Below are 115343 nucleotides of genomic sequence, written 5' to 3' on the forward strand. Positions count from 1 at the left end.
CAACAAGGTGGATATATCCGCCAAGCTCGTTAGACTTAACGATAAAGTTTCCGATCTTAACAAAACCATTTCCAGAATATACAGCACGGCCAAGACTTGTCTCAGTTGTGAAGTTAGTAGTAACATTTGTGAGCTTATCTGGCATTACAACATCATTTTCGTATCGTGCGACGTTAGTGATCTTGTAAACTGCATAAGTCACATCCTTTTCCTCATCCTTTTCAGGAATATAGAAGTACTTGTCTCCCTGGGCAATAACAATGTTTGAAAGATCAAAGCCGATAAAGCTCTCAGAAAATGCAAGTTCGTTGCCGTTCTTATCATTTTCCTCATACTCATCATACTCGTCATCCTCATCGTAATCGTCGCACTCAGCCTCTCTTACGAGATTTTTGTATGCGAACTTGCCCTTTGTAAGAACATAGAGGCCAGCGCGGTCAAAGACAGTCTTAGTCTCAGTCTTATCATCTTCCTTAACCTCGATCTCCTTAGTAAATGAGAAGCCATATACCACGCGGGTATCTGTATCCTCAAGTACCTCTACCTGCTTCTCGATGAAGCCAAGGCGTGTCATCTTGTCGCGTGAAGGGCAGTATTCGTAAACAGCATCCCACTTCTTTTCATCCTCTGTCTCTGCTGTGAATACAACAGTACCAGGGAATGTCTTAAGGACAGTCTTTACTGTAATGCCGCTACCCATTACAACATCCTTGTTGTCAACACGGAGTACTCCGTCAACAACAGCTGCTGTGTGAAGAGCTGTGTCCTCAACCCAGTGTATTACTCTGAATGTGCGGTCATTGCCATTGGTGATTGTAATCTTCTTGGGCTCGCGATCATCATCCTCATCAAGGATTTCTGTAGCTTCAGCCCTGGTAACTTCAGTATTTGTGGCCTCATCTGTCGCCTCAATTCTGTAGGCGATATTCTCGAGCTTATCCACTACTTCCATTCCGATCTTTGCTACGTTAATTCTCATAATTGTGTTCCTCCTTATTAGAACTGACATTAAATAATAACTACATAAAAGATAATGTAAAAAATAAAAAATAATAAAATCATAAAAATAAGGAGTAAGACTTTTTTCTTACTCCTTTGGCAGTTTTAAACATCGTTTTTATAAAATTTAGCGAGAAAACCCCTTCCGATGAAATCGGATGTGGGATGAATCACCTTTTCACGAACAGCTGTTCGTGATAGAATAAGTCAATCGGAACCTTGAAAACTGTATATATGAGGTTGCACCACGAATCTAACAAACCAAGAGCCTGTGGTGTGTAAAATATACAAGGTGTTTAGTTCCCAAGCGCCACAAGCGCATATATAACACTTAAAGTATGCCGAAGGGGTTCCGCCCCAACGGAGTAGCGGCGCCGTGAACGTGCCTTACTATACCGCAAGGTATTGTAGAAACCATTTCCGATTACATCGGTGGCGGTAGTTCATTTAGTTTAGTGCTTGATAGCCCTGTATTCGAGTTTTACATCGCCCTCATCTGTAACGATAAGGTCTATCTGGTTTTTGAGTCTTCTGTTTATGAATGATTTAATCTCTTCTTCTGTCAGACGGATCCTTGTTTTAATGAGTGCGTCCTGCATAATATCATTTATATTGAGATTAAGGGCAGCAGATAACGTCTTATCAATTTCTCTTTGAAGAGCATCCTTCTTAAGATCTGAAGCATCTCCAGCATAAAAACTATCTATATAGCAATAAGGTATATCATGCTGTTTGAGCGTATCTTTAAAACTTGCTCCACACTTTTCACGTTCCGCCATGATAAGAAAATTTACATTTGGCATCTCTTCCATCAGGCCCCAGTAATCAGAATCGCTGGATGCGAGGATAAATGTATCAACTCCATTAGAGTAGTGTTCCTGACATATTCTTGCTGTAACCTTTATATCCGTCAAAGACTTGCTCTCCATGACTCTTTCGATCATGATGTACTCTGTGGGAATATGCGTATAATCTTCAAGTATTTCCCAAGCTGATGTAGTATGCACGTCATCATAAAGTATTATTTTTGTTATCTTTGATGCCTTATTCTGGTCAAGTCCTTTTATTGCAGCACACAGTCTGTATGGATCAGAATTTTCGCAGTCCACCACAAATACACATTTGCTACTGTTTTCAATGACCGTATGGATGTTGTCCTTGGTTCTGTCGCTTGCATCGGATACAAGGTTAAGTTCCGTGAACTCATCATTATTCCACTGGTACAGTCTTGTAACAAACTTTTTATCATCATAAAGGATATTGCCATCCCTCTTAGCAGGCCAGTTCATATAAACCTTAAAAGGATAGAAATCGATATTTGCATAAAAGAATTCAGCTGCTCTTTTGGTACCCTGAGGAGTCAGACCATCCGGCATTATAAAAATATCAGCAAGGTATTCCCATTTAAGCCATGCGGGAAATAAAACCCTGCAGTTATTGATGCGGGCTTTTATATTGCTGTTTAGATTTATCATAAATGGCGTTGGGTCAGTAAGATTGGTATAAATGTCTATTCCATCATCTGAAAGACTTTTCATGGCTTCCGGGGGCATGTATTCTGGCATGGTCATTATACTTAGCCCGTCATGCTGAATACCATTGCATACCTTAAGGAAATTATGTTCAAGCTGGGTCCGTAAATGGCAAAGATTTCTTATGATCCTTGCTCTCTTGTCTTTTTCAAGCTCATTATATATATCCAGCTTTAGTAGAATCTTATCGGATTCAAAGAATTTTTTATGTACTCCAAGAAGGTATGCTGTTTTTGAAACAATTTCAAAATGCGAACCTCTAAATCCGCTGCGCTCATCATCCATTACTGCTAGAACATCAGAAAAATCATTAAACTGGTTTGCTGTGAAATCCATCGTTCCTCCATAGTTATTTGATAACGTCCAATAAATATATCATACTCCTATTTTGTTTGGATTTTCTGCACAGAAGCCGTTTTTATTCACATTTTTCTCGCATATTCCTTATGAACAAGATGCTTTCAACGTTTTACTAACCATTAATTCTTGACATTTAGTAAATACGCTTCTATCATTGATATTAGGTGATGTATTCCGCTATTTGTGCGGCATGCATTGCATAAACAACTACTAACGCTTGACATTCTGTGAAGTTCTTCTTCGCTCATGTCGGGCCAACAAATGGAGGGTACTATGAACAAAACAGAACTCATCGATGCTATGGCAAAAGCAACCGGACTTTCAAAGAAAGATGCTGGTAAGGCGCTTGATGCTCTTACAGGAACAGTTTCTAAGGAGCTTAAGAAGAAGGGTAAAGTTCAGCTTGTAGGTTTCGGCACATTCGAAACAGTTAAGAGAGCAGCTAGAACAGGTAAGAATCCTCAGACTGGCGCAGCTATCAAGATTCCTGCATCTATCGCGCCTAAGTTCAAGGCTGGTAAGGCTCTTAAGGATGCTGTTAACAAGAAGTAATTTTAGTTATTAACGAAAATGCTATACGAAAAGAAATCATAAACTCGATAAAACAATAAAGTGTTTACAAAGAGATAGATCTAGTGGCCCAGGTCTATCTCTTTTTTATGCAAAAAGAAGCCGGCACTTTTGAGTGCCAGCTTCTTTTAAGCATAAATATCATCTTCATATTCTGTTTTTAGCTGCAATGTAAGAACCATTGTCTGCACTTTTGTCAGCGCGGCAGCTCCAACCTTGAAATAGTTGATAGGAACTCCAATCTGCTGAAATTTTTTCTTATGCTCTATCTCCTTCCCGAGATAAGACATAAGCTCTTTTTGGTGCTCTTTTAAAAAGGCTACATTTGCATATTTAGACACTATTGGAATATCACATCTTATAAGCGAAAACCAGTCCTTGTCGCCGTTAAAATCAATTCTTGGGGCAGTGCCTACAAAATACGGAACTTCCTTTACCGGCTTTAGCTTATCTTCTACCATTTTTGGCAGTATGACCTGGTCCATAACTTTGATCGCCTCGTCAAGATCAATGGGCATTGGCAGTTTTCTTAAAGCCGCGGCCATTTCGGCAGAAACAATTTTAATCCCGGTACAGTCTCTTAAGGCAATCTTCCATACAGGACCGCTAAGCCCCATAAATCCAGAATAGGAATAGATATCGCCCCATTCGGATTTTCGCTTATACATTTCATCTAGCGGGTATGGCCATGTAAGACCATAATTTTCGTCATGCAGGTATGTGCAGTTCTGATCCCATGTTCCTCCCATGATCTCATTTTTCGCCTTGCTATAATATATATTATTGAAATTATCATTTTTATTATAGTGTCTAGCCAAATAAAGCCTTTTGCCTGGTATCGCGTTTGTTTTTACCATATTGGCATAATCGGAAAATGTCATGATATTGCTTACTTCATAAGCCTGAAGTTCTCCGACCATGCGGCAGATCCTGCTTTTAAAGAAAATTGGTGCATCGCACCCAGCCTTAATGGTCTGATAAAGATTATCTTCTGCCCATTTTACCGGATCTGCTACCAGATACACATCGCCAAAATACGGATGATCTACCTTTATACCCTTGGTTAGGGCCTTTTTGGTGGCATTTTCCAAGACCTTTTCATAATACATGTTTTCTTTCCTTTCTTAACTGACATAAATAGCTGATATTCAAATAATGGATTAGCCTGGACAAAATAAAAACCCGGCTGCATAACAACCGGGTTTTAAAATTAAGCACTAAGTGGAGTATATGAGGTTTTCTTTGAAGTTGAGAATGTTGGATTATACTGCTTTCCAACAATATCAAATGCTTCCTGCAGGTAGTGGTTCTTGACAAGGTTCTCACCCTTACCAAATGCCGCATATGTACCGCTGATGTAAAGCTCGTCACGAGCTCTTGTAGCAGATACAAAGAGAAGTCTTCTTGTTTCCTCAGAAACTCTTGCCTGTGTCTGATATCTTGTGACAGTATTATAAACTACTGGCCACTCAAGTCCCTTTGATGAATGGGCTGTTGTAAGAACAATACCAGGGTAGTTAGATACTCTTCTGTACTCTGTATCTTCTCCGTATAATGAGAAATCGATACAATACTGAAGGATTTCGCCATATTCCTTAGTCTCAAGTGACTCCTTGAATGCCTGAACTGTCTCATCGTCCATGGCAATAGAATCGATGAACTTCATAAGACCGTCCTTCTTTGCTGCAAGTGAAGCTGCATTTCTGATGTTCTCAGCTCTAACAATAATATTGTCTACAAGCTGCTGGATCTTCTGGTTAGGAAGATCCATGATGCATCCGCCAACTACAGCATTTGCCGCAATAAGGGCATCCTTGGTATCAGCTGAATCTCCAAGCACTCTTACGAATGACAGTATTGCTCTGATACGGCTGTTTGTCATGAGCTTTTCAGGAGCAAGAAGCACTGTAGGAAGCTTATGCTTAGAAAGTGCATCTGCAAGTCTCTGAAGCTCTGCCTTAGTGTAGGCGATAACAGCAATCTGCTCAGGACGTCTTCCGTTATCAAGCTGCTGTTTGATACTCTGTACGATCCAGTCATATTCATCATCTCTTGAATAGAATCCATTAACTACAACTCCTGCTCCTGAAGGTCTTGTAGCAACAAGATCCTTTTCAACTTTCTCTTTATTAAGAGAATTGAGCTTATTTGCAAACTCGATGATCTCAGGAGTTGATCTGTGATTTTCCACAAGGAAGATATCCTGTACCTGTTCTCCGATGTAGCTTGCAAAGTTAATGATGTACTCAGGAGATGTCTCACGGAATCCGAAGATCGCCTGTGAGTCATCTCCTACAACCATAAGTGACTGGAATGTAGGAAGTGTCTTAAGGATCTTCAAAAGCTCGATCTGTCCCTCGTTAGAATCCTGGAACTCATCAACAATAATGTGCTTAAACAGGAATCTGTTATTAAGGTAAGATGGATCAACTGACTCGAATACCTGGAAAGGAAGGATTTCCTGATCCACATACTCGATGAGATTTCTGTCCATGAGCTGCTGTGCATAAAGAGGATAAAGCTTGATTACCTCCATAAGTGCAACATCAGGAACGTCGCAGTTATAAGCTGCATCTCTTACATCTGAAGCAGTGATATTTGTAATATCTCCGCCTCTCTGTTTGATCATTCTGAAGATCTCGCTGACAATAGCAAGAGCTCCCTTCTGGTGCTTCTGTCTTGAATTGTAGTAAAGGAATGACTCTCCCGTCCATGATGGGATAGGATGCTCGTTCATAAGACGAGCAATGATTCCATAACGTTCTACATCATCAATGATCTTAGGCTTTTTTGTATAACCAAGGTTAGCATAGTTATCGCCGATAACAAGGTCTCCAAAAGCATTGAAGGTACAGATGATCATGTCATCAAGATTTACTCTGTAGTTAAGCTTAAATGTCTCAATACAAAGCTGGATACGGTCTCTCATCTCTTTAGCACCAGCATTGGTGAAAGTGATAAGAAGGATCTCTTCCGGTCTTACTCCCTGGTTAAGAAGGTTCCATACGCGAAGTGCGGTTACCATTGTCTTACCAGCTCCGGCACCAGCATTAATACGCCAGAATCCGTTTGTAACATTTACGGCAGCAGTCTGTGCCTGAGTAAGCTTAAGATTTGAAATATCCTTTGTTGAAGCCTCTTCCTCGAGTCTGATAGGAGGAAGTGTGTACTGACAGATGTCATACTTAGGGCACTTTTCGCAATCCTCTGCATGCATCTTTTCCTCGTCGATACCGGTGTTCATTACGGCAAAAGCATCTTCCATGAGCTTATCAAGCTCTGTAGGATGTCCCATGTAGCCCTCATCTGTAAGGCTTACGATGTTTCCACCGCCCTCGAAGAAGTCTGGGTTGAAGTTTTTACCGGCAAGACCGCTAATAACATCATCATTCTTCTGAAGGTAGTAGATAGAAGCTGTAATATTCTGATAACCAAGCTCTCGACCATAAAGGATCATAGAAAAGAGCTTAAGATCTCTTATAACAGCATTCTTTTTACCACTCTGAGTAAGATAAGGTCTTCCAACCTGGAAACGGACAAGCTCGATAGACTTTTTACTGTCATCGATAAAGCATACATCCGGTTTAACTTTTACAGACTGGCCATTCATTACGATAACTCCGCCTTCAAGGAAAGTTGCCTTTCTGGTTTCGCAGTTAAGATAACGCATAACTCTCTTGTGATCCCAGAGAAGATTCATCTGGCGCTGCTGAGTGTTCTTGTATCCACAGTCGTCATAACGGCTGTTAAGGTAGTCCATAATAGCCTCAGATCTTCTTTCTCCCCACTGGAGAGCCGCCTTAATGCACTCCATGATAAGAGATTTTCTGTAATAGTTCTCGGGAAGGTTTGTATCCTTTGTCTCGAAAGTAAACTCACGTCCCTTATTGCACATATTTGCATTTGTGAAAGCTGAAAAGCTCCATGCACTGTTCTGTGTTGCAGGTGCCTGAGCTACCTGTGTCTGTCCATTCATATTATTCATGTTATTCTCCTTTGTTATAAACTGACATTTTTTTTCGTTTATCAATAATAATTATTGAAAAAATAGAAATAAATAAAAACACCATCCATGCAGAATTACGGGCAATAAAAATAGGAGAAGCTAAGCTTCTCCTATCATGTGATTTAGACGAACTCAATAAGATATCTGATTGTCATGGCAGATTCATGGTAGAATACGATCTCATCTCGTACAAAAGAATATGTAGTATCGTGCCCTGCATGATAGTGCAGACAGTCGAATCCGTTATTATCCATCCACTTCTGTGAGTAGTCTCTTACCAGATTTGCATTTGCTGATTTACCATAGGCTGTCTCATATACTCCCATAAATCCGGCAGAGCCAGTACCGTCTGTATAACGGCGGCAGATAGAAGTATATCCAAATGACTTATCGGCAGAAAGGGCAAAATAAATACCCTGGCCAAAGGCCTTACCATTAATCTGAGCGTTAGGGTTAAGCTGAAGCGACTGGTTAATGATACTGATCCAGTTCTCAGTTCTTGAACCATGGAACAAAAGCTTTGTGCCCTTATTCTTTCTGGTCTTAACATAAGCATCAAACTTAGCGTTCTGAGCTGGATTATCAATTTTCCATACTTTTACAACTCTCTCCTTAAGTCCCTGAGATGCCTTATCAGCGTTAAACATTGTATCTTTAAGCTTTTTAACTTCCTCTTCTGTTGCTTCTGTAACAGTAATACCAGGGAAAGCTCCGGTTACAACATTTTCTTTGTTTCCTTCTGCTGCCTTGATAGCAAATACAGCTTCCATTGAGCGGATAAGAGCATCCTCTCTGTCAATAATCTGTGAGTAGATCTCCTGCTGTTCCTCATCAGAACTGGCAACCTTAGCAAGGTAAGAAGCTACCGTCTGACCATGGTATGCATCAATACGTCTAGGTGCAAGAGCTAGAATCTTCCTAATCTTTGAGTTAAACTGATCAACATTTTTACTCTTACCAAGTGTATTCCAGATATCTCGGGCAGCCTGAATCTGCTCTTTTGTAAATGGCTGCTTCATCTGAAGCATTGTTGGGTCGAGCTGCTCAAAGATCATGTTCTGAGCAGCTTTAGAAAGAATGTTAAAAAGTTCCGATGCTGCATCGTGGTCTTTTACCACAACAGAGCTGATGTCCTGTCCTACTACATGGAATCTTGGGCGTTCAGGAAGATTTCTTACCATTACATCTGAGAAATCTTCATATCCTTCCTCAAGCTTTTCATAGTATGTAGCCCAGAATAGAATCGGATCCTGCTGATATGTTTCTCTCTTGATCTTATTAAGGTCAGTCTGCTCTGCTCCAATACGTCCCTTCGTTACCGAGAACGAAATTGTTCTTTCTCCCAGGCTGTGAGGAAGCATCTCATAAGAATCATATCTGTTTGATGCTGCATCAACTCTCCTAAGCATTTTCCAAGGATATACCGTGGGCTTTAATCCCTCAAGATCTGAGTAAGAAACCTGCAGGCGGCTTCCACCGTGTTTTCCGATACTTTTGTCTATAACAACAGTTCTTGTTCCAACTTTTATGGTCATAGAACCGGGAAGAGCTACCCACTTCATAAGTTTTCCAACTTCCTGAAACAAGCCTCCTTCAGTTCCATCAAAATCAATCTTAACCTGTCCAGGTCCACTGATTGCAAGTGCTTCCATTTTTATTCTCCTTCCATTATATCTGACATTAAAATGTTTATGTTCTAATAATGGTTTGCATTGGAGAAAATAAAAACATGCATAAAAATAGCCCGCGCATTGCGCGAGCTATTGTGTTTACTGCTTAATCTTCATCAAATTACATAACCATAAGTTCTTTAGCATAGTCAGCAAGTGATATATCCGTGCTGGCCAGATTAGCAGCTCTTACAGCAGCAAAATATTTAACAAGACTATCATGGTTTATCAAAGCAATTTCTGCCGGGCTGTTACTATCTCGAGATAACTCGTTTACAATATCCAGCAAGTTGCTTAAAGTGCTATCATAATTGACCACTTCGTTATTGCCCTTAAGAATTTCGCTAAAGGTATATGATTTTTTCAAAACATTCATGATTGACTGCATGTCCTTATTTCCTGTTATAGAGGAGTATGCCGCAATAATACTTTTTACCCTGTATTCATTCATTTTTAAACACCTCCTTCGGTTTGCATCTTTCATGAAGTTCACTAGCTATAATCTTCTCCGTCTTAAAACAATATTGGCAATATTCTGCTTTCCTTGAGCGAACTATGGCGAGTGTTTCAAAGACGCTCAATTTTCCAAGATAATATGCTTCGAGTGCATCTGATATTTCGGCTGCAGTACTATCGGCCATTCGGTCATACACGAGATCAAATTCGTTTTCCTCTTTTTTATACCGACAATTTACTACAAAATCCAACCATTCTTTATCGTACCGAGTCAATGATTTAATTTTATAATTAAGAGTGTCCGCTAAAAGAGTATCCCTAATCTCATATGTATAGACATACCCATGATTATTCTGCCTTGCGGTAGCCCATTTGACAGCCTGTTCGTAATCCCTTGTAAGATATATTCCCTTTCCGAAATCCTTTCCTTCGCGGCATTTAGATAGAGCCGGCCTGTCAAAGAGAGCATCACTTCCGTGATATAAAATCATTTTATCTTCCTTTCTTATCTATCATTAATTTATGTATATAATATGTCTTGTCTTAGATAAAATAAGAATGGTTAACTATATTATAGCAAATAGCGTCAAATAAGCAATTTAAGCATAAAAATAAGCGCATCCTTGCGCCTATTCAAATTCTGTAGCATATGGAAGTAAAGTGCAATTCAAAGTATGATAATCACCCTTTATATCAACTTTTAAAATCTCCCCTTCTTTCCCTGTAACCGTTGCCCATTCAGTATATTTATCGCTATATACTTCCTCTGTTTCTTCGTTCGTTACTTTAAGGGAAACGAGATTGCCGGTAACATCGAGCGCTTCTGTAAAATCAGTAAGGCACTCATATACATCATCACTTAGCTTCATATCATGCCATTCTCCATCAGACCAGCTCTTTAATTCTATTTCACTTAATTTATACTGATCCTTGAACTTGCCATTTTCGTACCTGCCCATGTAGATATCATCTGTTCCATCCTGGGAGTAATAATATGTGATGTCTTTTGCTTTGATAATAACTGTATATGTATCAGATGAAATAATCTCAGAAAATCTAAGGGCAAGTCTTGAAGCTTCCTCGGGTTCTTTTGAAATTTCATCCTTGGAGATTTCTGCAGGAGCTACATCAACAGTTTCTTCTTTAGCGTTCTTATTAAAGAGCTTGCCAAAGTCGATAGGATTCCAAAACTGTGCAAGAAAAAGAAAAGCATAAAGAGCTACAAAACCTACGGCAACAAAAAGGATCTTCAGTTTTGTGGGGATTTGAATTTTTTTCATCTTTGTTTCCCTTTATATTAAAACAGGCCGGAATAAATCCCAGCCCGTTTCATTTATATTAGCCCACCTGTAACCAACTATCATTAGCCATTGGAACATCAGAACCTCTCTGCATGAAGTAACCTTCAAGCATTTCGGTTGTGCCATCTTCATAAGTCACGATAGGATTACGGAAGAAGTATACAGCTTCGTGATAATCTTCCTCGCTTCTTTTACCTGTTCCTGAAAGCTGATCCTGAAGTTCAATAATAAGGTCACGGTTTCTCTGGATATCATCCGCATCAAGCACAACATCGGGATTGTTTACAATGTCAAAATCTGACTTGGCATTCTCGATTTGCTCAAGCTTATATGCATTTAAGATACCTGTTGAATTCACCTTTTCATCAAGCTTGTAGGTTCCATTTGTCCATGGATCAGCAACCTGTTCAACAGTCTCATCTTCTCTTACTTCCATCCACTGGATAACGATAGCAACACGATTTGTGGTTGCATTTACAGTAATCTGTGTATTTCCATCTGAACGTTTTGTTACTGCAGCAGATACAATGTTTGCAGCTTCATCCATTGCTGTGATTTTTGTTATCTGATAATCACCACGAGATGAAGGAACCGCAAATACAGCCATATCTCCGATCGGATACACTTCGCTTGCAAACAAGTTTCCCTGATTATCCTTTATGGTAATAAGACATCCTGCTTCATAAGAAGTTGTTATAAGGCAGTCGGATGTAATACCACTGATAATAGTCTGCTGGTAAAGTGTTCCTGTTGCTCTATCTACATATAAGCTTTTTCTCTGAACGGCACCAGCATCACTTATGATGTAATCAGACAAAACCTGGCTTCCTACTACATAAGGAGCCTTAATGACAACAGGCTGACCTGCAGCATAACTTACAAAGTTCTGACCATCAATTGATACTTTAAATGACTCTGTAGATGAGCCATAGGTTGTTACCGTTACATCACCAGGAGTAACTTTCCCATTAAGGCCTGAAAAATCCTCGCCAGTTGTAGCATTATGGATCCACGCCTTTTCTGCAATACTATATGTATTTACATCAAGAGTCTGGCTTGATGAACCTGCGTTTTGCAGTGTCCATTCGCCGCCATAAAGACTATTTATGGCAATATCGCATGAAGGCATTATAAATGTCATGACAAACTTATTAACTGTTTCATCATAAGTAATGCCAGGATATCTGATAATGCTGCTGTCATAACTAAATCCCTTAAAGGCCTGCCCACCATTTGTCGCATCTGCCTTAAGTTCAACCTTTGAACCAGGAGTATAGCCTTCGGTTATCTCTCCATCAAAAGTAATGGAGAAAGATGTACTAACATTCACTGTAGCATTTACATCAAGCTTTGTACCTGCATAAATACCCACAAGTACAACAACCATCATAAGGCACGCCAGAATTTTCTGAAATGAAAACGATTTTGACATATGCCACCTCTTTCTTAAGGAGTAACGATGATGAACTGGTTACCATTTCCACCATCTGTACGCGCTGTGATCTTTGCTTTTACGCTGTTTTCCTGATTCTGGTTAATAACCTCTTTGATGTTCTCAATCTGGTTATTGATGTCAGTCTGGTTATTGATGATTGTCTTGTTAGTCTCATCAATCTTTGAATTGATTGTGTTGTAATTATTGTTAATAGTAGTGTTAGCGTTTGAAAGAGACTGATTGAGCTCAGAGATCTGTTTTAAAAGGTTTGCGATCTTTGTGTTGTACTCTTCAGAAGTCTTTGCGCTGCCCTTTAAAATCTCTTCGATCTGCTTTGCGAGGTTTGCATCGATCTTTTTAAGGTTGGCGATCTGCTCCTCATAACTCTTCTGCACATTGGTGATTGAGTTCTTAATGTTGTCGATCTTTGTATTTGACTGATTGATAATAGATGAAAGCTCAGAGATATTTGTGTTATTTTCCTCAAGCTGCTGAAGTGTCTCGTTAAGATAAGACTCAAGGGCCTTCATTACCAGAAGCTGAATCTCATTACTGATAAGATCCTTATCAATATTATTATTGATAAGTGCATTCTGGATAGCCTGGTCAATCTTTGATTTAAGCTCGTCAACTGCGAGTGTTGATAATCCCTTATATACATCATCATTAAGACTTTCATTTAACACAGACATAACTTCCTGCATAAGTGCATCAATCTCTTCCTGTGTAAGGGCGTTTCCATTTAAGTCACCCTCCCCGGTGATACCATCGATATCAGCCAGATATTTTGTCTCCATATAAGAAGTTACACTGTCTGCGATAGAGTTTTCGAGTCTTGCTCTCTGATCTGCAATATCTGCACTAATCTGATGAAGTTCAACAACTGCTGTGCCAACTGCTGTCAGGAACAAAATAAGAGCAACCACAAGTGCGATTCTGAAAGTCTTCTTGTCAACTTTCTTATTAACATCGCCTTTCTTTTTGGTCTTGATAATCATAACTTACCTCCTGCTTATGAATAACATTAAAAATTTAAACCTTTTATATTATGGTACAATCAAAAATAATTATTATTCTGTAATCAAGAGGCTGTTTTATGATTAAATTTTATTGCTGCACGGCTTTATAATTATATGCAAAACTTATTATTTCTTTTGTAGAACTACTATACCCAAAACACACCGGAATCTCATAAAGCTTATTGAGTTCAATGTCCTTTTCCTGCAAAAATGAAGCAAGGTCTTTCATATCGTCTCCAGAGTGGAATTTTATCTTTAATGTACCATTAAGATATACGACATTATCTTGTTCAAATTGAGCATAGGGAACAAAGTCTGCTTCCATCTGGGCAGCGTGGGTAACTATGGCATTTGCTAAAAATTCAGGAAACTGCCCTTCTTTAAAATGATATGCCCCAAATTCTACCTGAAGTGCCGGAGCGTTTCTTAATACATTTTCAGAATATGGGCCATAACCTGATGCTACTTGCCTGTATCCAAGGTCAAAAACCGTATCGGTCCATTTCTGCACAACGCTTGCAATATCAGCGTCATATTCTTTATTGCCATACTCCGTATCATAATTTTTCTTTTCGCTTGTCTGCTGGCCTTCTATTACAACATTTGAAAGGGTCACTGTTTCGTTCTTTTCCTCTTCAACATCCTCGGCCACCTGCTCTATTACAGGGGCATCCTCAATGCTAAATGGCTGTCCAAACACATATACTGCTCCTCCAACCGAAAAGCAAAGGATTGCCAGACCCAAAAGTATAAAATCAACAGGACTCTTTTTCATAACTAAATACCCCTTTCATAAAAAATATCCCGCCCTGCCATTACGGCAAGGCGGGGCCTTAAAACCTCAAATTTTCATTTTACTTCACAGTCGATCTTTGTATTATCGCCTGCAATATACTGAACCTTCCATTCGCCAGCTTCGGCGTTTTCAATAGTGTATGTCGCAACAAGACCATTTTCTTTGTACTTTACTCCGTCACTATTTTTTATCTTCTTAATTCCGGATGGAGAGGTAAATACTACGTTTACAATCTTAGTGTCAAATGTGAATTCAACCGTAAGATCACCTTCTTCATGCTCGCCCAGCTTTACTTCTTCAAGTCCGTTTGAATCTTTGCTCATATTAGAAGTTACTTCTGTTTTATCTGCATCATCGGATGTTTCAGCACTGCTTTCATCGCTGCTCTCATCGGAATACTCATTTTCTCCCATTACCGAGCTATTGTCGCCCTCATTTCTATCAAGGTAGTTCCAATATACATGGCCAAGAGATTCTCCGGTAATCTTGATCTTGTATTCGCCGGCAGGAATGCTTCCGAGAGCAAGGTCAACTTCACCATACTGTTCACTAAGTACTGAATCAGGGCTCTTATATACTCCCTTATTGTCTCTTGCATTTGTAGCAACTGTCTTTCCTTCAGGTCCGATAACCGTAAATACTCCGGTATGCCCAAGTTCATCCCATGTCATCTTAAATACAGCATCGGACATGTTCTCGGGAACATATACATTCATTGTCGATGCATTTGTTCCATTTTTTACAATCATGTTCGTGCTTGAACCTGCATATGCTGTACTGATCGTAAATGTTCTTGCGTACATTCCCTTGATGTCTACAGTCCATGTGCCGGTGTCGGGATTATCGATAGTAGCATTTAATGTATTTGCAGCCTGCTCAGCTTCTGTCTCTGCAGATACATCTGCCATATCTGCAAGGGATGATGCAATTCCTCCCTGCATTACTGCTCCAAGCTTTGTCATTGAATAAACCTGACCACTTGGAGATGTTAGTGTCGCTGTAGGAACAGCTGCCCCTGGAATAAGAGCACCATCTGAAGCTGAAACAACCTCATATTCGCCATCCCCATCTGAATCGGTATACGTCATGGCTTCTGAATAGGCAACCGAGATGCTCATATTCTTCTGCTGGTTATCAATAGTTACCTTGTAATGGTAAGTAAATGGCTCATCCATCTCTTCAACAGGTTCGCCCACGTCACTTGCATCAACAGTATTCTTGTTTGTTTCAGATGTTGTGGATGCAGGAGCAGGGTTAGTTATAATGTTTCCGTTTTTGTCCTTGCCCATGAAATATGCTGTATTGTATTCAACATCATTTGTACCATAAGCCTTATATCCGTTAACATATCTGAAAAGACCCATGCCATTGATATAATAATAACCTGACCACATGTAATCGGGTATATTGATGATTGCATATCCGGTACTATCAAGCTCATAATCTTTAAGGTCATAAAGCTCAAAAGAGCCAAACATGTGAACATCTGCCATTACCTGTCCGCCCACAGGAGTGGTGCCAATATAAGCATCAACGGTATATTCTGTTCCCATGGTAAGTCCAGTCACTGTTCCTACTGATGAAACATTGCTTCCAGTAATAGGAACTCCGTTGATCTTATCAATAACAAGAGAAGCATCCTGTTGAAGCTGCAGATTCCTCACAGCGCTGCAGCCAGGATAGAAATTCTGTTCAATGACAGCTGTTCTGTATTTTGTGCCATCAGGATTTGAAAGCCTTGTAAGTCCGATTGACCACCCAAGATCAGAAAATCTCTCGAGATAATAGTCAGTAGGAGTTCCGCTTACAGAGCCATCAGCATTAGGATTGTTAAAATCAGATGATTTATATATCAGCTGAGTATCCCTGTATAAAGTCGGAATCTGTTCATGATCAGGTCCAAACATAAGGAGTCTGTCATCTGGAGCAGCCTGTGTAGCTATGCTCGCAATGTCTTTTGTTGCCCTTAATGTACCAGGAGCAACCTTATAAAATACATCCCCGTCTTTGATGTAATAATTTCCGCCTTCGAGCTGATCTATAGTAAGGGCCTGAAGTGAGTAATCAATAACAGCGGCTTCAAGCGCCTTCTGTCTTTCAACTTTTTTTATATAGCTTAAAATGCCGACTATTGCAGCTATTATTGCCACCACTCCTATGCCGCCACCTATTGCAATCTTTTTATGGTTTTTTGCCCAATCAATAATGTCTGACGGATCCGGAATATTAGGCTTTCTGATGTTAAAATCAAAGTGTTTCTTCATAATTAAAATCCTTTCAGTTGTTGTAGGCGGAAACCCACTTGCTTTAGCAGGTGGGAGGAGCCTTGTAAGCTGTTATACACAATATATGTGCTATAATATACTTAGCAACAGGTTCCAAGAGAAAACCATTAGGTGTGTTGCTCACCAAAGGCACTCTTTGTACATTGGTAAGTATATATGAGGTTGTAATACATAAATCTTGGTATTACGTAAAATATACTCAAGCTTTAGCGTTTTCTGTACGGCATGGGAATATATTTATCCGTGAGGTTAATATACAGAGTACCTGATACAGTTGCAGATGAGCATATCTTGTCTACAAGGGGTGCTGTCAATCACCCTATGATGCATCACCACGGAAGTCACACCGCTAAAATGTAGGAGTCTTAGACGTACTACAGGGTAGATGCAAGCCACGTACCTTTATGTGCGTGGTAGTTGACATATTACCTCACTTAATTTGTCACTATGATATTATGGAATACACAAAGAGCCACATAATATACATCTATAGCTATTCCAACGATAACCTCTTAAAATTAAATTAATTTTTTCTGCACAAATATCTTTGTTCAAAATGCGCATGATATAATTTTGCATATAAAATTTTTGTTCATAATGTATCCATAATATAAGTTAAATAAATATGGAGGAGAATAATTATGTCTGATTTGAATGATTTGTCTTTAAGAAACAGACTTCCGCAGAATGTAACATGCGAGATGGATGCAAGGGAGGTGGCAAAGGATATTGTAAAGGTGGAAATCCCGGAATATCCTACTTTATCTGACAACGCAAAGAAATGCGTAAAACATCTTACAGTAGGCATTCTGTGCGCATTTTTGGATAACTGCGAACCAGAAGAAAGAACCCTTGCAACTATGTATGACTGGATCCTAAAGAACAAGTATCTTAAGGTTGAGCGAGAAAATAATCAGGATCTTGAGATCCTCGACTTTGCATACATAGATGATATCAATAGCGCAAAGTTTCACTTGTGCGACAATCTCATGAAGTACAAAGCTTTGCAGTAAATAGTTACTATACAAAGAATTTGTAATGGCCTCTGCTATGCGGAGGCTATTTTTATGTCACATAACTTGATAACACCATAAAAATAAGGCTAACCCTTGCATGAATTAGCCTTTTTTATTCTGCTTTCGCAAATTATGGAATGCTAATACTTCTGCATAAAATTACATCCGTAAAAATGCACGTTTTATAGCCGCCGGCTCATTTTAACGTTTTCTTTAGATTATATATGTATAAATTTTTCTAAAATATCCATAATATAATAGCAACTTTTGTTTTGTATTAGAAAATGGTTTTATTATGCATGATTTTTCGCAGGCCTGCAGAGTTAAAAAGCTGGCCACGTACAACTTCAATAAGTACCTGATCACACCGGATGAATTCGTTGAGGACTTTTACCCTCATGATGAAATCATGAAACAGGTTGATGAGCTGTTTACATCACAGCGTGACCAAATGGATTTCATCATACCGCTACTGCACTATGAGCCAATACATACCACCCTGGCAACTCATATGTACAACGTAGCTTCTGTGGCGTTCTTTATAGCTGAGCAGATGGGATATTCTGAGAAGCAGATAAAGGAAATCACTTTGGCTGGAGCGCTTCATGATATCGGGAAAAAATTTATCAGCACAGATGTACTTGATAAGACTTCTAAATTAAGCCCAGCTGAGATTTATGCGATACATACTCATCCAAAGCTCGGAGAGTTCTTTGTTAAAGAGCATTATCCTAAAATGTCTGATGATGTTTTGCAGGCAATTCTGATGCATCATGAAAAATTGGATGGAAATGGTTATTATCAGGTTAAAAACGAGAACATAACCTCCTATGCGCGTCTGATAAGTGTTGCTGATATCTTTTGTGCGATCACAGAGACCAGGACATACCATGCAGCACATTCTTTTGAAGAAGGGCTTTCAATTCTCACAAATGAGCAAGGCATAGACACACAGTACATTGCTCCCATCAAGGATCAGATCAATTTATCAATTGCAATCTAAAAAGCACACCACTGGCGTGCTTTTATTTTGTCGTAATCACAAATAAAGTAATATCGTAGAATATCCATAATAAATACATGGAGGAACCACTGATGTTTAAACGCAGAGTGATAATAGTAGATGACTGTCCGTTCTGTAGCAGTCCTAAAACCGGTTATATTATTGCATCGACAAAAACTGATCCGCGCATATGTCGCAGATATTTGCGTTATGGAGAATACGTTCGTCTCCAACAATATGCAAATGATGACAGGAACTGTTTTTGCTTGGATTGTAATGCTGAATGGCATCAGAAATTATATTCAAAAAAGTTATCTTTTATTGAGCTTTGTGAGCTCAAAGAACGCAAAGGTATTGAACAGGCTTTATTGGAGCCTGAACCTATCGTGATAAAGCCTAATAAAAAGAAGAGAAAAAAGAAAGACAATAAAATAATAAAGGCTTTTGTTAAGACCATGATATATGATCCCACGATTGGCACAGCCAAAGATATCCTGCACATAGGGCAAACAGAACAAACCAAAGTGCAAGATAAAGAACCACAGGATTTCAAAGAGCTGTATAGAGAAGTGTTTGGGGCCGAGCCAGTCATGAAGCAGCTTGAAGTAGACAGTGATTTTGAAGAATTTGACGACTAATATCGTATTACTACATACCATTAATATTTATACCCCTTGCTCGATAATCGAACAAGGGGTACTATTTTACATTATTTGTATAAGGCGCCACTTGTAGTAGCAATGGTTGTATACGTTCCGTCGCTCTGCCATTCACCCAAAGAACTATTACTGTATTTACTGGTATCAAGACCATATCCGTACATTGTTCCGTCTTCAGCCTCTAAAACAAACGGCCTTCCTTTAACGGCATGTAGTTCTTGGCCATCTAAGTTCTCAAGGAAATACTGTCTTTCACAGATGCAGGTAGTCATCTTATGTTCATTGTCCAGATCTACGGTCACAACATTGTCAGTATCAGACCATTTAGTAACTGGCGTGTAGATAGATTTTACAACAATATCTACAGTATCGGCAGGTTTCTCTGTTGCCGGATCTATATAAGCCTCTTCTCTATCATCAATGATAGAGTAATTGATAGAATCATTTTTACCCAGGTTGTATTTAATCTGCCACTGTCCTTTTTCAGCATTATGTATACGGTATGTAGCCCATGTCATGCCTGATTCATTATCGCCTTCCGCCCATTCAAGGCTGCCATTTTGCCCTTTATAATCAAAGCTGTTTTTCTCAAGGATTTGTCCTGATGGCGAGATAAATGCCACATCTACAATTTCAACGGGAAAATCGAAGTTGACAGCAAGGTCTCCTTGCTGTTGCCAGTTTATAAAATCTGCGGTTTTATATCCGTCAGAATCTACCTTTAATTCATTCGCGCCATCTGATGAGCTGGATATATTTTCAGCATTTTCTTCTATATTTTCTGTATTTGCAAGCTGCTCTGTACTTGAAAAATCCGCTTCTGGCGCTTCGATTTGCCACTGTGAATCTGCATTAAGCCAGTTTTCTTCTTTTTGACCACAAGCTGAGCATATCAGCATAATGCCTAGTGTCATTAGCGATATTTTTGATTTCATTCGATTTATCCTTTATAAATAACGCACGAGAAAACCCTTTCCGATGAAATCGGTTGTGGGATGAATCGCCTTTACGCAAACACATGTTTGCGCTAGAATATATAGCATATCGGAACCTTGAAAACTGTATATATGGAGTTGTGCCATGAATCTAATAAGCTAAGAACCTATGGCACGTAAAATATACAAGGTGTTTAGTTCCCAAGCGCCAAAAGCGCATATATAACACTGAAAGTATACCGAAGGGATTTTCCGACGGAGTAGTGGCGCCGTGAACGTGCCTTACTATATCACTTTGGTATTGTAGAAACCATTTCCGATGTCATCGGTCATGGTAGTTCATTCGTATGTAATAAATGCAGATACAATCTTTTCATTGGCTGTCTTGGTCGAAAGATCCTGAGTCGTTCTTACAATCTGCCCCTCTGATTTTCCGCAATTGATGTGCCACACAGTAACTGTATTATCACATCTAACAACCTGTCCTAAATAATCTCCATAAAGTCTATTTCCACAGCTAGTACAACTACCAACCCAGAAATGGTTCTGATCAAGCTGGCCATCCCCATCTGTATCGAAATAATAGCCTCCCCAATCTTCTCCAGTAATAGCGCCGGAACCACCGCAGGCTTTTGTTTCGGACCTTCCGTAGCATCCTCCTCCTCTGGAAGAGCTTCCTGTATGTACATGCCCCATATTATATTCTATTTTTGCAGGAATATCGGGCACATTGGTCGCAATTTTAGCTTTCGAATAATATCCTGCTTCGAGGTCTATTGTGGATTTGTTTTTTGTAAGGACTGTCTCAATAGAACCTTTATTTACTACGCCATTACTTACAGTTATAGGATTCTCATAATAACCAGCAGGAAGTGTAATGGATTCATTAATGCCAAGCACTATCTTGCCATTGGAGTTAACACTTGGATTTGAGCCATTTGTCGCTGTTGAATACTGTCCTTTTTTAGCAGTGCCCTCTTTTGACTTATCAGAGGTACTCATTGAGGCTGCATCGTAATTAGCCTCAACTTTAAGAACAGTGTTACTTCTATCTGTTACTGAATTCTCAACTGTTATTGGCTTTGAATAATAACCTGCCGGGAATGTAACAGCAGACTTAGCTCCAAGATACAGATATGAATTTACATTATCAAGTACGGAGATATCATAATCTCCATCAGCAAAAGTCTTTGTTATGTTTCCGTTAGCGGCAGCCTCTCCCTTCGAACCAACAAGACCACTTACAGTAACCTTGTCATTACGTGTTCTGTTAATGACACCGTTAGAGATTGTTACCTGTTTGTTGTAATAACCAGCAGGTAAAGTAACGGAATCATTAGCGCCAAGAACAAGCGATGATTTTGTCTCTGTGAGCTTTCCAGCATTAGAGGAATACTCGGATGTCTCTGTCTGTGTTCCAAAGCTTGCGCTGGTTGTAGTTGGGTTATAATCATCAAGTGTGAGCGTACTTGTTCTGCCGCTAAGGTCCGCTGTTGTCTGATCGGGAGCCTGAGATTCAGACTGTTTTTCTCTGGTTGAATTTCCTGTCTTAAGGGTGTCGTTTTCTGTATAGTAAGCCTGTCCTGAAAGCTGATTGCTTGACCATCCATTATGGAGCACATCTACAAGAGTACCGTTCTGTTGTACACCGGGAGCTTTCTTTGTGGAAGAACCATTATAGATTGTCTTAGCATACAGAGATGAGAATGACCTGTTTTCAACTACCATAGTAGGATCAGCTGTGCCCAGTGCTCCAATAGGTTCGATAGACTCTGGCTCTGGGTTACCTTCCTCATCTGTAACTACATCACCGTTCTCATCTTTCTTATATGTAACGACTACATATGTAGCCATATCATCAGACCACTCAAGTGACTTTCCAGAAAGACCGGCAAGCTGTTTCTGGATCTGAAGGATCGCTGCATAGTTCTGTCTAATATCATCTGCATCGATGATGACAGTATTTTCTGCACTGTCGGTTCCATTAAATACACCGGTTGATCTAACGCCATCTGCAGCGACAGCCTCGATGCTTGTTGTTGCCATCATTAGAGTCGTTAATGCCGCAGATAAAACTCTACGGTATTTACGTAAAGGGTTCATTTCTCGTATTACCTCCATAGATAAATCCAATATAATTTTTTATTGTCTTTTCTAATATGGATAAATTCAAAAAAAAATATTTACATCTTAAAAGGCTATTAAAATAAAAGTGCCCCTCAGGATATTCCAAGCAGCACTTTTTATTGTTCTTCTATTTAATCATATATAATCTCTACTTTTGTAAGTTCGCCGTTTTCTCTATCACAAGTACGAACATATACAGGATTTATATTTTTCGGAGAATTACCGCAGTCATATCCCCCACAAGTATGCCACTTGCCCGTCCAGTCACTTCCTGAACTCTGCGTCCAACAATCCATAAACTCACCGCACTTAGAACATTTCCAAACATAACGAAACCACCCATCGCCAGAGCCGGATTCGCCCCAATCTATTTTAATTTCTCCTCTTCTTAATTGACAGCTAGAAGTATGCTGATGGCCAGTGTATTGTAGCTTAGTAAAACAACCGCCCGAATTAGCTGCCTGATAATTATCTGCATACTGTCCGGAAACAGAGTTTTGAGCAAGACTATCATTTATAACTTCCTCTGTAGATGATGTAAGGCTATGTACATGATGATGATACTCAATTGTTCCAGGGATAGAAGTATAATCTGTTGATACGGTGAATGCATCGTAATATCCGGCTGGAAAGTTTACTGTTTTGTTGCGGCTTGTAAGAACTGTACTAGGGGCGCCATGATTTGGCATGTTTCCCGTTACCAAAAGTCCATTTACCCAAGCTGTTTTACCGCTAAGGATATCTCCGGCAGTAGATGTCGCCGCTGTCTGTGATGCAAGACTGTTAGCAGAGATTGTAACACCAGAGTAGTAACCTGCAGCAAGCGTTTGGGATTTTCCTGCATTTAGCGCCTTTGTGACGCTTCCCCTATTTACTACGCCATTACTCACCGTCAAAGGATTCTCGTAATAACCCGCAGGAAGAGTAATTGTTTCGTTGATACCAAGAACAGCCTTGCCATTGGAGTTAACGCTTGGATTTGAGCCATTTGTCGCTGTTGAATACTGTCCTTTTTTAGCGGTGCCCTCTTTTGACTTATCAGAGGTACTCATTGATGCCGCATCATAATTAGCCTCAACTTTAAGAACAGTGTTACTTCTATCTGTTACTGAATTCTCAACTGTGATCGGCTTTGAGTAATAACCAGCCGGGAATGTAACAGCAGACTTAGCTCCAAGATATAGATATGAATTTACATTATCAAGTGCGGAGATATCATAATCTCCATCAGCAAAAGTCTTTGTTATGTTCCCGTTAGCAGCAGCCTCTCCCTTCGAACCAACAAGACCACTTACAGTAACCTTGTCATTACGCGTTCTGTTAATGACACCGTTAGAGATTGTTACCTGTTTGTTGTAATATCCAGCAGGTAAAGTAACGGAATCATTAGCGCCAAGAACAAGCGATGACTTTGTCTCTGTGAGTTTTCCGGCATTAGAGGAATACTCGGATGTCTCTGTCTGTGTTCCAAAACTTGCGCTGGTTGTAGTTGGGTTATAATCATCAAGTGCAAGTATGTTTGTTCTGCTGCTAAGGTCCGCTGTTGTCTCATCGGGAGCTTGAGATTCAGACTGTTTTTCTCTGGTTGAGCCGCCAGTCTTAAGTGTGTCATTTAATGTGTAATAATATTGGCCATTAAGCTGATTAGTGGTCCATCCATTATGGAGCACATCTACAAGAGTACCGTTCTGCTGTACCCCGGGAGCTTTCTTTGTGGAAGAACCATTATAGATTGTCTTAGCATACAGAGATGAGAATGACCTGTTTTCAACTACCATAGTAGGATCAGCTGTGCCTAGTGCTCCTATAGGTTCGATAGACTCTGGCTCTGGGTTACCTTCCTCATCTGTAACTATATCACCGTTCTCATCTTTCTTATATGTAACGACTACATATGTAGCCATATCATCAGACCACTCAAGTGACTTTCCGGAAAGACCGGCAAGCTGTTTCTTTATCTGAAGGATCGCTGCATAGTTCTGTCTGATATCATCTGCATCGATGATGACAGTATTTTCTGCACTGTCGGTTCCATTAAATACACCGGTTGATCTAATGCCATCTGCAGCAACAACATCGATGCTTATTGTTGCCATCATTAGAGTCGTTAATGCCGCAGATAAAGCTCTACGATATTTACGAAAAGGGTTCATTGTTCGTTTTACCTCCTAAAAATTACAATACCAATTTTTATTATCTTTTTAGTATGGAAAAATTAGGAAATAATATTTGCAATATTTTAATAAAATTATTATGTATTATTATTTTTCCGCAGAAGAATATTTGATACATAAAAAAGAGCCTTGGATTAATCCAAAGCTCAAAAGTAGGCGGAAATATTATTATAAATATCGTGCGAGAAAACCCCTTCCAATGAAAAAAAACACCCTTGTAATATAACAAGAGTGTTTTTATTTTTCTTATGCATTCAAAATAGCATTTGCGCCTTTCTTCTCTAAAAGAGCCTTATTTGTAGGCGCGAGCTTTGTTGAGTAGATATGATTTAAAATTGCAAGTTTCAGATCAAGTTCTGTCTCGTATTTTTCCTCACCAACGGTCTCATAAAGCTTATCCAGTATCTTATTACCTGGGAAGCTGTCCTTAAGACCAGCCTTTCTACGTGCGGAAACAATAATGTTTGACGCCTGAAGTACTGGGTTGGTTGTAAGAGGTACATCTGCGTTCTCACGGCACTCAGCAATATTCTTTTCCAAAGCGGCAAGCGCAAGTTCTTTTACTTCGCTGTAATTGTAATCTTTTTCAAAATCAAATGTTCCAACCTGAAAATAGTGTGCACCAACGCAATATCCATATCCAATGGAGTCCTTTACATATCCCGTATCACTGTAATTAAGAATGAGGATAGGCTTATTTCCGCAAAAGCCTTCAATAGGAAGAAGAACTCTTATCTGACATTCTTTGTTTGTGAGGTAAAGTTCGCCTTCTTCAGCTCCTGTTGTCTTAAGGAAATTTTCTGCAACCTCTGAGAATGGGCGTACCACTGCATTACCTGTTCTAAATGACAGGATTTCAGAATACCCATCATGTTTTATGAGAGTACAGCCTCTAATAAATGTGCCGTAATACTGAAGAGTCTCTTCGAGCTCTTTAGTCTCGTCACAGTCTGCTCCTTTACGTTCATCACTATCTAAAAGTTCTTTGCAGATATGACGAAGGCTCTGAAGTGAATTAAGCTGTCCCCATTTACGATCAAAGACAGCATGAGAGGTATGGAGATATGTATCCTGATTGAGAATTACATATCTCTCTTTCTCTGTTCCTTCGTCAAATAAAAGAACGATCTTGTGGATATTATTATATCTTTTTGCCTCAACCTCAGTTTCTGGTTCATATTCCAGTCTTTCAAGAAGCTCATAAGGAAGTTCATCAAGATCTTTCTTTACGGTTTCACATGGCTTGTCATTAAGCTCATATTCATCGGCTTCGCAGACTCGGACAGCTTTAAAGTAAGCATATCCGTCTTCTGGCTGTTGGCCAATATAATACAAGAATGTAAGAGCCATAAAGTTAAATCTCTCATAACTTCGGTTTGCTTCAAACTCTGCAATCCTTTGCATTATCTCCTGCTTATTCATTTTATTCTCCTTTAACCTTTAAAGCGGTTGATGTCGCCGCCCACCATGGCCTGCGCATCAACGATAAACTGTTCCATATTTCCTTTTTCGAGTATCGATGTCTGCGTAACCTCTACAAACCTTTTGTCATAAACCTCATATCTTATCTGTCCCGTCTCGCCACAGCATATAACATCAAAATACACATAATCAGATAATTTTGAATAAGTCTGTCTTTTTGGTGCTCCGAGTATCTGGATAATCGGTTTTGTGCTTTGACTTAAATACACCTGTTCCAAACCGGAGTCGACATAATCGTTAATCAAAGCCCACATGACTTTCATCGTCACCTGAATATCAGTCATCGCATTGTGCAACTGCTGATCTTCATCTGTTTTAATCCCGTATGTTTCGGCTATTGACGCAAGAGTAAATCTTCCGTCGGTGATTTCATTTCGGTCCACAAGGCACCTTGCCATAACAAGCGCGTCTACATTCCACTTAGGGTCAAATGTAAGACCTGCTGCCCTCTGGTACATATTGTTCATCATCTTATTATCAAAAGAGATGTGATTGTACCCGGCAATTACTGAATCATTGGGATCTCCGAAAAAGTTCTGGATCCAACTAAGCGCAATCTCTTCCGAGGGCTTATCTTCTAAAAACTCATCAGTAATATGATTAACGGCACTTGCTGCCGCCGGCATTGGGATTGGTGGCCTGATATATTGGTCTAGTGTGTCGACTATATAATAGGGATTTCCAGGGGAAAGCTTTAGAGCACTTATCTGAACGATATATGCTTTTTTGCCAGTTCCGGTGGTCTCTGTATCATATATTATGATCGGCACCTTGTTGTTACGCAGAACATTCGCGAACCCTTGAAGTGTGGAATAGCCGTATATCGGATACCACGTTCGGCCGCGTTTATCTGTGTTCATTTATCTCTCCTTTCTTAAACTGACATTTTAACGTTCTGATTATATTTTGGTTAATATAAGAAAAGATAAATTCACAATATTTCTGCATATTTTAAAGGAATATGGTCTTATCCCGCATATATGGGATATTTACATCTACCGTTATATGCACGATATCGCATTCTGCACGTAAATGCTATTAAATAACAATTAAAATAGGTGAAATTAAAAGAAAATTTAAAGAAAGAAAATAGCACCACTTAGATCATATTCGGTACCGCTATTCAAGCGGGTTTGCCGCATTTACAGACTAGTAAATGTGGTCTCCCAGGTATCGGATCTTGCCGGGCTGTTGAGCCTATGACCTAAAATGGTGCAGATAAATAAAAATTATATGAAAATTTCCGCCCAATGCACTCGGCGAAGGGCGGATATTCTAAACTGATTATAAATAACGCACGAGAAAACCCTTTCCGATGAAATCGATTGTGAGATGAATCGCCTTTACACAAACAGTTGTTCGTGTTAGAATAAGTCATTCGGAACCTTGAAAACTGTATATATGAGGTTGTGCCACGAATCTAACAAACCAAGAACCTGTGGTGCGTAAAATATACAAGGTGTTAGTTCCCACGCGCCATAAGCGCATCAAATAACATTTTCAAGTATGCCGAAGGGATTTTCCCGACGGAGTAGCGGCACTGTGAACGTGCCTTACTATACCGCAGGGTATTGTAGAAACCATTTCTGATGTCATCGGTGATGGTAGTTCATGCGCTTTCTCTATCGCTATATACTCTCTTACCATCAACCTGAAGTTGCAGGAATGAAATCACTGCTCTGTCATATGCTCTTGTCTGAGCTTCAAGATAAGGAAAGTTTTTTGCAACTGATGAATTAAGTGTTGCGATTGTAGCTTCTCCTGTTTCAGTGATCTGATAGTTACCCATCTTTATAGTGCAGTCTACTACTGAATGAGACATTGAAGTTTCAATGGGCTTATAATCAATAATTACTGGTGGAGATTTTTGGTCATTAGCAAGATTTTTAGCAAGGCTAAGCATATATTCTTTAAGAGAGTTATGTAAGATAGCATGATATGGTCTGCCTTCTTCATCCTGCTTTAAAATTGAATCAAATGATAATTCCTGATTATAAAGATTTGAAAATGCCTTTATTGGCTGCGTGTTTAATAACATAAGTATCCTCCTGATTTATTAAAATTATACCAGGAGAATTTGATCAAATATTTTTCTGCACAAATTATTTTCTTCTGCACGGAAATATTTTTACAAACAAAAAGCTACCCGCGGGTAGCCTTTATTGATACTTTAGCTTTACGCATGTGAAGGAAGCTTAATGCCACTATCGGCGAGTAATCTTTCGTTTATAGATACATCGAATCCAAACTCTACTTTCAATCCATCTCTTCGAGTTCCAGGTGAAGTACAGGTTCTGCCCCACCGCTCCAATAAAGTGATATCTGCTGCGGAATTCCATCCGGATCAATCACAGTAAATACATTTTCTTCATTAGATACAGCAACGCTTAGGTTACCGTTCTCAACGATAACAGCTGCGCACATTGCAAATCCATTGTCGGCATTAAGACCAACTGCTGCCGGGAAGAAATTATAGAACTTTCCAAAGATATCTTCCTGCATATATGTCATACGTGTACGCGTCTCAGGCATATATGGAGTAGTCTTAACCTTAAACTTGTCAGCGTAAAGATTATCAAGGCAGTTAACCTGAGTTACAAATTTGCCATCTTTCCAGGAGCCCCTTGCAATAAATGACATCTCGTCAAACTTTATCTCAACACTTGCAGATACACCCCTTGAAATACCAGCTCTTATTGTTCTTCCGGAAACAGCCACCACCATGATGTCTGTAATAGGAGCGTCCTCAACAAAAACAAGCGGGAATATATTAAAATCAACAACCGCTTTCTTATCCTTTCCTAATTCGAGGATCATTCTTGTGTGATTGAAACAGAAAGACTTAAGTGATTTCAAATAATGAGGATCTGTGTCATATTTAAAATCGCCATTAAGAGTAGGGATATAAGATTCGCTTCTTCCATCCTCGGATTTCTCTGCTGTAATCTCCTCTACAGATTCCATCACCGGAGTATCATTAACAGGAAGTTCCTGCTCTTCCTTGGTAATAGTAGGCATACTGATGACTTCTTCTGGAGCCATTGCTGTTTCTTTTTCTGTTTCGTGAAGTACAAGTTTGTTATAATCGCTCTTCATGCATTTTTGCAGAAGTTCTGTTTCGATAACATAAACTGTGTTATCCATTTTCTTTATTCTTAGGACTTCGCGCAGCTCAGGAATCGGGGTATCTGAAGCAAAAAGTCCTTTCTTTGATTCAGCCTTGATCCTCTCTATTTCTGCCTGGTTTGATTCTATCTGGAAATGCTCTCCGAATCGTATAAGTCCGGCAAATGCCATGGCTTTTAAATTATTTGCTTCTGTATGCACGATGGACTTATGAGCATACTCTTCATTTTCGATCTGTGTAACCTGATCAAGCAGGCCCCAGTAATATTCCTTAGTCATCTTATCACCTCAGATTAAAATATGTTGTGCCTATACGCAAACTGATTTCTTCGTTATAACTATTTGGGATAACAAATCCATACCAGCCATTCCCAAGTTCATACACGCATCCGTCATATACCGTTCCAACATGTCTTATAAGGTCATGATTTTTGTCATAAACCTGCATATCATAGAGCCCTTTGATGTTATCCAAAGAACTTATCTGGAAACATCTTATCTGGCTTACATCAGTAAGAGGAACTTTCTCTGTGTTTATCTGCTCTAAGTTCTCAACAGGCATTACCGGTCCTATATTGACTCTTGCCGTACGCATCTCTATCCCATCATACCAGCTGACATCGCCACTAGACTGCGCAACAACCGGATCGTTTTCAGCTACGACTGCCGTACCAGCCAAAACGCTCTGCCCGCATCCTGCAAGGCACATACATGTAAGAACGGATGCAATTACTTTAGCAGCTCTAAATCTTTGGCCGCCTGGTCTTTCAATTCCTTTTCCCATTGCATATCCTCTTCTTTCTTTGTTTTTAAACGCTTTGTTTCCTGGTAAAATCCATCATTTTTATTACCCTTTTTGGCGCGCTCATGCCCTTCTTCAATAAGCTTTTTAGCATGCTTCATCTTCCTGTATTCTTTATGTTCAAAAGATGTGAGTACAGCAAGATATATAACGATTGCCAGGAAAATAAACGCAAATATAAATGCAGGAGCAGAGCCTGTTATTCCACTTACAATGTTTATCTTTTCCATTCCTATTCCTCTTTGATCCAAAATGTGATCGAGTAGACATGAGAGTTAACGACATATTTAAGGTTTACTCTTTTATTATTAAGATAAGCAAATATACCTTTTCTATTTATAAGTTTATCAATCACCTTCTGATAGGTTCCTGCATCCGAACAGGCAAAACTTGCAGTTTTGTCAGTTTCAAGATGCTTCAATAGTTTTGCAAGGTTCGTATCTGTTTCAGATGTAACCATCTTTCCTGATTTCTTATAATAATTGTCATCCATGGATACACACTTGGGCATATCAACGAACGCATCTATCTGATGGCTTCCTGCCAGGTATTCTTCAGAAACACACAGATAATCATACCTAACTTCTGGAGCATTCCTGTCATTTTCAAAATCTTCGTCGCCCCATGTAGTGTCAATGTAGTACCACTGGCCGTTGATCTTGGCAGCATTCCAAAGATGGGCTGTTCCGTTTTTTCTGATATAACCAGGAACTACTGTACACTGAATACCATACTGTTGAAGTAAATACATGGTGGTCTTTGCATATCCTTCGCACACTGCCCTGCCATTGCACATGACAGATACAATGCTTGACAGATCCGGAGCCGACATATCATACCTTGTGGTTGTTATGATATACTCATAAATCTGCTGCAAGATAGCATATTCGTCGCCATTATTATTTATCGCACATAGCGCAGTATTTACATATACATCTATCTTATCTTTTGTCAGCTCTATTTCGTCGGGCGTCTTTGTGTAATTTGGCTTGAATATGTAATAAGGGATTTCACTTTTAAAATACTCAAGCTGGAATCCATCAATATAAAAAATCTCTGGATGATCAAAAACAATACTCTTATATACTATGGCTATCTGCTCAGCATCATTATCACCAAGGTGACATTCTTTCCCATATGACACAAAGGTATCATAAAGAGCTATATAAATGCTTTTCTGCACATCCGAGAGTTTGTCATAGTAATACCCTCCATGTGAGAAGTTCTCATTGATCGTAAGCGTCTGACTGGCATCTTGCACTACTACAGGCGTCAGAGCTTGTTCATTTGTCTGGCTCACTACTTCCTTTTTGCCAAGCATTACGTCTATTCCATCTATCACACCCTGTGTGCTACACGCAGACAAAGTCAGCATACTTGCAACAAGTGATACGCTTACAGCTTTTTGATATTTTTTATACATAAATCTCCAAAACTCCTGTGCAGAAAAATAATTCATCTGCATGCTGTGCTACAATCTATAAAGATTTGAAAGCAATCAATATAGGAGAAAATATTAGTAATGCAACGCTTCACTAAATTATGTAGACAGCTTATTAAAACTATTATGGGTTACTTAAAAGGCAATGTTGCCTTTCTCATTATGGTTTTTCTTATTCTTTTTATATTCGAGGTTGACCATGTAGTTTCTGGTTCCATGGAGCCAACACTTATGACCGGAGACTACGCTATTTTCACCAAAGTACGTTTTGGTTACAAGCCAAATAGAGGCGACATCATAGGATTTAATCATGACGGGGAGCACTGGGTAAAAAGAGTGATCGGAATCCCCGGCGATATGATTGTCATCAAAGACATGTACGTATATGTTAATGGTGAAAAGATTGATGAGCCATATCTTGAAAATGTAGGGATTACTTACGGTGGTGACAATACAATCTTTGCCGTACCTGAGGACGAAATTTTTGTCCTTGGCGATAACAGACTTGCATCATATGATTCAAGATACTGGAATGAACCGTATGTGCCAGTTTCTTATGTTACAAGCAAATATAGATTTACTATCTATCATGCAAAGACAAAAGCAACTACATTTGAAGAAGAAATTCTTTGACATAGCATCTATACGACTTGCAGCCTGGCCAAATTGACCAGGCTGTTTTCTTTTATTTAAAAGTAAATTTTGTCATTTAAACAAAAATAAGGGCCGTGCCCTACAAAGGCGCGACCCTTACTAAAATAGAGGATATAAAAATGTATTAAAACTATGAATCATCATGAGTTCAGAAGTGCATCAGCCTGTGCAAGTTTGGCAGCTTCTTCCTGCTCTTTTGCAACAGCCAGTGCAGTGTAGTTTGCGAGATACTCTTCTACAAATGGAATGATCTCTGTAATTGAATCTTCCCACTCATACTCAACACCACAGCTCTCACATAAAGTCTTTCTGGGAGCATGTCTTGTATGGATATATCCATCAATAAGGATAAGAGAGCCTGTTGTAAGACAGAGGCTGTCATTTTTTGCCTGCTTTCCATAGCTTCTTACCAAAGGATAATCAGCTGTTACATCAGCACTGTCAGCTTCGACAACATACTTTCTGTCTGTTGCAATCTGGAATGTTGATGTCTGAATATTCTTCTCGTGGAAGTATCTTACATCCTGACAGAGGTTTCCAAGAATAACGATTGAGTTGGAGAACTCTCTGTTTTCAATAAGCTCCTGCTCTGCCTGATTCTTTGTGTAAGGTTCGCCGCCAATGTTTCTTTTCTTGAGTACAAGAGGCATAACAAAGCTGATGTTACCATCTACGTTATTTCTTGCACCGCATCCGCAGTCGCCCTGACAATAAGTGATTTTTTTGATCTTTCTAGTTACAAGTGTTCCTTTGATCTCGACAATGTCATACATCTTGAGTTTTGCCATCTGTGCAATGATCTCAGGATCAGTTGATAAAATGACCGGATGGTCATACATGATACGGTCGGAATCAGCTGTCTGGTTGCCGCTGTATCTTACGCTTCTTATAACAGCAAGAGTACAGATTCCTCTAACAAATTCGCCGGATTCGTTAGTGCATGTAATCTGAGGCTTGCTGGAAACGAAGCCATATAATCTTACATCATTTTGCCTTATCATTGTTTTAAATTCCTTCCTTTTAAAAACAAAACATACGTATAAGATTATGGATATTTTATAATTTAAAGCTTATATGCGTGCGTTTTTCTGCACACAAAAAGCTGCCTCACAAATGGATGGCAGCTTTATATGCTTTTATCAATTCATTTTATCATGGAACGTAGCCTTTACGTTATGATACGCTTCCCATTTTGCAACATATACATCAGTATAATCTTCCAACGCTCTTTTAAGCCTCGATAAATCTTTTTCTGATAGGTGTGAGCCATTAGAAGCAAGCTCTACTTTTCCGTTGCTTAAAATCCAGAACTTTGTAGCATTCTTTGACGGAATGTTATCTGTTACATGTATATGTGCAGGCTCTAATGGACAACCTTCATTTGACCAGATGAATATTTTAAAACCCAATAAATTTGGAAAACTAGGCATATTCATTTTCCTTTGAAAACTCAAATGCCGTATGTCCACTGCGGTCTACGTATTCCCTGAATTCTTTTAAGTCTTCCTCAGTAAAACCCTTCACCTCAGAAAAGTTAGAACCTGGGAAATCAATCTGTGCTGAATCAAAAAAACCTTTATCATTTGGTCTTTCAAAATAGATTGTAATAAAAGCAGTGCCATTGGCGTGCTTTTTTAAGTCTGAATAAGTAATTTCAAGTCCATCCTCAAATGATAGGAGGGGATTATGTTCCATATACAACTCCTTTGACATCGGTTTTCTCCTTTCTCTAATAATATATATATCAAATCGGGGAGGAAACCTCGCCCTACTTGATAATCATTTGCTTACTGTTCGGGCGAACATCTATTTATGCTTTCTTTATTCATTATAACAAATACAGTTGATTATTGCATATTTTATAAAATATCCCCGACATATTGCCGGGGATACTAATAAGTTATGCTACTCTGATGTTTTCTGCTTCATCCATAAGGCAGATATCAAGCTTCATACGGTCGCCTGTAGACATATCATATATGTATGCAGGATGTCCGCCAGCCATCTCAAAGTCTGAGAGCTTATCCTGAAGCTCCTTAAGCTGAGTAAGATCCTTAATATTAAAGGTAAACTCACTCTTTGCAACAGCAAGAGGAATTACAGACTTATCACCCTTGTTTAAGATAAACTGGAGTGTATCAGGATCCTGCTTATCTGCTTTTACAGTTCCGGAAAGCTTAACGACCATGTCGTTTGCAAGCTTGCTTCCGTTATTATTAAAGCTTTCTGTAAAGCAGCATACATGAATCTTGTCTGTCTGATCTTCAATATCAAAGAATGCAAGCTTCTTTGATGCATCAGCCTTTGTAGAGCAGATGCGAAGATTGCTGATCTGTCCCATGATATGGCAGTTGCCTGTGGAGTTAATGATCTCCATACAGCCGTTATCCTTTGGAGTACCGTACATATCAACAGGATGTCCTGTAAGGTAAAGACCGCAGAGGTCTTTTTCTGCCTGCAGTCTTTCGTACATAGTGTCCTTAAACTGCTGCATAGGAATGACCTGAGCCTTAATAGCCTTTGTGTGGAAATCAAGTGATTCCTTAGCATTTTCAAGACGAGTCTGAGCTTCTTCCTTCTTAGGCCATGACTTTCTATCATATTTCTTTAAAAGTGTCTTACCCTCTGGATCAGCTTCCATATCGGCAAGGATATTTGTGTACTTAGTCACATTAGCCTGTGCCTTTTTGATAGCCTCCATATGCTCTGCATATACAGGAAGGACTTCTAAGAGTGCCTTTCTGCTAGTAGTAAAGTTATCAAATGCTCCTACCTTTACGAGTCCTTCAAGCTTTGAGCCCTTGATTCCACCTCTTAAGATGAAATCCGCAACACTGACATAGTCATGTGTAAGGTTCTGCGTAGCCTTTTCCATACTTACTCCAGCAAATCCAAAATAAATCTGCTCTGTATCGCATGTAAATCCAGCTCTTGAAGTATTGATATCGACAGGAGCAATCTTTACTCCATTGGCTTTAGCATCTGCAAGGATTGCTGCCATTTCCTTATTTTCTTCGATGCACAGACATGCTGTGTAGAATTCGATAGGATAATGGAGCTTAAGCCATGCTGTCATATAAGCTGTCTTTGCATAAGCAAGTGAATGAGACTTGTTAAAGCCGTACTTAGCGAAATCCGAAAGAGCGTCAAATACTTCATAAGCTGTATCTTCTGCAATTCCAAGTTCCATAGCACCGCCAACGTGAATTGACTTGTGTGTTCTATGGTTTTCCATCTCGCCGCCGTGAACGAAGATTTCTCTGTTCTCAGCAATGATGTACTGTTTCTTTTTTGACATGGCACGACGGATTTCATCGGCACCGCCAATAGAATACTGTCCCATGATCTGGAATATTCTCATTACCTGCTCCTGATATACAGGATATCCGTATGTAGGAGCAAGAAGCTCCTGGATCTGTGGCACTTTGTCAAAAGCTGATGTTTCAACAGGGCGGCCATGCTTTTTATCAGCAATAGGATCAATATATTTCATTGGGCCTGGTCTGAAAGTCGCATTAAGAAGTGTAAGGTCATCAAACTTATCAGGCTTGAATTTCTTAAGCATCTGCTTCATACCGTTTGATGAGAACTGGAATACTTCCACAGTATTTCCGGTAGCAAAGATCTTGCTGTAAACTTCCGGATCATCAGGAAGGTTTTCTACGTTGATGTAGATACCTCTGTTCTCATAGATAAGACGAAGGGCCATTGTAATGATGTTAAGAGTCTTAAGCCCAAGGAAGTCCATTTTAAGGAGTCCGGCTGTATCTTCGCATTCAACAGCGTTCATCTGGATCTTCCAGCCATTTGACTCATCATCATACATAAGCGCGCCATACTCACCTACATTGCCATTGTCAGCAATGATGACACCAGCTGCGTGCTTTCCGTAGTTATCATTTACTCCGTCAAGCATATTTGCAAGCTCGATGATCTCTGTAGCGTCCTTGCTTCCAGCGTATTTCATCTTAAGGGATTCGTAGAGAGTGCTGCCGTCTTCCATCTCTGATGAAAATGTTGTTCCTGGATCTTCAGGGATATCCGCACGGATTGCCTTTGAAAGATCAGTATAATGCTTGTTGATCTCTACCCACACAGGATCCTTTTCGGAATTAGGAATGTAATCCCCCTCCTTAAAGCCCTTTTTCTTCTGGAACTCTCTGTCCACAAGGATATTTGCAGTATTCATAACCGCTGCCTTTGGAGCAAGGGTACTTGGCGTGCAGATACCACAGACACCATCATAACCATACTTCTTGCCCACATACTCGATTACGATATCACGTACTCCGTATGGGGCTTCTGCCTTACTTAGATCGCTATCAAAATCCGGCATACTGACTCTTTCTGGGTTAAGGAATCTCTCGAAGAGAAGGTCGTACTGGGTTGGCTCAACATTTGTAATGTAATTCACATAAGCAACAACTGAACCAGCTCCTGATCCACGACCGATACCGATCGTAAATCCTGGGTATGACATATCTTCTTCTATATAAGAGATCATTTCCTCGATAGACATCTCTGTCATATGAGCCCTAAGATGTTCAATCCTGTCAAGTGGCATATGGCCAATCTTCTGACCTACCTGCAAGAAGTCTGCAACAACAAGGAAGTAATCTGAAAATCCCATTGTTATGATGACTTCAAGCTCATAAGATACTCTCCTAAGGAGTTCCTCATTTGAAAGCTTTTCTTCTGGAAAATCCTTATATCTTTCATTTGTTCCTTTGATAGTATTCTTTATAAGAAGCTTATCTGCTTTTGTCAGGTTCTTTAAAACATCTTCTGGCAGAACGATATTTGCAATCGGTTCTCTCATATTATTCTCTCCTTTCTTTTCTGACATCAATTTTTCTATTAAAAAATATGGCGCATATTATTTTTTTTAAAATCACACATACTAGAATCATAAAATTAAATGTCTGTATAAAGAAAGGAGTTATATATGGAAAGGGCAGTAATCGACGGATATTACGGTGCTTCTAATGAAGTGCTTAAGAGATTCTGGGAAAACGGCGGCGTAATAAACGGTGTCAGCTACCCCCTCGCAAAAACATTTCTGCATACACATACAGATATGGGAAGCGCAAAGGACAGTATCCTTACTGTAGATGAGTATCTTAAGACTGCAATCGAGATGGGTGCACGTTCTGTATCAGTTACGGATCACGCTTATATGTATGGAGTATTACCCTTATATAAAGCATGTGAAACTTACAACGCAGAGCACAAGGATGCAGATCCGATCAAGTGCATTATCGGAGTTGAGTTCTATGTCTGCGAGGATGTAGAAGACAAAACAAAGAAAAAGCACACAAGACTTCACCTTATTGCTTATGCAAAAGATGAAAAAGGCTATAAGACACTTTGTTCTATGGTCACAAAGTCAAACACCCGTAAGATCGTTGCAGGTAAAAACGAATATCCTTGTATTTCTAAGAAGATCTTAGAAGAGTATATGGGCCCTGGCACAGAAGGCCATGATCACATCATCCTTACAAGCGCTTGTATCGGCGGTGTTGTTGCAGGAATCATGTATGAGAGCGAGAATGAGAAAAAGAATGTAGATGGTTTTAATGGAAAGCTCAAATCTCTTAATTATTTAAGGGACAGCCTTGATAACCAGAACAAACTTATCTCATCTTTGGATGAACAGATTGAAAAACTTTCTGCTGTTGCCAACAAAAAGTATGGCAAAAGGCAGCAGGCCCTTAAAAAACATCCTGATGAAGAGGCTTTAAAAGTTCTTGAAAAGGAAATGAAAGAGACTGAGCTTGCTGCAGCTGAAGTAAAGCGAATCAAGGCTCAGAAGAAGAACGTCCAGAAAGGTCTCACAGAGATCACTAACCAGGTAAAGAACCTTATGCCAAAAAATGACAGCGATGTTGATTACTTTACTCTTCAGTCCCTCGCAGCGGATGAGCTTTGCGACACCCTCATAGGTTATTATGAAAGAGTAATTAAAGAAGCATCAGAAAGCATTGTTGATGACAATAATGTAGAAGATGCCTTTAAAAAAGAAATGCTCTATTATGAAAACCTTGCAGGTAAAGGCAACTGGTTCATTGAAATGCAGTTCCATGGAGTAGCAAACGAGAAAAAGTATATGCACGTTCTTGCAAAACTTGCAAACGAGCTTGATATGCCTCTAGTAGCTGCGAACGATGCTCATATGAGTACAAGAGATAAAGTAATGGCCAGAAAGATCGTTAATGGATTAAGATTCGATACCAAAGGTTCAAGATGGCAGGATCCTTCTGCAGAGGAAGAAGAAATGTATCTTAAAACAGATGCAGAACTTTATCAGTGGCTCTGCAAGGAAATCTCATCAGATGATGCAATGAATGCAATGATCAACAGAGACCTTATTGTAGATGCATGTAACTGCGTACTTACATTTGGTAAACATTATCCGAAGTTTCCTATTTCGGATGCTGAGGAGTTTGGTGATTGCAGCGAATATGTAAAAACAGCATAATAAGTAAAAGCGTCAGGAATTTATTTTCCTGGCGCTTCTTTAATAATCTCATTTTTATCACAAATGGGATGAAAATCATCTGACGGCGTATTTTCAATAATTCTGCATTTACTCCAAATTTCTTCTGAGATATGACCAAGTAGTTTTTTTTTCGTCATCTTCAATATCTACTTTGCCCTGCATCCCTACAATTTTTATCAAAGCTTCTTCATATTTCTCAGCGTGCTCCTTTATCTCATCATTCAATTCATTATTATTTATCCTCGTCTTCTGTTTGTCTCATGACGAGTGTGTTTCGATCTGCATATAACCCATTTTGAACAGCAGTATTAAGAAAGATTTTGGAATCAACTTCTGCATTTAGCTTTTCATCGGCAATAGCTTCTTCAAGAATATTTGTAAATACTGTTTTGCTTGCAATCACTGTATCTGAAAGCTCTTTTAAAACAGCTTTCACTTTAATGGTTGTATTTTTAAAGCTTGAAAGGTTTTTATATTGTTCAAGAAGTGCTATCACAGCTGGAAGATATTGCGAGTTTAGCTTAGAGAGATTACCCCTTTGGCACTCCTCAAGACTTGTATGTTCTTTAATGAGTTCAAGAACTTCCAAAGATTCCTGTAATGATTTCCCCATCGGGATGTCATGATATTCTTTGGCATAACTACTCAGACGGATTTTATACTCATCAAGTTCAGCTCTAAATTTTTCCAGTTCGTTGGAGTATTGTTTTCTTAAGTCATTGTCATTAACAGCAAAAGAAGTATCAATGCTCTGAAGATATGTTTCGGCTTTTTTAACATTTTGTTCTTTTGGAACATCTAAGATGAATGTAAAAGCCATCCTCATTACCCCTAGAAAAATCATACTTCCTCCTATTGTACTCGTTATATTTATCATAGTATTAAAGACATTATCTAAAATTGTTGTTGATACCTGGGCATTATTAAATATAGAACCGTTCTCATATACAAATCGCAATAAAGTTGGTGTAAACACCAAAACAAATCCTTTGAAAATAGTTTCGATGCTTTTCTTTAATTTACACATAAACGCCTCTCGATAGATGAATTATTACCAATATTATAAATATCGTGCGATAAAACCCCTTCCGATGAAGTCGGTTGTGGGATGAATCGCCTTTACGCAAACACATGTTTGTGCTAAAATATATAGCATATCGGAACCTTGAAAACTGTATATATGGAGTTGTGCCATGAATCTAATAAGCTAAGAACCTATGGCACGTAAAATATACAAGGTGTTAGTTCCCACGCGCCAAAAGCGCATATATAACACTTAAAGTATACCGAAGGGATTTCCCGACGGAGTAGTGGCGCCGTGGACGTGCCTTACTATATCACTTTGGTATTGTAGAAACCATTTTCGATAATATCGGTGGTGGTAGTTCATAGAATGTAATGATAGTATTTATCAATCAAATTAAAGTCTGTCTGACTCCGCAAGCTGCAATACAGGTCATATTGAACTACCACCACCGGCTTCGTCGAGAGGGGTTTTCTCGCCAGATACTTTATAATCCTTTGTTGTTGGCAAATTCCAAAACATCCATAAAACCATCCTTTTAACCTGTAAATTCTGTTCATGATTTCGTCTACTTACTATTTAACATGTCAGACAAGAGAATTTATTTTTCTGCATAATAGAAGCGCCCCAAAAGAGCGCTTCTATCTTATATATCAGGTCATTTCCTCCTGTTTCCCTCTTGAATCCATAAGAGCAAAGCTCTTCGTATCCTCGGGGAAAGAATTTTCAAATGGAACAAGGGCTGTACCGGTATAGATAAGTCCATGCCCAAATGACTGGTCTGTTACATTCTCAAGGAGAGTATCTCCGATATTATACATCTCGCTTAAGATGATCCTATCTGTAGATGACTGGTTCATCATAATAACCATCGAGCAGTTTGTAAGGATTGCTTCAGCCTCATCGTTCTTAAGCATATCACTTACGTTCTGAGTGATTACCATTGGAAGTCCATGGAACTTACGGATTGTCTTGTAAATTACCTTAGTAGCTGCTGCAGCACTTCTTGTCTTAGTAAAGAGGTGGAACTCATCAGCATAAAAATATGTCCAGAGTCCTCTTCTTCCTCTCTCTATCATACGGTTGAGTGAATCTGTCATACATACGTGCATTCCAAGCTCTTTCATGATACCGTCAAGCTTAGCAACGTTGTAGCAGATAAATCTAGCTTCTGTATCAACGTTTGTTCTCTGGGCGAACATTGCGCTGTCACCGATGCAGTAACGCTCGATTGCCCTTGCAAGGATCTGTGCCTGTGGTGTTGGATCTTTTACAAGGTCTGAGTAGAAATCCTTCATTGTTGGGCTGGCAGAACGGTCACATCCAATACCCTTATGTCTCATCTTTTCCATATGGGCAAAGTATCCGTCGTAAAGCTGGCTTCCAACCTTGTTGATGATACTTCTTTCGATAGGTCCGATTGTACCCTCGCCGCCTGTGATAACTTCGATGAATGACTCAATCTCAGCACACTTGGTTGGGAGCGGGTTACCGCCATCGCCAGCATACTGAAGGTCAAGGTCAAGAGGATTAAGGTGTGTGCTACTATCATAACTAAGCTCGATAATAGTTCCGCCAAGAGCCTCAATAAGAGGTGTGTACTCACCCTGAGGGTCAATAACAATGATGTGATCCTGGGAATTCAAAGCTACCTGGAAAATCTCTTCCTTTACAAGGAATGACTTACCGGAACCGGAAATTCCAAATAAAGCAGCGTTATAGTTATAACCGCTCTTTCTGTCGTAATGGATCATATTCTGAGTTTCAGGATTGATACCATAGCAGATACCATTTGGCTGATTAAGATCCATAGCTGTAAATGGCAGGAACGCACTTGCGCTTTCTGTTGTAAGAGGACGCTCAATCTTAAGTGTCTTCTTTGCAAGAGGAAGTGACATGTTAAATGCAAGCTCCTGCATGCCATTCATATAGCGCATCTGGCACTGGTGTCCAGCAGCGATACTCTTAAGGGCGCGAGAGTGCTTATCAAGTTCCTCAACAGAAGAAGCAAAGAATGTGATAAAGATCGTTGACATGAAAATGTGCTGATCTCTTGTTGCTACGTCCTGGATAAGTTCTTTGGCTGCATCTCTTGCATTCTCAAGTTCTGTTGCAACAGCTCCGGCGTTTGTGATACCTTCCTTTGCAGCATCCATCTGCTGTTTATTGATCTGACTGTTGGCAGCCTGAAGTCTTCTCCTTACCATCTGAGTAGCTTCAGCTTGTGAAACCTGTTCATATGTTACGCTTGCTATAAGGTTGCAGGCGATATTTGTAAGATCATCAAGGATACCTGTTGAAAGCGTTGAAGGAATGTTATCAAGAAACATTGTTCTTCCATAAACCTCGTCGCCAACAACAAAGTATCTCTTGTTTGAGAAATCAAAGCTGTCAGGAGATACAAGATGCTTACTGAAAAGTCCTGCCTCGGCAACTTTCTTCAAGTTGATGTCTGTAACTTCCTTATTGTCCTTCATTTTTGTCTCAATGAAGTTTGCAGCCTTCTTATCGAAAGGAAGCTGTTCTTTGCTGTTATAGATATCATACATAAGTGAAAGTCTATCCTTGATAGTCATAGGAGTGATGTCCTGCTTGCAGATCTTTCGAAGAGCCTTAGTTACTCTTCTGTCTACACGCTTCAAACTATCAGTAGCTTCTACGATATTCTCTGCTTCCACAGAGATTGTCCAGTACTTTTCCTTGATCATGTTGTTATGACCGGATGAAAGGATATCGAGGAAGAATGCATTGAACTCATCCCTGTAACCATTAAGCTCATCCTGCTGAGGCTTCATAAGGATGCTGTTACGGATGACGTTAGGATCGATATTACGGTTAATGACCGTAAGCTGGCCTATCATTTTCTCGTCAGCTGTATTAACAACCTTCTCATAGTCAAGAACAATGTTCTCCTGTTTTTCTTCTTCTTCGGTATTATAATTGATCTCCGGAATCTTGTAGCTCTTTGAGTATCTTCCGTCATAATCCTCAATGATACCATTCTGGTATACTCCTCTGTAAGGAATAGTCTCGAATGTATCTGTGGGAATTCTTTTAGCTTTTTCTGTTTTCTGGCCAAATAAATTCATAATGTCTCCTTTAATCAGCTTACTTGTACATTTTCAGCTCTTCAGGGATCTTTATCTCAGGAGCTGCACTCTTGTTCTTCTTTGTCTTTTTCTCTGGTTTTGCTTCTGCCTTTAGTTCTTCATGGTACTTATCCATGTTCACTGTGAGCCAGTTGTGTGTTGCGTAAGGTCTGAACTTCGGATGTGTAAATTTTCTTTTTATAACAACGCGATAGTATTCTTCAACTGGCATGTGCACATATTTGCCGCCCCAGCCTACTGCAATAGGGATAATAGCAAGCGGAAGCATTAAAAGGTATGACACCAGTGCGCCCGGGAAGATATACTTAATTAAATTTCCTCCCACTCCGGTAATGATTCCTGATATGATAACGCATACGAGCTGAAGGCCTGTAAATGGACCAAACTGTTTTACCTCGTCTTTTGTGACGTCATGATTTATTTCTACATTTATTACGCTCATATGTCCTCCTTATGCTCCAAATGATTCGTTAACCACGTTCTTTGCGATAGACACTGCTCCAACCGCTGCAAATGGGGCCATCGCTCCAAATATTGAAGATTCAAAAGAAAGTAAGCCTTTTATCAGAGGATTAACATCGGTTTGGCCCGACACCATTGTTGCAGCAACCGCAGATGCTTCTTTTGAAGCAATAAATAGAATGAGCAAAATGCCGACATAATAGAAAGCACTTGCAAATAGTTTCTTTAAATATCTAAAAGCTTCATGTTTTTGCGATTCATCAGCAACTGTTGCGAAACCAATAGGAGCAAAACTAAATCTCATCATAAGTTCAAGTTTTGCAGACCACAAAACCACAAATAGAAAAGCGGAAGCAAATATGTTTGTTATAAAAGAGCCAACAGATTGGATCAGCATAATAGCGAGCATTACAATTGAAGTTTTCTTAAGTTCCTCTTCGGTTACAGGTTCAAATGTCGCTTTTACTTGTGTGGCTTTATCAAAAATTTCGCCAGTTAATGTCATTTTTGATATATTTTCAAAATAAACTTTTCCCATCCCATTTGATAGAGCAAGAAATCCGCTTATAATCGTTCCGGAGTTTGTAATAAGAAAGTCTGCCATAACCAAAAAGAAAAGTGGTTTTGCAATATCATCAATAATGATGTCTTTGCCATCAGCTACATTTGTTATCATTCCTTTTACAAAATACGCAACCATTAATGTAAATCCAACAGGCCCGGTGATGTAAGATACAAAAGCTGTCATAACTGTTCCATCGACATCGCTAAACGTCAAAACGCTTTGCGCCATATCTTCCATCATGTTAGTTCCAGAATCCTGTAACCAGATGATTGTAGTTTCAAGCCAATTGTGAGTACCATCTAGCATCATGGCCAAAAACATATTTATGAAGTTCATCATTCCTAGAATGTTCATAATAAAACCTCGTAATTAACCAAAAAAGATGATGCAGGCTGTATTTGCACAGCCGCATCATCAGATGTGCAGTTAATAAATACTGCTTATGTTATCTTTACCTATCTAAATTAGTTAAAAATGTAATTGATAACGAGTGGAGCTACAATAGCGATAAGACCTGTAACGATCTTCTTAACAGCCTTAGTCTGGGCAGTTGTATTACCCTCATTGTCAGCCTCAAGCCAAGCAAGGACACCTGAAATAGCCCAGAAAATACCAAGAACAACAAACGCACCAACCATGATAGTTACGACTCTGTTCATTACTGTTGTTCCATCAACATTTTCGCTGATTGTAATCTCCTGTGAAGCAAACCAAGGGCTACCGCCGCCTGCATTTCCACCTGCATTTCCACCTGCGTTATTTGCACCACATACTGCATTAACGAGTATATATGGAGCTGCAGCTGCCATAAGACTTGCCTTGTAAGCACCAGCTTTAACCTTGCTAAGCGCATTTTCTACTAACTTCATTGCAAAAATTCCTCCTAAAATATAAATTGGTTTGTAAAATTTCTCTTAATACTATGGAGCATTTAAAATTTATTATTGGAACACCCAATCCGTATCTGCATTGGGTCCAAACATTGAATCTCCGCCAGTATTTTCTGCACAAGTTGGAGCAGGCGCAGGTTCTGCTGTATCTGTAGTATTGTCCCCTTCTGTATTGTTCGGGAATATTATTTCTGGCTCAGAAGGAGCATCAAATGTTGCGTCGAAGATCATTGCATCATTAACGGCAGCAGGAGTAACCTCCATGCTTCCGGATGTATTCTTATCTGCGGGATCGATACTTGTTGTATTCTTAACAGCTTCTTCTACCTGCTCATTTGGCACATCCATTGCTTCTGCCATATCTTCTTTATTTTTAACAGCTTTTGCCTTAGCCCTTCTTGTCCTTATTGGTTTATCTGGCTGGTCAACACGATTGCCCTGCATAACAGATGTAGAAGCCTCTTCAACTGATTTCTCAGTGTCATCCATCGCTGTCTTTTTAGTAAGACACGTATAGTGCTCTGCCGTGAACTTTGCGTCCAGTTTAAGATTGGGATTAGCAATACCTGACTTTGCAAAATTCTTGTGCTCGGCAAAACTCATCTTGTGGCACATGATAGGGTTTTCGCCTCGGATAATAATGATACTAAGCTCATTATCAAGCTTTCTAAGAGCTGATGCAGAGATCAGCTTTGTGGCTTCATTTTTATGTGACATTGAGATAGAACTTGATGTCGCACTTGAAGACTCACTTGTATCAACAATTTTTAAAAGAGTATCTCCGATAGTATCTGAGAACCATTTACATGTTTCTTCTGAGTCAGGAGAGCCAAGGAATATGATGGTATCGCACTGACCAATAAGTGTTCTTGTAGCATCACCATAGTTTTTCTTAAGCTGTGCATATGTCTGAAGAATGATGGTACAGGAGATCTCATATTTACGCATTGTCGATAAAAACTGTTCAAACTGAGGTATCTCACTAACGTTAGCGAACTCATCGAGCAAAAGGCGTGTGTGAATAGGGAGTCTCAGTTTACCCTTCTTTACATGAGCTTCTTTATACTGTTCTATCTTCTGGAGGCCAAGTTCTTCTGTATAAACTTCCTCGAGGTATCCGTACTTTTTAAATGCCGCCTTATCCACAATTGTGAAATCCCTGCCTGCTGCCTTGTTGTAAATATAGTGGTGAGTCTCACCATGTGTTGTCTCAGTCTTTATTTCAGCTTCTGCATACAGCTTTATAACACTATTTGCCTCTTCCTCCGTCTTAAAAGTGGAGCGTAGGACTGTGTCATTCTTCGCATATATGTGATATGTATTTGAAGATACTGTCTCGGCTCTTGAATAGAGAAGGCCAAACAACTGACTGTAAAGCATTGAGATAAGGAATCCATATGGATCTGCGGCTGTCTGCGTTATAATAAACAGTGCTGTCTTCTGATCTCCAATTGTGGGAAGATCCAGGTTGTGGGAATCCTTAATAAGATTCCCCTTCGGATCTTTTATGTATTCTGTTATAAGTCCTTGCTTATTTCTCTTACAGATATAGGAAGTTGATGTAAGATTTCTTACTTCCTCCTGAGAGAATGGATCAAGGTCTACCGCAATACTGATAAGGATAGAGTTTCTTGTTTTTGCAGGAGCGATGTTAAATGTTTCATATGAACTAAAACACTTAGCTTCAGGATTCTGCTTCTTGGCGCGCTCAATAATAGAGTCAAGAAGTGTCGCAGAAGATGAAGAGTTTTCATCTGATCTTCCGGCCTGTGCAAGCTTAAGGATAGTTGAGAAGTTTCGCTGCTCGACTTCCAAAAATTCTGCACAGTACATGATGGCGAATGTAAGCCATGCCCTTGATGATTTCTCCCAGAAAGGATCTCCCTTGTGTCCGTTTCCGCAAGTATCGTTGGCGTTCTTGATGAATGTACTTACAAGAGTTGAAACCTTTGTCTGATCGATAGTCACTCCATCCTCTCTGTAGATATAATCAAGAGGGTTGTAACAGTTTGAGTGAACAGGATCCTTTGTTGAGAAAACCCATATGCGGTATCCGTCTTCCATGAGCATGTGTCCCATGTTTTCGAAAATTTCTCCTGACGGATCAGTAATAGCAAATGAACTATTAAGCTGAGCAAGGTTCGGCTCAAGCCATCTGAATGTTTTACCAGTTCCGGAACCACCCATGATAAGAGTATTTAAGTTGTGGTTTGTCTGGTGGGCAAACATACTGTGCTTGATCCAGGGACCTGCTTCTCTTTTTCTGTTATAGTCATCATTATCCTGATGTTTTCCAAGAAGAATGTTAGGATCAGCAAGTCCTGCTGCCTCATCCTCCTTTGAATAAGGAGTTTCATATTTGTATTCGTAGTAGTCCCATTCTGGCATTTCCTTGATCACACTTTCCATGTGCTTTTCGCCAGTCTTTTTATCCACTACCTCTACTTTGTCCTCAAATTTCTTTATAGCTCTGTAGAGAGCAGTTCTTTGTCCAAACCAAAAAGTACTGTTTTCAAGCTTTTTATATATCTCACTTTTTCTGTCTGCTACAAGCATTGCTCTATAGATAAGAGCCATTCCGCCTACTACATTGATGATTAGAAGTGGAAGTACGCAGTGCAGAAGATTAAGCCCTTTAAAATAAAACGGTTTTGTGATGGCTTCCTGAATGCCTAGAACTGTCAGTTCTATTCCGTTTTTACCTTCGCTGCCAATAAATTGGCCAAACTGCTGATTTGACTGCATATCAGTTACATGAACCACATGCATCACAAAGTAAACAAGGATTACTTCCAGTATTCCAATAAAAATCAGCAATCTCTTTTTTGTGCGTGAATTAAGGTTTTTAAAATCCATAAAAATCCTTTCTGCCATCATTAAAAATGTCCAAAAATGGCATAAAAAAATACCAGGCCCCGAAAGGCCTGGCCTTTGGAACTTATTTATGTTTAGGAAATCTTTCTTACGTTTACCGCAACGGTACGCCCTTTGTCGTCTATCCTCACATCAAATTCGACTTTCTCATCCTGGGTAAGTTTTCTATAACCGTCGCTTGAAATTGCGGAGTAGTGTACAAAAACATCTTCTCCGTCTTCAGAAGTAATGAAGCCGAAGCCCTTATAGTTATCAAACCATTTAACGGCTCCTTTTATATTTTCCCTTTCCATATTGCGTCCTTTCTTTTACAAGTAAGGCTTATAAAATTTAGCGAGAAAACCCCTTCCGATGAAATCGGATGTGGGATGAATCGCCTTTACGCAAACACATGTTTGCGCTAGAATATATAGCATATCGGAACCTTGAAAACTGTATATATGAGGTTGCACCACGAATCTAACAAACCAAGAACCTGTGGTGCGTAAAATATACAAGGTGTTTAGTTCCCAGGCGCCACAAGCGCATATATAACACTTAAAGTATGCCGAAGGGGTTCCGCCCCAACGGAGTAGCAGCGCTGTGAACGTGCCTTACTATACCGCAAGGTATTGTAGAAACCATTTCCGATTACATCGGTGGTGGTAGTTCATATAAATTAGTAGATACAGTCAGGACAGGGATATGCTCCTGCCTGGGCTGCTTCTTCCATGCTGTTGAAATTTGTATAGATGGATGAATCTATGTGTGAACAGCCTGGCACATGATAATATCTGTCACCATGTTCATAGGACAAGTAATACTTCTGCGTCTTAGCAAGCTCGCCACCAGCAAGTACAACCTGTGCGACCTGATGATTGTTGAGTCTGTTATGAGGGCCATGATAAAAAGCGACTACTGTGGGACCGGATAATGCATTCTGCCACGACTGCTGCATGGTTGAAAGGTTGAAATAATACTGCGTGTTTGCAAGATTAAAACCTACATTATCAATTCCCGCAACATTTTCATTAAGATATTTATTTATGAGTCTTGATGCAGTATTTGTTATCACAGCCTGCTTTTCTTCAATATACATGCTCTCGGTCTGCATAAAAGGCAGAGTTGCCAGTGCAGTTGCATACTTATTTTTTAAAACATCTTTTACAACGGTATAACTTCCTTCTGCAAGCATGCGACCACCAGAATATACCGTCATCTTGTCGCCGAGCGTAAACTGAACTACATAGGGTTCTGAGCTTGCGCTTTCAAGATAGGTCGCTGCATAAGCTGAAATTGGGGTTATATAGTATGTGTCATCTGCATACTCGGGCTTTCCAGCTGCATCTGACCAATAGCTTGTATAGTTTGTGTCATAGCAGACATATATCCCATCATTATCAACAAGCATTACAAATGGCAGATACGCAACAAGCTTTGTATCATTTACGCCAAGGACTGAATAGTATCCTGCAGCGAGTGACATGTAGAATGCATTAAGAGCATTGTCCTTTTGTGCCTGGCTCTTAAAAGCATATCCATCTACAAGGCTTATTGTCTGAACAGCATCATACGAGGCCGTTGTAAGCGTTGCCTTAACATGTGTGTTGTCCTGTTGGTTTTTTGAATCATAGGACATAAAGAATAATAAAGGCATTGCAAGAGTAAGGATAAACGTTACAAGCGCTATGCCCATTCTTCCAATATTACTCATATTTACCTGCCTTTATCTTTGATTGCCGACCATGCCTCCTGCGGGGATAGAAAGCTTATACCCCGGAGTTCCCGTAAATATACCATATATATGAGAACCAATGGTATCAGAGGCAGATGTGAGCTTTATATAATAGAAGTCGCCGTTTTTCATTTCATAAACCCCGGTTTCTTCCAGTGTTTCCATGATATCGTCATATCCATAGGCATGATATGCTGTAACATATCCTAATATGCCATCATCAGGGACAACTACTTTGGATCTGTGGAGCATTTCAACCCTGTAAGCATAGTTTGTAGCTGCAAGCTTGCTTTTTAAGATGTCATACTCTTCTCTTGTGATATATCCCGTACTCCTGGCATTATCAGAAAAATCCTGAACCGCGCTCTCAACGGCAGATCTTGTCATTGAGTCTATGGAATTTGTGATGATCATAAGTGGCACAAGCGCAAGCGCAAGTACTATAAAAAATGTGGCAAAAGCCTTTGCAATAGGTTCCTCTACCATTATTTTTCTCCTGTGTCAGATACGGGAATACTTTATTTTGGTAATATATCCATATCTGCTATCATATTCATATGACTTTACATAATTTCTGGTAAGGTCAAGTCCTGCTGCCGTAAGAAGATCTTGTGTTTTCCCTCGGTTTGTATAAAACGCAATATTGGGATGTCCGGATACTGTCTCGTCATCAACATGTCCTGGGTAATTATTTAAAACGATATGATCAATCTCGACCTGCGCTACACTGTTCGGAAGTGTCTGTATTTCCATAAATACCGATGCTCCGGTAGCAGCTTCGCCTGTTTTATATTCCGCGCTGTTATCTTTTGTTATGGTCGCGTAAGAATCGCCATAAAGGTTCACGGTCTCGCTGCCATCTCCAAAATATGTGCCATATCTTGTTCTTCCGGTATATAAAACAATATCTCGGTCCTCGACCATTTCTGATCTATTAGACTTTACCAAAGCTGTATTAAAGCCTTCTGTCTCAAGTTTTGCATTTAAGAATGCATAAGCTCCGCCAAAGAAAAGTAAAACCATCAATAGCATCAAACAAAATGCTATGGCAGAAAATGCACTCTCAATCAGCTTGATCGTGCTATCCATAATTTATCTCCTGTATTAATATAGGGTGCCAAAATGCGGCACCCTATTTAGCCACATAACAAAGAGATCAGTCTTCTGTAGTATCCTTAAAATACATGATTGTGATGGCGTCAGTCTTTTCGTTCTTAAGTACGTGACATGTAAACATCTTAGTAGGTGAAACATACTTGTCTGATGTCTTGTCTCTTGAATCTTTAATAAGTGTTGACATATCATCAACCTTATCACCGAGAGAACCTGTATAATCATCAAAAGATGCACCGTCAGCCTCGCGGATATAAGATGTCGCATCACCGCCGATATCGATTACAATAGAAATATCTTCGTTAGCGTACTGTTCGATAAGAGACATGATTGTGTCGCCATTTACCTGCTTGTTGTTATAAGATGTGTACTGCTGATTAGCTAGATCGTTAGCCATTGTAGAAGCCTTGCTTCCGCCCTGGTTCATAAGCGCTACACCAATAAGTACGATTGTGATAGCTGCTCCGATGAGTACGATTGTCATAATAAGTCCTGCGCCTAAATGCAAGCCCTTGGTTGCGTTATCATCCATAATAATTTCCTCCTATTAGATAGATAAATAATTGTTTCGATTCCTTCTATACTATGGACTAAGTATAAAAGTAATAAATTTTGATTTCGCCCTCTTACATAAGAGAACTGATCTGTGCAGAAAACTGTTTGAATAGTGAATATGCATACAACCCCATTGGAAGGCCCATCCAGAGCGCCATTGTGGCATAGAATGGAATGAATCCGATAGTGTTTGCTGCATTACGCTTTCTATTAATGAGAGTTTCATTGTCAGCTTTTCTCTTCTCTGCATAGAAATCCTGCTGGATCTCTATATCCGCAAAAGCTTTTTTCATACCTACTTCATCAATATTTAACAGCGACTCAATGAATCGCTGGAAAGTGTCCAGTGTGTCATAGTCTTTAAGCTTATTAAGAGCTTTCGTTTTACCCATTGGATACGTAACGATACATTCAACGATTGCTTCCTTGTAGTAATATGAGAATCTTTCCATCCACTCAAGAAGCGTCTCTACTTTGATACCGTCCATATCCATGAAGATTGTAGCCAGAAGGTTAAATGAGTTAACCTCGTCTTCTTTACCCATTTCCATGGCCTTTGCCTTGAAGGACAACAGGTTTTTCGGAGTATTGAAGGCAACTACTGCTGCAAGGATTGCTATGAATTCATACCAGAACTTGAAATATACGTTATGGAAATCCTTGTTGTGAGCAATGATCGCTTCAGCAGTAGGAGTTACATATTCGTCTGACTTGATGACTGATTCTTCGTTACGGATATCATCCTTTACCCTGTCTATATCGTCATCAGTCAAGTGTTCCCCTTTATATTGGTATGTAAGGGTTGTACTGATGGCTTCCATCTGCTTTTTGTATGTTTCAGATGGCACGATTACGTTGGTAAAATCATTTGAAAAATCATTAAGCGCTATCTTGGTTCTGCTGATAAGTGATGTTCCAAAGAACACATTTACGACTACAAATGCAATAAGCGCATATGCGGCACACTCAACCATATATGCCTTAATTCCAGTATGGTCTCCGGTTGCCTTCATCTTTCTGTCAATCCTGTTAAGGACTGTGAAATGTCTTGAATACTGGACATTAAGGATAGGGCTAAGAGCTGGCCTGTTTGCAAGCTTCTCCCAGACACTGTGCTCTCTTATTTCCTGTTTTGATGTATTCTTCAGCGCATCAATGAGATAATCACATAGGAATGTCACGATAAAGATAATGAGCTCGACTACGATTCCTGTTGTTCCGTTAAAGAACGTGGTAGTCTGTGGGAAAAAGTGAGCAAAGAACCATCTTAGCATCGGCATCATGAATACGCCTGATAAAGTGATGATTGATAGTGATGAAAACGCCGCGTCAAGTCTCTGTTTCATAAGAAGCTCTTCATTGAGCTGCTTATTAAGGTTCATGATACCTTTGATAAAGGTTGTCTTACCGTCTTCTAGTGTCTTATCTCCATACAGCTTTGTTGGCACGATAAGTGATACCAAACTGGTAAAGAAGTTATTTGGCGCATAATCCGCATAAGCGGCAGCAGCCTCTTCGAGCTTTGGAGATTTAACTACGTCATAGATCCTTGTGGCATGCAGAGCCATAAGCGTAGGAAGCTCATCTATAACAGAGTAGATTGCCTCATCAAGGTGCCCATGATGCTTCTGATATGAAGGCACCAGGTCGTTGAACAGGAAGTTCGAATACTGCTTAAGAAGTCTGAACTCTGCCTGCTCAAGCCTTCCTTTTACGGTCCTTATGAATATTCTCCAGGCAAGGATCGCACCAAGAAGAATATAGTAGAAGTCAATACTCTTAACCAAAAAAACGTTACATACACCCATTGATGTGAGGATTCCGAACACGATGCCGGCTCTTCTAAATCCTCTGTTCATGGTCTTTGTTGCCTCAAGGTGGATGGATATCTCATCCGCAGGATACAAAAGTCTTATCCTTGACTCCACTTTTGAAAATGTCTTTCTGGTAATCGCATTGTTCTTGTAAATCTTATACAGAGTAAACAGTCTGTTCTTTCTGTTACTGTTGCCGACCATCTCCATATGTCCGGCCTGCACAGTTTTTGTTTTGTTTTTATTTACGATTCGTATTGCAACAACAGCTGCGATTATCACTGCCCATATTGCAATAACGATCTTTATTACCATCGATATTGACATTTTGAGTTACTCCTTTGCCAACTGCAGGTTGCCTTAGGCTTCCTGGATGTACTGTGCATATTTCTGACGGATTTCACGGTCGATTTGCTGTATCTTTTCCATGTCATCATCAAAACGCTGCTTAAGCTGAGGATCAGTAAGCCTGTTTCTCATATCCGCAAGCATTTCTTTACTTGGCATGTGTTCAAGTGTATAGAAGCCAATTCTAGGATTTTTCTCTCCCGGAATACGGTTCCACTTAACAATGTTATTTACAAGGAATAACTTTCTATCTGTCATTCTCTTGTAATATTCTCTTTCATCTAATCTTCCCAGCTCTACTGTATAAGCATCAGGGTCATATGCCTTATTCTTTAAGATTTCCTCTGAAGGATACGCCACGTCAGTAACCGGAATGATCTCATCGATGAATTCGATATGTCTGTAAGTATCTGTATTTTCAAGGTGTACGTTAACATTAAGTGTCTGTGCAGATATTTCTACCGCATCTCTCTTTTCCTTATAAAGTCCAAGCTGAAGAAGGTTCAGCGCTATCATGTTAACGAGCGATGATGTACTTTTTGCGTGGTGTGTAAACATCGCAAACAGGGAAGCTACGTTCGCTGTCTGGATAATATGTGACGCCTGTTCGGCATCAGCAACCTCACCGACGATATTTACGGCACCGTTTGTCTTTTTCTGAACATTAAGACCTGCCTGAGCTGTTACAGTGTCTGTTTCCTGGAACGAAAGGATATTCTTTTCAGGATAAGCAAACGAAAGGTTCATTTCGAAGGCCAACTCTTGTGTCCTTATGTTAAGGTTCTCAATCCAGCGGATAAATGCTTTAAGCATTGTGGTCTTACCAGTTCCCTGCTGACCAGTGATAGCGATATTACGCTGTCCTCTTACAAACCATTCACAAAGAGTTCTTAGAATTTCATTACCTTCTCCCACGATAAGTGATTCGGGAGCAATTGAAGGAGCTGAATCGAACTTTCTTACGAAGAAAGCAAACTTATCGGCAAACGGAGGTCTTACTACAACGACACGGGAACCATTTTTCATGGAAGAAACAACGAATCCCTTTGATCTTGAGAATACCTGCTGAGCATTATATTTATATACGTTTTCGCAGACACGCTCGATCTCTTCTGCTGACTCAAAAGATAAGCAGTCAAGATGTATGTTGTGACCATGAAACAGGATCCATACTGCATCTGATGAAAATTTTGCATTTCTGATAGATGCCTTATCGATAGTAAATGTTCCAACAGGAAGTCCTGAAATACCACCATCGATTTCATCGATATCGGTTTCAAGGAGTCTGTCGATTACGCCAAATCCATAGATCGACTGGAAGATTTCCTGTGTAAGATAGTCGAGTTTTTCGTCATATGAGAACTCTGTGAGGATATCTTCGTATCCACATTTCTGACAGAAATCAAGGTCTGACAGCTTTTCATAGCCTTCGTCTATCATCTTGTCTGTAATAAGAGACTGGTCGGCGAATCCAAGGTCCTTGAACATCTTTGAAAGACTGCCTGAGCCTTCGTATTTTTGATAAGCGGTCAGAAGTATAAAGAATTTCTCAGACGCAGAAAGCTGCTCCGGCTCATCAAATGCAATATAATCACCAATATTTACCTCAGATACTCGCAGATCATTACTTGTGGTGATGATTGATTTGATGTACTCTTTGATAATCGTTTTTGCTTCAGCATCGCCATAAGCGGCCTCCGCGAGTGAATGTCTAAGTCTTTTCTTGGCGGCATTCTTGTTGTTGTACTCTGCCTCTGTCAGATTCTGGTTTGAAAAATCCTGACGAAGGAAGCTTCCAATTGAACGAGCGGAAAGCACCGCAAGGTCATGAATTGATGCCTTATTAATAACAAGTGCATCACCATCTGTATCCTTGACTATAGCCTTAGATCTTGTCAGATACAGATAGATTGCTCCAGAGAGGCCCGCAATTATCAAGAATGTCAAAATCAGGTTTAAAATAATCATGTGTGTTCCTCCAAATCATTCTCCATGGCCTGCCAGGGAGAACAGTTACATTTATCAGGTGATTGTCCACTTATCATCCTCGTCAGAACCTTCTGCGTTGGATGCCTGTGCATTCTTATTCTTTTTCTTATTCTTCTTTCCGAAGATAGGACGTTCGTTCTTCTTTGGAGCTTCTGGGGTGAATGTATCTTCCTCATCTGCTAATTTTTCAAGGTCCTGCAAGACCTTATCGTTATCTGTAGTTACTTCCGGCTTAACAATTTCTACATTGCTATCTTCTGAGACAAGCTTGGTATTAGTTGTTGTTACCTTCTTAAATGTCCCAGAAACGGAAATTTCTGTTATAGGCCTTTCTGTGAATGGCTCCCAGGTTTGAATGAACTTAAGAGCATCATATTCCTTAAGTCCCTGAAGATCTGCTTCTTCCTTCTTCTTTCCAACCTTATGTACAAGAGTGTTGTACAAAAGCTCGATATTGTGGATGAAGTTGTAGTTAGCATCCTTAGGCTGTGCCTGCATGTTCTCATTAAGGAACTTAAGAGCTGTACCGTTTGCACAAGCATCGTTATATCCGATGTTATGCATACATCCGTATACAGTCTTCTGGTTGTATGTCTGAGAAAGTGTTTTTGAGTTAAATACAGAACCTGAGCAGTAATCTGTAACTACGTAAAGCTCTCTCTTCCCGCCATGGTTAACAGGTTCTTTCTTACCCTGGTTAATGCAGATGATGTTTGTATTAACCTGTTCAAGTATCTGTCTGCAAAGAGCGATGTTCTTTGAAGGGAGCAGTACATATACCATGTCATAGATTTTATCTGCTGCCTCGAGTAGTGCCTGGAAGTAGTCTACTTCATCCTCTAAGGCTTTCTTATTCTTATTAAGCATTTCCTGTCCAAATGACTCTTTTCTTGAAGAAACTACTACGTCAAAGACATTCTTTACGTTTGAAACAACAAGGGGTCTTGATGTCTCAGAAAAAATATCCTTTGTAAACTGCTGTGTAGCAGGGTGTGCGCAGAGCGCATCCATACCGATTGATACATCCGGTACTGACTGATCCTGTACAAGACTTTCGTTTGCAAGCGTTGAACCGATCAGATACTGCTCTACAGACTTACGTGACCTGTCCCCAAACTGAAGGATCAGTGTTGATTTTTTATCTTTATGTACTCCCATAACTGCGAGAGCATTTAATACCTTAACCGACTGGTTGTTGCCATAGACGGTTCCCTGTACGGCGATAATCATAATCAGTCCTCACTTTCTATCTCGACCTGAACATCCTGCTGATAACCTAGCTTGATATCCTTGTTTAAAAGAGCAATGGCATTTCTCATATCCTTAGATGCTGTTGAGATGCTGCGTGTTCCTTCGTATAAGAAGTTGATATATGCATTAGCATCATCCTCAGTAAATTCCAGAGATACGATAACGTCAGTATCAAGAGCTGTATTTTTCTGCATAACATCAAGAAGCATCTTTTCGGTTACCCTTGTAGATACCTTGTTGTAGAATACAATTCGTGCAGGCTTGTTCTTCAGTTCAAGCTGCGCAAGGAAATCTCTTGATACAAGCGTGTAGTCTGACAACACGATGATGAAATCTGCATTCTCGATATAGTCGTCCTGCACATTGTAGCCAAGGTACGCAATTGTGTAGTCAAATTTTTTGAACACATCTGGGCTATAGATTCGGTTTGACACAACGCAAACCTCATCTGCATTACCAATCTTATTATCCTTCGGAACAGGCTCATAAAGATCCTGTGTCCTTGAATTGTCAATTAGTAAAACTCCGCTGTCTTCATCAGTAATTGTCTGAGCAATGAAGAGTGGGAAAAGACTATTTTCAGAACCAACAATGACAACGAGCTTGGGTTCTGATTTATCCTGAGCCTCCTGTATAACAGGAGCTGCTTTCTTAAATAAACTCATAGGTTTCCTCCAATTTATCTAAACTAGTTGTAGCCTTATCTATATGTTCTTTATTAAAAGCGCATATATTATGTTCCACCGTCGATATCTACTGGGGTAGAAAGTTCTGTGGAATTGAATGTGTCGGGAGAAACAAGGCCATTACTTGTTGTAGCATCACCTGTTGTATCTTCAGTTGTTTCTTCGCTGTCGGAATTAAGTTCTTCCTCTCTTGTATGCTTATCAAGACCATAAGAGCCGATTGCGGCGGCGTTGTTATCAGTATTCTGTGCAAGAACAGAGTTCTTTGCAGTATCAGCAATGCCGAGGCCATTTGCCACTGCAGCAAGCTGATCATCTGTAAGCTGACCAAGTCTTACTTCAAGAGCTAGTCTTGCTGATGCATTCATTGTCTGCTCAGCTGTAGCATAAAGGTTAGGGTCTGACCTCATAAGGTCAATAGTCTCGCTTCTTACAAGGTAGTTTGCTGTTGCACCATCCTGAAGATTTGATTCAACATAACGAACTGCATAGAAGTACGCACCAGTAGTCTGGTATGCATCACATACAGCGCTTCTATATGTAAGGATCTCGTTCTCGGTCATATATGTCCAGAAATCAGCATAAGCAAGAGAAAGATTCTTGATCTGCTTCTTTGGAAGCACAAGATAATCCTCGCCATTTGGGAAAGCGAGACGGATATCAACAATATCGTTCTCCTGTTGGTCAACCATAAGGTTAACTGCAGTAATTTCAAACTCTCTTGTATCTGTTGTAATAGTAAGAGCCTCTACCATGTTTGCCATGATAGGTGTTCCGGCAGGAATATCAACAAGTGCTGTTGCTCCTATCTGCTCAGAAGTGATATAGGATGAGCGTGGAAGTGATGTGTAGATATCATCCTTATAAATATTTGCAATAACTTCTGTCTGGATGATAGCGCTTGCTGTCTGCTCATCGCGAGACTGTGAAGGATCATTTGAATTTTTCTCCTCAGCTGTCTTTGAATCAATAATGCTGTCACCCTTCTTGATATCAGTTTTTGCAACCCATACGTTTGTCTGTCTGTTGTTCTCGAGCTCTGTCTTGACGCTGTCAGCATCCATTGCGCTCTTGACAAGGCGCTGATTTGTAACATATAAAAGTGCGCCCAGTGCCATAGCTATGATAGCTACGATGATAAGTATTAGTGTTAAGATTCTGACTTTCTTTCTACCCATTTTGTGTGTTCCTCCTTGTAAATGGTGTTTTTGAAATGGTCTTGCTTTAATTATGGGGTTTACAAACAAGTTATTTTTGTTCGTATTTATTTAACATAAAAAGAATGGTTGCCTATAGTTGGCATTTGGCTGTATTTATGCCAACCATTCCAATTATCATCATTGGACGAAGTGCGCTTAAAACCTATAACTTCGTCAGATGGGAAGATTCTTAGTTCTCCATCTAAAACTTTTCTGCATACAAGATATATATCCTGATTTATATCTCCGTCTGACATACGCGTTGCCTTTTTGTATGTAGAAAACTGCTTGTTTGCGGATACAACGCCCTCAACAGACGTCTGTGCAAAATACGGGCTCAATATCCTGTTTCTTATTACCTGTGCTACGCCAACCCAGCCGTTATATCCCTCTGCCTGTGCCTCACACATGACAATTTTTGTCATGAGGATAAGCTCACTTTCTGTATATGTAATTGCAGAGCTGTTACTAGCTATATGTATTATTGTTTCCTGTACCGGTTCTGCTTCAGGCTCGGGTTCAGAAACAACTTCTGTCTCCGGAGCTGGAGTAACTTCCTGTGACTTCTCTTCTTTCTTTACTTCTTTTGCTTCCTGAGTTTCAGTAGTTTCAACAGGCTTTTCTTTATTCTTTTCTTCTTTCTTGGTCTCTGCCTTTTTGTCGTCAATCTTTTTTACGGATGATTCAGCTACGATTGCAAATGAAGTCTCATTTGTGGTTTCGTCGTCTTTTTGTACTTCCGTGATAATAAATCTCTCTGAATCATCCTTTAGAAGATTAAGCCTTCTATATACTGAAAATTTACTATTGTTGCTTATGGTTACGGTATTGGCAGTTGAAGAACAATGAATCCAGTAACCGTCTCCTAGATACATTCCAATATGGTTGGTACGCGCTTTGTTATCCGGATAAAATAGTCCAAAATCACCCGGCTGAAGATCTGATGCAGATATAGGATACAGATCATCTTTAGAGCTCAGGAAATCGTTTGTACCGACAAGCCTGTCCCAGTTGTCATATCCTGCAGTCCGAAGTATCCACTGCACATATCCGGAACAGTCAAGACCTTTCTGCTTTCCGTTCTCATCGAACGTGTACCATGTGTTATCAAAGCCTGCCATGTCAGATTTTCCGCCCCATTCGTATGGCACTTTACCTATAATAGATGCAGCAATCTGAATGAGCTGTTTTCTTATAGTCACATCTGTCATTGCAATGGCTTCATTGATTATTTTTTCATCTTCTTCGCTGAGTCCCAGGCCTCTTTGAAGGAATGTTGTCTGATCAAGGTTTGCCTTGCCCATGATCCTGTCCATGGCCTCATGTCTTTTTTCCTCAGTATCCTCATGGTCTTTTCTGTCAAGGCCAAATGTTTCGTAAATACTTTCAAGAGAAGCTACGCTTAGGGTTACTTCCAGATATTTCGTAGTCACCTTTTTAAGATCATGCACTTCTGTCCCGGTCATTATGTAATTGCCGTCGTCGTTTTCTTCATAGATTCCGACTTCGGTAGGCTCAGTCAGGTAATAAGTTCCATCCTTTTTATAAATGCCGTCACCCATTGAGACGTATTTATCCATTACTTCAGGGATGTACTCTTCTATCTGTGCTTCTTCTGTTACATAAGTGACAAAATCAATCTGGTTTATTCCCTCGCCCATCGACATGCCATTATCCATGCAGTATTCCTGTATGGTTGCATATGCGGCGATGAATCTTTCGTAGTCATAATTTGAAAAGGGAGTTCCCTGGTCATTAAAAGATTCAAGGGATAGTTCATAGTCATATCCGCCATCATGACAGTCGTCCGAAAGCTTCTCTTTGGCATTCTCATAAGAACGCTCCATGATGGCTTCCATTTCTAGTACCGTGCGGGTGATATTATCCCTGATCTGGTCATCATTCGATTTTGCTAACACCGGTAATCCGGTTACGTTACAGGCAATAATAAGCGCAGCTAAAACTACACTTAAAGTCTGTTTAAGTCTAAGTTGCATTATTGTCTCCTCGCGATCCTTGCTGTTTGCAATAACCGACTTAGATTATGGCTATTTACCAAATCGTAAATCCTATAAGCCATTCAAACTATTTCTGCACAAATTCGTTTTTGGGATATATTTTTTAATAATAATCCGTCAATATTGTATTAATTTCCCTAATTTTTCCGCACAAAAATAAGCCTGCTTATCAACAGCAGGTTTTATCACGATTTTGGTCTATCATGCAAAAAGCGGACCACAAGGGTCCGCTTATATACTTATCTTTCTACAATTTCTCTGTATCCATCATACTGCCAAAGCCCTTTTTGTCCGTCATTTGCCTTCTTACAGATCTTGTTAAAGTTTTCTGCGTACTTGCAGTTTGGCTTAAATACCTTATCAATTGCATATCCATCTGAAAGGATCTGATAGTTCAGCATATCTTCCAGTCCAGAAGGCTCTTTCTTTGTCCAGACATAAGCAAGAGTCCTGTTATACTTATCTGTCATATGGATGTCGTATTCAAGATAAAGCACATCTGTGTTTGATAAAAGCTTCTTAGTATGCTCACTTGCCATCTTGCCATACTCATTGTTTTTAGATGCATCTGAGTGCACTGATTCAGGAGTATCAATTCCAATAAGACGTACCTTATATTCGAGGCCATCTTCGCCAATCACGACAAGAGTGTCTCCATCTACAACGGATACAAGGATAACTTCTTCAAAAGCATTTTCATTCTTTTCTGTATCCAATGAGAGCTTTTTCTCAATATCTTCTTTTATCTGGCCTATCTTTTCAGACGCCTGTTCAGTTGCAGCCTCGGTTACTTCATCTGTCTTTTCTTTAGCATAGCTTATAGCAAGGTTCTTAAGTTCTGCTACTGCTTCATTTACAACGGTATTCTCTTCCGGGGCTTTTACCTGCTTATTCATTCCTAAAGAACAGATACAGCTGCCGATCAGGCAGAGGATTACAAATTTTGATAACTTCTTCATAGGTTTTTCTCCTTATTAAACTATCATTTATTCATACCTATCTTTAATATGTATTTTTCTGATAAAAATAATGCCCTGCGAGCACAATAAAAGCCTGCATATCCCAAACGGGATAATACAGGCTATAAAATAAATGTTACAACTAGGTACTTCAACGGTTTTGGTTATTTCCGTCATTCTTTCTTGACTCATACCAATCTTGATAACCGATGATACAATCGATAACCGCATCGACAAAGAGTGCCACCCAGGATACCCAGGCTGGAACAGGTGTAAAGAGTACGACTACCATAAGTACCACGTTTACGAAATTGAGGCATAAAGCAAGAAATTTGATTGTCTGTTTTGCTTTCTTAGACATCTTTCTTTACCTCTCTTATATAATTATTCTCCATAATATCTATATAACTGACATTAAGAAGTTATTTGTATTATGTTTCATATAAAATAAAATAAAATCTGTGCAGAAAAATATACCGGAAACTATATGTGGTATATTATCAATATAGAAATACAACTTATGTTATGAAAGGAATTACCAATGAGCAAGATCGTTGACTTTAATACAAGAAATACAGAAGATTTAGAACTTACAGAATATGAAAAGCAGGTAATGCGAGAGATCGCAGATGATGACAGAGAACTTGGCGCACACAGCCTTGATGTTTTAAGGCGTCAAAATAGAGATGAGATCCGCGTAAAGAACGGCCTCGATAGAAAGGAAGCCCCAGCAGCACTGTTTAGAGAAGCTATTCAGGCAGCTTATGAGGAGTAAAATAAATAGTCGCATGCAAAAACGCTCTGGAAACCAGAGCGTTTTATTTTTATTTCTTATTGATTCATGCTTCGGCAGCATATGTTGAGACCATTAGGTATGAAATAACCTGGTCTAAAACCTCCGCCTTTGCTTCACGAAATGATACCCACTCCTCTTCGGAGCATTCTTTTCTTGAACATCCGATTACTCCATCGAACAGTCTTGCGTTCTTTTTCTGCTTATAAACCTTTTTAAGAATTGTAAGGTTGGTAAAAGCATTGTCGATGTCACGTCCAAGCTGCTCTCTTACAGCATCAGGGTCTTCAGAAGAAGTATTCTGCCATCCTTTGCCATATCCTGTAGGATAGAGTACCTTTGACAGCTTTTTGTCTGTTCTTATATAGTAAGTCAGACTCTTCTGGAAGTTTGCAAGTTCCTCTGAACCAGCCATGTCACAAAGCATGTTTTCAAGTACAATGTAATTAATTTCTATCATTTTATTATCCTCCTGCCCTTTAGGCTCACAAAATACGGTGCTGACAACCGCCTCTCTACATATTATTTTCCATCAATGTTTCAGCTTACATTAATTAACACTTTCAATATGTCTCTTCTTAAAAATAATAAAATACCGTAAAAAAACCCGGCAGATTTCTGCCGGGTGCATGTACTTATGCTCTGCTAAGAGCTTCTGTCATTTTTACTGTAAGATCTGCATATGTCACTACATCTTCGAAGTTCTCAAACTCTGAAGGACGGGAAGAATCCCATCTTGAGCATACTGCAATATCATTTTCACTAGCTACAGATTCAATGTTGTATGTATATCCGATGAAATTCTCGAGCCTGTCAAAAAACAGATACATTCCCTGAGATGTACCATCATCATAAGTCACTTCTGCTTTTACAACATCATAGCTTTCTTCGTCTGTAAAAACTCCAACAAATTCAAGGCTATCTTCCTTTACAGCTCCGTTTCCCATTGAAACAGTAAATCCCTCAGCTGTATCTGGAGCATAATATATATGATATCCCTCGCCTTCACTAACTTTAAGGTAAGAGCCGGCGTCATCAGTATACATTGAATAAACAAGGCTATTATCGTTGCCGTAAACAGCCCCATACGTAATACTGGCATCTTGGTTAAACGCCATTTCCATTTCGCTTGTCTTTATCATTACTCCGTCACTGTCCATAAGCTCATTAAAAGAACTTACCAGACGTTCTTTTTCATCATTGCCAAGCTCTCTTGTTTCTTTTACAAACCCTTTTTCCCTAACGATTTCCTCTGCTTCCATGTCAAGGCTAAGCTCTGAAACGCTTTCTGATGAATCTGTAAGAGCTGCCGCCTCCCCAGGCTTTACTGTTGGCTGTGCCTGCACAAGAGGTACCTTGGCCTGATCTGCCGAAAGCTCTGCAGTATTACCACATCCTGTAAGAACTGCAGAAAAAGCAATCAGGGTGCATATAAATTTCTTTTTCATCGTTGTATATCTCCTTTTACATCCATTTGATCGGTTCTTTGCCGTTCTGGGTAAGATACTCATTGGCTTTTATAAAGTGATCACATCCAAAGAATCCCCTTCTTGCAGATAGCGGGCTTGGATGTACCGCCTTTAGTACAAGATGATTCTTGTTTGTAAGTAAAGTTTCCTTTCTCTGGGCGTCATTACCCCAGAGCATAAAAACAATCGGCTGTTCCTGCCCATCGATAAGTTTTATGGCATTATCTGTGATAGTCTCCCATCCATGTTTCCTATGGGAACCAGCTTCATGCGAACGGACAGTAAGTACTGTATTTAACAAAAATACGCCCTGCTTTGTCCAGTCTGAAAGATCTCCGTTAGTTCTGATAACTCCCCCAAATTCATTATGGAGTTCTTTGAAGATATTATTTAAAGATCTTGGTGGTTTCTGTCCTTCATTAACTGAAAAGGCAAGCCCCATAGCATCACCGGGGGTAGGATATGGATCCTGTCCAATGATGACGGCCTTAATATCCTCTAAAGGACACCTGTCAAAAGCCTTGAACACATCTTCTTCGCATGGAAATACTTCTGCTTCTTTCCTTTCCTTTTCAAGGAACTTGTTAAGGCTTATCCCATATTCAGTCTTTAATTCTTTTTCAAGAAATTCTTCCCAGTTCATAATTTTTCCTTTACTCCTTAAAAACAGGCGCCATGTTGGCGCCTGCATAAGGCTTATAAGCCAAGGACTAAGTCCATTGGAATGTAGTAGCACTGTTGATAATAAGAATCACTTCTGCTTCTGTAATACGTTCCGCCTCCTGTACAGTCTACACTTACATGTTTTCCTGTAACAGGATCAATACCTATGTAGATAAGGGCATGATCTCCCGCGCCATCTCCGATAGCTCCGTCATAGTGAAGAAGGATATCTCCGGGTTTTATCGCGCCATCAAACTTTCTGTGAGGAAGTCCTGATGACCAGAAGCTTGCTGTAGAATATGTCTTTTGCAGTACGTCATACCAGCATCTTGATACATATCCTGAACAGTCATTAAGACCTCCATCTGAAAGTGAATCTCCGTGATGTTTTTGTGAGTATCCGATCTTTCCAACATATCTGAGTGCGGTAACTATTGCATTTCTTCTTGCTGGCCATGACGGATCGTCTTTATATAACTCATCTAGTCTTGCAAGAATTTCAATCTGTTCGGAATTTGTAATCTGTGTAGCAAGGCCTGTGGCAGTTCCGTCATTTTCGCCACCGACAGTTCCTGTCATCTTGATGTTATAAAGATCTTCCCAGTTATCATCAAGCTTACTTGCTGCAGAATCTATATGTATGATATCCCATCCAATAAAGTTATCAGCAGATTGAGCAGATGGACTCCACTTTGAAACGGTACCATATTTATGGGTAAATGACGCATCTACATCAAACAGATCTCTTGATGCATCTCTTGCCTGCTGGGTAGGCTCCTCAATATCTCCGCCTACATATTCTACATAAAATGGTTCTCCTGTTTCATTATCGTACAGAGTATGGAAAGTAGCTTTAACATTTCCTTCATCGTCATATGCAGCATGTTCGTTGATAAGTCCGCCTTCTACTGCTTCTGCGATCTCCTCTTCTTCAGTCATCTTTGAAGTATACTGTGTCTTATCGTGTATTCTCATAGCCTTTGTCATGTGATATACACCGCCAGTAACAATAACCTTGAAATGTCCGCCACAGTAGTATCCGGTATGATCGGCTTGGCAGTTATGAGACCATGCATACTCATAAACATGATAGATGTTATGTTCTACGCCATTTTCGTCTGTATAGCTGTCTACGAGCTCTTTTAATACCTTTACAACATATGTCATTCCGCCGTCTGGACTATAGATTTCTGAATAACCATAACTGTCTCCGACAACCTCGGTTACGAATGGAATTTCATCTGGACTCCAAGTAGCTTCTGCTTCGACATTACCATCATCGGCAACAACTCCAACATATAACCAGCAATCGCTGTTACCATATTCGACAGTTACCTGAACCCATCTTTCACCATCACTTCCAGGAGCGACACAGACATCACTTTCCATTTCAGGGCTTGCTTTTGCAGCAGGCTCAACTGATGGACAATACTCGTCTTCGTAGTACAGGTCATTATCGCTGTCATACTTATAAGCAAACTGATCAAACTCCTTGCATCCGTAGCCATGGTAATTAGGCTTGCCACTTGGGACTTTGTCTCTTGGTCCGGTTTTAGTACCAAGATAATCGCCAGCTGCTTCATCATAATATCCTGTCAGATCAGTTTCTCTCTGGTCTACAATGCCCGAACACATTTCACCCCAGGTATATGCAGTATCCTGTTCTCCCTGATCAGTAGAAAGTGTTTCCGGGTGCTCTGCTGCCCATGTCTCCATTGTTCTGAGAGTTGGATGAAGTGCCATCTGAAGAGAATATTCCTCAGTATGGGAGTAATTAAATAATGGAGCACAGTAAAGCATGTACATTTTAGTTCGCTGTTTTTCAACCTGCTGAACCCACCAGTCATCATATGCTGGGATTGTTCTCAAAAGATTATTTATAGCTCTGGCGATACCCTGTACCGCTGCACTCACAAATTTTTTAATCGCATTCCAGGCTCTTGATGCAAACACTCCTGCTTTTTTTAAGAAGTTGTTAGATTCCCCTAAATCATCCTCCGCATATTCATAATCTTCAGCAGCTTTATCGCTTTGTGTCTGCGCGGTCATTGCCATTGCTACAATCTCTTTTACATTGCTTGTAAGACCTGCAGAAACATCTCCAATTCCCCTGAACCTTACTTCGACGCCACCGTCGAGAAGTCTTATCCATTTATATGCTCCCGGATCCTCAATTGTATTTGAGCCTTCCGGCGCATTAGGAAATGGCTCCGGTCCTTTTGCAGCTCCTGATTGTGTATAGGCTCCGTCAAATAATCCTTCGCCCCATTCTTCGAGCTGATATTCCGTTTCAATAATCTCTGTTACGTAATCTTCAGAACTCATTCTGAAGTGATCAAAGTCTACGTTTCCGTCAGGAAGCCAGTCTGAATACTTGCCTGACAGGAAATCAAGATGCAGGGCATCGCCTGGCTTAATTAGCTCGAATTTTAAATAATGTGCCCATGAAGCCTCATTTTCCAAAAGGCCGTAATATACATTACCCATGATAGTCGACTGTATCTCTTCATATCTTGGGTCATCCTCTTCATCGCTGTTTGCAAAGAAAAATCCTGTGATCATGTCGAGGATAAGCGCTATACTAAGAAGTCCTATTGCAAACTTGATATAAAGCCATATAGCAGCAACGATCATTCCAATAAAAGGTTTAAGGAATGTGATTATATGTCTTATAATGGCCCTTTTTAACTTTGAGAACCCAGAAAAAAACCTTCCCATAAGAGTTCGTCTAAATCTCTGAACCACGGCAATTCTGATATTATTCTGGATAGCTCTCACGCGCAGTATAGCTCTTCCGACATGTGTTCTTTTTAATACTCTTTTGGCGCCATTTTTTAAATGCTTTTTGGCTCTTCCTTTAAGACCTTTGATACGTTCATTTCTATCTGCCCACCTATCGGCTCTTCTTCGTGCCTGTTTTTTAGCATCCTTCATCTGTTTTGCTTTTCTTCTTGCAGCATCGATACGATCCTGAGGGGCACCTCTCTTTTTAAGCCTTTTTATTCTGTCCTGATATGATTTCTGACGTCTTGTGTATCTTAAAGCCTTGTTTTCATTGACAATACTAAGGATCTGTGTACCACCCTGTGCAATCTGGTCAGCTCTGGAAAGAAGCATTGCAGGCTTGTTCAGCGCCTGATATGTTTCATCCTGATTCATGGCCTTTTTAAGTTGGGCGTTATTCTTTATACCAAAGAGCTTTCCGCCTCCGACATTTCTGTCGTTAGCATCTTTTCCTGCTTTATGAGCATCGAAGGCATTTGTAAAGTCTTTAACCGCTCTTGCGTTATTTGCAGTAAGGGACTGGTGCAGATGGACGATATCTGACTGTGTTATATAAGCCCTGTCGCCTTTTTTAAGTCCCATGTTATGCTTATTTGCAAGATGCTGAGTATTTTTTAGAGCAAATTCGTGGTTTGTGGCAGCATTGCGGTCGCCGGTTACATATCTTCCACCTACACGAAGTGTGCTTGCACCATACTGATCTCTTCCATACTGCTGCCTTGCATCCGCAACGGTTGTACCTCTAAAGCCGGGAATACTATGCGATTCAACATATTTATTCTGCTTAAGAAATTTCATCACATCATCGCCAGACTGCTCCATTGCAGTTGCTGTCGAGAAATTAAATCCCTTAAAGTTGGAGTCGGTATCCATCATAAGCATTGACATTACTTCAATGTCACGCTGCGACAGATTGTTTTGGATTGAATCTCTTACTTCAAGGATTCCACCAAGTCCGGCTGAAAGTGAATCTACACTCGCGCCATACTGTTCCAGATATGTCATACCAGTACCGTATGATGAACTGTCAACGGCATCTTTCGCATCTCCGGTCAGCGCATCCATAGTAGCCTTTTCAAACGAATCTCTTGAACGGCCACTGTTTTTATCTATAAGGATATCATCAGACACAACAAATGGCGTATCTTCAGAGTTCCCGGCTGCAATAGCCATGCCAAAGCTATCGTAAGGGTTATCTACCATAGCCTGCATCTGGGAATCGTTTGGGTCGTCAGGAGGCGTTGGAGAATTATTATTTTCCGGTCCATTTGGAGGTCCGCCTGGAGGATTCTGGTCCTGCGCCTGAGCGGCATAATATTCCTGAAGCTTTCTAAGTTCTTCTTCCTCGCGAGCCATCATTTCAGCTTCATTATCAAACGACTGTTTGGCAGCTGAATCGCCCTGTGTATCATCTATATGTGAATCGTTTTCTACAGATGAATAATCCTCGGCAATATCTTCCTGTGCGCTTGAGCTTCCCGGTTCATTTTCCTCTGTTTCTGATATATCCTGTGAGTCATATGTTTCAGTTTCTGCAGGATATTCTTCATGTTCTGGCTCAGGCAAAACTTCTTCGGCGGTAGGCTCTTCATATGTCTGTTCTGCAGGGTATTCCTGGGGAGCATCTGCTACAGGTTCATCATATATTTCCTGATTATCTTCATCATGAGTTTCTTCTGAGGGCTCGTTCGTTTCCGGTTCTTCGTAAGTATCCTCGATATTCTCATCTGTATTTTCTTCAGCCGGCTCTTCTATTTGAGGTTCTTCAGGCTGTTCTTCTGTAGTATTCGGTTCCTCACCAGGTTCCTCGTTTTGAACATCTTCCTGGACTTCCTGCTCATCTTGTGGATATTCTTCTGAGGGCTCTTCGTATTCTTCTGAGTTTTCCTCATCATGAGTTTCCTCAAGAGTTTCTTCCAGAGATTCTTCAGGCTCCTCGTTTTCAGAATGCTCATCTTCTCCCAGCTCATGTTCCTCGTCTATTTCCTCCTCGCTGGTAACATCCTTGGAATCCTCACCTAAAGAAGGCTCTTCTTCATCTCCTATCTCATCATCACCATGTGATTCATTTTCTTTATCATCATCCGCTCTTTCGGATTCAGACTCCTCAGGGCTTACAGGTTCTTCATCTTCATGAGATTCCTGTTCGTCATGGGTTTCATCTTCATCATGTTCGCCGGGGGTCTCTTCTGGATGAGGTTCATCGCCTTTTTCATCTTCACTGCGATCACCCTTGTTGTCATGAGGGTCTTTCTTTTCGTCATTTTCCCCTGGTTTTTCTTCATGAGGGTCATTATCATCTCTTTCGTCATCATCATGTTCATCATCGCCCTGGGAATTTTTGTATTCTTCTTCCTGTTCCTTGGTGTACTGATGATTAAACTGGATCCTTGGATCATTCTTTATCTTTTCATAATCATCATTGGAGATAATATATCCTCCGGGCTCATGTTCAGCAGCAGAGCCTTCGACATGAAGATACTGGATGCCATTATCCTTAAGAAGCTGTTCAAACTCCTGCTCATTACCAAATTCAAGGCTAAGGCTTCTGTATTTATCAGGATGATCGATGACATCCTGTTTCATTGCAGCAAATTTGCCACTATCCTCAAGAGCATCCGCTTTAAACTGTGCGTTTAGATGTTCCTTACGCTGAATGCTCCATTCAGTTACCATCTGCTGGAAGATTTTAAACAGTCTTTTTTCAACCGCAGATGCAATCTTGGTCTCGTCCATTTTCTTACCTTTCTAAATCCTGCTCCTGTTCATGCTCGTGTCTATGATGTCTTTTCGATCTTTCATATTCGTGCTCAAAAACATCAAGCTTGAAATTCAAATTTTCTGTAATCTTTTTTACTGCTTTATCTGAAATCGGGGCCTGTTCGTATAGCTGTCCAGCTATATCTGCAATATCTCCAAGTGCTTCCAGCGAAGGAGCAAAGTGTCCCGAAAGATCTGTCAAAAGCTCTTTTGCTTTATTTTTTTCTGCATGTACATCCAAAGACGGTATGTCTGGATAATCACTCGTCCAAAATGAAGCTCCGTTATCGTATATGGGCGCCGGTCCTAGAAACTCGCATTTTCCCGGCGAATATAAGAACCCGTAATTACCAAGATTACGGTCTTTGTTATCTATAATGTAATCTGCAAAATGCAGGTAATCTAAGAATGTTTTATGATCAGGAATGCCAAAGCTCTTACATCTTTCCCTGATGTACATATTGGTTGTAAGATACGAAGGTCTTATATCCGTTCTTGCAAGATCAGCAGCTGTTACAAGTTCGAGATCCGGAGACATGAAGTTTTCACATATGCTGCATACATGCCCCTTTATAAGAACAAGGTCGTATGTCACAAAAGGCACAGGGCATACTCTCTTTAAAATCTCAGTAGCGAGTTTTTCATTGTATGGCTCAAGATAATCCGGAGCTGAGCCGTATTTGATAAGGTATGTCCTTCCATCTTTAAATCTCCATGTTTTAGGCATCGCTCCCGCAGTAGTTATATCCGGCGTATTATAGTTATAACGGCCTGATGTAAGCCCGAATGTCAGATTTCCAATTGAATAATCAAACTTCTTATCAAAGCAGGATACTTCTTTCCAAGTTACCTTTTCTCTTTCTTTTCTTATCCAATATCCGTCTGTAAGAGATGCTCCATGAGCCTTCACCGTCCATGCGGCAGGATAGCTTTTAAGTTCTTTGGCAAGAAGCCCAATATTTTTTCTGTAGGAGGGAATGATGCGGTGTTTAAACCACGCTTCGAATTCTTCTAGTTTTCTTTCTGTTATTGCCTGCTTTATAGCAAATGGGAGAAGCATATCATTATATGTTTTATATTCAATGACAAATTTCTCACCCTCTTTTAATCTATCTTTATCTATTTCTATGGCCGCGATTTTTTCGTCGTGGTACATCATGATAAATTTCATAAATCATCCTCTTTAAAACGCTTTTTAGATATTATGGATAAAGCAGAAGCAGATAAATTTATACATAAAAACAGACCGGCTTAATACCGGTCTGTGCTGAAAATAATATTTATTTTTAAAATTATTTCTTGGGTTTGCCCTTTGTTGACTTTGCCTTATTCTTTGGCTTTTCTTTCACTTCTTCAGAAACTTCTTCTGCTTCCTCAGGAATGTAATCATCGTCAGGAAAATCCGGCATCAAATCAGCCATATCTACTTCAAAATTCGACTTATCATGAGGTGGTACGGTCTCAAACCCATTAAGTACATTAACAAAATCTGCAAATCTACGATCATCTGTTTCAATATTTAAGGTTTCCGGAAGGCCTGCAGTAGCCGCTATATAAGGCAGTGTCTCAAGCTTTAATCTTCCCTTCTTCTCGGAATCATCGCCGGTAGCAAACGCCATAAAAAATGGTATGCCCTGATGGATGCACTCCTGTGCAATTTCCTGTACCTGCTTTTGGATCTTGTCTTTAAAAACCTTACTCTTATCGTTCATGGCATCTCCTTTTGCATCAGACCATCTTAAGGCCGCTAAATAAACTTGCCAGACTATTCAGGTCTGAATTGTTTACTTCATCAATGTCTTCTTTTGGAGCTTCTTTACTTTCCTCTATTTGATTTTCTACTTCTTTAGGTTTTTCTTCTACAGATTTTATAGGAGCAGTTTCTTTAGGCCTCTCTTTCTTTTGAGGAATAACCGGAGCTATATCGTTAATTGCCTGTCCGTTATCATATACTACTGTTTTATTGAGCCCGTAAGCAGCCACTATATCTTTAAACGCATAAAACCTTACTAGTGTTTTTGCAAAAGCCGATATACTCCTATCTGGAAGCTTATCAAGTTCTGCATCAAACTGTGGAGCCACAGAAATATCAAACATAGGGTTCTGGACACCATATACAGGATTAAATACTGCTCCGCTTACCCTGATGTCATACTTTTCTCCTGTAAGATACGAGGAAATAGCCTGCTTAAATATCTTGCGGGTAAGGCTTGGCCCAGCTGCCTCATAAAGTGCATACAGGTCGGGCTCTCTATCTGCATAAATTCGGATCCTGATTCTCATATCAGCCTCTGTAATTAGTCATTCCGAATATATAGTATCCGCGAACGTTTGAAAAAATGTATGGAAGATCAGGATCACCCTGATTGCCGGAAATGATCTCGATGACATCGCCTTCTCTAAAGAACTCGTTTTCTCTTATGAAATTACTCCAAGCTGCACATGTGCCGCCAGTAATGATAAGTCCGTGATATTCCTGAAGAGGATATACATCCATAGCCTTATTGATGGCCAGCTCGCAAATCCTTCTGCTATTCTTTTCAAGCAGCTCGTCAAAAGGCATCTTCTTGTATACCCTGCCCGTTTTTGCAGGAACAACTCCTGTCTCCAGATACTGCTGCATTGCTGGGACAGATACTTCAAAACCATACTGCTTAAAAATTTCAGTTGCAGTATCAGAAAGAACCCTTTTCATTCCAAGTGTCTCATCAGTTTCACACTCAGCAAGCGTAACCTGTCCCTTTTTGATAGGAACATAATCCATTGTTCCAAATCCGCCATCCATAAGAAGCATCTTTTGAGTAAAGTACGCAGCAGCACTCTGTGAAGGCTGGAAATTCTTATTTGTCGCGATAGAAACCAGCGTTCCGATTGGCTGAGCAAGTGCTGGCATAATATTGTTATCAGACTTAAGGTCGATATCATATTTTTTCCAAGGACCATCTCCAAATTTAACCTCAAAATGATGCTCTGTCATGATCACATCTCTAAGGTCTGTTTCATCATTAAGATATCTTGGAGGAAGACCTGTCTGGATATTGATAAGCTTACCTTCCGGGTCTCCATACTGATTCTGTGTAAGGCCTGCGGCAATGCCTGTTCTAAAGAGCACCTTAAACATTGGTGAATAATAGCGGTGCCTTCCATATGCAGATAATGAACCTGCAGTTGTGTCAGATGCAGAGATTGAATCCTGAGCAGCAGCTCCTACGAGCCATTCCTGGCCATTTTCATCTCTATATCTTATTGAAGTGTTATCCTCTGGGGCAACGCTCAAATTAAAAGATGTGCTGCCCTGCGCTTCTCTTGCAAATGAAGGGAAGCATACAAGTGTATTTGGAGCCATTACCTTTACGCCTGAATAGCCGATATCTATACCGATATTCCATACGTTAGCATTTAGCTCTACGGAAGGTCTGTTATTGCAGGCCTTAAATATTGTTTTGATTTTGTAATCCTTTGTATTCATTATTGATCTTGACTCCTTTTGTTCCTAAAAGGTCAGACATATCTCATATCTAATACCTTATTTATATCGTTACTGCCTTATTATGTATTTTTCTGCACAAAACAAAATCTTGCTTTGTTATTTTGCATATTCATTAGACAGCATGCTGTTTTAACAGATCTTCAAAGTCAGGATGTGGAATACCGGGCTGAAGATATACCGGAGTATACATAAGTTCCTTCTTTTCATCATCCCATCCGGAAATCTCAACGATTTCGCAGACTCTGAAGTTCTTCATGAACACGACTGTTCCAAGGCTTCTTAAAAGTTTTGTTGCCTGGTCGAGCGAATATGTTGTTGCTGAGCAGACATAGTCGGCAAGCTTTGATATTCCTTCCTTGGCACTTGGGGCATGCACAGAACACCAGCACTGATGTCCAGTATCTGCGGCCATCATAAAGTCCGCAGCTTCTCCACCCTTGATCTCGCCTATAACGAAGTAATCCAGATCTGTCAAAAGCCCATTACGTGCGAGGTGTGAGAGATCGTATCTCTGATTTGGGTCAGGACAGCTCATTGTGATATGCTCAAACATGATGTGTGGATGCACATTGCTAAAGAGCTCTTCTGACTCCTGAGTTACAAGAACTGACTTGTTGTAAGCAATCTTATCAAGAAGGGCATTCATCATTGTTGTCTTGCCTGATGCGCCCTTTCCGCAGAATACCAGTCCTGGGCCATATCTTGCTCTGTCAATCAGGTAATTCATGATTGTCTTATCCAGCATTCCTGCGTCAAGCAGATAATCAAAGTCCCTTTTTTGTTTTGCAATCTTTCTTATATGGAAATAAGGCTCGCCATCTGATGTAATATGCGGTGTTGCAATATTCATACGAAGCCTGAACTTTGAGCTTGTCGTGATGTCTGAAAATACATGGATAGCTCGCTGAGTAAAATCAAGATGGTTTCTCGCGCCAAGTCCCAACAGGAACATCTCATAATCGGTCTTATCAAGGAACTTTAAATTTGCTGTAAATCTGCCGTTTCTTACCTTTACCCTGATCCTGTCATGATTTATAACCATAATGTCAGATACTTCATCGTCCTCAATAAGTGGATCGAGAAGATAAAAGCCATATGCCCATTTATCAAGCTTTTTCATGATAAATTCTCTGTCTATATTAGATAGTTCGTCATGGTTCTTGTCCAGATACTCTTCAAGGAGCTTGAAAAACTTCTTCTTTGATAATTCTCCTGTTTGTGCCAACTGGAATGATGTACGCTCAGGGCCTGTTGTGAAGTATGCTACAGTATCATTTATGATCTTCCTTATCTGGTCTGACGCGAGATTTGTCTGTGTTTGTGAATCCGGATCAATTGCAGTATATCTGAGAGGCTTTATATCGCTTTTTGTTTCCTGATGAGGCTTAAAGTCGATAAGCCTTGCCTGGTAGCCAAGTTCCTGCGGAGTAAGGTTTGTATCATCAGCGATAGTATGCAGATCAGGAAATACTTTCTTTACTGCCTGTTCTATCTGCTTTACATATTTTCTTTTTGGCTGATGCTTAAAAGAATCAGCATATGGCGCAAGGTTTGGGATGCGCTTCTGAATAGGCACCATATATACAGTGCAGATAATCTGAAGCTGTTCCTCATCTGTATCATCGCCATCAGCGGCATCTTCTGCATAGAAGTGATCATCCATACTGCAAAAACATGCAAAAATATTATCCATGCCGAATATCTCAACACACTGGTTGTAAACGGCTTTTGCAAATGCTTTACCCTTTTCTTCTGTAGCCTTTGCATGCAGAACAACTGTAAATCTTCCGGCAATTGTGTCATCCTCAGCTTTACCTGGAAGGAGAATATTCATTGTCTGCATCCAGGCATCCTTTAACAGGCCGCTTTCAGGCATGAAAACAAAATGCTCATAAGCATGTTCAAGTTCCTGCTGATAAGCATCAAAATCATTTGGATTTGCTATCCTTTTTAGGTTATATTCTAAGTATGGCATTTCAATTTACTCCTTATATAAAAGAGGTTAACTATGGTTTATGTATGTTCTGATATTCACGGAGACTATCAAAAATACAAGAAAGCCCTATCTATCCTTACGGATAAAGATATTCTCTATATTCTTGGGGATGTGATAGACAGAGGCCCTGATGGAATTAAAATCATCCTTGATATTATGGAGCAAACAAATGTGATACTTTTTATCGGAAATCACGAAGATATGCTGATAAGAGCTGTTGAAGGTGATAGCGAATGCATGGATATCTGGACATGCGCTCAGAACGGCGGCGAGGTAACTTTTAATGCTTTTTCTTTAGAAGATCTTTCTGTGCAGAAAAATATACTTTCTTTTTTGAAAGACTGCCCTCTGATAAAAACGATAACACTAAACGGTAATAATTTTGTACTTTTACATTCTGGAATTCCTGAAGATGGGAAGGATATCCTTTATAAAGATGCTGATAAGAAAACCATAAGATATGTTACATGGCACTCACCATTTAAAAGTAGCAAATATGCAAGCATAGCCAACTATAAACCAGATAAAACATATATCATTGGCCATGTCCCTACTCAGCATTTTGATGCAAGTGGTATATTTATCTTTGATAATATCATTGATATTGACTGCGGATGTGGGTTCCCAAATCTTTATAATGACAGCAGGCTCGCAGTTTTCTGCATAGATACGATGGAAGCGTTTTATATCACCTAAAAAGAGCTAGATTTTTTGATCTAGCTCCTTCCCAGATTTACTTATTCTGTTCTTCATACAAATTATCTATCACATCTATTGTAAGTGCGTTAAGCGTATCTGCATCGATTCTATCCACTGTCAGAACAATAAGTGTAGTTGCATCAGGAATAGTCTCATAAAAACTGTTTGTCGCGCTGTCATAGCCCATTATCTGCTTTGATTCGGCTATCATCAGCGGTGCATCCTTTGTAGACTGCATATTATATAATACCGGATATGCTGTTATCTGTCCGTTTATCATAGAAATTGTCCAAAACGAATCCTCTGACATGCTGTAATATCCCTGATATGCGGGATGCTTTATATCAGAATTCGATATATATTCAGGAGAATGATATTTCCCACTTATAGAATATTCGCTTGTCAGCTCAACCATTTCAAGTCCTCTGGCCGAAAGCTCTGCGATAACCTCTGTTTCCGTCTGAACACCCTGTGATGTGCCTGCATCTATCCTTGAGATAATAGTGCCGTTCTCTTCATAGTACTTTTCGACGTCAATTCTTTCGCTGCGGTATTCTTCTTCGCTGGTTTCTTTATTATCTGACACTTCCTCAGCCTCATCTGGCAATCCCGTTTCAAGTTCAGAACTTTCCTGCTTATCATAACCTTGTGTTTCTTCACCGGCAGGCATCTTACTTATATCTACAGAAGCATCGGTATCTTCTGGTTGCCATACCTGCCAACCTGCGCCATTCTCATCTAGCCAGTTATCTTCTTTTTTACCACACGCAGCACACAATATGCTTGAAGTAATCAGTATGGCAGCTATATGTATTTTCAAATTTCCCGCTCCTTTCAATGATTCTCGTAATGAACTGTTGCAGATGCAAGAACATTGATATTCATGCTCGTTACCATGAGCGCTACTGTTAATGCAGATATAAGTCCGCGCCTTTTGTAAAGTGAAACCATTGTTATTTCCTCCTGAAATACAAATCCACACAATAGCTGCATATATTATGGATAAAATTAAGAAGAAATAACTAATGCGCTCTTTCTGCGCAAATAAAGAAGGGAGGCGTCCACCTCCCTTTTCTTTATTATGCTTTTAATAGCTCTTCATCTTTTTCAATCTTCTGAGCAACAATATTCTGGTAATAGCGCTTTATTTCACCATTTACAACACGCTTTGTGCTTACCCTGCCCCAGATAGATACTGTATCGCCAGGAGCGATCATGAGCACATTTCTGTCAAATGTTGTCACGGAAACATGATTATTATGTCCTGCCTGTACTGCATTAAGCCTTATCTCGATCGCCTTTGCATTTGTCTGAACGATCTTTTCTACCTTGCCGTGAAGGTATACAAGAGAAGCTGGCTGCATGCCAATGCCATCCCATCCGTCAACACCAAGCTTTGACTGGAAGAGTGACTCATTTTTCTCAATCTTATCCACGATAATTCCCTGAGAAAAGAATACTGAGCCATTAGGGCGAACCTTTCTTGAATTACTGATATGTCCAGTAATCTGAACGCTGTCCTCAACAAAGAAATTGTCAATTCCTGTATTTTCAGAATTCATACAATATACTTTTGGGTATGTTGTAGCAGCTGCGCCCTTGGGTCCTCTTGCTGCAACTCTTATTGTTACAATCTTACTATGCTCTTTTGGATAGATCGACTGAATCTTACCAATGATCAACACCATGTTATCTGACTGCTTCTTTTCCATCTCCATAACTTTTTATTCTCCTTTATTACTTTTTCTTAAACTTTGACTTCTTAAACTCCGGCAGCTCGGTTTCAAATTTGAACTGAGCACCCTCAGCCTTCTGGCCATCTTTTTTCATATATGAATATGGCTCAATTCCAACAGCAGTTATATACATGTCATAATTATTTCCAGTTTTTTTACTTGTAAGACCTTTTAAGAGAACTCTTTTACCTGCAAGAAGCGCCTTTACATTTTCAGGAGTAAGCTGTTTGCCAAACGCATATCCAAAGCTCATTCCGCACTTATTTGTGCAATAAACGCCGAATCCACCTGCCTTTACGTCACCCTGACAGTTTGGACACTGCCCAATAACGTCGTTTACAGCTGCTGCCTTCCCAATCTCAGGATAGATTGATTTAAGCTTTGCAACCGCTGCTTCAATCTGTGCGGAAAAATCTGACTGCTTCATAGAACCTGTTCCCTGACGCACATAATTGTATATCTTGCCAAGATAAACATCTTTTGTAATCTTCTTGTCTACGATCTGTTGGAGTCCCATCTCCCAGCTTGCGGTATACTGCGGTACAAGGATCTGAGGCACAGCCTGCTGAAGGATATCATAAATTATCTCTCCAAATACAGCCGGCTGTATTACCTGAGTCTTCTTATTTACAACAATATACTGGTTCTTTTCAAGCTTTGTAATAACCTCGGCACGGGTAGCAGATGTTCCGATTCCGGATCCTTTTATCTGTTCACGAAGTTCCTCGTCCTCAATAAGATTGCCGGCATTTTCCATTGCAAGGATCATCGAACCTGTTGTGTATCTTTTTGGAGGCTGGCTCTTTCCTTCGTGAAGCTCAAAGCTCGCCTGGATTGTTCCGCTCTGCGCAAGAGCTGCATCCATTAAAGCTCTTCCTTCGTTTTCTTCCTTTTCTTTATCTTCAGAAGTCGCTTTCCCTGCCACTTCCAAAAATCCTTCTTCTTTTATTGCTGTGTAGTTAGCGGCAAATGTTTCCGTTCCCGCCTTATATGTCATTGCAAGCTTATCATATATCGTTTCAGGGTACATGATTGATAAAAATCTTCTACAGATGAGATCGTATACTTTTTTATCTATTCCAGAAAGTTTTGAAAGTTCATCAAAGCCCTGCCCTGTAGGGATAATAGCATAGTGGTCTGCAACAGCAGCATCATTTACGTACTTGCACTTAGGTTCGGAAAGCTTATTGAGCCATCCCTGTCCATGAATCTTATCTACATATTCCTTATAAGTAGAAAGATTTGATAGACCAGAAACGTTATTATCTATTTCCTTTACAATGGCTGTTGTAAGAACTCTGGCGTCAGTTCTTGGATATGTAGTAAGCTTTGCTTCATAAAGGTTCTGTGCACACTGCAACGCATCTGCGGGGCTTATGTGGAACCTTTTTGTGCACTCAGCCTGAAGTTCGGCAAGGTTGAATAAAAGTGGAGCCGCCTTTTTACTTACAGACTGCTTTTTATCAACAACAGTTAAAGTCCCCTGGCTGTTAAGCTGCGCTATGAGCTGCTCTGTTATTTCTTTTTTTAAAAGTCCCTTATTCTCATAATTATCGGGAGAATTAAAGAACTGTGAACCCTCAACAAGCTTCCAGTCAGCTGTTGTTGAATCGCCCATCTTGGCCTTAATCCCATAAAAAGGGATAATGCTTGTGGATCTGATCTGTCTTTCTCTTGCCACTATCATTCCAAGTACGCAGCTCATTACTCGTCCTACTGCAATGGCCCTATACTTGTTGTCAACAGCCCTGGCCATAAGATTTCCATACTTTAAAGAAAGTGCTCTTGAGAAATTGATTCCTACAAGATAATCCTCAATGGCTCTAGCATAAGCTGAATCTGAAAGCGCATCATAATATGAAAGCTCATGTGCCGTACGGATTCCCTTTAAGATCTCATCTCTTGTCTGGGAGTCGATCCATACTCGGTACTCTTCTGCAGAGGGGTTATGCCCTGCCACCTGGCGGACAAGCCTTTGTATATATTCTCCTTCTCTCGCGCTATCACCTGAATAGTAGATCTTGGATACGTCGGACCTGTTTAAAAGCTCTTTAACTACCTTATACTGGTCTGCTACTTCTTTCTTTACTTCATACTTAAATCTGTCTGGAATGAATGGAATGGTCTCGAGATTCCATTTTGCAAGTTCAGGATCATATTTTTCCGGATAACTCATTTCGATCAGGTGTCCCACGCACCATGTAACGATGTTATCGTCATCTTCGTATCTGCCATCCTTTCTTGTAAGCGGCATATCGAGCGCCTTGGCAAACTCTGCCGCAACGCTTGGTTTCTCTGCAATAAATAATGATTTTCCCATTAATTAAAAACTCCTCGGCTATCTATTTTGTCTTATATTTGGGTCATTTACGGTTCTTCCACTTATTTTGGTAAGAAGCCAGGATATCCGAGAGGTCTTCGTACTCTCGTGCTTTTTCCTTCTCCCTCATTCCCTTGTAATTGCGATGCATATAATTGGCAAGAAGCTGCGAACCGTATTCCATACACTCGAGCTGTTCGCTATTAAGGGATTTTATTTCTGATGACTGCTGGGACCAAACTAAGAAGGCAATCTCATGTTCACTATAGTCTTTTTCACCGTCGGCATTTTCAACTCCTAAGCGGTCAAAATCATCCATTGAAGGATAATAGTCATCCAGATTGTCATTCGGTTTATAATCCATGCTCATTGCAGTCTTCGCAATGCTTAAAATTTCAGTTTCTGAACGCATAATAAAACCTCCGCTTGCATATTATGTCACATTAACGTCACAATAATTCTAGCGAGCGAAGGCCTTATTAAAAAAATCTGCACAGATTAGTCGTCAAATCCTCTTGTATTCTTCTTATTCCTTGGAGCAAATCGATATACTCCATAAATGATAATGCCAATAAAGATAATAAAGAAAATAATGGAACTAATAGAAACTTTCCTTTCGGGAGCCTTATCTGTTATTACCTGCTTTTCAGGGATAGCGTTATCTATGGAAGCATCCACACCTGCACTGGCATCCTCTTCAATACCGGAACTATCTGATGTAGCCATATCCTTTACAAGCATATCCTTATCCTTAAGTTCAAACTTCAAAATAGTTGTTCCGGCTCTTTCAACAGTAAACTGCTTAACATCTGAATAAAAGCGGCCCTTACCGTCGAGTGTAAGTCCTGCCTGTTCCAAGATATATTCTCCTGCAGGAAGGCAGAGTTGTGAAGAATATTCATTGATTTCATATAAATGGCATCCATAAATCTTATATGAGCCCATATGCATTACGTACACATATACTTCTTCGTGGATATCGGAATCTGTAGTCATCTCTATCTTTACATATCCCGTATTTTTACCTGGCTGAACGCCATCCATTATAACTTCACAGTATGGATCATTATCCTCAGGGTCAACGAGCTGTCCATATTCATTTATTGAATATCCGGCAGCAGCCTGTTCTTCAGTAAGCTCAGTGACTGAAGTTGCTTCAAGATATTCCTGATAGGAAGAATATCCTCCCCAGAGTTCACCTTCCTGAGTGCTGGTTCTTTCAGAAGCTTCATCCATGGCTTCTTCTATCTGGTCTTCTTTAGTCTTATATTTTTCATTATCGGGAACGAATCCTTCCGGATATTCTATGCTTATCTGTGTTGTAGCTTCATCTGTCGCAGATGTCATATCTGCTGCCATAACAGGCATTGAAATATTAAATGCCATCAAAAGAGGCAAAACGCCAAGCATTAGTTTCTTTTTCATGATTTTCTCCTTGAAATTATTCTATATAAATGCGGTCATTTGGTATACCTTTGTGCAAAACTATCCGTAAATTATTATGGGTAAATTTTCTTTATCTGGCATTCTATCAATCAGGCAGTTTAAGTCTGGCTCCGCAACGAGGACATGAGCCATCTCCAAATCTTACATGTTTGTCGCAATATTCACATTTTACGAGCTTCTGAGCTGTGTATTTCTGATTTTCAAGCTCATATCTTTTCTCGTTAAGCTCATGGGCTTTATCAAACATTTCCTTTTCTTGTGTTTTACGCCTTACATACGTATGAATGATTGTGCGCATGATAAAAAATGGTATTCCCCATGCAATCATAAAAATAAGCATCAAATTCATGGCTTTTTTATTCTCCTTTCGCATATCTATTATGGCGAATTTATGAAAAAAAGCCGTCTGCAATTGCAGACGGCTCATTATATTTAATTTTATGCGGCAGTAAAACTGCGTTTTCTATTTTCCTGATCACACTGATGAGCAATATTCATATACTGGTCAACATGGCATGTAATATAGGCATTCCTTGTTGTTATAGCAGAAGAAATGATATTTACCCATTCCCATGAAGCAAGATTGACCTCAAACGAGTCAACAGGTTCATAAGTATTTGGCTGGATCCCAATGCTCCTGTCTTCCATAGGTTTGCCCCTGCCAATTACAAGCTTTACTTTAAAAGGGGTTGTTGCCCCAGGGATGGCTGTGATCACAAGGGAATATACCTTCGTGTATCCATCTTTTACTTTGCTTACATTTGGCGTTTTCATTTCTGCTCTGTATATGTCGATAGCTTCGGCTTTATTACCCTGGCTGCTAATTCCATTCCGGTATTTAGGATGTCTGTCCATTATCTGGGCCGCATCCTGTAAAAATCTGGCGTTCTGGTTGCCATTTGCAATAGCCTGATTATACATCTGCCACAAATCCGCCTGAAGCAAATTTGCATCCTGCATGGCTTTAACATAAGCTGCATGCTTTATAAGTGTGCCAGTTGCTTTATTCCTGGCCTCATATTTTCCTCCAGATGTCATCAGCTGATTGGAAATACTCATACACTCGGCAAAGCCGAGTTTATCAGCAAGTGCTGCGATAGACAGTCCTTTGCAGTCAACATGTCCTGGCACATAACCAAGAGTCTGTGCAAATGGGTCTTCTAAAACTTTTGCAGTAGCAATCTTCTGCATGGCAACCTGAGTACGCATATATACGTCATCAAGCTTCACCAGCTCAATATTTCCATCTCCACCTGTATTTTTCTTTGAATCGGAAATATTGATCTTCAGGCAACTGAATTTCTTGAAATAAGAAAGCGGCATTGCTTTCTCATCCTGCATATCCTCCTGATCTTGTAAAACAAGATTTAAAGCAGCGCTTAGATATTGGTCATGCCTGCCAAACGCTGCTATGTTTAACGGGTACTCCATTTTCTCTCCTTTCAGTTTTCATCAACAGAGCCCCTGAAAATCAGAGGCTCTGTAATAAGTATTACTTATTAAGCTGTAAATTAAAGATCGAGGAAAGGATTTCCTGTCGGGTTAGCAGAAGTTGTGTTTGAAGCACCAGTATTCTGGTTAACCTGCTGATTGTTCATCTGCATGTTATTCATCTGCTGTGTGCTAGGTGTTGGGAATGGGGAAACACTGTTTCCGTTATCGGCATTGCCATTTGGGTTGAATGTTCCGAATCCGCCCTGAGACTGCTGATTAAATGGATTCTGACCAGCATTGTTCTGCTGAGTCATCTGCATATTGCCCTGCTGCATACCAGCATTCTGAGTCATCTGCTGGTTACTAACCTGCTGATTATTCATCTGCATGTTATTCACCTGCATGTTATCCTGCTGAGTATTTGTCTGCTGCATCTGAGTACCAACGTTGTTCTGAGTCTGGTTGTTTACCTGACCATTATTCTGCTGATTTGCATTTGCAGCATATGGGGTGATTGAATAAACATCGAAATAACCTTTCTCTGAATATGTTCCATCTGCCTGCTTCTTGCCAAGTCCTGTCATATAGCCCTCAATGGTTACAAGTGGCTTCTTTCCCTCCTCAGGGATAACCAGGCTCTTAGCGAACTCCTCAGCATCCTTATGGCAATTTGCCCAGAAGCTGTTAATTGTCTCATACTTTCCAGTGTTCTGGTTCTTTCTTGCCTCATTACACTGGATTGATACGCCCTTGTCGTTTACTCTAACCTGTCCTACAGTTACCATTGCATTAATCTTCATGTTTTTATTCTCCTTTTTCTAGTTGACATTAAATTATTTATTAAGGTTATGTAGCATTTGAAAAAAAATAAAACACACTGCAAAATCGCAATGTGTTTTATATATTCTTACTTCATTTTCTCAATAGCCTCGCATCTAAACTGAGCAATTCTTTTGCCATCATAGATGTTCCAACCAGGTCTTCCGATAAGATAAAGCTGCTTTGGATGTCCCATCTCATCAAACTGTGGCTTCATGTTAAAAGCAACAGCTTTGAGCTGAGGGGTAAGATCAAGTCTAAGATGTGAGCCATCCTTGCCCATACCGTGCCAGTATTCAGTGATATTGCCATTCTGGTCCCTATCATTAAATCTACAAGCAACCCTAAAGATTGGCGCCTCAAGTCCTTTTCCGAAAGGCTCAATACGATCCAGTTCACAAAGAGTTGATACGATATCTTCCTTATTAAGCTCAAGATCATAAACCTGCTTTAGTGCATTTGAAACTACAGGATATTCCGACAAACGCTTATGGATTTCATCCATGTTTTCAATCTTAAATGAAAATCCTGCCGCCCCAGGATGTCCGCCATATTTGATAAGCAGATCCCTGCATGTTTCAAGCATCTCTTTCACATTATTCTGAGTTTCATCATCTGATCTTGCAGAACCCGTACATACGCCATTCTCTTCCATAAATACAAAAGTTGGCTTGGGATTCTGTTCCATAACCCTTGGAGCAATGATTCCGCAAAGGCCTGCGGGAGCATCTACCTTGATAAAGTTTACGCTGTCGAGTATATCGCACTTTACAGTCTCAAGGGCTGCTGCCGTAATCTCCTTGCGCTGCTTATTTATTTCTGAAAGCTGCATAGAATACTGACTTGCAAGCATCTCATCCTCGCATAAAAGCGCATTGATAACAAAATCAGAACCATTCCAGCCTTCATACATTGCTTCCATTCTTGTTGCAGCGTTCATCATTGGACCGATACTAAAGCCAAGGTCCTTAGCAGTGGCGAATCCTCTAATCTGCAGATATTCCAAAAGCTTTTGAAGACCTACCGTACCAACACCTCTGTTCATGAGTTCCAGGCCTCTTTTTACAATCTGCCTGTTATCCTCAATTAAAGGCACGACATCAGCTACTGTACTAATCGCTGCAAACGTGTTTAATTTGTCGATTAAGTATTGGTCGTCTAGCATAAACTGAGCAAGCTTAAATGCAAGACCTGCTCCGCAATAATGTGTAAAATCACATCCCGTACCAAAAACTTCCGGATCGATAATAAGATCAGCTCTTGGAATTTCAGGAATTCCATCATTTTCAAGAGCGTGATGGTGATCCATAATAAGAACTTCCCAGCCAAGCGCCTTGGCTCTATTTACCTGTTCTATGGCAGCGATGCCATTGTCTACCGTAATAAGAAGTCCTCTATAACCGCTTAACTTTGATACAAAATTATTTGTTATACCATATCCATCGACCGAGCGTCTTGGAGCATATACATAATACTGTGCTCCAAGAGCCTGGAGCAGCTGGATCATAATAAGTGCAGCTCCCAGTCCGTCAACATCATAATCCGTGAACACAGCAATTGGTAGCTGTGCTGCGATATGTCTTTTTATCATTTCAGCAGCCTTTTCAAGCCGTCTGATCTCATAAAACGCCTTATAGGCGTCAAGCTCAGGAATACTTTTGCCTGTCTTGAATCTTACATATTCATCAAGGGTTTGATAATCACCCTGCTTTTTATACATAAGTTTATCCTCCTTTCATAACTGTCATAATATTTTCTAAATTGGATTATGACTAAAAGAAAGCAAAATAAAAACAAGTGCCATTAAGCACTTGTTTGGTGGTTTATTTAATCTACATTGTGTTCTTTTGCGTATTCTTCTAAGCACTCCTCAACACATTTTTGATATATTTTTTTATATAGTATTGTATATAATATTGCAGGGCTAATAAATCCTGGTCTAACGCATCACCCTCGGCCGCACTTCCTTTTATTGTATTTATCTGAGGCTCGTGCTCAAGCTGGTTATGAAGTTTAATATGCTCCTGTCTCAACTTCCATACCTCTTCAATACTTTTGCCATTAAATTTATCTGCAAGTTCAAGGATAGATGTTTTTATTTTATCTGATAAAATTTCGTCTCGTGACTCTAAATGGCCAATCGTGCTTTTAGAGTAATGCACTTCTTTTGCAAGTTCCTCTTGTGTGAACCCATATATTTTTCTAAATCTTTCAATATCTTTCCCAGTTTCAATCTTCACATTATACCCCACATAAGTTCTATTACTTACAGCATATACGTTATACCGTTTGTTTGCAATATAATAAGGAATTCTTAATCAACATCCAATACAAAGGGGATTTCGCATCCTTTTGCTACATAGTGCTCAAAATAATTATTTATAGCTAATTTAACCTTATAGTTTTCTGAATTGGCTTTTTCAACTTCTTCATAAAAGATGTCTTCAAGTTCTTCTATAAAATCTTTTTGACTTCCCATCAATTTATTTTGGGTAGCGGCATAATAACCGATATCAAAAAGATCCGGCTCTATATCACCTACAGATATTGATAGTTGAAATACATAATCATCTTTTCTTGGCTCAATTACTTCCTTACAATCAAACATCCACAGATATATTCCCTTGTCATCTATTACCTTTTTAAATATCGGCTCTGAACAATTATTTATTTTTTCTGCAATACAGGGAATCCTCATATAGTTAAGTTTTAAGACATACGTTTCATATTTGTATATTGCTTTAAGACTCATTTTATATACCTCAGTATAATTTCTATATGTTTTAGTTTTTTAAATAGGTTGGTTGTTTTTTAGCTCCACCCTCAACAAGTCAGTCTGCTTTAGAGCTGAACACTCAAGTTAAACCCTCGAATGTCTCGTTAGCCCCTCAACAACTGTGAATACCCAAAAAAGACCGTCTGTTAACTTTGGCGAGTTCATGCGGTCTTAGTTGATTCTCTGCAATAAAAAATTTTATTTTTGTCAATTTTTCTTTATTGCTCCATCCATGCTGTTATCTGAAGATGCACGCGTTTTTCTACTGCATTTTCCCTTATTTTCACATTCCTGGCATACAAGGTAGACCACCTTCTCGCCTGTTTCCGGGCATATTCTGCTCATTTCTTAATCTTATCCCTTCTAAGCTTCTTTATTGAACTTATCATAGCGGGCATCCCCATTAAATAGCATGTAAGACTTACTGCAAGGTTTATGACAAAAGCATTTTTCATTGCGGTTATGGTTTCTGCACCTTTTTTGTGATATGAAGTCAGCTCTTCTGCAATCTCATCAAACGAATTTTCTAATAAGTCAAGCGTTTCAGGATTTAAAATCGCTGCACTCAGCTGGACATCATTATAAACCGCCTGCACTTCATCAGTGTTGGCCTGTAATACAAGTCTTGCATACGTATCATAAGGATTGTATTCAGAATCTTTGTTTTCGTATCCATCTTCGAGAACCTTTTTGACAGAGCCTATATAACTGTCTGTCCAAGCTCTGGTATCTGCATTAAAAAGATATGCAGAATAAAAAAGTGGATACTTTACTGCGTTTATTCCATGTGTCTTATAAGCCTCTGCAGATATCACTTTAAGCTCACTCATTTTTTCCGAAAGAAACTCAAGATTATCTCTCATATATCTTGCATCTACAGAGAAATACTGCTGATACAGCAAAAGCACTGTAAATATCACGCCCAAAAGCGTAAATACAGTGCCTCTTATACATTTTATAATAACTTTTGTTCTGCTCTTATCCATTATTCCTCAAAATGGCTTTTGCTATCAAGGTCAGAAAAAACATCTTTAATAATTCCGCCAGACATAGGGCTTAATTTCCACAGTCCACAGGTTTTATCATTTTTTACCTTAAACACAAGATCCGCCAGGTAACTTCCGTCAATAATTCTGTCCCAATTGACATCATTTCTTCTCGGAAGTGGTCTTAAGTATCCGTATTTATCTATTGTGTAATACTGATATAAATAAACGAGCTCAGGCTCGATATTTGCAACCTTAATAAATGGTGTCGAGTTAATCAAGGAATTTAACACTTCTGCGTTATCAATATGAATGATGCTGCAGCCCTGTGTGCATTCCTTTAAAATCATATGTAGTTTTTCAAGTTGTGAAAGAGGTGGTTTTGTCAGTAGCAGTTCCTTAAGTTCAACGTCTTTAACAATGCCAAGCTTTTTATAAAGCTCACTTAATATCAAACCGCACAAGAACTTTTCCCCTGATAGTCCTAAGCTGTGCATCTGTTTCTTGTCAAGGTCGATGATGACTGCGTGTGATAAGACATCTATCTTATCACCCCTTGAATTCTGCATACTGAGTACACCGTCTTTTTTGTTGTAACTATGTCCTAAATATTTGAGGTAACCAATCGCATCTTTTAAACATTCCCTCAGTTTTGATTCTTCCAAAACTGTTTCCCCAACAACTGCGATCTGGCAATCGTATTCTGTCTGTTCACTCTCCGGATTATATAATGTATCTATCCCAATAACGAGTGCCCGTTCTACTTCAACCAGCCTGTTACACTCTTCAAAAAGCAATGTAGTGTCGGACATTATTCCTCCCGTATTTCCGGTACCTTTATGGTACATCCCATATTCAATTTTATAGTATGAATAATACTTTGTCTGTAATAGCGATACGTGATATCGCAAATCCCTGACGAGAATCGTCAAAGCACTTTCTGTTATCAGAAAGTACATAATATGCATCTTCTGGCACTGTATATGCAGTATTGATATAAACCGGAGTTGTTATCATGCCCTGTGCAAGATAGTCCTCCTCTGCAAGCTTATCATCAATATAGACATGCCCACCATAAATCTCGATCTTTTCCCCCGGAAGACCAATGATCCTGTACATGTGTCCATCCGATATGATCACATCTCCTCTTTTAGGCTCTCTTGCTATATAAGCCAGACGGTTTGTTACTGCATAGTGTCCATCTTTTACTGCAGGTTCCATCCCGTCGCCGTAAATACTGTATACATTAAATACAAATGCCATAAGAGTTGCAACTGCTGCCGCAAGCATTGCTAAAGACGCAGCCATTGATGCAAGCGCATAAGCCCTTGTCTTAAATTTGTATTCCTTTTTTATTTCCTCCTGCGCTTTTGCCAGCGTAGCAAGATTTTCTTGAGTATATGTTGCCATAAATATCTCCTATTATAAAAGGAACAGTGCCGATGCGGCCATCCCGACAACACATGTAGCTATCATAACCCCCTTAATGATAAGGTCTGTATGAACAAATTCAAGTGACTCCATTAGTGGAGGGAGGGCATCACTGTAATAATGATCATATGATGGATCATATTCATACTTTTGTATGTCCTCAAGCGTGGCCTCTGCTTTTTTAAGCTTGTTCTTTGTATCATTTAAAGACTTGTTGCTCTTTTCAAGCTTAACACTAAGAGTTTCGTTTTCGCTTTGAAGCTTCTTTATAGTTTTTTCCTGTTCTGGGTCAGAAACTATAAGACGCTCTTTGGAAGAATTCTGGCTATCCTGTACATCAACATTAAAGCTAAGCTGTGCAATCTCTGAGGGGCCATTTTCTTTAGCCTCCTTCTTCATATCAGAGATCTGCTTTTCGTACTGGGCCTTAAGCTTAGAAAGCTCTTCTTTGTGCTCTCTCTTAAGCTTTTTTATCTCTTTTGGATCCGCTTTTGAATCCTTCTCTTCTTCCCTTTCATCTTCTTCCTTGGAAACAAGATCACCAGGGTTATAATCAAGATATGACTCAAAGCGGTCCTCGTAAGGGGCAATGATATAGTCAGCCTCCTTGCCAAAGATAGTTCTTAAGATATCCTCTCTGCACTGATATGTCTTAGTTCCTGCCACGATGCGGATCTCAGGGAAACCGTCTTCGCCTGTAACCCTGCTGCACAGTGCACCAGAACGGAGCATGCCGGCGATGGCATTATAATAAACTCCATGTTCCATGATATTAAGCATCTTATCATCGCCAGGATTATCAAGATTAGCTTTCGCCGAATCAGCAATAGTTTCATAAAACGCCTTGGTGTAGACCAGTCCCTTGTCGATCTTATCAATCTTTTCCGGGATAAGCTCTTCCTGTACTACTACTTCCTGTTCTTTGGCCATATCTACCTCACTTATTCTCTGCAACCTTCTTCTCTGCAGTGTTCTGTGCTATCTCACGAATGAGATTTTCAAAGTTGACGTAGTCGTGTGCGCTTTCGATATTTCTAAACTGTTCTTCTTTTTCTTCCGCAGATACCTTTTCTTCAATGACAATTGCAGGAGCGGTATAATCTTCTATATACTCATCTACATCTACATCTGCTTTTGCCAAGAGTACGTCTTCAGGCATCTCTGTTTCTATAGCCCTTACTGCTGTTTCTTCCGCAGATGCCTCTGAACCATGATTTGGAATCAGCGCAAGTGCAAGAACAAGAACAGCTGTTGCCGCCACTCCTGCTCCCGCAAGAGCAATGCGCTTCTTTTTATTCTTTGTTTTTACTTTCTGTAAGCTCATCAATAAAACCTCCATTGCCAAACAAAATTTGCCTCTTTTGATTATGGCACAATTGCATTTTTTTTATGTGGCGGTTTAACATGATGACAGAATAGTCTTTTACTTCTGTGCGGACTTTTTCGTATACCTCATTATTATCAATAATTTCCTGCACGTATTTATTAAAGCCTGACTGCTCAAGGCCAAACAAAGACCCGCTCTTTCTCATCTCAAGATCCATCTTGGCAATTTCAAATCCATCTGTTGTTGAACAAAGGGTATGTATCCTTGGATTTTCTTGTGCAGAAATCAGCATACAGCAAGACTGTTTTGAACCTCTTCCAACTCTTCCTCTAAGCTGATGCATTCCGGCAAGACCGAACCTTTCAGCATTCTGAAGTACGATCAGTGTTGCGTTTGGGACATCTACACCTACCTCAACTACAGTAGTAGAAATAAGTATTCTTGTTACCCCGTTCTTAAAATCATCAAGAACTTTCTTTGTGTCGGCGGCAGACATCTTTCCATTCAAAATCCCAATATTGATATCTGGGAACCAGCTTGCATATTTTTCCGCAGCATCCTTTACAGAAACAACGCCCTCCATTTTTTCATCATCTACTTCAATGGCAGGGCATACTACATATACCTGTTCATTTCTTGAAAGAGCTGTTCTTACATAAAGTGGAATATTATCTCCGTTATCGTATACTGTAAATACTGGTTTTCTTCCATTTGGCTTTGTTCTTATGATAAAGACTTCAGTACCATCTCCATAAATAGTCTTGGCCAGTGTTCTAGGAATAGGAGTTGCAGACATTGATATTGAGTGGATGCCTTTTTTCTGCTTTTCAAAAGCACTTCTTTGGTCAACCCCAAATTTATGTTCTTCATCAATAACAACGATGCCTGGATCCTTATAATGTACTTTTTCAGATATAAGGGCATGGGTACCTACAATAAACAGATACTCTCCAGTTTCGATCTTCTTTAAATCCTTTTTTAAAGGAGCTTTGCCACCTGCATAGTAAATCTTATCTTCATACTCAGGCAGCAGCTTTTTAAGCTGGTTGGCATGCTGCTCTGCAAGGACCTTTGTTGGAGCCATAAGGATAGCTTGTTTTCCGCTTCCTACAGCCTGGGCCATTGCAAGAAACGCAATAATTGTTTTACCACAACCTACATCGCCTTGAACGAGAGCGCGAAGGTGCTGTCCATTTGTCATGTATGAACTTATCTTAAAAAATGCACTCTGCTGATCTGGAGTAAGCGCATAACCAAATCTCTGAGTCAAAAGCATGCACAAGGAAACATTTGCCATTGGAGCACAGTTTGGTTCATCTTTTCTGTTCACAAGCTCATTTAGAGCTGCAAAATAGAACATATCCTCATATAGCAGGCGTTCTTCTGCTTTTTTAAGGTTCTGGTAAGATGACGGATTATGGAGTTCATATAGGCTCCATGAAATTCCTGCCAGGTTATGCTTTTTCTTAAAATCAGATGGAAGGGAATCTTCTTCTCCTTCGAGGCATGATTCGTATATCTTTTTTCTTACATAAAAAGGCTTTGTGCCAGCCACCTTAGGGTATATTGGAAGAACTCTTTTGTTGTTCTCAACATCATCAGTAAACACGGCAGGGCCAACTATCTTATAGCTTCCGTATTCATATTTCATCTCGCCGCATACAAGAACATTTTTACCTATGAAATCATGATATGTATTAAAAGCATATGGCTGGTTGAATATAATCACCTTAAAGATCAGGTTTGTTGTAAGATCCTGTACTCTTGAGTAGATATATCCAACATCTTTCTGGGATTTAAGCTTTTCGCATGAAAGCATCACACCAACGCATACAACCGAACCCTCCATGCAGCCTGTAGCTACAGAATAGTCGACATATGACCTCGGGAGCCATCTGCGGAGCTGGAAATTATTTTCTATACCTTTTTTCTCTAACATTTCTTCTGTCTTAGTCATAAAGGTATTGTACATCAAAACTATCCCCTACTATTTTTCTGCACAAAGAAAAACAGGCCCTCCAAAGAAGGCAATGCCATTAAGTTAAGGCAAAAATTACATTAAAATACCCCTGACTAACGATTTTAAAAATCGACCAGGGGTATTTTTTTATTTTACGAAATTAACCACTCTTCAGGTATTGCAATATATTTTATCGGGCTGATAGTCTTTGTTTGCAAAAGATATACAGATCTTCCTTCGACAAGTTGTTCAAATACTGGCTCGTAGTTTACCTGTATAGAACCAATATCTGTTGAAATATTCATTCAATACATAGACCATTACGTATACCCCTTTCACTAATTTAATCACTCACTCCGAAGAGTGGTTAGGTAGCCTTCGCCAATGTTATTCCACAGTTTTATGTATGCAACACTATTCCTACCACACAGGATTGTTTAATCACATACCTTAGAGCTTGGAACTAGGCTAAATATTCCAAGGTAACTATATATTTGTGAGTAACGTAGTTCTCGAAGAACTTAGGCTAGTCAACTTGTGGCTTTTACAAGCCACGTACCTTTAGGTGCGTGGTAATTGACGATTATACCCTGCCTGTCTCCATATATTCCGCGTAGAACTTAGCAATAGCTTTTTCAACGGCTTTGGTTTTTGTAAGTCCTATCCTGTCGCACAATTCATTAAGCTGTTCCATCGCTTTTTTATCAAGTCTGCATGACAGATTTTCTGAATCCTTTGTTTTTGGTCTGCTCATATCAATAGTCCTTTCTCATTTAAAATTTATTATGAAAGTTCGTTATAAAATCGGGGGCTTTCCCCTCTATAAGACTCCATCCTATGGTGAGCATTAATATAAAAACACCATGTTTTCTAGTCCCTTTGCGTTTCCGATAGATTGTTGAACTTTGATGGGGCTCTGTGATCTTGATTTTATCCTTGCCTACATATTCATAATCATATCTGTCGCCTTCTGATACTTGCGTTGTTAATGGCAGCAACTCGACGACATAATCATGAAATTCTCCAACTTCTTCACCTCTGACTCGTAGCTGAACCATATTATCTGGTAGTACTTCAACTACTTCTCCTGTAAGAACATTTTTATCTACCATATTCCCTATAACGCCTGTCCAAGAAAAGATCACTGCCATCATGATTGTAACCACGCCTGCAATTTTAGCAGGCCTGCTTGGATTTTTGCTACGGATGTAGGATATAATACAGAGGATTAAGGCTATGACTGTAAATCCGATCTGATACCAATATATAACTTTTTCGAATATATCCATTGTCACGTCTCCTCGTTGTTCATAGGAAACGACATGGTTATTTCTTCATGTGTATATTCGGTTTGGTTACCGTCCTCATCTGTGATGAGCGCTTCATGTTTCTCGTATTTAGTTTGTTCGTTAAACTCTTCCATCAGTGAGACTGCTTTTGGACATATCTCAAGAAATGATTTAAGATCCACCATTTCAATATTATCAGGATTATTGATATAATCGTTATATCGTGTATTTCCAAAGAACATCCAACCGGAATCATAAGGTTTTTCAGGGTCGAAATCTCGGTTACATGTTTTAACGTCAAAACCGTTCCTTAACACTTCTTTTGTAACAAAGCATATCCTCTTTTCATTGAGACGTTCTCTAATATCCTGTGTATTTACAGTAACATATCTTGAACAAAATCCATCTCTTGCCTGATAAGTCTGTACTATTGTAATGTCTGCCATATGTTCATTAATATATAAATGTGGATAACCGAATTCATATGCGGTAGTTATCATGGCATTACTTGAAAAGTCACACTTCGTTCTATAGTCTTCTGGAAGTGGCCTAAATACTCCTCCGTTCTCAGCCTCATCAGCTTCTTTCCACTCCTTACTATCAGGTCCAAAAAATGATGGTTCAAAAGCCGCTCTTGACACAACATCCAGAATTTTTGTTTTATCTTCATTCCATCGCCAGCGGGCGGGCATGTTATAATATATATCTTTATAAGTGAATGTATGATTTTTTGACAGTAAAGTGTCTATCAGATCGCAGAACCGGTTGTGTGCCATTTCCCCTGGCAATACATCAGCAATCCCAGCGCTAAAATTTCTATTTCTTTCGGTATAAGGGGTGTTAGTATGTAAGCTTTTAAAACCAAGATGAAACATGCGAGGATTATCAAAAAGTAAATTTAGATAGTCCGCATTTTCAGACATCATTTTAAGATGAATTAAAGCACTTTGTCTGATGCCTTCGCAAGGCGCAATAATATCTGACATATAGCTCTTAAGATCAGACAATGCTTCTGCTATATATTCTACCTTTATTCCGTCCATATCAGGATACGAAGTAACCATTTCTATAAAAACAGATACATCACGAGATAAGATAAAATCGACAAGTCCAGCCATTGTGTCCAGATACTGCATATTACCTGTATCATGAGTATATCTTATAAAATGCTCAATGGTATATTGTAAGAGTATGGAACCCAAATAAGACAATCCTGGTTCTGAAGCAACTTTTAGTTTTCTTATCTGTTCGGTAACAAGCGGTCTGGTTTGCTCGTTATCAAACCCCGTATTTTCAAACAATGCATAGGTGTCCATCATAAAATTCCAGTAAAACGTACATGAGTTCAGCCTTTTCCTTACAATGGCCATTACATTATCTGTTCCAAATATATCTTCTGCAGTATAAAGTTTGCCTGTCCATGTCTTAAAAACAGCAATAACAAAATCTACAAGATTTTGCTCTGTGGCAACAGCAACTGCTTCGGAGTCTTCTGATTTTTTATGCAGCAGGGCATAACCATTTGTATCATGCCACACTACATAATGTTTCATTTCTTCACCGGATATCAGAGCAGGGTATTGTGAGTTATTAAAACTGCTGATTATATCCCCTGCTGTCTTTTCTGCATTACAATCGTACCATTTATTATATTTTGTCATATTTTGTCCTCCAATTATTTCCATTGTTTTATAAAAACGTCGTTTTCGCCGTTATTATATATCACGCTTAATGTGCCTGTTTCTGGATTCCAATTCCACGATTCAATAGTAACCTCGCTGTATATAGGTTTGCCTATATCTTTATTGTAGCCCGATTCGTCACATAGTGTTTCGTTTTCGATATCCTGCATTAGTATAGGTACAGCTTCATTAAAAATATTTTTCTGTTTCTGTTCATCAAGGGAGTTGTATGCCGCTGGCTGCCATGTACCGAGCATAAAGCTCCAGATATAATCGGTATTTACCGCACTATTTCCTTTATCAGTATTGCGTATAAAAACCTTCTTGTGTTCCGTTATAAGTTGTACGTACGCATCGGCATCATAGGTTTTTCTTTCAACATATGCACGGGTCTGATCTGTTATGATACTACCTATGATTATTATTGCAGGAATAAGTGGAATAATTACAGACCATATTGGCATTTTAAAATTTATGATCCGTCTGATACAAAAGCAAGCCATTACGGCATACCCTGCCAGTCCTGCAAGACGTATGATCTCTGCAAGGAAGGCTGTCACAATAGCTGCGCCAAAACCATCTATCCCGCGTCCGTTGCGGGATGCACTTGATTCTATAAAAGAGCCTGTTAACCCGTATATCAATAAAGGGGTTATTACGCACACCAGCATAAATAAAACCGTCAGTAATTTTGAATTTGTCTTCATGAATACATTCCTTTACATTCCTTTAGTTTGCAAAAATATATCCTGTCACCTGTGATAAATTCGGGATATTTCTCAATATCATGAGTTCTGCAACTATGTTGCCACTTATCCTTAAACGCTGAATTGCCAATGCATTTTGCTCCGATATATATGCTATTTTCAACAATATCCTTGCGATGCACGGAATCAAACTCTTTAGGGAGAAGAAAGATATTCTCATCTTCCTGCCATTTACCACAGCAAAGACCGCCAATTTTACAGTCAAAATCCGGGCAGTAACTTATATAACAGAGCTCATCGTTATTTAACTGTACATCCCGCACAAAGAAAATGAGACTTAGATTATCCAGATTTTCTGGAAGGCTGAATAAAGTGCAATACGGCGGATAATTTTCAGCTTCTCTGGTTTTGACCTCTGAACAACCTGCGTGTTTCATCATTTCTGCGAGATAACGGATTTTATCAGAGGGTGTATAGTTGCGCATTAAGCTTTCCGGGTTAAACTCAAATGGGACAGGATAAAGATAACCGTCTGCATATTGCATAAGATATTTATTCTGAATAAGTACAAAGAAAAGTGGCTGATTAAGTGTGTAATTATCAGTAAAATCTTTCCATGATTCTTTAAACGTTGGAATTTTTATATCATTTATATTCATTTTCGTTTCTTCCTTTCGGGCATAACACGGTTTGTTCAAATATTTCATCATTATGTGGATTTGTATCTAATCCGGGATTGTTATTTTTAATTTCGGTTGCAATATTAGTTTCAAAATATTTACCACATATTGGACATTTAAAAGATTGTTTTATAAGCATAAGTATCCTTTCTAAAAATATCTCTCCATATAAAGTATGAGAGATTAAATCGATAAAATAAAAACTACTACTTATATTATGGAAAAATTAGTTTTAAACGCCTGAATTTTCATGTTAATGCGGGTGTTTTATTATGTAATGCACTATCTTGTTACTGCTTGACATAATATAGGCGAATCTGTAATATAGACTTAGAACATCACAAACTGGTTGCCCGACTACATTATTATGGCGGAATATGATATCCGCCCGGTTAACAGTAAAATTGGAGAATAGGAATGCAGTATGAACCTATGAGACTCTGATATGTGCCAGTAACTTGTAGTACCCATATCTTAATAGTGTTCAGCTATTACCAGATGTCCATTCTTGTGACATTTGGAAATACCCACAGAGAAATACAGTAATTCAGACTTGTCGCAGCCAGACCTATATGTATACGTTCGTTATATTAAGTAGCGGGCATATGCTTTATTTTGTTATACAAAGGGTATCTTTATGGGCACTGACAGATTACAGCCGGATATCAGAGAACTGCTTAATGCAGTAATTTCTGATGTATCAGGTCACATAACTGAATACTGTGAGCATCCTGGCAGAGATTTTACGAGAACACGTAAGCTTCCTGCTAACATTCTTATGCATTTAATGCTGAATATGGCGGGCAACTCCTTAAATAAAGAACTGTACGATCATTTCCCTGACAAGAAACAACGTATGTCAGCGTCTGCATATGAACAGCAAAGAGATAAGTTAAAACCCGAAGTATTTAAAACTATGCTCAGTCTTTTAAATAGCAGCTTCGTAGATGCTAAGACCATGAAAGAACTACGTGTTTATGGTATTGATGGCTCGGACTTCTGCACACCGCTCAATAAAGACAGTGAATGGTATATCCCCAATCATTATATTCGTAAAGACGGACAGGAGGCTAAAGGCACATGTCTTCTGCATGGAAATTTTCTTTATGATCTGTTGAATAAACAATATATTGATGTCAACGAGAACCGTGATGAACGAGAAGGTGCTATCAGCCTTATCGACGGAATATCCGACGCAGAGCACTCACTTGTCATCATGGACAGAGGATATTCTGGGTTCAATATGATTGAGCATGGTAACCGTTATGGCGGATATTATATTATTAGGCATCCTCTGACCAATACCATTAAGGAAATAAACGAGCTTCCTGACAAGCCGTGCGATAAAGATATCGAAATTAAGGTATCTACCAAAAGCTATCAATACTGCCAACTATATGGATATCGTAAAATCAATGTTTGCAAAAACAAGAAAGCTGATTATTCTGATAACACTGTTATGAGTCAGTGGGACTTTGAAGAAAAGTGTATCGTTAAATTCCGTGTGGTCAAATTTAAGATAAACGATCCTGATACTGGTAAACAGGTTTGGGAGGTACTCGTTACAAATCTGCCACGGGACAAATTCGATCTAAAAGCTATGAAGTGTATCTACTGGCTCAGATGGAATATTGAGACCTCTTTTAAGGAACTGAAATATGCGCTCGGAGCCATAAATTTTCATAGCAAGAAAGACAAATTCATCCTGCAAGAGCTGTATGCACATCTCATTATGTTCAATGCAACAGCCCGTGTAGCAGCATATATCCCCATTGAGTATTCTGATAAAGGATATGTTTATGCTGTGGATTTTAAGATGATAGTCTATATATTCCGCAAGTATTTTAGACCATTCAGTAAAGATCCGCCAGAAAATATGTACGCTGACATGACACAATACCGGCATATGCTAAAGAATGGCAAACATAATATCCGGTTACTAAAACCTAAGTCAGCGGTTTATTTCACATACAGAGTTGCTTAAGCAGACAAACATGTCTGCTTATTGGTCATGCAGAAATTTTATATTTTTGAACAAAAGAAAAGTGCCGGATAGGATTTTATTCCTACGAACCGACACTTTTAATTTTCAATCTGCTTAACTTAACAACCTTCGGATAATCACAATACCATTTTGAAACTAATTTTTCTTAACTTAATGGTATTGCCAAAGAAGGCCTGCATTCCCTTATCTTAACGCTTTTTATGCGCAAAACGGCTTATTAGTGCTCCAATAATGATAAGAAGCGACAGTCCAAGTCCTGCATAAATAATATACTTGCTATAGTTTACCTTTTTCTTTGCAGTACTCTTATCGTCATTGTTATCGTCCGGATCTGTAACTCCGGTAGATGTATCTTCTGAAACAATTGCTTTTTCATCTTCAGAAGCGGCTCCAATTGCTATAAGCTTTCCACCATTAACGGTAACTTCTGCCTCCTGGAATACTGCTGCATTGCCAGGATAGAAGTTTTCAATGATAAACTCGTCATCATTCTTGCGGTTATGATATACGTGAGTTGTATAGTTACTCAGTGTATTACATGACAGCTTATAATCAATATCCTTATGATCCTCATCGGTCTTTGGCAGTGACGAGAATGTTGCTGTATAACTTGTATTTGACATCAGGATCTTGTTGTATGTTTCTCCGTCAGAACCTATGAGTGTAACGTTCATTGCAAGAGGTCTTAAATAATCCTGATCATTATCGTTCCAGATAGTCTTTATCGTAATAGTCCTAAAGTCATCTTCATTTCTCTTTTCAATCTTCTTTGTTGTGGCTGAACTTTCTTTTGCAGCTGAATCTGATACTTTAGGTGTCGTTACTGTCTTTGCGGCGATATCAGATACCTTAAGAACGATTGTGTAGCCCTTATTGACATCTCCTGTAATAGTTGATGTGTAGTATGTAAGAGGGGTAACCGTACATGTGTAGTTTACAGCTGAGCCCATGTTGTACTTAGGAAGGTTGCTTGTTGTTGTGCTCCAGTTGCTTGCTGCTACGAGTGTGTAGGTATTACTCTGATTGTTGCTTCCTGAAAGAGATACCTTTACCATTGCCGGTCTTGCTTTATACTTATCGTCGTTATCCTGCCACTCAATCTTGATATTGGTAGTAAGCATCTCTGTCTTGTGAGAGGCAGTGATAGTTGATGCGTTGGCAGCGTTTGTTACCTTTGAAGTATATCCGGTAACATCTCCAAGCTTTGCGGTATATGTGACGGTCTTGCCCTTACTGTACTTTGGCAGATTCTCGAAAACATAACTGAATGTTGTGCCAGATACCGCAACTGTAACAGTTGAAGTAGAACCATCTGAACCAGAAAGCGTAATGGTAACAGACTGAGGTCTTAATCCATCCTGGTTTGAATCGTCCTGGAATCCAAGATTAACAGTAAAATTCATGCTCTCTGGGGTGTGAGCAAATTTATATACCGTATTAAAGCCATCTGAAGAACCAGAATATGTTGTTGTATATGAATACCCCTTAGGCGCATCTGTACTAAGCCTATAAGTTACATATTCCCATGAACCATTTAAAAGGAACTGATATGGCACCTGTGCTAAAGTAGCAGATGAATCTGAACTCTTTACATCAAATGTAAGAGCTTCTATACCAAGATCTGCCGCAGTAAGTGTTGTTCCTCCCGCACTAGCGGTAAGTTTGTATGTTGTAGTCTCAGGCCTTATTCCATCCTGGTTTGTCTTATCTTCCCAAACCTGCTGAACGGTAAGAGGAACGAGCTTAAGAGCATCTGCTTTCCACTGAGCATAAAGAGTTACTGTTTCTCCTCTCTTTGCAAGTCCCTTGACCTTCTCGGTATCCTTGAATGAAACTCCGGTATCATCAGCCTTTGTATTCCAGTGATCAAATGAATAACCAGAAAGCACAAACCTGTTTTCTGAAAGTGCCTTATTGTCGCTAACCGGCATTGTCTCATCAGCCATCGAGCCGGAGCCTCCGGCAAGAGTTCCTTCATTTCTGTCGAACTTGATAGTATATGTATCGTTGCTCCATACAGCAACGATGTTTGCTGATGAAGTCTTTGTAAGATTAAGCGTTCCGCTTTCAAGGTCAAATATCTGGGCGTTAATCTGAAGCCCTGCTGCCATCCACTTGCCCATATCAAGATACTTACTATAGTTATCACTAAACAGTGTTTCTCCTGAACTTGATGCCTTTAAAACCGAATTTACAATATAACCAGGAGCTTTTGCATCCTCTACATTCTGGTTGTTTACACTGCCCCATCCCATAAAGTCCTTACCTGCCTTAGAGTATGGGTTTGCTTCGAGCGCATATGTATCGCCGATTGCAAATACAGCATTTGAAGAAGCTGTTCCTGAACCGCCATTGCCATTATAGGCAAGCTTTACTGTGATCTTCTTCCATACGGGCTTTAAATAGATTGTGCTTGAACCTGTACTTATTGTTACTTTTGATATCTGGTCCGCGCTCGAGATCTCAACATTTCCGCCCGTATATTGAATAAAGGCATTTCTCGGGAAGTGCTGAGTATGAATGGCGTTCCCGTCTGAATCTGTGAGTTCCCAATAATCTACAAAATATCCTGCCTGTGCTGGAAGGTTATCTGAATCCCAGATCTTGGTTTTATTGACTGTGCTTGCTACAACCTGCGAATAAAGCTGCACCGGTTCCTCGCCTGAAAAGAGTGTAAGAGGAGCTTTATTTGTGTAAGATGTTGCTGTGCCTGCATCATAACAGTAATTTTCGACAAACTGAATTGTTACTGATGAAGCAGCTCTTGTTGCAGCGCCCCATATAGCATATAAGGTCGTATCTGTTGCAAAATTAAAGTTTGTTACGCTCTGCTGGCCAGCAAGATATTTTGGAGTAGAAGCATCTTTATCAGTATCCCATCCAAGGAATCTTGTTCCAGAAGCAGCGTTTGTAAAACTAAATGACGCAGTAACATTTCCATCTGATACTACAGTTCCGCCATTCTGGCTGGGGAGAGTAGCGACTTTACCGATTGCAAGATTTACACTCGCTGCAGTTCCGCTTCCGCCTTTTGTAGTATTAGGGTCAAAAGTTACTGATACCCCCTTTTTAACAATGACCGGGGTAAGGGTTACTGAATCTGACTTCAGTACAGCTTCTCCATTTGATGCCAAAAGGGTATGAACAACAGATGATGAGCCATCAAAAAATACTGTCTTTGTCTGCCCATCTTCTGTATAACTATACTGCCATCCGGTGATAGTCTGCGTTGAAGAATCATATCCGTCAACCGCGACTCCTGATTTTACGATAGTGTCTACGGAAATATCGTTATCAGCACCAAGTTCAAGTTCTTTGGTTACGGCAGCTGTTCCTTCCTTTACACCGCTAAAAGTAACCTGGTACTTCGGGCCTTCCCACTGGGCATAATAAATGGTCTCAGCAGCATCAAGGGTAAATGTCTTTGAACCACCTTCGTCAATGGTTTCTATTGTATTTGAGCCCTGTCTTTTCCAGCCCTTGAAAGTGTAGCCTGTCTTAACTGGTTTATATGTATCATTTTCATATGAGAATGGGTTTGGAACCGTAATCTTACCATCGTTATTATCGTCACTATAAATAAGATCACTATAATGAGAGTCAGGGTTAGTCTGTCCTTGGAGCGTTCCGCCCTCAAGAGTCACATCGCCGACAACAAATGATAATGTTTTGGTAGTTTCTGCAGCTGCTGCAGGCACAGATGGCACTGCAGGTAAAACTGCAATTACAGTACTGAGAATTCCCGCCAATAATCTGGCTGCCTTTTGTTTACGCATGAGTTTCTCCTTTGTGTATCAATCAATATAGCGTTATTAACTATCCTATTATGTATACATTCATTCGAATTAAATCTCACCCAACGTATTCCAGTCGTAACTCTTTAGATCTCTTTCGAGGGTTTCCAGAGTGACTTTATGTTCTTCGAGCCTGTGTGTCTTAGCTCTCTCCTTTCTGTCGTGCTTGAACATATGCGAGCGTGACATGGCGCGTCTCATACGCAGCTCCGACTCATTTATTATTTTTGAAACTTTCTGCACGGGGATTCCCATTATCTTGGAAATTTCCGTGTTAGTACATTTTTCGCCATAAAAGCCGTAATGATACATGCAAACCTCTCTTTGTTCATCTGTGAGGTTGTCATACATCATCTTATTTATTCTTATAGTCTTTTCTTTTTCAAGATATTCTTCTTCCGGAGTCTTCGTCTGGGAAGCAAAAAGTTCATGGCGTGACGTGCTATTATTACTGTCCTGCATCACTTCATCAAGGGACACCATGTTATTCCTGGTCTGGATATTAGCGAGGATTCCCTGAGCTGTTTTAGGACTTATTCCGAGCTCATTTACAAGATCATCGATATCAATATCTATGTCCTCACCGCCACTTTCATCTCGCTTCCTTGCGATTATCTGACGGAGCTTATCTTCTATCGTTTTATACCTAGTCTTAGTATTAAGGATCATGGAGTTGACGTAGTCTCTGCAGGCATGTCTTATATCTCTTGTGACAATGGTCGAAGGAACAAAAGGCTCACCCTTGTTTCCGCCGTTATGATAAGGATCATATCTTTTTATTCCTTCCATAAGGCCTATCATTCCGGAGCCTATAAGGTCATCCTTGTAGTCCTTCATATATGTCTTGTAATATCTGTTTACAACAAACAGAACAAGGCCCTGCAGACTTTCAACAAACTCTGTCAGTGCCCTCTCTCTAAGTTCCGGGTCATCTTCCTGCTTCATGTCATAGTACAGTCTTACCCACTCCTGCGCAGTATGGTTTTTGGTGATGTGTTCGCCTCGCTCCTCGGCTTCCTGAAGGGCAGCCGCATCAATCTCATCCATGCAAGCATCCACTTCATCATCATCTCCGCCTTCGGCTTCCATGCCAAGTTCAGAATCAAGCTCAGCTTCTTCCAAGCTTTCTTCTTCGAGCATTACCTCTTCATCTTCAAAAACATCCTTGTTCTTTTTCTTTCTTCCCATGACAGGCCTCCTAAATCAAATCCCAGACCTCCGAATTTACATGTTTAAGGTCCTGATCCAATATAAACAGGGCTTCTTTTACTTCCAGGGGATTTAGCACCCTGGAAAGAGTTGATGCCCAGTGGTTATATACGTCGTTTTTATCATCTTTAAAATGTCTTTCACGGTATTTAACAAGCGCTCTGACTTCCTGATCTTTTAACATCTTCAATCTTCCTTTTTAGCGTATTACAAAGTCCGGTTACTCTTATGATCTCATCTTCACTTTTAAGAGCTTTTTCTATGGCACCTTTCTTGGCAATTATCACGACATTCTTTTTAGCTCTTGTGATAGCGGTAAGCATGATGGAACGGTAGAGCATATTTGGATACTCGTCATCAACAACAAGAATGATATTGTCGTTTTCATTTCCCTGCATCTTATGGATTGTGCAGCACCATGCGTGCTCGGTATCCATAAGGTCTTCTTCAGAAAGTATTCGTATCCCGTCGTAGAACTGTGCAGTCACCGAAGACATCGTCAAACCGGTTATGATGCCGATATCTCCATTCCAATAACCTTTCCTATAGTTATTGCGGATTATCATGATCTTGTCGCCATCGTAATAATCTGTCTTTAAGAATCTTTCTCGTCCCCTGCTTTTAGCCTGAGTGATGAGAGAATCAATATGGACTTTCCCGGCATTCCCTTTTCTTGTAAAGGAAAGTATCTGACTATCTGTACCCCATTTTTTAAAATATCTGGCCGTTGCGCGTATAAGATCATCAGATGTCTGGTATTCTTCAATAATAAAGTTCTTTCCGGTAAGAAGGCTCGTCTGTTTATCAAGAATACGCAGATAATTAGTTATTATCAGGTCGTCTTTTGCCTGTCTGTGGATGGTAGTGAGCCTTGCTGTTTCAAAACAGCCTGAATCGATAATATCCTTAAGGACCGTCCCAGCTGATACAGACTGAAGCTGTTCTATATCCCCTGAAAGGATAACAAGAGAGCCACTTGGGATGGCCTGAAGGAGATTTAAAAAGAGCTGCTCTCCAACCATGGACATCTCATCTATGATATAAAGCCCCTTTGAAAGCTGGCGTTTTTTGTTATACATGAATATGTAGTCATTATCCCCAAGTGCTCTTACATCAAGCTGTTTGTGTATCGTAACTGCGCGAAGCTGCCCGTCTATTGCCTGAGTGATCCTTGCGGCCGCAGCTCCTGTCGGGGCACATAAAAATATCGGATTTCCAAGTCCCATATCTTCATAGGCTTTTATGATCTCTTTTATTGTTGTAGTTTTCCCAGTACCGGGACCGCCGGTGATTATTTTTATACCGGTTGTCCTTACAAGTTCTATTGCCTTTAGCTGATCCTTGTCTGGTTTAAAGTATCCGTTGTAGCCTTTGTAAGGAAGCTTTTGTACCTGACTGTTAAGTCTAAAGAGCTCATCTGCGATTACCTGTTCTATCTGATAAAGCCTATGAGGATATACAAGGTGCCCGTAACCAGGGTCTTCATCAATGATAAATTCCCTGGAACTTAGAACAGCTGTCATTATTGTTGCATCGGCTACAGGCTCGAAAGCGCTGTTTTTCTGAATATCGTGGATCATTCTTTTAAGCTCTGACAGTTTTACACAGCAGTTGCCACTAGCTTCGGTTTTATCTGCTATAACCCTGCAGATTGCCCGTATCCTGTTTTTATCGAATATATCAACCCCAAAGTTTTTGGCAGCTTTATCGCATAAATTAAATGAAAGTCCACATCCGATCCCAATATATGGATCATTTTTAAATGCCTGCCATGCGCCGGTAAAATACTTCTTATACAGACTTTCTGCATCTGGAAGCCTTCCGCCAAACTCCTTTATCTTTTCATAGAGTCTGGATCTTTCCTGTATTCCCGTAAGTGCAAGCGTTATCTTTAATGCTGCTTCTTTTGGCGTCTTGGCTTCCTTAAGGCACTCCTGGATATCCTCGTATTTAAGTTCCCCGTATGAGGTCAGGCCGCTTTCCTTTGTTCTTTTATTTAAGGATTCAACGATTCTTCTGGCAGCGACCATGCCTACCTTTTTAAAACATCTTCCGGATAAAAAGTAGATCATCTTCTGATCATCCGTTGTATCAAGTCCAATGTTTTCAACGGTTATATTTTTTGAATCTTCAAATTCGGCCTTTCCTGTTACGACAATAGGTGTGCCTGGATAAAGCTCCGGAGCTATGCCAAAACACTTATATATTTTTCCCTTTGATTCAAGTATGAAATACGTTCCGATAATACTTTCTGAACGTATAAATTTCCCACAAAATTTTTCCATAAAAATCTCCCATAGTATGCAGTTTTAATTATCGCATGCTATGGGAGCTATATATTTTTCTGCACAGCTATTTATCTTGCAGAATAAAAATTTTTACTTCGACATGTCCAGACCGATGTCTTTTTTGTGAGTTTCACTCGATTTACTGCTCTTATCCGGTGTCTTGTCATCTTTATGTCTGTTAAGGAACATGTCCTCTTTTTCTCTCATTATGGTGTACAGGTTCTTTGTATTGTCCCTTCCTTTTTCTTCAAAGAGTCTGCTTGGAGCGTGCTCGATAACAATATTTATGCTTCCAAGTTCCTCCATTGCTTCCGTACATCTTGACTTGAATGTCTGTTCAAGGATCTGACGCTCGCTTTGAACATCGGCGATTGTAAAGCCATTGTCACCCTTTTGGGAATCCGGCATCGCTCTATCAAACTCCTTTGTAAGAAATGCCTTGTAGTCAGCATTTGCCATAACACTGATGATATCATCTCTTGAAGGTGTCTTGTAATCAAGATTTGATATCCTGCTGTTATTTGAGTCTCTAAGGCATTCAATAAGGGCTTTATTTGCAAGTCCTGCTGCCTTTATATCATCTGGGGTGAGGCTCTTTGTTGCATAACCCCTAAACTGCGCTTTTGCAAGTTCTGCCGCAATCTGTCTGTCAAGACAGGACTGTGGAGTTACAGGCTGCTTCATGTTGTAGCTTAAAGCTTCATATGCAACAGACTTCATTGCAAGTTCCTTCTGCTTTGCAAGTTTGATAGTAGGAATGTCTTCCTTATCGATCTCGTCTTTTAAAGCAGCTATATCCTTCTGTACAGCTACGATCTTATCAAGACGGTTTTCTGCAGGAAGTCCCTCGATATATCTGTATACATCCTTTGCTGCATCCTTGAGCTCATCCATCCTGTTGTCAGAAATGTATACCTTCTGGCCTGTTCCACTCTGAATTGCAATCCTGAGGTCTCTTAGATAGTCGCCTGATCTTGAAGCATACTGGCTTTCCTCAGTTCCATTATAGTGTGCTGTATATTCAGTTGGCCCAAACTGCACATAGTCATTTGTCTGGATCCATCTTCTGTTCTGAGAATCAGTATACTCGTGGATTGAGAAGATATATCCTGAATCTTCCTGATCTGGAACGTCATTCTGGATGCAGTCGAGAACTCTGTTTATCTTGTTCTGCTCTGTATCTGAGTGGCGGGTTCTAGCTCTTTCTACGTCAGCAGTCTTTCCTGTCATTGAGTAAGCTGCAAGAGCGATTGTCTGAACGGCTTCCTTGTAGAACTTCTCATTATCGGCTGCGTTGTTTCCGCCATAGCAGTAAAGATTGTAAGTTCCATCATCACACTTTTCTTTAGCAAAAGAAAAACTTCTGGATTTTGTAGACTCCATGATGGCCTTTTCAGCCAGCTCAGATGTCAGGCCTGTAAACTTAAAGATTTGACCTTCTGTCTTTTTTGCATATGCCTGAAGGTCGATTACTTCCGGTCTTAAATATTTACCAACCTGAAGCTTTGTAGCACTTTCCAGCTCATTCATCTTCTCTGCGATGCCCGCATTGTAAAGCAGCATATAGTTTCCACTTATAAGCTGCATTGGCACGACCTGAGACATCATGTTTGACTCATTTAAAAGCTTTACCATGGCAATATATTCTGATCTGTTAAGATACATTGCGTATGGATCATGCATCTGATATTTACATTCTTTGATGATATCTTGCACATGCTCTTTGTCAGCTTTTGAAAGTTTGCTTTTTCCAATAAGGCGGACCAGGTCATCATAACCCTTATCAGCATAGATATCCTCTCTTGATTTGTCTTTAAGCTCTTTTTCAATTACATCATAGAGCTTTTCCTTAACATCATCAGAAATATCTTTATCAGCCTCTATAGTCTGCTGCAATTTCATAAGCTGGGTATGCCACGGGATCTCCATAAGAGCCATCTCCTCAAGAAGCATCTCGATTTCATGCTGTACTCTCATTCTGTTAACTTCTTCAAGGGCCATAAGTATATTTGTTATGAGCTGCAAAAACTGTGTATTTGAACTTGCTGACAGATTTGCCACCGCTTCGTCTGTAGAGTGCGCCATTTTTATTTCTCCTTCCATATTTCAAACTCTTAATAAGATTATGTCATTTATTGATAAAGATATTATGGGTAATTCCGTGCAGAAATTATTGTGCTTTTTAAGAGTAACTATGATGGTATTACAAGGAGGAATTTACCGTCATGGCAACATACCAAAATAGAACACTGATACATGAATATACTCAGATATTATGCGGCTCAAAGAGCAAATTCTCTAACCCGTTCTTTTCCAAGCAGAACAGACAACGAGGTGAACAGTATGCTTATGAGCTTTTTAGAATAGCAATAGAGATCTTTCTTCACTGGACGCCGGAGCAGGCCAATAAGCGTCTTAACCAAGAAGTCATAAAGAAAATGCGTCTCGATATCGCTCTTTCTTACATTGACCTTCCGGATGAAGCTCTTGCAAGTAATGATTATTCCTGGATACTGCATAAACTTTATCCTGACATTCCATATAATATGGAGGGGCAGACTCTTGCAATATATGATGCCGTCCTTAATGGAACCAGAAATAAGTGGCCAAAAAATTTCTTTGAGGGGATAGAGGGTTATGACAGAGCCTGCATATGCCTTCGCAAGATGATTGAAACCCATATGCACTGGGATAATCTCGAAGACCTGCACAGACAATTTGCAACAGGGGAAGGTAGTAAAATGTTAAGGCAGTATCGACTCAACAAAATAATGGGGATTGTTTTTGGAGACCCTTTGTCCTATCTTTATGCTGCACTGCCTGATGAACAAAAAGACCCATTTCTTTACCACTATTATTCTGTTATATATTTTTATGAGCAGGAAAAGAAGCAGGAAGCAAGATTCATGGCATCTTCTTCTCAAAACGGGAAAAATTAACGCAGTGCGTCGCTATATTTATCTTTGAAGATCCGTATAAAATAAGATCAGCTCTAGGGCTGATCTTATTATTTGCTCCTTATCAGTTTATATCCTTGCATTGTATCTTCCGGCCGGTACATATCAACCCGGCCCGTGTCCGTATCAACAATCACATGCCACATATTATCTGGGGATATATGGATTATTGCGTAAGAAACTCCTTCGATATTTGTTACAGTTGTCATATTCCCATCAGACGTAGTAATCTTGATTTCCTGGGCAATCTGATGCTGAATTATTTCTACATTTTCAACAGTCCTGCCATTTACGGTATCTGCTATCTCGAGTGCTGTAAACCTGGCAATATCCCGATACATCAGGCCACCAAAAACTCCAAGGGTTAAAAAGAACGCCAAATTAATAAGGCCGTATCTTATTTTCTGGCTCAGCCATATGATAAGCACTGAAAATATCAGAGTGATTATTATATAGACTGCAGACGTAATATGTGTTAGTGCGATTGTCTGATATGGCGAAAACATCCTATGCCTCTATCTGCTCATATTGTTTATACATGCCATTGAGCATGGCAGATTCTTCACATTTTATTCCATCTACACTCTTGTAGAATTCCGCCTGCTTATTCTTTACTTTTTCTAGCAAAAGCTGCTTATATTTATGTTTGGCATTCTTCCTTACTGTATCAGCAAGCTTTTTAATTACATAATCCGGTATCTCATGTTCGAATGTGACTTTTGAAGATTCGAATTCGTTCGCGTTACAGATTGCAACGAGAATATCCTTCATCCAGAATTCGCATTCGTAATATTCTGCATTATCTACCGCTTTTATTATAAGGACAGCAGAATCATCATATTTGTGCTCAACAGTTCCATTTAACGGATGATGGTTTAATATTGTCCATTGGACCAGATCTGAGAACACAGCATCTTGTGAAAATATATGATTGGTTGAGAGAACGGCAGCAGCTTCTATAAACTGGTCCACATCCTCCATAGAGATAAAGTCTTTGTATTTATCGGTAAAGAACCAGTTATTACTGCCCTTAATTGTTCCGTTAATTGCTCTTGCTGAGAAACAAACCGCGTCATTACGATAGAGAATAAGCCTGTATTCCGCCCTTGCTATAGCAGACTCATTGGTGTTTTCTGCTTCAAATCTAAATGAGCCGTCCTTATTTTGTATTGTGACAGAATCTTTTGAGCTATCATGACTTAGAATAAGCGCTATCGTATCAAGAAGAAATGTCATGTACGGCTGAAGAGGATCCTGCATGACATCCATTATCATACTGTTATTGTCGATGGTAATAATGTTCCTGGTACGCTCTTTGATCTGTTCTATCGTATTTTGGCGGAATCTTTTCATTTTATTTTCCTCTTTTCTTCAATGCAACAACTACTATTATGGTTGCAGCAAGAGCTATCGCCATGAAAATTCCAAGATACTTAAAAAAAGCTTCCTTGCTCATCTGATTCGTAGATGCTTCTTTTGTTTCTTCCTCCCAATTAGTAAAATCTTCTATTTCAGCACCCACTTCCTCCGGGTCAACAACTGGTGTTTCTTCAATCTTTTCTGATATATCGAGAGCAGCACTTCCAAACACTTCTGCATATCTTGACTCTGCTTCTGATTCTGGGATTATCTCATATTGATAATATTCCGCTATTTCTCTTTCCCGTTCCGTCATCGGATCATCAGTATGTTCGACAATGATCTTTTTGTTTATGAGCTCTGCTTCAATGGTATTTCTAGGCTCTATATTTGCTTCTGATAAAAGAGGCATGACATCGCCGGCGTCAGAAGGCCTTTCTGCTTTTTCCATGATAACGTCAAGCTCGTATTGTGTTGCGCCAGCGTTATTTACTTCGTAACCTGCTTCCTTAGCGGCATTTCCAACCTGGGCAATATTTCCTTCGGGGCCATAAAAGAACTGGATAAGTGATTCCTGTTCCTGTCCAGATGTATAAACTATGCCTGTTTCTTCTGCGCCATCAAACACCATGTACTCGGGGTGCATATATGTTGGCATCGGAGTTCCTACAATATCGTAAAACTCAGAGTATGAACCCATCTCCATGGCCTTTATATAAGCCTCTGCAGCTTCATCCCCAGATGCGCTTCTGATATTTTCAATAAGTGTAGTTGTATCTGCATCAAGAACTGTATTTACTGTTCCGTCCACGTCCATAAGCTTATATGAATCTGGATTTGAAGCATAAGCTGTAACTGGCGTTGAAATCATTAAAATAAAAAATCCAATAACTGGCAGTATCTTTCTCATAATCCAAAGTATCTCCTTTTAATAGATACGTCGATTATACAGGATTTTGTCTATCCATTATTTTTCTGCACAAATTTATATAACAAAACAGGCGGACAATTGTCCGCCTATTACTTTGCCTTATGTTACTGCGTTGTCCAGTAGTTAGCTTCAAACCATTCATCAACTGATTCTGACATATTGATGATAAATACATCTCCCCAGTCAACGCGGATGTTCTTGTTTGCATAATGGCCATCTCCGCCAGCTACCTTTGAACCAACCTTTGCATGGAGCTGATCTTCGCCATACCCTTGTGCTTCCCACATGGACTGGTTGCCATCGTAGGCACCTTCATATGTAAGATCTTTCTTGCTATCAAGGCTATTATGGGATGTGATATCAAAGTGTACTACAAGATATCCGCCCTGGAGCCATACATTCTTATCATCCTTTGCAATACCGCCATGCTCATTAGCATATGCTGTAAGCTCATCCTTGGTCATGGTAGTAAGGAAAAGCTCTGATGGAATAGTGTATGTTCCATACCAGGTCTGCATTGAAGGATTTACACTTGTATGTACAGCATCTTCTGAACCTTCGAGAATATAAAGCTCATCTACAGAGGTAGCATTTACATAGTCTTTATTCAGATTTTCTTTAAGGTATGCTTCATTTCCACTGAATACTCTAAGCTCAGATGTCAGATTAATATTTGACAGCGTGCTGCTTGCTACTTTCTGATTCTTAAAGTTATTCACAAGGTTTTCAATATTTGCACTTTCTCTATTGTAGAACGAAGCAGTAGTAGGGTCATATTTTGGCTTTGCAACAGTCTTTCTTAAATCACTATCAAAATACGAGCCATTGAACTTGGCGTCTGAAAGAGATGTGGTTGTAACAAGAGCCTTATCTTTGTCGCTTCCATACTCGATATAAAGTGTCTCATTGCTTCCCGAGTAGTCGTTATAGTATACATGGAGCTGACCATGTGTTTCATTTGAGGTTCCGCTCTTAGGATCAAGCACATACCTTCCTGTTGCTCCTGCACCATCCGCCGCAGAATCTGGCCACCACCAGAATGTAGGCTTGATCTCTACCCAGTCTCCGTCATTCCATAAGTTACTCATAGTCTTTACAGAGAAAGCAAATTCAGTGCCCTTAGGAGCAGTTCCAGCGTCTTCATATTTATGTGATTTCGTATTATCAATGATGATAGTATTCTTTTTATCCCACCCTATCGCACTTGAAAGATTCCTCGTAAGAGTGCTGTTTGAAACAGTATCACCGGTATGTGCAATCTCTCCTGTTCTTGTATACCTTACATTCTTTGCAAGAGAAGTATATCTTCCTTCCGGATCGTTTCCAAGACGGTTTTTATTTCCAGCCTTCTTCTCCTCATAATTATAGGCAAATGGATATGTAAGATCATGCCAGGAATTCTCAAATGTTGATGTAAGCTGTTTGTCATACAGATCCCTGTTGTTACTTCCAACTACTTCAAAGTCATAGATCCATCCGGACAACTGTACTCCAATGTCATATTTTGCCACGTATGTTGAAGTATCTGCCATATAGCGGTCGCCATCAGCTTCATTCCATTCTTCTGCCATGGCTTCTTTCTGCGCTTCTGTAATGACGTTGCAGGCTTCTACTTTAAATCTTATACCAGATTCATCAGCATAACTTCCTTCAAGTGACCAGCTCGGGATATAGAACTTTGTCCAAAGAAGGTTATCTCTTGTACTTGAACTGTCATCAGCATCATATATAGTAATCCAGTATTTTGGATCCGACTCATCTTCGGTTGCCGGATAATATGTAGGCGTGTCATTACCCTTTTCATAAACGCATACTGCAAATGGGAAGTGTACAAGTTTCTTGGATACATACTTATCAAACTTGATCTCGTCTGACTCTGAGTATGTATTATCAAATAGATCCGGCGTTTTATATTCACCTGAACCTTCTTCCCAGAAGTAGTACCCCTGCGTAGCCAGGTGCTCTCTTGGAGAGAACTTAAACCAGTACGTATTATCCAGTCGCAATTGTACAAGACTTGAATTACGTCCATCGGCAGCAGTACTTCCCTTGAGCTGAACTTCATGCGTTGTATCACCGGAATCCTTATTCCAATGCTGCGCTCCACTATCGGGATGTGCACCTGTATCAGGATCATCATATACAGCTATAACTGATACAACAGGAGTATCAACAATAATCGGGTCATTTCCTGCATATGCGCCCTTGATCTGATTGCCTGTAGGAACGCTTAATCCCCAATACTTCTCATTAGGATTATATGCAAGTACATGTTCGTAATTTGCGGAATTTACTTCGGCGTAATACTCGCCATTAGCTTGTGAAGCAACAATTTCTTTCTGCGATTTACCAAACGCTGGCGTTGTCTCATATGTTTCTGTATCAACAGAACCAAATGCGCTATTCATGGTTCCTTTAAGTTTTTCGGCAAGGTCTTTTAAATATGATGGCAGATGTTCGTTGTCAAAATTCTGGTTCATATCTTCGCCCGCGCCAAGATATTTAACGTCTCTGTCAGGCATCATATCACCTACTACCGTACGACTGTCGTAACCCATTATCAAAGTATCTGTCGAATATGTAGCATAATACAATGTATTCAGATTTTCAGATTCGTTCCTTCCATCCTTTACCCAGCTGTCTATAAGTGCATCTGCTGCCTCGTCAGCTTCTCCACTTGGTGGCTCGCTAAAACCTGAGAAGTCTCCAAGATCCTGCATCTCGGTTGTAGTCCATGAACCCCAGGTAATATGCGCATCTGCATTAGTACTTGGGAAGGCATAAGGCTCTCCTGGCTGCTTATTATAACTTCCATTCCATGAGCCTGAGCCAAGAAGTGTTAAACTGTAAGCAGGTCTTACGCTATCACCGTCTCTTACATCATATGATTCGATACCGCCGTTCACAGGACCATTAAGGTCAGGTGCGATATCGTTTCTGACATGCTTGTCTGTTCCGCTATAGTTTTCCTGGCTGTTTTCCATGCCATTTGATGTTTCAGCATCCTTAAAGTCATATAGTTCAAGATCGTAGATATAGATGAACTGTGCTTTTCTTATGGCATTTCCAGTTACGCCCCACTCAGGATATGAGCCATGTACGCTTATATTGCTCCAAGAGTTAAGTTCTCTTGTATCCCATACGAGCTCAGTTCTTCCTGTAGGCTGCCCAGTTGCAGTATTTTTCTCTTCAACCTCTTTCTGGTATGCCTCGAGCTGAGTATAGTTGTAGCTTACATAATTATAGGAGAAGTCGTGGGAAGCCTCGCCCATTGCGATAGCCGCTGTTCCTGCGTAGGTATCTGCGGTTAGGCCGTTGATGTACTTTTCCTTAGAAGGGATGATGATGCCGTTACCCGTGCCATCCCTGTCATCAGCAAAGCCTGCGTGCTTTCCTTGTTCATCTTCATAGTTTCTTGAATCGTTATATGTATAAACCTGCGTTATAGGAGTTGATGCACGATGGATCCATTCTTTTGTTGATGGTAGAGTTGTTGTCTTATCTTCCTTATCTTCCTTTTCTTCTTCAAGTTCTTTTAGCGCGTCTGCAAGAGCTTCTATGTCTCCGTTTTCTGCAAGCTTAAGAAGCTTCATCCAGTTGGTCTCCCAGCTCTTGGGGTCCATCCATGCGAAAGTACCTTTCATGAAGGCTTCCATCTCGTTCATGTCGTAGGCACCGTCACCGCCGGAAGACTTCATAATTTGTGCAAACCAGGAAAGATTTTTACACTTAGCATTTATCTCAAACTTTCCTGTCTCAGGATTCCATACGCTACTTACTGTATTTCCTCCATCGGATGATACCGCCATGACGTGATCCATCCTTACCTCGCCGTTAGAGTTGAGCATAGCAAGTATCTGTTTAGCGGTCTCACCAGATACCCTTGTCTCATATGTAACGTAGGTATATCCATTAGACGCTTTTGATTCCTGCGGACCTATCGTTTTTATATCTGCGCTGCCTTTGTAAGAAGTATCTCTAGGTATGGTTATAGTCTTGCCCCCCGCTGTTATCTGGTATCCTACAGTCACGCCGACATTAGGGCTTTGGGCCTTCTTGTTGGTCTGAATGATGGAATAAGAACCATCGCCGTTATCCTTGATGATATGATGGTTATTGTTATTCCTGCCATCCTGCGTGGGATCAGACGCATATGCAGTAAGAGGGCTCAGCATAGCCCCGACCATAACAAACCAGCATAAGAATAACGTCAAAAATCTTCTGATTGTTGTCTGCATCGTTTCCTCCTTGAACTTATCGGAATATTACATCTTATATTATGTATCTTTGTAAAATAAATATTTTTTCTGCATAAAGAAAAAGAGCTGACCGTATGAGGTCAACTCTTTAAATGAAAATATTATTATACTTTTTCTTTATGTGTCTTCAAGCATAGACTGAAAGAACCTGATATCTCCAGATGACATTTTTAGTTCATAAGGGATACTATCTGTTCATTATTCCACAAATCATTTGGGAAAACAGATATATCTTCCTTATGCTTGCGGATTATTCTCACAGGTTCAAAAGTATTGTCGTAAACATGCATAATATCACAGATTTTTAAAAGCTCTTTGATATTGTCCAACGATTTTGAATATCTTGATTTTATCTTGTCTTCATCAACATCATGTC

General features: G+C 39.8%; 100 protein-coding genes (2 of these 100 only partly in view). 10 read left to right on the top strand and 90 right to left on the bottom strand.

Translation table 11 applies throughout. From position 1 onward, the window contains the following. Window positions 1-979: the 5' portion of a hypothetical protein gene (locus BPR_RS17425; RefSeq protein WP_013282820.1), read on the bottom strand. Its footprint begins 116 nt before the window's first position; 979 of the gene's 1095 nt are visible here — the first part of the coding sequence; it begins with the start codon at window positions 977-979; its stop codon lies off the left edge, out of view. Between the two features lie 472 nt (window positions 980-1451). Beyond that, window positions 1452-2867, bottom strand: coding sequence for a PIN domain-containing protein (locus BPR_RS17430; RefSeq protein WP_013282821.1), 1416 nt, complete (start codon window positions 2865-2867; stop codon window positions 1452-1454). A 285-nt stretch (window positions 2868-3152) separates the two neighbouring features. Between BPR_RS17430 and BPR_RS17435 the strand changes: the two genes are divergently transcribed. Continuing rightward, window positions 3153-3443: an HU family DNA-binding protein gene (locus BPR_RS17435; RefSeq protein ID WP_275450187.1), complete on the top strand. Its 291-nt coding sequence runs from the start codon at window positions 3153-3155 to the stop codon at window positions 3441-3443. Window positions 3444-3589: 146 nt separating this feature from the next. On the opposite strand, the gene BPR_RS17440 is transcribed toward BPR_RS17435, so the two are convergent. The 10 genes from BPR_RS17440 to BPR_RS17485 all read right to left on the bottom strand — a co-directional run bounded on the left by BPR_RS17440 (window position 3590) and on the right by BPR_RS17485 (window position 16408). Next, a complete protein-coding gene (locus tag BPR_RS17440) occupies window positions 3590-4570 on the bottom strand; it encodes a hypothetical protein (RefSeq protein ID WP_013282823.1) in 981 nt (326 codons plus the stop codon). A gap of 101 nt (window positions 4571-4671) precedes the next feature. Further along, window positions 4672-7446, bottom strand: a complete 2775-nt coding sequence (locus BPR_RS17445; RefSeq protein ID WP_013282824.1) for an ATP-dependent helicase — start codon at window positions 7444-7446, stop codon at window positions 4672-4674. A gap of 143 nt (window positions 7447-7589) precedes the next feature. Further along, on the bottom strand, window positions 7590-9119 hold the full coding sequence (locus tag BPR_RS17450; RefSeq protein WP_013282825.1) for a PARP domain-containing protein: 1530 nt from the start codon (window positions 9117-9119) through the stop codon (window positions 7590-7592). 139 nt (window positions 9120-9258) lie between these two features. Next, a complete protein-coding gene (locus tag BPR_RS17455) occupies window positions 9259-9588 on the bottom strand; it encodes a hypothetical protein (RefSeq protein WP_013282826.1) in 330 nt (109 codons plus the stop codon). Then, complete coding sequence (locus tag BPR_RS20155; protein ID WP_013282827.1) at window positions 9581-10084, bottom strand: DUF3990 domain-containing protein; 504 nt, start codon at window positions 10082-10084, stop codon at window positions 9581-9583. The genes BPR_RS17455 and BPR_RS20155 overlap by 8 nt, the downstream gene beginning before the upstream one ends. A 138-nt stretch (window positions 10085-10222) precedes the next feature. Further along, window positions 10223-10873: a hypothetical protein gene (locus tag BPR_RS17465; RefSeq protein WP_013282828.1), complete on the bottom strand. Its 651-nt coding sequence runs from the start codon at window positions 10871-10873 to the stop codon at window positions 10223-10225. A 58-nt stretch (window positions 10874-10931) separates the two neighbouring features. After that, window positions 10932-12326 carry a hypothetical protein gene (locus BPR_RS17470; RefSeq protein WP_013282829.1) on the bottom strand — a complete coding sequence of 465 codons (1395 nt, stop codon included), beginning with the start codon at window positions 12324-12326 and terminating at the stop codon, window positions 10932-10934. A 14-nt stretch (window positions 12327-12340) separates the two neighbouring features. Continuing rightward, on the bottom strand, window positions 12341-13327 hold the full coding sequence (locus BPR_RS17475; protein ID WP_013282830.1) for a hypothetical protein: 987 nt from the start codon (window positions 13325-13327) through the stop codon (window positions 12341-12343). Between the two features lie 109 nt (window positions 13328-13436). Then, a complete protein-coding gene (locus BPR_RS17480; protein WP_013282831.1) occupies window positions 13437-14123 on the bottom strand; it encodes a hypothetical protein in 687 nt (228 codons plus the stop codon). A 74-nt stretch (window positions 14124-14197) separates the two neighbouring features. Further along, entirely contained in the window at window positions 14198-16408 is a 2211-nt protein-coding gene (locus tag BPR_RS17485) for a hypothetical protein (RefSeq protein WP_013282832.1), read from the bottom strand. A 662-nt stretch (window positions 16409-17070) separates the two neighbouring features. On the opposite strand from BPR_RS17485, the gene BPR_RS17490 reads away from it, so the two are divergent. From BPR_RS17490 to BPR_RS17500, 3 genes are all read left to right on the top strand, one after another. Continuing rightward, on the top strand, window positions 17071-17442 hold the full coding sequence (locus BPR_RS17490; RefSeq protein WP_013282833.1) for a hypothetical protein: 372 nt from the start codon (window positions 17071-17073) through the stop codon (window positions 17440-17442). Window positions 17443-17740: 298 nt separating this feature from the next. Then, window positions 17741-18448, top strand: coding sequence for an HD-GYP domain-containing protein (locus BPR_RS20160; protein ID WP_013282834.1), 708 nt, complete (start codon window positions 17741-17743; stop codon window positions 18446-18448). Between the two features lie 92 nt (window positions 18449-18540). After that, window positions 18541-19086: a hypothetical protein gene (locus BPR_RS17500; RefSeq protein ID WP_013282835.1), complete on the top strand. Its 546-nt coding sequence runs from the start codon at window positions 18541-18543 to the stop codon at window positions 19084-19086. Between the two features lie 71 nt (window positions 19087-19157). Here BPR_RS17500 and BPR_RS17505 read toward each other — a convergent pair whose 3' ends face one another. From BPR_RS17505 to BPR_RS17550, 10 genes are all read right to left on the bottom strand, one after another. Continuing rightward, window positions 19158-20021 carry a hypothetical protein gene (locus BPR_RS17505; RefSeq protein ID WP_207636511.1) on the bottom strand — a complete coding sequence of 288 codons (864 nt, stop codon included), beginning with the start codon at window positions 20019-20021 and terminating at the stop codon, window positions 19158-19160. A gap of 360 nt (window positions 20022-20381) precedes the next feature. Further along, the gene (locus tag BPR_RS17510; protein ID WP_013282837.1) at window positions 20382-22145 is read right to left on the bottom strand and encodes a hypothetical protein; all 1764 of its coding nucleotides are present in this window, start codon (window positions 22143-22145) and stop codon (window positions 20382-20384) included. Window positions 22146-22300: 155 nt separating this feature from the next. Next, window positions 22301-24322, bottom strand: a complete 2022-nt coding sequence (locus BPR_RS21040; RefSeq protein ID WP_013282838.1) for an autotransporter outer membrane beta-barrel domain-containing protein — start codon at window positions 24320-24322, stop codon at window positions 22301-22303. Between the two features lie 267 nt (window positions 24323-24589). Beyond that, complete coding sequence (locus BPR_RS17520; protein ID WP_013282839.1) at window positions 24590-25765, bottom strand: hypothetical protein; 1176 nt, start codon at window positions 25763-25765, stop codon at window positions 24590-24592. An 11-nt stretch (window positions 25766-25776) separates the two neighbouring features. Beyond that, on the bottom strand, window positions 25777-26685 hold the full coding sequence (locus tag BPR_RS17525) for a 3'-5' exonuclease (RefSeq protein WP_013282840.1): 909 nt from the start codon (window positions 26683-26685) through the stop codon (window positions 25777-25779). A 749-nt stretch (window positions 26686-27434) separates the two neighbouring features. Then, complete coding sequence (locus tag BPR_RS17530; protein WP_013282841.1) at window positions 27435-27863, bottom strand: hypothetical protein; 429 nt, start codon at window positions 27861-27863, stop codon at window positions 27435-27437. A gap of 218 nt (window positions 27864-28081) precedes the next feature. Beyond that, the gene (locus tag BPR_RS17535) at window positions 28082-29230 is read right to left on the bottom strand and encodes a hypothetical protein (protein WP_013282842.1); all 1149 of its coding nucleotides are present in this window, start codon (window positions 29228-29230) and stop codon (window positions 28082-28084) included. Window positions 29231-29234: 4 nt separating this feature from the next. Next, window positions 29235-29735, bottom strand: a complete 501-nt coding sequence (locus tag BPR_RS17540) for a hypothetical protein (RefSeq protein ID WP_042258544.1) — start codon at window positions 29733-29735, stop codon at window positions 29235-29237. Beyond that, window positions 29681-29983: a hypothetical protein gene (locus tag BPR_RS17545; RefSeq protein ID WP_013282844.1), complete on the bottom strand. Its 303-nt coding sequence runs from the start codon at window positions 29981-29983 to the stop codon at window positions 29681-29683. The genes BPR_RS17540 and BPR_RS17545 overlap by 55 nt, the downstream gene beginning before the upstream one ends. Window positions 29984-29985: 2 nt before the next feature. Beyond that, complete coding sequence (locus BPR_RS17550; RefSeq protein ID WP_013282845.1) at window positions 29986-31176, bottom strand: transglutaminase domain-containing protein; 1191 nt, start codon at window positions 31174-31176, stop codon at window positions 29986-29988. Between the two features lie 144 nt (window positions 31177-31320). Between BPR_RS17550 and lepB (BPR_RS17555) the strand changes: the two genes are divergently transcribed. Next, a complete protein-coding gene (gene lepB / locus BPR_RS17555; protein WP_207636502.1) occupies window positions 31321-31827 on the top strand; it encodes a signal peptidase I in 507 nt (168 codons plus the stop codon). Between the two features lie 161 nt (window positions 31828-31988). Here lepB (BPR_RS17555) and BPR_RS17560 read toward each other — a convergent pair whose 3' ends face one another. From BPR_RS17560 to dnaE, 4 genes are all read right to left on the bottom strand, one after another. Next, entirely contained in the window at window positions 31989-32849 is an 861-nt protein-coding gene (locus BPR_RS17560) for a single-stranded DNA-binding protein (protein ID WP_013282847.1), read from the bottom strand. Between the two features lie 138 nt (window positions 32850-32987). After that, window positions 32988-33284, bottom strand: a complete 297-nt coding sequence (locus BPR_RS17565; RefSeq protein WP_143754392.1) for a DUF4160 domain-containing protein — start codon at window positions 33282-33284, stop codon at window positions 32988-32990. Then, window positions 33271-33561 carry a hypothetical protein gene (locus BPR_RS17570; protein WP_013282849.1) on the bottom strand — a complete coding sequence of 97 codons (291 nt, stop codon included), beginning with the start codon at window positions 33559-33561 and terminating at the stop codon, window positions 33271-33273. Before BPR_RS17570 ends, BPR_RS17565 begins: the two co-directional genes overlap by 14 nt. Before the next feature lie 187 nt (window positions 33562-33748). Continuing rightward, entirely contained in the window at window positions 33749-36667 is a 2919-nt protein-coding gene (gene dnaE, locus BPR_RS17575; RefSeq protein ID WP_013282850.1) for a DNA polymerase III subunit alpha, read from the bottom strand. A gap of 126 nt (window positions 36668-36793) precedes the next feature. Here dnaE and BPR_RS17580 point away from each other — a divergent pair, with 126 nt between their 5' ends. After that, on the top strand, window positions 36794-38326 hold the full coding sequence (locus tag BPR_RS17580; protein ID WP_013282851.1) for a PHP domain-containing protein: 1533 nt from the start codon (window positions 36794-36796) through the stop codon (window positions 38324-38326). Between the two features lie 108 nt (window positions 38327-38434). Here BPR_RS17580 and BPR_RS20880 read toward each other — a convergent pair whose 3' ends face one another. The 20 genes from BPR_RS20880 to BPR_RS17675 form a co-directional block, all read right to left on the bottom strand. Beyond that, window positions 38435-38572: a hypothetical protein gene (locus BPR_RS20880; protein WP_154649896.1), complete on the bottom strand. Its 138-nt coding sequence runs from the start codon at window positions 38570-38572 to the stop codon at window positions 38435-38437. A gap of 7 nt (window positions 38573-38579) precedes the next feature. Beyond that, a complete protein-coding gene (locus BPR_RS17585) occupies window positions 38580-39374 on the bottom strand; it encodes a hypothetical protein (protein WP_042258551.1) in 795 nt (264 codons plus the stop codon). Between the two features lie 650 nt (window positions 39375-40024). Further along, window positions 40025-42460, bottom strand: coding sequence for a VirB4-like conjugal transfer ATPase, CD1110 family (locus BPR_RS17590; RefSeq protein WP_013282853.1), 2436 nt, complete (start codon window positions 42458-42460; stop codon window positions 40025-40027). 19 nt (window positions 42461-42479) lie between these two features. Continuing rightward, window positions 42480-42923 (bottom strand): PrgI family protein, encoded by a 444-nt coding sequence (locus tag BPR_RS17595; protein WP_013282854.1) that lies wholly within the window; start codon window positions 42921-42923, stop codon window positions 42480-42482. Window positions 42924-42932: 9 nt separating this feature from the next. Then, window positions 42933-43862 carry a hypothetical protein gene (locus BPR_RS17600; RefSeq protein WP_013282855.1) on the bottom strand — a complete coding sequence of 310 codons (930 nt, stop codon included), beginning with the start codon at window positions 43860-43862 and terminating at the stop codon, window positions 42933-42935. A gap of 110 nt (window positions 43863-43972) precedes the next feature. Beyond that, window positions 43973-44377 carry a hypothetical protein gene (locus BPR_RS17605; protein WP_013282856.1) on the bottom strand — a complete coding sequence of 135 codons (405 nt, stop codon included), beginning with the start codon at window positions 44375-44377 and terminating at the stop codon, window positions 43973-43975. 72 nt (window positions 44378-44449) lie between these two features. Then, window positions 44450-47254: a type IV secretory system conjugative DNA transfer family protein gene (locus tag BPR_RS17610; RefSeq protein ID WP_013282857.1), complete on the bottom strand. Its 2805-nt coding sequence runs from the start codon at window positions 47252-47254 to the stop codon at window positions 44450-44452. Between the two features lie 92 nt (window positions 47255-47346). Continuing rightward, complete coding sequence (locus BPR_RS17615) at window positions 47347-47565, bottom strand: cold-shock protein (RefSeq protein WP_013282858.1); 219 nt, start codon at window positions 47563-47565, stop codon at window positions 47347-47349. Window positions 47566-47930: 365 nt separating this feature from the next. Then, window positions 47931-48965, bottom strand: coding sequence for a hypothetical protein (locus tag BPR_RS17620; protein ID WP_013282859.1), 1035 nt, complete (start codon window positions 48963-48965; stop codon window positions 47931-47933). A gap of 12 nt (window positions 48966-48977) precedes the next feature. Then, a complete protein-coding gene (locus tag BPR_RS17625) occupies window positions 48978-49472 on the bottom strand; it encodes a hypothetical protein (RefSeq protein ID WP_013282860.1) in 495 nt (164 codons plus the stop codon). Window positions 49473-49487: 15 nt separating this feature from the next. Continuing rightward, the gene (locus BPR_RS17630; RefSeq protein WP_013282861.1) at window positions 49488-50075 is read right to left on the bottom strand and encodes a hypothetical protein; all 588 of its coding nucleotides are present in this window, start codon (window positions 50073-50075) and stop codon (window positions 49488-49490) included. Window positions 50076-50142: 67 nt separating this feature from the next. Continuing rightward, window positions 50143-50631, bottom strand: coding sequence for a hypothetical protein (locus tag BPR_RS17635; RefSeq protein WP_013282862.1), 489 nt, complete (start codon window positions 50629-50631; stop codon window positions 50143-50145). A gap of 94 nt (window positions 50632-50725) precedes the next feature. Beyond that, the gene (locus tag BPR_RS17640; protein WP_013282863.1) at window positions 50726-52795 is read right to left on the bottom strand and encodes a hypothetical protein; all 2070 of its coding nucleotides are present in this window, start codon (window positions 52793-52795) and stop codon (window positions 50726-50728) included. A gap of 33 nt (window positions 52796-52828) precedes the next feature. Next, window positions 52829-54784, bottom strand: coding sequence for an ATPase, T2SS/T4P/T4SS family (locus BPR_RS17645; protein ID WP_013282864.1), 1956 nt, complete (start codon window positions 54782-54784; stop codon window positions 52829-52831). Between the two features lie 54 nt (window positions 54785-54838). Continuing rightward, entirely contained in the window at window positions 54839-56035 is a 1197-nt protein-coding gene (locus BPR_RS17650; protein ID WP_013282865.1) for a hypothetical protein, read from the bottom strand. A 2-nt stretch (window positions 56036-56037) separates the two neighbouring features. Further along, window positions 56038-56721 carry a hypothetical protein gene (locus tag BPR_RS17655; protein WP_013282866.1) on the bottom strand — a complete coding sequence of 228 codons (684 nt, stop codon included), beginning with the start codon at window positions 56719-56721 and terminating at the stop codon, window positions 56038-56040. A 68-nt stretch (window positions 56722-56789) separates the two neighbouring features. Beyond that, window positions 56790-57920, bottom strand: coding sequence for an SAF domain-containing protein (locus BPR_RS17660; protein ID WP_013282867.1), 1131 nt, complete (start codon window positions 57918-57920; stop codon window positions 56790-56792). 86 nt (window positions 57921-58006) lie between these two features. Then, window positions 58007-59938 (bottom strand): cell wall hydrolase, encoded by a 1932-nt coding sequence (locus tag BPR_RS17665; RefSeq protein ID WP_013282868.1) that lies wholly within the window; start codon window positions 59936-59938, stop codon window positions 58007-58009. 260 nt (window positions 59939-60198) lie between these two features. Further along, on the bottom strand, window positions 60199-60918 hold the full coding sequence (locus tag BPR_RS17670) for a thermonuclease family protein (RefSeq protein WP_013282869.1): 720 nt from the start codon (window positions 60916-60918) through the stop codon (window positions 60199-60201). Between the two features lie 151 nt (window positions 60919-61069). Continuing rightward, entirely contained in the window at window positions 61070-61279 is a 210-nt protein-coding gene (locus BPR_RS17675) for a hypothetical protein (protein WP_013282870.1), read from the bottom strand. Between the two features lie 180 nt (window positions 61280-61459). On the opposite strand from BPR_RS17675, the gene BPR_RS17680 reads away from it, so the two are divergent. Further along, window positions 61460-61693: a hypothetical protein gene (locus BPR_RS17680; RefSeq protein ID WP_013282871.1), complete on the top strand. Its 234-nt coding sequence runs from the start codon at window positions 61460-61462 to the stop codon at window positions 61691-61693. 64 nt (window positions 61694-61757) lie between these two features. Here BPR_RS17680 and BPR_RS17685 read toward each other — a convergent pair whose 3' ends face one another. From BPR_RS17685 to BPR_RS17725, 9 genes are all read right to left on the bottom strand, one after another. Further along, window positions 61758-62171: a hypothetical protein gene (locus tag BPR_RS17685; protein WP_013282872.1), complete on the bottom strand. Its 414-nt coding sequence runs from the start codon at window positions 62169-62171 to the stop codon at window positions 61758-61760. Window positions 62172-62346: 175 nt separating this feature from the next. Continuing rightward, entirely contained in the window at window positions 62347-63159 is an 813-nt protein-coding gene (locus tag BPR_RS17690) for a hypothetical protein (RefSeq protein WP_013282873.1), read from the bottom strand. Window positions 63160-63175: 16 nt separating this feature from the next. Next, window positions 63176-63823: a uracil-DNA glycosylase gene (locus BPR_RS17695; protein WP_013282874.1), complete on the bottom strand. Its 648-nt coding sequence runs from the start codon at window positions 63821-63823 to the stop codon at window positions 63176-63178. Between the two features lie 53 nt (window positions 63824-63876). After that, a complete protein-coding gene (locus tag BPR_RS21000) occupies window positions 63877-69363 on the bottom strand; it encodes a putative sodium/potassium/calcium exchanger (RefSeq protein WP_013282875.1) in 5487 nt (1828 codons plus the stop codon). 4 nt (window positions 69364-69367) lie between these two features. Further along, window positions 69368-70558 carry a HipA domain-containing protein gene (locus BPR_RS17705; RefSeq protein WP_013282876.1) on the bottom strand — a complete coding sequence of 397 codons (1191 nt, stop codon included), beginning with the start codon at window positions 70556-70558 and terminating at the stop codon, window positions 69368-69370. 121 nt (window positions 70559-70679) lie between these two features. Continuing rightward, window positions 70680-71099 (bottom strand): hypothetical protein, encoded by a 420-nt coding sequence (locus BPR_RS17710; protein WP_013282877.1) that lies wholly within the window; start codon window positions 71097-71099, stop codon window positions 70680-70682. A gap of 16 nt (window positions 71100-71115) precedes the next feature. Continuing rightward, window positions 71116-71670 (bottom strand): hypothetical protein, encoded by a 555-nt coding sequence (locus BPR_RS17715; protein ID WP_013282878.1) that lies wholly within the window; start codon window positions 71668-71670, stop codon window positions 71116-71118. 1 nt (window position 71671) lies between these two features. Continuing rightward, entirely contained in the window at window positions 71672-72856 is a 1185-nt protein-coding gene (locus BPR_RS17720) for a ParM/StbA family protein (RefSeq protein WP_013282879.1), read from the bottom strand. Window positions 72857-72989: 133 nt separating this feature from the next. Continuing rightward, window positions 72990-74852 carry an ATPase, T2SS/T4P/T4SS family gene (locus BPR_RS17725; RefSeq protein ID WP_013282880.1) on the bottom strand — a complete coding sequence of 621 codons (1863 nt, stop codon included), beginning with the start codon at window positions 74850-74852 and terminating at the stop codon, window positions 72990-72992. 33 nt (window positions 74853-74885) lie between these two features. Between BPR_RS17725 and BPR_RS17730 the strand changes: the two genes are divergently transcribed. Beyond that, window positions 74886-75569, top strand: coding sequence for a metallophosphoesterase (locus BPR_RS17730; protein ID WP_013282881.1), 684 nt, complete (start codon window positions 74886-74888; stop codon window positions 75567-75569). A gap of 37 nt (window positions 75570-75606) precedes the next feature. Here BPR_RS17730 and BPR_RS21005 read toward each other — a convergent pair whose 3' ends face one another. The 25 genes from BPR_RS21005 to BPR_RS20890 all read right to left on the bottom strand — a co-directional run bounded on the left by BPR_RS21005 (window position 75607) and on the right by BPR_RS20890 (window position 96304). Beyond that, window positions 75607-76392 carry a hypothetical protein gene (locus BPR_RS21005; protein ID WP_013282882.1) on the bottom strand — a complete coding sequence of 262 codons (786 nt, stop codon included), beginning with the start codon at window positions 76390-76392 and terminating at the stop codon, window positions 75607-75609. 259 nt (window positions 76393-76651) lie between these two features. Then, a complete protein-coding gene (locus tag BPR_RS17740; protein ID WP_013282884.1) occupies window positions 76652-77290 on the bottom strand; it encodes a hypothetical protein in 639 nt (212 codons plus the stop codon). Window positions 77291-77309: 19 nt separating this feature from the next. Beyond that, the gene (locus tag BPR_RS17745; RefSeq protein WP_013282885.1) at window positions 77310-79628 is read right to left on the bottom strand and encodes a DNA topoisomerase; all 2319 of its coding nucleotides are present in this window, start codon (window positions 79626-79628) and stop codon (window positions 77310-77312) included. A 43-nt stretch (window positions 79629-79671) separates the two neighbouring features. Next, complete coding sequence (locus BPR_RS17750; protein ID WP_013282886.1) at window positions 79672-80040, bottom strand: hypothetical protein; 369 nt, start codon at window positions 80038-80040, stop codon at window positions 79672-79674. 86 nt (window positions 80041-80126) lie between these two features. Then, on the bottom strand, window positions 80127-81053 hold the full coding sequence (locus BPR_RS17755; protein ID WP_013282887.1) for a hypothetical protein: 927 nt from the start codon (window positions 81051-81053) through the stop codon (window positions 80127-80129). A gap of 106 nt (window positions 81054-81159) precedes the next feature. After that, entirely contained in the window at window positions 81160-81423 is a 264-nt protein-coding gene (locus BPR_RS17760) for a hypothetical protein (protein ID WP_013282888.1), read from the bottom strand. A gap of 89 nt (window positions 81424-81512) precedes the next feature. Continuing rightward, entirely contained in the window at window positions 81513-82505 is a 993-nt protein-coding gene (locus tag BPR_RS17765; protein ID WP_013282889.1) for a hypothetical protein, read from the bottom strand. An 80-nt stretch (window positions 82506-82585) separates the two neighbouring features. Continuing rightward, window positions 82586-83308, bottom strand: a complete 723-nt coding sequence (locus BPR_RS17770) for a hypothetical protein (protein WP_013282890.1) — start codon at window positions 83306-83308, stop codon at window positions 82586-82588. Window positions 83309-83415: 107 nt separating this feature from the next. Further along, a complete protein-coding gene (locus tag BPR_RS17775) occupies window positions 83416-85047 on the bottom strand; it encodes a single-stranded-DNA-specific exonuclease RecJ (protein ID WP_013282891.1) in 1632 nt (543 codons plus the stop codon). 139 nt (window positions 85048-85186) lie between these two features. Next, window positions 85187-85567 (bottom strand): helix-turn-helix transcriptional regulator, encoded by a 381-nt coding sequence (locus BPR_RS17780; RefSeq protein WP_013282892.1) that lies wholly within the window; start codon window positions 85565-85567, stop codon window positions 85187-85189. A 74-nt stretch (window positions 85568-85641) separates the two neighbouring features. Next, window positions 85642-86079 carry a hypothetical protein gene (locus BPR_RS17785; RefSeq protein ID WP_013282893.1) on the bottom strand — a complete coding sequence of 146 codons (438 nt, stop codon included), beginning with the start codon at window positions 86077-86079 and terminating at the stop codon, window positions 85642-85644. A 231-nt stretch (window positions 86080-86310) separates the two neighbouring features. Beyond that, window positions 86311-86448, bottom strand: a complete 138-nt coding sequence (locus BPR_RS20885) for a hypothetical protein (RefSeq protein WP_154649897.1) — start codon at window positions 86446-86448, stop codon at window positions 86311-86313. Further along, entirely contained in the window at window positions 86445-87089 is a 645-nt protein-coding gene (locus BPR_RS17790; protein ID WP_013282894.1) for a hypothetical protein, read from the bottom strand. The genes BPR_RS20885 and BPR_RS17790 overlap by 4 nt, the downstream gene beginning before the upstream one ends. Then, entirely contained in the window at window positions 87089-87901 is an 813-nt protein-coding gene (locus BPR_RS17795; RefSeq protein ID WP_013282895.1) for a hypothetical protein, read from the bottom strand. The genes BPR_RS17790 and BPR_RS17795 overlap by 1 nt, the downstream gene beginning before the upstream one ends. 49 nt (window positions 87902-87950) lie before the next feature. After that, complete coding sequence (gene lepB, locus BPR_RS20165) at window positions 87951-88499, bottom strand: signal peptidase I (RefSeq protein WP_013282896.1); 549 nt, start codon at window positions 88497-88499, stop codon at window positions 87951-87953. A 12-nt stretch (window positions 88500-88511) separates the two neighbouring features. Further along, window positions 88512-89450, bottom strand: a complete 939-nt coding sequence (locus BPR_RS17805) for a hypothetical protein (RefSeq protein ID WP_013282897.1) — start codon at window positions 89448-89450, stop codon at window positions 88512-88514. 7 nt (window positions 89451-89457) lie between these two features. Next, window positions 89458-89844, bottom strand: coding sequence for a hypothetical protein (locus BPR_RS17810; RefSeq protein ID WP_013282898.1), 387 nt, complete (start codon window positions 89842-89844; stop codon window positions 89458-89460). Then, window positions 89813-91819, bottom strand: coding sequence for an ATP-dependent DNA helicase RecG (locus BPR_RS17815; RefSeq protein WP_013282899.1), 2007 nt, complete (start codon window positions 91817-91819; stop codon window positions 89813-89815). The genes BPR_RS17810 and BPR_RS17815 overlap by 32 nt, the downstream gene beginning before the upstream one ends. 140 nt (window positions 91820-91959) lie before the next feature. Beyond that, window positions 91960-92112 (bottom strand): hypothetical protein, encoded by a 153-nt coding sequence (locus BPR_RS21155; protein ID WP_207636503.1) that lies wholly within the window; start codon window positions 92110-92112, stop codon window positions 91960-91962. Between the two features lie 278 nt (window positions 92113-92390). Then, window positions 92391-92561, bottom strand: a complete 171-nt coding sequence (locus BPR_RS20520; RefSeq protein ID WP_013282900.1) for a ribbon-helix-helix protein, CopG family — start codon at window positions 92559-92561, stop codon at window positions 92391-92393. Window positions 92562-92580: 19 nt separating this feature from the next. Further along, window positions 92581-93096 carry a hypothetical protein gene (locus BPR_RS17820; protein ID WP_013282901.1) on the bottom strand — a complete coding sequence of 172 codons (516 nt, stop codon included), beginning with the start codon at window positions 93094-93096 and terminating at the stop codon, window positions 92581-92583. Window positions 93097-93098: 2 nt separating this feature from the next. Next, entirely contained in the window at window positions 93099-94757 is a 1659-nt protein-coding gene (locus tag BPR_RS17825) for an immunity protein Imm33 domain-containing protein (protein ID WP_013282902.1), read from the bottom strand. Between the two features lie 14 nt (window positions 94758-94771). Then, the gene (locus BPR_RS17830) at window positions 94772-95485 is read right to left on the bottom strand and encodes a hypothetical protein (protein ID WP_013282903.1); all 714 of its coding nucleotides are present in this window, start codon (window positions 95483-95485) and stop codon (window positions 94772-94774) included. Continuing rightward, window positions 95482-96144: a hypothetical protein gene (locus tag BPR_RS17835; protein ID WP_013282904.1), complete on the bottom strand. Its 663-nt coding sequence runs from the start codon at window positions 96142-96144 to the stop codon at window positions 95482-95484. The genes BPR_RS17830 and BPR_RS17835 overlap by 4 nt, the downstream gene beginning before the upstream one ends. Beyond that, a complete protein-coding gene (locus BPR_RS20890) occupies window positions 96131-96304 on the bottom strand; it encodes a hypothetical protein (RefSeq protein WP_013282905.1) in 174 nt (57 codons plus the stop codon). Before BPR_RS20890 ends, BPR_RS17835 begins: the two co-directional genes overlap by 14 nt. A 498-nt stretch (window positions 96305-96802) precedes the next feature. Here BPR_RS20890 and BPR_RS17840 point away from each other — a divergent pair, with 498 nt between their 5' ends. Then, window positions 96803-98149 carry an IS4 family transposase gene (locus BPR_RS17840; protein ID WP_013282906.1) on the top strand — a complete coding sequence of 449 codons (1347 nt, stop codon included), beginning with the start codon at window positions 96803-96805 and terminating at the stop codon, window positions 98147-98149. A 209-nt stretch (window positions 98150-98358) separates the two neighbouring features. On the opposite strand, the gene BPR_RS17845 is transcribed toward BPR_RS17840, so the two are convergent. The 5 genes from BPR_RS17845 to BPR_RS17865 form a co-directional block, all read right to left on the bottom strand. Beyond that, window positions 98359-101946: a Cna B-type domain-containing protein gene (locus BPR_RS17845; protein WP_013282907.1), complete on the bottom strand. Its 3588-nt coding sequence runs from the start codon at window positions 101944-101946 to the stop codon at window positions 98359-98361. Between the two features lie 69 nt (window positions 101947-102015). Then, window positions 102016-103152, bottom strand: a complete 1137-nt coding sequence (locus BPR_RS17850; RefSeq protein WP_013282908.1) for a sigma-70 family RNA polymerase sigma factor — start codon at window positions 103150-103152, stop codon at window positions 102016-102018. Between the two features lie 10 nt (window positions 103153-103162). Continuing rightward, the gene (locus BPR_RS17855) at window positions 103163-103357 is read right to left on the bottom strand and encodes a hypothetical protein (protein ID WP_013282909.1); all 195 of its coding nucleotides are present in this window, start codon (window positions 103355-103357) and stop codon (window positions 103163-103165) included. After that, window positions 103323-105458, bottom strand: a complete 2136-nt coding sequence (locus tag BPR_RS17860) for an AAA family ATPase (RefSeq protein WP_013282910.1) — start codon at window positions 105456-105458, stop codon at window positions 103323-103325. Before BPR_RS17860 ends, BPR_RS17855 begins: the two co-directional genes overlap by 35 nt. A gap of 93 nt (window positions 105459-105551) precedes the next feature. Next, on the bottom strand, window positions 105552-107546 hold the full coding sequence (locus tag BPR_RS17865) for a hypothetical protein (protein WP_042258576.1): 1995 nt from the start codon (window positions 107544-107546) through the stop codon (window positions 105552-105554). Between the two features lie 140 nt (window positions 107547-107686). Between BPR_RS17865 and BPR_RS17870 the strand changes: the two genes are divergently transcribed. Further along, window positions 107687-108400: a hypothetical protein gene (locus BPR_RS17870; RefSeq protein ID WP_013282912.1), complete on the top strand. Its 714-nt coding sequence runs from the start codon at window positions 107687-107689 to the stop codon at window positions 108398-108400. Window positions 108401-108468: 68 nt separating this feature from the next. Here BPR_RS17870 and BPR_RS17875 read toward each other — a convergent pair whose 3' ends face one another. The 5 genes from BPR_RS17875 to BPR_RS17895 all read right to left on the bottom strand — a co-directional run. Beyond that, window positions 108469-108924 (bottom strand): hypothetical protein, encoded by a 456-nt coding sequence (locus BPR_RS17875; protein WP_013282913.1) that lies wholly within the window; start codon window positions 108922-108924, stop codon window positions 108469-108471. 1 nt (window position 108925) lies between these two features. Then, window positions 108926-109771, bottom strand: a complete 846-nt coding sequence (locus BPR_RS17880) for a hypothetical protein (RefSeq protein ID WP_013282914.1) — start codon at window positions 109769-109771, stop codon at window positions 108926-108928. 1 nt (window position 109772) lies between these two features. After that, window positions 109773-110687: a hypothetical protein gene (locus BPR_RS17885; protein WP_013282915.1), complete on the bottom strand. Its 915-nt coding sequence runs from the start codon at window positions 110685-110687 to the stop codon at window positions 109773-109775. Window positions 110688-110812: 125 nt separating this feature from the next. Beyond that, entirely contained in the window at window positions 110813-114946 is a 4134-nt protein-coding gene (locus BPR_RS17890; RefSeq protein WP_013282916.1) for a hypothetical protein, read from the bottom strand. A gap of 191 nt (window positions 114947-115137) precedes the next feature. After that, window positions 115138-115343, bottom strand: partial view of a zeta toxin family protein gene (locus tag BPR_RS17895; RefSeq protein ID WP_013282917.1) — the 3' end only. Its footprint extends 349 nt past the window's final position; the window shows 206 of its 555 coding nt (coding positions 350-555); the start codon falls outside the window, past its right edge; its stop codon occupies window positions 115138-115140.

The sequence above is a fragment of the Butyrivibrio proteoclasticus B316 genome (genome assembly GCF_000145035.1).
Taxonomy (GTDB): domain Bacteria; phylum Bacillota; class Clostridia; order Lachnospirales; family Lachnospiraceae; genus Butyrivibrio; species Butyrivibrio proteoclasticus.

What these genes read in the sequence shown, in the direction of transcription:
- BPR_RS17430 (WP_013282821.1), bottom strand. Translation starts at nt 2,867, where the DNA reads ATGGATTTCACAGCAAACCAGTTTAATGATTTTTCTGATGTTCTAGCA.
- BPR_RS17435 (WP_275450187.1), top strand. Translation starts at nt 3,153, where the DNA reads ATGGAGGGTACTATGAACAAAACAGAACTCATCGATGCTATGGCAAAA.
- BPR_RS17440 (WP_013282823.1), bottom strand. Translation starts at nt 4,570, where the DNA reads ATGTATTATGAAAAGGTCTTGGAAAATGCCACCAAAAAGGCCCTAACC.
- BPR_RS17445 (WP_013282824.1), bottom strand. Translation starts at nt 7,446, where the DNA reads ATGAATAATATGAATGGACAGACACAGGTAGCTCAGGCACCTGCAACA.
- BPR_RS17450 (WP_013282825.1), bottom strand. Translation starts at nt 9,119, where the DNA reads ATGGAAGCACTTGCAATCAGTGGACCTGGACAGGTTAAGATTGATTTT.
- BPR_RS17455 (WP_013282826.1), bottom strand. Translation starts at nt 9,588, where the DNA reads ATGAATGAATACAGGGTAAAAAGTATTATTGCGGCATACTCCTCTATA.
- BPR_RS20155 (WP_013282827.1), bottom strand. Translation starts at nt 10,084, where the DNA reads ATGATTTTATATCACGGAAGTGATGCTCTCTTTGACAGGCCGGCTCTA.
- BPR_RS17465 (WP_013282828.1), bottom strand. Translation starts at nt 10,873, where the DNA reads ATGAAAAAAATTCAAATCCCCACAAAACTGAAGATCCTTTTTGTTGCC.
- BPR_RS17470 (WP_013282829.1), bottom strand. Translation starts at nt 12,326, where the DNA reads ATGTCAAAATCGTTTTCATTTCAGAAAATTCTGGCGTGCCTTATGATG.
- BPR_RS17475 (WP_013282830.1), bottom strand. Translation starts at nt 13,327, where the DNA reads ATGATTATCAAGACCAAAAAGAAAGGCGATGTTAATAAGAAAGTTGAC.
- BPR_RS17480 (WP_013282831.1), bottom strand. Translation starts at nt 14,123, where the DNA reads ATGAAAAAGAGTCCTGTTGATTTTATACTTTTGGGTCTGGCAATCCTT.
- BPR_RS17485 (WP_013282832.1), bottom strand. Translation starts at nt 16,408, where the DNA reads ATGAAGAAACACTTTGATTTTAACATCAGAAAGCCTAATATTCCGGAT.
- BPR_RS17490 (WP_013282833.1), top strand. Translation starts at nt 17,071, where the DNA reads ATGTCTGATTTGAATGATTTGTCTTTAAGAAACAGACTTCCGCAGAAT.
- BPR_RS20160 (WP_013282834.1), top strand. Translation starts at nt 17,741, where the DNA reads ATGCATGATTTTTCGCAGGCCTGCAGAGTTAAAAAGCTGGCCACGTAC.
- BPR_RS17500 (WP_013282835.1), top strand. Translation starts at nt 18,541, where the DNA reads ATGTTTAAACGCAGAGTGATAATAGTAGATGACTGTCCGTTCTGTAGC.
- BPR_RS17505 (WP_207636511.1), bottom strand. Translation starts at nt 20,021, where the DNA reads ATGACACTAGGCATTATGCTGATATGCTCAGCTTGTGGTCAAAAAGAA.
- BPR_RS17510 (WP_013282837.1), bottom strand. Translation starts at nt 22,145, where the DNA reads ATGAACCCTTTACGTAAATACCGTAGAGTTTTATCTGCGGCATTAACG.
- BPR_RS21040 (WP_013282838.1), bottom strand. Translation starts at nt 24,322, where the DNA reads ATGAACCCTTTTCGTAAATATCGTAGAGCTTTATCTGCGGCATTAACG.
- BPR_RS17520 (WP_013282839.1), bottom strand. Translation starts at nt 25,765, where the DNA reads ATGAATAAGCAGGAGATAATGCAAAGGATTGCAGAGTTTGAAGCAAAC.
- BPR_RS17525 (WP_013282840.1), bottom strand. Translation starts at nt 26,685, where the DNA reads ATGAACACAGATAAACGCGGCCGAACGTGGTATCCGATATACGGCTAT.
- BPR_RS17530 (WP_013282841.1), bottom strand. Translation starts at nt 27,863, where the DNA reads ATGTTATTAAACACGCAGCCAATAAAGGCATTTTCAAATCTTTATAAT.
- BPR_RS17535 (WP_013282842.1), bottom strand. Translation starts at nt 29,230, where the DNA reads ATGACTAAGGAATATTACTGGGGCCTGCTTGATCAGGTTACACAGATC.
- BPR_RS17540 (WP_042258544.1), bottom strand. Translation starts at nt 29,735, where the DNA reads ATGGGAAAAGGAATTGAAAGACCAGGCGGCCAAAGATTTAGAGCTGCT.
- BPR_RS17545 (WP_013282844.1), bottom strand. Translation starts at nt 29,983, where the DNA reads ATGGAAAAGATAAACATTGTAAGTGGAATAACAGGCTCTGCTCCTGCA.
- BPR_RS17550 (WP_013282845.1), bottom strand. Translation starts at nt 31,176, where the DNA reads ATGTATAAAAAATATCAAAAAGCTGTAAGCGTATCACTTGTTGCAAGT.
- lepB (WP_207636502.1), top strand. Translation starts at nt 31,321, where the DNA reads ATGGGTTACTTAAAAGGCAATGTTGCCTTTCTCATTATGGTTTTTCTT.
- BPR_RS17560 (WP_013282847.1), bottom strand. Translation starts at nt 32,849, where the DNA reads ATGATAAGGCAAAATGATGTAAGATTATATGGCTTCGTTTCCAGCAAG.
- BPR_RS17565 (WP_143754392.1), bottom strand. Translation starts at nt 33,284, where the DNA reads ATGAATATGCCTAGTTTTCCAAATTTATTGGGTTTTAAAATATTCATC.
- BPR_RS17570 (WP_013282849.1), bottom strand. Translation starts at nt 33,561, where the DNA reads ATGTCAAAGGAGTTGTATATGGAACATAATCCCCTCCTATCATTTGAG.
- dnaE (WP_013282850.1), bottom strand. Translation starts at nt 36,667, where the DNA reads ATGAGAGAACCGATTGCAAATATCGTTCTGCCAGAAGATGTTTTAAAG.
- BPR_RS17580 (WP_013282851.1), top strand. Translation starts at nt 36,794, where the DNA reads ATGGAAAGGGCAGTAATCGACGGATATTACGGTGCTTCTAATGAAGTG.
- BPR_RS17585 (WP_042258551.1), bottom strand. Translation starts at nt 39,374, where the DNA reads ATGTGTAAATTAAAGAAAAGCATCGAAACTATTTTCAAAGGATTTGTT.
- BPR_RS17590 (WP_013282853.1), bottom strand. Translation starts at nt 42,460, where the DNA reads ATGAATTTATTTGGCCAGAAAACAGAAAAAGCTAAAAGAATTCCCACA.
- BPR_RS17595 (WP_013282854.1), bottom strand. Translation starts at nt 42,923, where the DNA reads ATGAGCGTAATAAATGTAGAAATAAATCATGACGTCACAAAAGACGAG.
- BPR_RS17600 (WP_013282855.1), bottom strand. Translation starts at nt 43,862, where the DNA reads ATGAACATTCTAGGAATGATGAACTTCATAAATATGTTTTTGGCCATG.
- BPR_RS17605 (WP_013282856.1), bottom strand. Translation starts at nt 44,377, where the DNA reads ATGAAGTTAGTAGAAAATGCGCTTAGCAAGGTTAAAGCTGGTGCTTAC.
- BPR_RS17610 (WP_013282857.1), bottom strand. Translation starts at nt 47,254, where the DNA reads ATGGATTTTAAAAACCTTAATTCACGCACAAAAAAGAGATTGCTGATT.
- BPR_RS17615 (WP_013282858.1), bottom strand. Translation starts at nt 47,565, where the DNA reads ATGGAAAGGGAAAATATAAAAGGAGCCGTTAAATGGTTTGATAACTAT.
- BPR_RS17620 (WP_013282859.1), bottom strand. Translation starts at nt 48,965, where the DNA reads ATGAGTAATATTGGAAGAATGGGCATAGCGCTTGTAACGTTTATCCTT.
- BPR_RS17625 (WP_013282860.1), bottom strand. Translation starts at nt 49,472, where the DNA reads ATGGTAGAGGAACCTATTGCAAAGGCTTTTGCCACATTTTTTATAGTA.
- BPR_RS17630 (WP_013282861.1), bottom strand. Translation starts at nt 50,075, where the DNA reads ATGGATAGCACGATCAAGCTGATTGAGAGTGCATTTTCTGCCATAGCA.
- BPR_RS17635 (WP_013282862.1), bottom strand. Translation starts at nt 50,631, where the DNA reads ATGGATGATAACGCAACCAAGGGCTTGCATTTAGGCGCAGGACTTATT.
- BPR_RS17640 (WP_013282863.1), bottom strand. Translation starts at nt 52,795, where the DNA reads ATGTCAATATCGATGGTAATAAAGATCGTTATTGCAATATGGGCAGTG.
- BPR_RS17645 (WP_013282864.1), bottom strand. Translation starts at nt 54,784, where the DNA reads ATGATTATTTTAAACCTGATTTTGACATTCTTGATAATTGCGGGCCTC.
- BPR_RS17650 (WP_013282865.1), bottom strand. Translation starts at nt 56,035, where the DNA reads ATGATTATCGCCGTACAGGGAACCGTCTATGGCAACAACCAGTCGGTT.
- BPR_RS17655 (WP_013282866.1), bottom strand. Translation starts at nt 56,721, where the DNA reads ATGAGTTTATTTAAGAAAGCAGCTCCTGTTATACAGGAGGCTCAGGAT.
- BPR_RS17660 (WP_013282867.1), bottom strand. Translation starts at nt 57,920, where the DNA reads ATGGGTAGAAAGAAAGTCAGAATCTTAACACTAATACTTATCATCGTA.
- BPR_RS17665 (WP_013282868.1), bottom strand. Translation starts at nt 59,938, where the DNA reads ATGCAACTTAGACTTAAACAGACTTTAAGTGTAGTTTTAGCTGCGCTT.
- BPR_RS17670 (WP_013282869.1), bottom strand. Translation starts at nt 60,918, where the DNA reads ATGAAGAAGTTATCAAAATTTGTAATCCTCTGCCTGATCGGCAGCTGT.
- BPR_RS17675 (WP_013282870.1), bottom strand. Translation starts at nt 61,279, where the DNA reads ATGTCTAAGAAAGCAAAACAGACAATCAAATTTCTTGCTTTATGCCTC.
- BPR_RS17680 (WP_013282871.1), top strand. Translation starts at nt 61,460, where the DNA reads ATGAGCAAGATCGTTGACTTTAATACAAGAAATACAGAAGATTTAGAA.
- BPR_RS17685 (WP_013282872.1), bottom strand. Translation starts at nt 62,171, where the DNA reads ATGATAGAAATTAATTACATTGTACTTGAAAACATGCTTTGTGACATG.
- BPR_RS17690 (WP_013282873.1), bottom strand. Translation starts at nt 63,159, where the DNA reads ATGAAAAAGAAATTTATATGCACCCTGATTGCTTTTTCTGCAGTTCTT.
- BPR_RS17695 (WP_013282874.1), bottom strand. Translation starts at nt 63,823, where the DNA reads ATGAACTGGGAAGAATTTCTTGAAAAAGAATTAAAGACTGAATATGGG.
- BPR_RS21000 (WP_013282875.1), bottom strand. Translation starts at nt 69,363, where the DNA reads ATGGACGAGACCAAGATTGCATCTGCGGTTGAAAAAAGACTGTTTAAA.
- BPR_RS17705 (WP_013282876.1), bottom strand. Translation starts at nt 70,558, where the DNA reads ATGAAATTTATCATGATGTACCACGACGAAAAAATCGCGGCCATAGAA.
- BPR_RS17710 (WP_013282877.1), bottom strand. Translation starts at nt 71,099, where the DNA reads ATGAACGATAAGAGTAAGGTTTTTAAAGACAAGATCCAAAAGCAGGTA.
- BPR_RS17715 (WP_013282878.1), bottom strand. Translation starts at nt 71,670, where the DNA reads ATGAGAATCAGGATCCGAATTTATGCAGATAGAGAGCCCGACCTGTAT.
- BPR_RS17720 (WP_013282879.1), bottom strand. Translation starts at nt 72,856, where the DNA reads ATGAATACAAAGGATTACAAAATCAAAACAATATTTAAGGCCTGCAAT.
- BPR_RS17725 (WP_013282880.1), bottom strand. Translation starts at nt 74,852, where the DNA reads ATGCCATACTTAGAATATAACCTAAAAAGGATAGCAAATCCAAATGAT.
- BPR_RS17730 (WP_013282881.1), top strand. Translation starts at nt 74,886, where the DNA reads ATGGTTTATGTATGTTCTGATATTCACGGAGACTATCAAAAATACAAG.
- BPR_RS17740 (WP_013282884.1), bottom strand. Translation starts at nt 77,290, where the DNA reads ATGGAGATGGAAAAGAAGCAGTCAGATAACATGGTGTTGATCATTGGT.
- BPR_RS17745 (WP_013282885.1), bottom strand. Translation starts at nt 79,628, where the DNA reads ATGGGAAAATCATTATTTATTGCAGAGAAACCAAGCGTTGCGGCAGAG.
- BPR_RS17750 (WP_013282886.1), bottom strand. Translation starts at nt 80,040, where the DNA reads ATGCGTTCAGAAACTGAAATTTTAAGCATTGCGAAGACTGCAATGAGC.
- BPR_RS17755 (WP_013282887.1), bottom strand. Translation starts at nt 81,053, where the DNA reads ATGAAAAAGAAACTAATGCTTGGCGTTTTGCCTCTTTTGATGGCATTT.
- BPR_RS17760 (WP_013282888.1), bottom strand. Translation starts at nt 81,423, where the DNA reads ATGAATTTGATGCTTATTTTTATGATTGCATGGGGAATACCATTTTTT.
- BPR_RS17765 (WP_013282889.1), bottom strand. Translation starts at nt 82,505, where the DNA reads ATGGAGTACCCGTTAAACATAGCAGCGTTTGGCAGGCATGACCAATAT.
- BPR_RS17770 (WP_013282890.1), bottom strand. Translation starts at nt 83,308, where the DNA reads ATGAAGATTAATGCAATGGTAACTGTAGGACAGGTTAGAGTAAACGAC.
- BPR_RS17775 (WP_013282891.1), bottom strand. Translation starts at nt 85,047, where the DNA reads ATGTATAAAAAGCAGGGTGATTATCAAACCCTTGATGAATATGTAAGA.
- BPR_RS17785 (WP_013282893.1), bottom strand. Translation starts at nt 86,079, where the DNA reads ATGAGTCTTAAAGCAATATACAAATATGAAACGTATGTCTTAAAACTT.
- BPR_RS20885 (WP_154649897.1), bottom strand. Translation starts at nt 86,448, where the DNA reads ATGAGCAGAATATGCCCGGAAACAGGCGAGAAGGTGGTCTACCTTGTA.
- BPR_RS17790 (WP_013282894.1), bottom strand. Translation starts at nt 87,089, where the DNA reads ATGGATAAGAGCAGAACAAAAGTTATTATAAAATGTATAAGAGGCACT.
- BPR_RS17795 (WP_013282895.1), bottom strand. Translation starts at nt 87,901, where the DNA reads ATGTCCGACACTACATTGCTTTTTGAAGAGTGTAACAGGCTGGTTGAA.
- lepB (WP_013282896.1), bottom strand. Translation starts at nt 88,499, where the DNA reads ATGGCAACATATACTCAAGAAAATCTTGCTACGCTGGCAAAAGCGCAG.
- BPR_RS17805 (WP_013282897.1), bottom strand. Translation starts at nt 89,450, where the DNA reads ATGGCCAAAGAACAGGAAGTAGTAGTACAGGAAGAGCTTATCCCGGAA.
- BPR_RS17810 (WP_013282898.1), bottom strand. Translation starts at nt 89,844, where the DNA reads ATGAGCTTACAGAAAGTAAAAACAAAGAATAAAAAGAAGCGCATTGCT.
- BPR_RS17815 (WP_013282899.1), bottom strand. Translation starts at nt 91,819, where the DNA reads ATGTACAATACCTTTATGACTAAGACAGAAGAAATGTTAGAGAAAAAA.
- BPR_RS21155 (WP_207636503.1), bottom strand. Translation starts at nt 92,112, where the DNA reads ATGAATATTTCAACAGATATTGGTTCTATACAGGTAAACTACGAGCCA.
- BPR_RS20520 (WP_013282900.1), bottom strand. Translation starts at nt 92,561, where the DNA reads ATGAGCAGACCAAAAACAAAGGATTCAGAAAATCTGTCATGCAGACTT.
- BPR_RS17820 (WP_013282901.1), bottom strand. Translation starts at nt 93,096, where the DNA reads ATGGATATATTCGAAAAAGTTATATATTGGTATCAGATCGGATTTACA.
- BPR_RS17825 (WP_013282902.1), bottom strand. Translation starts at nt 94,757, where the DNA reads ATGACAAAATATAATAAATGGTACGATTGTAATGCAGAAAAGACAGCA.
- BPR_RS17830 (WP_013282903.1), bottom strand. Translation starts at nt 95,485, where the DNA reads ATGAAGACAAATTCAAAATTACTGACGGTTTTATTTATGCTGGTGTGC.
- BPR_RS17835 (WP_013282904.1), bottom strand. Translation starts at nt 96,144, where the DNA reads ATGAATATAAATGATATAAAAATTCCAACGTTTAAAGAATCATGGAAA.
- BPR_RS20890 (WP_013282905.1), bottom strand. Translation starts at nt 96,304, where the DNA reads ATGCTTATAAAACAATCTTTTAAATGTCCAATATGTGGTAAATATTTT.
- BPR_RS17840 (WP_013282906.1), top strand. Translation starts at nt 96,803, where the DNA reads ATGGGCACTGACAGATTACAGCCGGATATCAGAGAACTGCTTAATGCA.
- BPR_RS17845 (WP_013282907.1), bottom strand. Translation starts at nt 101,946, where the DNA reads ATGCGTAAACAAAAGGCAGCCAGATTATTGGCGGGAATTCTCAGTACT.
- BPR_RS17850 (WP_013282908.1), bottom strand. Translation starts at nt 103,152, where the DNA reads ATGGGAAGAAAGAAAAAGAACAAGGATGTTTTTGAAGATGAAGAGGTA.
- BPR_RS17855 (WP_013282909.1), bottom strand. Translation starts at nt 103,357, where the DNA reads ATGTTAAAAGATCAGGAAGTCAGAGCGCTTGTTAAATACCGTGAAAGA.
- BPR_RS17860 (WP_013282910.1), bottom strand. Translation starts at nt 105,458, where the DNA reads ATGGAAAAATTTTGTGGGAAATTTATACGTTCAGAAAGTATTATCGGA.
- BPR_RS17865 (WP_042258576.1), bottom strand. Translation starts at nt 107,546, where the DNA reads ATGGCGCACTCTACAGACGAAGCGGTGGCAAATCTGTCAGCAAGTTCA.
- BPR_RS17870 (WP_013282912.1), top strand. Translation starts at nt 107,687, where the DNA reads ATGGCAACATACCAAAATAGAACACTGATACATGAATATACTCAGATA.
- BPR_RS17875 (WP_013282913.1), bottom strand. Translation starts at nt 108,924, where the DNA reads ATGTTTTCGCCATATCAGACAATCGCACTAACACATATTACGTCTGCA.
- BPR_RS17880 (WP_013282914.1), bottom strand. Translation starts at nt 109,771, where the DNA reads ATGAAAAGATTCCGCCAAAATACGATAGAACAGATCAAAGAGCGTACC.
- BPR_RS17885 (WP_013282915.1), bottom strand. Translation starts at nt 110,687, where the DNA reads ATGAGAAAGATACTGCCAGTTATTGGATTTTTTATTTTAATGATTTCA.
- BPR_RS17890 (WP_013282916.1), bottom strand. Translation starts at nt 114,946, where the DNA reads ATGCAGACAACAATCAGAAGATTTTTGACGTTATTCTTATGCTGGTTT.